This is a genomic window from Pseudomonas sp. RIT288, assembly GCF_000631985.1.
GTDB lineage: Bacteria > Pseudomonadota > Gammaproteobacteria > Pseudomonadales > Pseudomonadaceae > Aquipseudomonas.
This window is the reverse complement of sequence record NZ_JFYN01000034.1, coordinates 56,967-172,309: the sequence shown is the minus strand read 5'-3', so window position 1 is coordinate 172,309 and position 115,343 is coordinate 56,967. Positions and strand designations below refer to the sequence as shown.

At 61.5% G+C, this 115,343-nt stretch carries 98 protein-coding genes and 1 pseudogene (2 of these 99 cut by a window edge); 43 read left to right on the top strand and 56 right to left on the bottom strand.

What is annotated here, in order from left to right; translation table 11 throughout:
• From dnaB to BW33_RS19560, 5 genes are all read left to right on the top strand, one after another.
• Positions 1–666 carry the final stretch of a replicative DNA helicase gene (dnaB, locus tag BW33_RS19580; RefSeq protein ID WP_047600693.1) on the top strand. It extends 732 nt beyond the left edge of the window, so the window shows 666 of its 1,398 coding nt (coding positions 733–1,398); its start codon lies beyond the left edge, outside the window; its stop codon occupies positions 664–666.
• 203 nt (positions 667–869) lie between these two features.
• Positions 870–3,182 (top strand): YgiQ family radical SAM protein, encoded by a 2,313-nt coding sequence (locus BW33_RS19575; RefSeq protein WP_047600692.1) that lies wholly within the window; start codon positions 870–872, stop codon positions 3,180–3,182.
• 296 nt (positions 3,183–3,478) lie between these two features.
• Complete coding sequence (locus BW33_RS19570) at positions 3,479–6,754, top strand: transglutaminase family protein (RefSeq protein WP_047600691.1); 3,276 nt, start codon at positions 3,479–3,481, stop codon at positions 6,752–6,754.
• Positions 6,755–6,842: 88 nt separating this feature from the next.
• Entirely contained in the window at positions 6,843–9,329 is a 2,487-nt protein-coding gene (locus tag BW33_RS19565; protein WP_047600690.1) for a circularly permuted type 2 ATP-grasp protein, read from the top strand.
• Entirely contained in the window at positions 9,329–10,219 is an 891-nt protein-coding gene (locus BW33_RS19560) for a transglutaminase family protein (RefSeq protein ID WP_047600689.1), read from the top strand. Before BW33_RS19565 ends, BW33_RS19560 begins: the two co-directional genes overlap by 1 nt.
• A 180-nt stretch (positions 10,220–10,399) precedes the next feature.
• On the opposite strand, the gene BW33_RS19555 is transcribed toward BW33_RS19560, so the two are convergent.
• A complete protein-coding gene (locus tag BW33_RS19555) occupies positions 10,400–10,585 on the bottom strand; it encodes a hypothetical protein (protein WP_047600687.1) in 186 nt (61 codons plus the stop codon).
• 68 nt (positions 10,586–10,653) lie between these two features.
• Positions 10,654–11,241 (bottom strand): TIGR00730 family Rossman fold protein, encoded by a 588-nt coding sequence (locus tag BW33_RS19550; protein ID WP_003221147.1) that lies wholly within the window; start codon positions 11,239–11,241, stop codon positions 10,654–10,656.
• Positions 11,242–11,581: 340 nt separating this feature from the next.
• Here BW33_RS19550 and azu point away from each other — a divergent pair, with 340 nt between their 5' ends.
• Entirely contained in the window at positions 11,582–12,028 is a 447-nt protein-coding gene (gene azu / locus BW33_RS19545; RefSeq protein ID WP_047600685.1) for an azurin, read from the top strand.
• 163 nt (positions 12,029–12,191) lie between these two features.
• Here azu and nadE read toward each other — a convergent pair whose 3' ends face one another.
• The 3 genes from nadE to BW33_RS19530 all read right to left on the bottom strand — a co-directional run bounded on the left by nadE (position 12,192) and on the right by BW33_RS19530 (position 15,364).
• Positions 12,192–13,019, bottom strand: coding sequence for an ammonia-dependent NAD(+) synthetase (gene nadE / locus BW33_RS19540; protein WP_047600682.1), 828 nt, complete (start codon positions 13,017–13,019; stop codon positions 12,192–12,194).
• Between the two features lie 4 nt (positions 13,020–13,023).
• The gene (gene pncB / locus BW33_RS19535; protein ID WP_047600681.1) at positions 13,024–14,247 is read right to left on the bottom strand and encodes a nicotinate phosphoribosyltransferase; all 1,224 of its coding nucleotides are present in this window, start codon (positions 14,245–14,247) and stop codon (positions 13,024–13,026) included.
• Between the two features lie 214 nt (positions 14,248–14,461).
• Complete coding sequence (locus BW33_RS19530) at positions 14,462–15,364, bottom strand: LysR family transcriptional regulator (RefSeq protein WP_047600679.1); 903 nt, start codon at positions 15,362–15,364, stop codon at positions 14,462–14,464.
• 163 nt (positions 15,365–15,527) lie between these two features.
• On the opposite strand from BW33_RS19530, the gene amaB reads away from it, so the two are divergent.
• The 9 genes from amaB to BW33_RS19485 all read left to right on the top strand — a co-directional run bounded on the left by amaB (position 15,528) and on the right by BW33_RS19485 (position 26,747).
• Positions 15,528–17,018 (top strand): L-piperidine-6-carboxylate dehydrogenase, encoded by a 1,491-nt coding sequence (gene amaB / locus BW33_RS19525; RefSeq protein ID WP_047600676.1) that lies wholly within the window; start codon positions 15,528–15,530, stop codon positions 17,016–17,018.
• Between the two features lie 146 nt (positions 17,019–17,164).
• Positions 17,165–18,448, top strand: a complete 1,284-nt coding sequence (amaA, locus tag BW33_RS19520; protein WP_047600674.1) for an L-pipecolate oxidase — start codon at positions 17,165–17,167, stop codon at positions 18,446–18,448.
• 368 nt (positions 18,449–18,816) lie between these two features.
• Positions 18,817–19,950, top strand: a complete 1,134-nt coding sequence (locus tag BW33_RS19515) for an ABC transporter substrate-binding protein (protein ID WP_047600671.1) — start codon at positions 18,817–18,819, stop codon at positions 19,948–19,950.
• 238 nt (positions 19,951–20,188) lie between these two features.
• Positions 20,189–21,103 (top strand): ABC transporter permease subunit, encoded by a 915-nt coding sequence (locus tag BW33_RS19510; protein WP_003221160.1) that lies wholly within the window; start codon positions 20,189–20,191, stop codon positions 21,101–21,103.
• A 3-nt stretch (positions 21,104–21,106) separates the two neighbouring features.
• Positions 21,107–22,408: a high-affinity branched-chain amino acid ABC transporter permease LivM gene (gene livM / locus BW33_RS19505; RefSeq protein ID WP_047600669.1), complete on the top strand. Its 1,302-nt coding sequence runs from the start codon at positions 21,107–21,109 to the stop codon at positions 22,406–22,408.
• Positions 22,405–23,277, top strand: coding sequence for an ABC transporter ATP-binding protein (locus BW33_RS19500; protein WP_041065624.1), 873 nt, complete (start codon positions 22,405–22,407; stop codon positions 23,275–23,277). The genes livM and BW33_RS19500 overlap by 4 nt, the downstream gene beginning before the upstream one ends.
• A complete protein-coding gene (locus BW33_RS19495; RefSeq protein ID WP_047600666.1) occupies positions 23,274–23,990 on the top strand; it encodes an ABC transporter ATP-binding protein in 717 nt (238 codons plus the stop codon). The genes BW33_RS19500 and BW33_RS19495 overlap by 4 nt, the downstream gene beginning before the upstream one ends.
• Positions 23,991–24,877: 887 nt before the next feature.
• Complete coding sequence (locus BW33_RS19490; protein WP_027613536.1) at positions 24,878–25,642, top strand: SDR family oxidoreductase; 765 nt, start codon at positions 24,878–24,880, stop codon at positions 25,640–25,642.
• A 199-nt stretch (positions 25,643–25,841) separates the two neighbouring features.
• Positions 25,842–26,747: a cation diffusion facilitator family transporter gene (locus BW33_RS19485; RefSeq protein WP_047600665.1), complete on the top strand. Its 906-nt coding sequence runs from the start codon at positions 25,842–25,844 to the stop codon at positions 26,745–26,747.
• A 134-nt stretch (positions 26,748–26,881) separates the two neighbouring features.
• Here the strand turns inward: BW33_RS19485 and BW33_RS19480 are convergent, their stop codons facing one another.
• The 7 genes from BW33_RS19480 to BW33_RS19450 all read right to left on the bottom strand — a co-directional run bounded on the left by BW33_RS19480 (position 26,882) and on the right by BW33_RS19450 (position 32,307).
• On the bottom strand, positions 26,882–28,015 hold the full coding sequence (locus BW33_RS19480; protein WP_047600662.1) for an AGE family epimerase/isomerase: 1,134 nt from the start codon (positions 28,013–28,015) through the stop codon (positions 26,882–26,884).
• A 282-nt stretch (positions 28,016–28,297) separates the two neighbouring features.
• Positions 28,298–28,870, bottom strand: a complete 573-nt coding sequence (locus BW33_RS19475) for a HupE/UreJ family protein (RefSeq protein ID WP_047600661.1) — start codon at positions 28,868–28,870, stop codon at positions 28,298–28,300.
• Between the two features lie 27 nt (positions 28,871–28,897).
• Positions 28,898–29,512: an urease accessory protein UreG gene (gene ureG / locus BW33_RS19470; protein WP_047600658.1), complete on the bottom strand. Its 615-nt coding sequence runs from the start codon at positions 29,510–29,512 to the stop codon at positions 28,898–28,900.
• A gap of 23 nt (positions 29,513–29,535) precedes the next feature.
• Complete coding sequence (locus BW33_RS19465; protein ID WP_047600654.1) at positions 29,536–30,210, bottom strand: urease accessory protein UreF; 675 nt, start codon at positions 30,208–30,210, stop codon at positions 29,536–29,538.
• Positions 30,207–30,707, bottom strand: coding sequence for an urease accessory protein UreE (ureE, locus tag BW33_RS19460; RefSeq protein ID WP_047600652.1), 501 nt, complete (start codon positions 30,705–30,707; stop codon positions 30,207–30,209). Before ureE ends, BW33_RS19465 begins: the two co-directional genes overlap by 4 nt.
• 245 nt (positions 30,708–30,952) lie before the next feature.
• Positions 30,953–31,585 carry a TetR family transcriptional regulator gene (locus BW33_RS19455; protein ID WP_027613541.1) on the bottom strand — a complete coding sequence of 211 codons (633 nt, stop codon included), beginning with the start codon at positions 31,583–31,585 and terminating at the stop codon, positions 30,953–30,955.
• A gap of 173 nt (positions 31,586–31,758) precedes the next feature.
• A complete protein-coding gene (locus BW33_RS19450; RefSeq protein WP_047600649.1) occupies positions 31,759–32,307 on the bottom strand; it encodes a hypothetical protein in 549 nt (182 codons plus the stop codon).
• 385 nt (positions 32,308–32,692) lie between these two features.
• On the opposite strand from BW33_RS19450, the gene BW33_RS19445 reads away from it, so the two are divergent.
• Entirely contained in the window at positions 32,693–34,768 is a 2,076-nt protein-coding gene (locus BW33_RS19445; protein ID WP_047600647.1) for an AsmA family protein, read from the top strand.
• A gap of 185 nt (positions 34,769–34,953) precedes the next feature.
• Here BW33_RS19445 and BW33_RS19440 read toward each other — a convergent pair whose 3' ends face one another.
• Together BW33_RS19440 and BW33_RS19435 are read right to left on the bottom strand one after the other, a co-directional pair.
• The gene (locus BW33_RS19440) at positions 34,954–35,484 is read right to left on the bottom strand and encodes a ferritin-like domain-containing protein (protein ID WP_047600645.1); all 531 of its coding nucleotides are present in this window, start codon (positions 35,482–35,484) and stop codon (positions 34,954–34,956) included.
• Positions 35,485–35,578: 94 nt separating this feature from the next.
• The gene (locus tag BW33_RS19435; RefSeq protein WP_177327509.1) at positions 35,579–36,535 is read right to left on the bottom strand and encodes a LysR substrate-binding domain-containing protein; all 957 of its coding nucleotides are present in this window, start codon (positions 36,533–36,535) and stop codon (positions 35,579–35,581) included.
• A gap of 109 nt (positions 36,536–36,644) precedes the next feature.
• Here BW33_RS19435 and BW33_RS19430 point away from each other — a divergent pair, with 109 nt between their 5' ends.
• From BW33_RS19430 to BW33_RS19420, 3 genes are all read left to right on the top strand, one after another.
• Complete coding sequence (locus BW33_RS19430) at positions 36,645–37,283, top strand: FMN-dependent NADH-azoreductase (protein WP_047600641.1); 639 nt, start codon at positions 36,645–36,647, stop codon at positions 37,281–37,283.
• A complete protein-coding gene (locus tag BW33_RS19425; RefSeq protein ID WP_047600640.1) occupies positions 37,284–37,589 on the top strand; it encodes a DMT family transporter in 306 nt (101 codons plus the stop codon).
• 91 nt (positions 37,590–37,680) lie between these two features.
• A complete protein-coding gene (locus tag BW33_RS19420) occupies positions 37,681–38,571 on the top strand; it encodes an esterase/lipase family protein (RefSeq protein WP_047600637.1) in 891 nt (296 codons plus the stop codon).
• Between the two features lie 116 nt (positions 38,572–38,687).
• Here BW33_RS19420 and BW33_RS19415 read toward each other — a convergent pair whose 3' ends face one another.
• Positions 38,688–39,575 (bottom strand): DMT family transporter, encoded by an 888-nt coding sequence (locus BW33_RS19415; protein ID WP_047600636.1) that lies wholly within the window; start codon positions 39,573–39,575, stop codon positions 38,688–38,690.
• Positions 39,576–39,672: 97 nt separating this feature from the next.
• Between BW33_RS19415 and BW33_RS19410 the strand changes: the two genes are divergently transcribed.
• The 3 genes from BW33_RS19410 (at position 39,673) to BW33_RS19400 (ending at position 42,019) form a co-directional block, all read left to right on the top strand.
• A complete protein-coding gene (locus BW33_RS19410; protein WP_047600634.1) occupies positions 39,673–40,452 on the top strand; it encodes an AraC family transcriptional regulator in 780 nt (259 codons plus the stop codon).
• Positions 40,453–40,530: 78 nt separating this feature from the next.
• Positions 40,531–40,836 carry a PsiF family protein gene (locus BW33_RS19405; RefSeq protein WP_003221193.1) on the top strand — a complete coding sequence of 102 codons (306 nt, stop codon included), beginning with the start codon at positions 40,531–40,533 and terminating at the stop codon, positions 40,834–40,836.
• A 169-nt stretch (positions 40,837–41,005) separates the two neighbouring features.
• Positions 41,006–42,019: an AI-2E family transporter gene (locus BW33_RS19400; protein ID WP_047600630.1), complete on the top strand. Its 1,014-nt coding sequence runs from the start codon at positions 41,006–41,008 to the stop codon at positions 42,017–42,019.
• A gap of 135 nt (positions 42,020–42,154) precedes the next feature.
• Here BW33_RS19400 and BW33_RS19395 read toward each other — a convergent pair whose 3' ends face one another.
• A complete protein-coding gene (locus BW33_RS19395) occupies positions 42,155–43,429 on the bottom strand; it encodes an Hsp70 family protein (protein WP_047600627.1) in 1,275 nt (424 codons plus the stop codon).
• A 291-nt stretch (positions 43,430–43,720) separates the two neighbouring features.
• On the opposite strand from BW33_RS19395, the gene BW33_RS19390 reads away from it, so the two are divergent.
• Positions 43,721–44,671: a DnaJ C-terminal domain-containing protein gene (locus BW33_RS19390; protein ID WP_047601078.1), complete on the top strand. Its 951-nt coding sequence runs from the start codon at positions 43,721–43,723 to the stop codon at positions 44,669–44,671.
• A gap of 23 nt (positions 44,672–44,694) precedes the next feature.
• Positions 44,695–45,000 (top strand): chaperone modulator CbpM, encoded by a 306-nt coding sequence (locus BW33_RS19385; protein ID WP_047600625.1) that lies wholly within the window; start codon positions 44,695–44,697, stop codon positions 44,998–45,000.
• A gap of 112 nt (positions 45,001–45,112) precedes the next feature.
• Here BW33_RS19385 and BW33_RS19380 read toward each other — a convergent pair whose 3' ends face one another.
• From BW33_RS19380 to BW33_RS19260, 25 genes and pseudogenes are all read right to left on the bottom strand, one after another.
• Positions 45,113–46,240: a sensor histidine kinase gene (locus BW33_RS19380; protein WP_047600624.1), complete on the bottom strand. Its 1,128-nt coding sequence runs from the start codon at positions 46,238–46,240 to the stop codon at positions 45,113–45,115.
• A 147-nt stretch (positions 46,241–46,387) separates the two neighbouring features.
• Positions 46,388–48,088, bottom strand: a complete 1,701-nt coding sequence (gene ureC, locus BW33_RS19375; protein ID WP_047600621.1) for an urease subunit alpha — start codon at positions 48,086–48,088, stop codon at positions 46,388–46,390.
• 170 nt (positions 48,089–48,258) lie between these two features.
• A complete protein-coding gene (locus BW33_RS19370; RefSeq protein WP_047600618.1) occupies positions 48,259–48,567 on the bottom strand; it encodes an urease subunit beta in 309 nt (102 codons plus the stop codon).
• A complete protein-coding gene (locus BW33_RS19365; RefSeq protein ID WP_027613558.1) occupies positions 48,564–49,100 on the bottom strand; it encodes a GNAT family N-acetyltransferase in 537 nt (178 codons plus the stop codon). The genes BW33_RS19370 and BW33_RS19365 overlap by 4 nt, the downstream gene beginning before the upstream one ends.
• Positions 49,101–49,106: 6 nt before the next feature.
• Positions 49,107–49,640 (bottom strand): GNAT family N-acetyltransferase, encoded by a 534-nt coding sequence (locus tag BW33_RS19360; RefSeq protein WP_047600616.1) that lies wholly within the window; start codon positions 49,638–49,640, stop codon positions 49,107–49,109.
• Positions 49,641–49,649: 9 nt separating this feature from the next.
• Positions 49,650–49,952 (bottom strand): urease subunit gamma, encoded by a 303-nt coding sequence (gene ureA, locus BW33_RS19355; protein WP_007915951.1) that lies wholly within the window; start codon positions 49,950–49,952, stop codon positions 49,650–49,652.
• Between the two features lie 144 nt (positions 49,953–50,096).
• Positions 50,097–50,936: an urease accessory protein UreD gene (locus tag BW33_RS19350; protein ID WP_047600611.1), complete on the bottom strand. Its 840-nt coding sequence runs from the start codon at positions 50,934–50,936 to the stop codon at positions 50,097–50,099.
• A 30-nt stretch (positions 50,937–50,966) separates the two neighbouring features.
• A complete protein-coding gene (gene urtE / locus BW33_RS19345) occupies positions 50,967–51,665 on the bottom strand; it encodes an urea ABC transporter ATP-binding subunit UrtE (RefSeq protein ID WP_047600609.1) in 699 nt (232 codons plus the stop codon).
• Positions 51,666–51,786: 121 nt separating this feature from the next.
• Entirely contained in the window at positions 51,787–52,656 is an 870-nt protein-coding gene (gene urtD / locus BW33_RS19340) for an urea ABC transporter ATP-binding protein UrtD (RefSeq protein WP_047600607.1), read from the bottom strand.
• On the bottom strand, positions 52,653–53,732 hold the full coding sequence (gene urtC / locus BW33_RS19335; RefSeq protein WP_047600605.1) for an urea ABC transporter permease subunit UrtC: 1,080 nt from the start codon (positions 53,730–53,732) through the stop codon (positions 52,653–52,655). The genes urtD and urtC overlap by 4 nt, the downstream gene beginning before the upstream one ends.
• Complete coding sequence (urtB, locus tag BW33_RS19330) at positions 53,732–55,234, bottom strand: urea ABC transporter permease subunit UrtB (protein ID WP_047600603.1); 1,503 nt, start codon at positions 55,232–55,234, stop codon at positions 53,732–53,734. The genes urtC and urtB overlap by 1 nt, the downstream gene beginning before the upstream one ends.
• Positions 55,235–55,470: 236 nt before the next feature.
• The gene (gene urtA, locus BW33_RS19325) at positions 55,471–56,736 is read right to left on the bottom strand and encodes an urea ABC transporter substrate-binding protein (RefSeq protein ID WP_047600601.1); all 1,266 of its coding nucleotides are present in this window, start codon (positions 56,734–56,736) and stop codon (positions 55,471–55,473) included.
• 312 nt (positions 56,737–57,048) lie between these two features.
• Positions 57,049–58,059 (bottom strand): FecCD family ABC transporter permease, encoded by a 1,011-nt coding sequence (locus BW33_RS19320; protein ID WP_047600599.1) that lies wholly within the window; start codon positions 58,057–58,059, stop codon positions 57,049–57,051.
• Complete coding sequence (locus BW33_RS19315; RefSeq protein WP_047600596.1) at positions 58,056–59,003, bottom strand: ABC transporter substrate-binding protein; 948 nt, start codon at positions 59,001–59,003, stop codon at positions 58,056–58,058. Before BW33_RS19315 ends, BW33_RS19320 begins: the two co-directional genes overlap by 4 nt.
• Positions 59,000–59,788 carry an ABC transporter ATP-binding protein gene (locus BW33_RS19310; RefSeq protein WP_047600594.1) on the bottom strand — a complete coding sequence of 263 codons (789 nt, stop codon included), beginning with the start codon at positions 59,786–59,788 and terminating at the stop codon, positions 59,000–59,002. The genes BW33_RS19315 and BW33_RS19310 overlap by 4 nt, the downstream gene beginning before the upstream one ends.
• Positions 59,789–59,909: 121 nt before the next feature.
• Positions 59,910–62,033, bottom strand: a complete 2,124-nt coding sequence (locus tag BW33_RS19305) for a TonB-dependent receptor (protein WP_047600591.1) — start codon at positions 62,031–62,033, stop codon at positions 59,910–59,912.
• Positions 62,034–62,183: 150 nt separating this feature from the next.
• Complete coding sequence (locus tag BW33_RS19300) at positions 62,184–63,563, bottom strand: PepSY-associated TM helix domain-containing protein (RefSeq protein WP_047600589.1); 1,380 nt, start codon at positions 63,561–63,563, stop codon at positions 62,184–62,186.
• Positions 63,564–63,689: 126 nt separating this feature from the next.
• A complete protein-coding gene (locus tag BW33_RS19295; RefSeq protein ID WP_047600586.1) occupies positions 63,690–65,810 on the bottom strand; it encodes a TonB-dependent copper receptor in 2,121 nt (706 codons plus the stop codon).
• A gap of 85 nt (positions 65,811–65,895) precedes the next feature.
• Positions 65,896–66,342 carry a DUF2946 domain-containing protein gene (locus BW33_RS19290; protein WP_047600583.1) on the bottom strand — a complete coding sequence of 149 codons (447 nt, stop codon included), beginning with the start codon at positions 66,340–66,342 and terminating at the stop codon, positions 65,896–65,898.
• A gap of 21 nt (positions 66,343–66,363) precedes the next feature.
• Positions 66,364–66,843, bottom strand: coding sequence for a copper chaperone PCu(A)C (locus tag BW33_RS19285; protein ID WP_047600580.1), 480 nt, complete (start codon positions 66,841–66,843; stop codon positions 66,364–66,366).
• A gap of 47 nt (positions 66,844–66,890) precedes the next feature.
• Positions 66,891–67,289 (bottom strand): DUF2946 domain-containing protein, encoded by a 399-nt coding sequence (locus BW33_RS19280; RefSeq protein WP_047600578.1) that lies wholly within the window; start codon positions 67,287–67,289, stop codon positions 66,891–66,893.
• A gap of 98 nt (positions 67,290–67,387) precedes the next feature.
• A pseudogene (locus BW33_RS19275) lies at positions 67,388–67,672 on the bottom strand (addiction module antidote protein); the annotation flags it as partial.
• Between the two features lie 262 nt (positions 67,673–67,934).
• Positions 67,935–68,663 (bottom strand): cobalt-precorrin-6A reductase, encoded by a 729-nt coding sequence (locus tag BW33_RS19270; protein WP_047600575.1) that lies wholly within the window; start codon positions 68,661–68,663, stop codon positions 67,935–67,937.
• A complete protein-coding gene (locus BW33_RS19265) occupies positions 68,660–69,757 on the bottom strand; it encodes a cobalt-precorrin-5B (C(1))-methyltransferase (protein WP_047600572.1) in 1,098 nt (365 codons plus the stop codon). The genes BW33_RS19270 and BW33_RS19265 overlap by 4 nt, the downstream gene beginning before the upstream one ends.
• Positions 69,750–70,961: a bifunctional cobalt-precorrin-7 (C(5))-methyltransferase/cobalt-precorrin-6B (C(15))-methyltransferase gene (locus BW33_RS19260; protein WP_047600571.1), complete on the bottom strand. Its 1,212-nt coding sequence runs from the start codon at positions 70,959–70,961 to the stop codon at positions 69,750–69,752. Before BW33_RS19260 ends, BW33_RS19265 begins: the two co-directional genes overlap by 8 nt.
• Positions 70,962–71,192: 231 nt before the next feature.
• On the opposite strand from BW33_RS19260, the gene BW33_RS19255 reads away from it, so the two are divergent.
• From BW33_RS19255 to BW33_RS19230, 6 genes are all read left to right on the top strand, one after another.
• Entirely contained in the window at positions 71,193–71,849 is a 657-nt protein-coding gene (locus BW33_RS19255) for a hypothetical protein (protein WP_047600564.1), read from the top strand.
• Positions 71,850–71,968: 119 nt separating this feature from the next.
• The gene (gene cobG / locus BW33_RS19250) at positions 71,969–73,267 is read left to right on the top strand and encodes a precorrin-3B synthase (RefSeq protein WP_047600561.1); all 1,299 of its coding nucleotides are present in this window, start codon (positions 71,969–71,971) and stop codon (positions 73,265–73,267) included.
• The gene (locus tag BW33_RS19245; protein WP_047291046.1) at positions 73,260–73,886 is read left to right on the top strand and encodes a precorrin-8X methylmutase; all 627 of its coding nucleotides are present in this window, start codon (positions 73,260–73,262) and stop codon (positions 73,884–73,886) included. Before cobG ends, BW33_RS19245 begins: the two co-directional genes overlap by 8 nt.
• Positions 73,883–74,617, top strand: coding sequence for a precorrin-2 C(20)-methyltransferase (locus tag BW33_RS19240; protein ID WP_442965407.1), 735 nt, complete (start codon positions 73,883–73,885; stop codon positions 74,615–74,617). Before BW33_RS19245 ends, BW33_RS19240 begins: the two co-directional genes overlap by 4 nt.
• Positions 74,617–76,317 carry a precorrin-3B C(17)-methyltransferase gene (gene cobJ / locus BW33_RS19235; RefSeq protein ID WP_047600560.1) on the top strand — a complete coding sequence of 567 codons (1,701 nt, stop codon included), beginning with the start codon at positions 74,617–74,619 and terminating at the stop codon, positions 76,315–76,317. The genes BW33_RS19240 and cobJ overlap by 1 nt, the downstream gene beginning before the upstream one ends.
• Before the next feature lie 408 nt (positions 76,318–76,725).
• Positions 76,726–83,793 (top strand): TcdA/TcdB pore-forming domain-containing protein, encoded by a 7,068-nt coding sequence (locus BW33_RS19230; protein WP_047600558.1) that lies wholly within the window; start codon positions 76,726–76,728, stop codon positions 83,791–83,793.
• A gap of 99 nt (positions 83,794–83,892) precedes the next feature.
• Here BW33_RS19230 and BW33_RS19225 read toward each other — a convergent pair whose 3' ends face one another.
• A complete protein-coding gene (locus tag BW33_RS19225) occupies positions 83,893–84,489 on the bottom strand; it encodes a MarC family protein (protein WP_007961956.1) in 597 nt (198 codons plus the stop codon).
• A 257-nt stretch (positions 84,490–84,746) separates the two neighbouring features.
• Here BW33_RS19225 and BW33_RS19220 point away from each other — a divergent pair, with 257 nt between their 5' ends.
• Both BW33_RS19220 and BW33_RS19215 read left to right on the top strand, forming a co-directional pair.
• Positions 84,747–85,538: a hypothetical protein gene (locus BW33_RS19220; RefSeq protein ID WP_047600555.1), complete on the top strand. Its 792-nt coding sequence runs from the start codon at positions 84,747–84,749 to the stop codon at positions 85,536–85,538.
• A gap of 53 nt (positions 85,539–85,591) precedes the next feature.
• A complete protein-coding gene (locus tag BW33_RS19215; RefSeq protein ID WP_047600552.1) occupies positions 85,592–86,314 on the top strand; it encodes a hypothetical protein in 723 nt (240 codons plus the stop codon).
• Between the two features lie 30 nt (positions 86,315–86,344).
• On the opposite strand, the gene BW33_RS19210 is transcribed toward BW33_RS19215, so the two are convergent.
• From BW33_RS19210 to gcbA, 12 genes are all read right to left on the bottom strand, one after another.
• Positions 86,345–89,119 carry a hybrid sensor histidine kinase/response regulator gene (locus BW33_RS19210; protein ID WP_047600550.1) on the bottom strand — a complete coding sequence of 925 codons (2,775 nt, stop codon included), beginning with the start codon at positions 89,117–89,119 and terminating at the stop codon, positions 86,345–86,347.
• A 99-nt stretch (positions 89,120–89,218) separates the two neighbouring features.
• Positions 89,219–90,514, bottom strand: coding sequence for a phosphoribosylamine--glycine ligase (gene purD / locus BW33_RS19205; RefSeq protein ID WP_047600548.1), 1,296 nt, complete (start codon positions 90,512–90,514; stop codon positions 89,219–89,221).
• Positions 90,515–90,663: 149 nt separating this feature from the next.
• Positions 90,664–92,271, bottom strand: coding sequence for a bifunctional phosphoribosylaminoimidazolecarboxamide formyltransferase/IMP cyclohydrolase (gene purH / locus BW33_RS19200; protein ID WP_047600547.1), 1,608 nt, complete (start codon positions 92,269–92,271; stop codon positions 90,664–90,666).
• Between the two features lie 82 nt (positions 92,272–92,353).
• Positions 92,354–92,674 carry a DNA-binding transcriptional regulator Fis gene (gene fis, locus BW33_RS19195; RefSeq protein WP_003221275.1) on the bottom strand — a complete coding sequence of 107 codons (321 nt, stop codon included), beginning with the start codon at positions 92,672–92,674 and terminating at the stop codon, positions 92,354–92,356.
• On the bottom strand, positions 92,671–93,681 hold the full coding sequence (dusB, locus tag BW33_RS19190) for a tRNA dihydrouridine synthase DusB (RefSeq protein WP_007961945.1): 1,011 nt from the start codon (positions 93,679–93,681) through the stop codon (positions 92,671–92,673). Before dusB ends, fis begins: the two co-directional genes overlap by 4 nt.
• 185 nt (positions 93,682–93,866) lie before the next feature.
• Positions 93,867–95,159 carry a DUF3426 domain-containing protein gene (locus tag BW33_RS19185; protein ID WP_047600544.1) on the bottom strand — a complete coding sequence of 431 codons (1,293 nt, stop codon included), beginning with the start codon at positions 95,157–95,159 and terminating at the stop codon, positions 93,867–93,869.
• A 30-nt stretch (positions 95,160–95,189) separates the two neighbouring features.
• Positions 95,190–96,068 carry a 50S ribosomal protein L11 methyltransferase gene (gene prmA, locus BW33_RS19180; protein ID WP_027613592.1) on the bottom strand — a complete coding sequence of 293 codons (879 nt, stop codon included), beginning with the start codon at positions 96,066–96,068 and terminating at the stop codon, positions 95,190–95,192.
• Positions 96,069–96,335: 267 nt separating this feature from the next.
• Positions 96,336–97,694, bottom strand: a complete 1,359-nt coding sequence (gene accC, locus BW33_RS19175) for an acetyl-CoA carboxylase biotin carboxylase subunit (protein WP_007961940.1) — start codon at positions 97,692–97,694, stop codon at positions 96,336–96,338.
• Between the two features lie 17 nt (positions 97,695–97,711).
• Positions 97,712–98,176: an acetyl-CoA carboxylase biotin carboxyl carrier protein gene (gene accB / locus BW33_RS19170; RefSeq protein ID WP_024164417.1), complete on the bottom strand. Its 465-nt coding sequence runs from the start codon at positions 98,174–98,176 to the stop codon at positions 97,712–97,714.
• A 48-nt stretch (positions 98,177–98,224) separates the two neighbouring features.
• Complete coding sequence (gene aroQ, locus BW33_RS19165; protein ID WP_003221283.1) at positions 98,225–98,677, bottom strand: type II 3-dehydroquinate dehydratase; 453 nt, start codon at positions 98,675–98,677, stop codon at positions 98,225–98,227.
• Between the two features lie 562 nt (positions 98,678–99,239).
• The gene (locus tag BW33_RS30555) at positions 99,240–100,283 is read right to left on the bottom strand and encodes a methyl-accepting chemotaxis protein (protein WP_442965411.1); all 1,044 of its coding nucleotides are present in this window, start codon (positions 100,281–100,283) and stop codon (positions 99,240–99,242) included.
• A gap of 954 nt (positions 100,284–101,237) precedes the next feature.
• The gene (gene gcbA, locus BW33_RS19155) at positions 101,238–102,908 is read right to left on the bottom strand and encodes a diguanylate cyclase GcbA (protein ID WP_047600539.1); all 1,671 of its coding nucleotides are present in this window, start codon (positions 102,906–102,908) and stop codon (positions 101,238–101,240) included.
• 427 nt (positions 102,909–103,335) lie between these two features.
• Here gcbA and BW33_RS19150 point away from each other — a divergent pair, with 427 nt between their 5' ends.
• The 7 genes from BW33_RS19150 to BW33_RS19120 all read left to right on the top strand — a co-directional run bounded on the left by BW33_RS19150 (position 103,336) and on the right by BW33_RS19120 (position 111,030).
• Entirely contained in the window at positions 103,336–104,403 is a 1,068-nt protein-coding gene (locus BW33_RS19150) for a DUF2333 family protein (protein ID WP_007963034.1), read from the top strand.
• Positions 104,404–104,406: 3 nt separating this feature from the next.
• Positions 104,407–104,964, top strand: a complete 558-nt coding sequence (locus BW33_RS19145; RefSeq protein WP_047600535.1) for an NUDIX hydrolase — start codon at positions 104,407–104,409, stop codon at positions 104,962–104,964.
• A 316-nt stretch (positions 104,965–105,280) separates the two neighbouring features.
• Complete coding sequence (locus BW33_RS19140; RefSeq protein ID WP_007914613.1) at positions 105,281–105,652, top strand: translation initiation factor Sui1; 372 nt, start codon at positions 105,281–105,283, stop codon at positions 105,650–105,652.
• 217 nt (positions 105,653–105,869) lie between these two features.
• Complete coding sequence (gene speA / locus BW33_RS19135; protein ID WP_003221289.1) at positions 105,870–107,783, top strand: arginine decarboxylase; 1,914 nt, start codon at positions 105,870–105,872, stop codon at positions 107,781–107,783.
• Positions 107,784–108,013: 230 nt separating this feature from the next.
• Positions 108,014–109,351, top strand: a complete 1,338-nt coding sequence (locus BW33_RS19130) for a contractile injection system protein, VgrG/Pvc8 family (RefSeq protein WP_047600532.1) — start codon at positions 108,014–108,016, stop codon at positions 109,349–109,351.
• Positions 109,348–110,142 (top strand): DUF4123 domain-containing protein, encoded by a 795-nt coding sequence (locus BW33_RS19125; protein WP_047600530.1) that lies wholly within the window; start codon positions 109,348–109,350, stop codon positions 110,140–110,142. Before BW33_RS19130 ends, BW33_RS19125 begins: the two co-directional genes overlap by 4 nt.
• A gap of 12 nt (positions 110,143–110,154) precedes the next feature.
• The gene (locus tag BW33_RS19120) at positions 110,155–111,030 is read left to right on the top strand and encodes an alpha/beta hydrolase (protein ID WP_047600527.1); all 876 of its coding nucleotides are present in this window, start codon (positions 110,155–110,157) and stop codon (positions 111,028–111,030) included.
• On the opposite strand, the gene BW33_RS19115 is transcribed toward BW33_RS19120, so the two are convergent.
• Together BW33_RS19115 and BW33_RS19110 are read right to left on the bottom strand one after the other, a co-directional pair.
• Complete coding sequence (locus BW33_RS19115) at positions 111,024–112,373, bottom strand: MATE family efflux transporter (RefSeq protein ID WP_047600523.1); 1,350 nt, start codon at positions 112,371–112,373, stop codon at positions 111,024–111,026. The two genes, BW33_RS19120 and BW33_RS19115, sit on opposite strands and share 7 nt — an antisense overlap.
• A gap of 161 nt (positions 112,374–112,534) precedes the next feature.
• Positions 112,535–112,828 carry a hypothetical protein gene (locus BW33_RS19110; RefSeq protein ID WP_007963021.1) on the bottom strand — a complete coding sequence of 98 codons (294 nt, stop codon included), beginning with the start codon at positions 112,826–112,828 and terminating at the stop codon, positions 112,535–112,537.
• 246 nt (positions 112,829–113,074) lie between these two features.
• On the opposite strand from BW33_RS19110, the gene BW33_RS19105 reads away from it, so the two are divergent.
• The 4 genes in view from BW33_RS19105 to BW33_RS19090 are tightly spaced (at most 51 nt apart) and all read left to right on the top strand, a layout consistent with a single transcriptional unit that may run on beyond the window.
• On the top strand, positions 113,075–113,377 hold the full coding sequence (locus BW33_RS19105) for a MazG-like family protein (RefSeq protein WP_007951009.1): 303 nt from the start codon (positions 113,075–113,077) through the stop codon (positions 113,375–113,377).
• Positions 113,377–114,126, top strand: coding sequence for a methyltransferase (locus BW33_RS19100; protein ID WP_047600521.1), 750 nt, complete (start codon positions 113,377–113,379; stop codon positions 114,124–114,126). The genes BW33_RS19105 and BW33_RS19100 overlap by 1 nt, the downstream gene beginning before the upstream one ends.
• 12 nt (positions 114,127–114,138) lie before the next feature.
• On the top strand, positions 114,139–114,747 hold the full coding sequence (locus BW33_RS19095; protein ID WP_047600518.1) for a DUF4136 domain-containing protein: 609 nt from the start codon (positions 114,139–114,141) through the stop codon (positions 114,745–114,747).
• 51 nt (positions 114,748–114,798) lie between these two features.
• Positions 114,799–115,343: the 5' portion of a DUF4136 domain-containing protein gene (locus BW33_RS19090; RefSeq protein WP_047600516.1), read on the top strand. The gene runs 13 nt beyond the window's last position; only the first 545 of its 558 coding nucleotides appear in the window; it begins with the start codon at positions 114,799–114,801; the stop codon falls past the right edge of the window.

The window sequence follows — 115,343 nt, the reverse complement described above, 5'->3', positions numbered from 1 at the left end:
AAGGCGGTGCTGGTGTACTCCCTCGAGATGCCAGGCGAATCGCTGATCATGCGTATGCTCTCGTCCCTCGGTCGTATCGACCAGACCAAGGTGCGTTCCGGTCAGCTCGAAGACGACGACTGGCCGCGCCTGACCTCGGCGGTCAACCTGCTCAACGATCGCAAACTGTTCATCGACGATACCGCCGGCATCAGTCCGTCGGAAATGCGTGCGCGGACCCGGCGTCTGGTGCGCGAGCATGGTGACGTCGGTCTGATCATGATCGACTACCTGCAGTTGATGCAGATTCCCGGTTCCAGCGGTGACAACCGGACCAACGAGATTTCCGAAATCTCCCGATCCCTGAAAGCCCTGGCCAAGGAATTCAACTGCCCGGTGGTGGCGCTGTCGCAGCTCAACCGCTCCCTGGAACAGCGTCCCAACAAGCGCCCGGTGAACTCCGACTTGCGGGAATCCGGAGCGATCGAGCAGGACGCCGACGTCATCATGTTCGTATACCGGGACGAGGTGTATCACCCGGAAACCGAGCACAAGGGCATCGCCGAAATCATCATCGGCAAGCAGCGGAACGGCCCGATCGGCTTTATCCGCCTGGCCTTTATCGGTAAGTACACTCGCTTCGAAAACCTCGCGCCGGGCAGTTACAACTTCGACGACGACGAGTAACGTCGAGCACTTGTGGCGAGGGAGCTTGCTCCCGCCGGGTTGCGAAGCAGCCTCCAGAATTCGACTGCTGCGCAGCCGATCGGGAGCAAGCGCCCTCGCCACAGGTAAGGCACAATTTCCGACTACAGTCGTCGGAATTGGTCAAAATTTGTGCTATATTCCGCGCCCGCGAAATTCAATGAAAGCCAACACCGGTTATCGACATGCAAGCAGCCAAGCCGTTATTTGACTATCCCAAGTACTGGGCCGAATGTTTCGGGCCAGCGCCATTCCTGCCGATGAGCAGGGAGGAGATGGATCAGCTTGGCTGGGATTCCTGCGACATCATCATCGTCACCGGTGATGCCTACGTCGATCACCCGTCGTTCGGCATGGCGATCATCGGCCGGCTGCTGGAGTCCCAGGGCTTCCGCGTCGGGATCATTGCCCAGCCGAACTGGCAGTCCAAAGACGACTTCATGAAGCTCGGTGAGCCAAACCTGTTCTTTGGCGTCGCGGCCGGCAACATGGACTCGATGATCAACCGCTACACCGCGGACAAGAAAATCCGTTCCGACGACGCCTACACCCCGGGCGGCATGGCGGGCAAACGTCCGGATCGCGCGAGCCTGGTCTACAGCCAGCGCTGCAAGGAAGCCTACAAGCACGTGCCGATCGTCCTCGGCGGCATCGAAGCTTCGCTGCGCCGTATCGCCCACTACGACTACTGGCAGGATCGCGTGCGCAACTCGATCCTGATCGACGCCAGCGCCGACATTCTGCTGTACGGCAACGCCGAGCGCGCCATTGTCGAAGTAGCCCAGCGTCTGTCCTACGGTCACAAGATCGAAGACATCACCGACGTGCGCGGCACCGCGTTCATCCGTCGTGACACGCCGCAGGGCTGGTACGAAGTCGACTCCACGCGTATCGACCGTCCGGGCAAGATCGACAAGATCATCAACCCGTACGTCAACACCCAGGACACCCAGGCTTGCGCCATCGAGCAAGAGAAGGGCCCGGTGGATGATCCCGAGGAAGCCAAGGTCGTACAGATCCTGGCCAGCCCGCGCATGACCCGCGACAAGACCGTGATCCGCCTGCCGTCGATGGAAAAGGTGCGTAACGACCCGGTCCTGTACGCCCACGCCAACCGCGTGCTGCACCTGGAAACCAACCCGGGCAACGCCCGCGCGCTGGTGCAGAAACATGGCGAGATCGACGTCTGGTTCAACCCGCCGCCGATTCCGATGACCACTGAAGAAATGGACTACGTGTTCGGCATGCCTTACGCACGAGTTCCGCACCCGACGTACGGCAAGGAAAAGATCCCGGCCTACGACATGATCCGTTTCTCGGTGAACATCATGCGTGGCTGCTTCGGCGGCTGCACTTTCTGCTCGATTACCGAGCACGAAGGCCGGATCATCCAGAACCGTTCCGAAGAGTCGATCATTCGCGAAATCGAAGAGATCCGCGACAAGGTTCCGGGCTTCACCGGCGTCATCTCCGACCTCGGCGGTCCGACTGCGAACATGTACCGCATCGCCTGCAAGAGCCCGGAAATCGAGTCCGCGTGCCGCAAGCCATCCTGCGTGTTCCCCGGCATCTGCCCGAACCTGAACACCGACCATTCGTCGCTGATTCAGCTGTACCGCAGCGCCCGTGCCTTGCCGGGTGTGAAGAAGATCCTGATCGCCTCCGGCCTGCGCTACGACCTCGCGGTCGAGTCGCCGGAGTACGTCAAAGAGCTGGTGACCCACCACGTCGGCGGTTACCTGAAGATCGCCCCGGAACACACCGAGGAAGGTCCGCTCAACCAGATGATGAAACCGGGGATCGGTACCTACGACCGCTTCAAGCGCATGTTCGAGAAGTACACCAAGGAAGCAGGCAAAGAGCAGTACCTGATCCCGTACTTCATCGCCGCGCACCCGGGCACCACCGACGAAGACATGATGAACCTGGCGCTGTGGCTCAAGGGCAACGGTTTCCGTGCCGACCAGGTGCAGGCGTTCTACCCGTCGCCAATGGCCACCGCCACTGCGATGTACCACTCGGGCAAGAATCCGCTGCGCAAGGTCACCTACAAGAGCGACGGCGTGACCATCGTCAAGAGCGAAGAGCAGCGGCGTCTGCACAAGGCGTTCCTGCGATATCACGATCCGAAAGGCTGGCCGATGCTGCGCGAAGCGCTGATCCGCATGGGCCGCGCCGATCTGATCGGGCCAGGCAAGAATCAGTTGATTCCGACTCATCAGCCGGCCACCGACAGCTACCAGAGCGCGCGTCGCAAGAACTCGACGCCGGCCGGCAGCCACAAGGTCGCGAAAGAAGGCAAAGAGAAGACCACCAAGATTCTCACCCAGCACACCGGCCTGCCGCCGCGTGCCAGCGACGGTGGCAATCCTTGGGACAAGCGTGAACAAGCCAAGGCTGCGGCGTTTGCCCGCAACCAGCAGGCGGCCAAGGAGCGCAAGGAAGCAGCCAAGGGCAAGGGGCCGAAACCGGCTCGCAAGCCCGTCGTACCGCGCTAAGTCGCTTTTTGTTTCAACAGAACGCCAACCTTCCGGTTGGCGTTTTTTTTTCAAGATCAAAAGATCGCAGCCTGCGGCAGCTCCTACATCGGGTCATGCGTTTCCCTATAGGAGCTGCCGCAGGTTGCGATCTTTTGATCTTCGCCACATTTAGGCGCAACTTCCTCAATCCATTTCCCCGCATCGCCCGATTTTGGTGCTGTACTGCCCAGAGCATTCCGGGAAAGCGCCCAAGCCCCTGCATGGCATAAGTCTTGCGCGCTTTCGAATACGCTTAGGCTCGCAGGAGGCACGCCGTGTCGATTCATGTCGCATTGCATCACGTCACGCATTACCGCTACGACCGCGCTGTCGAACTCGGCCCGCAGATCGTACGCCTGCGCCCGGCCGCCCACAGCCGCACGCGGATTCTCTCGTATGCGCTGAAGGTCTCGCCCGAGCAGCATTTCATCAACTGGCAGCAAGACCCGCAGGGCAACTACCTTGCGCGTCTGGTATTCCCCGAGAAAACCGATGAGTTGCGCATTGAGGTCGATCTGCTGGCCGAGATGGCGGTGTTCAATCCGTTCGACTTCTTCCTCGAACCCTACGCCGAGAAAATCCCCTTCACCTACGCGGCCGATGAGCGCAAGGAGCTGGCGCCGTACCTCGAAACCCTGCCGCTGACCCCGGCATTCAAAGCCTATCTGGACGGGATCGACCGTACGCCGCTGCCCGCCGTGGATTTCCTGGTGATGCTCAACCAGCGCCTGAGCGAAGACATCCGCTACCTGATCCGCATGGAACCGGGCGTGCAAACCCCGGAACACACCCTCGAACACGCGTCCGGCTCCTGCCGCGACTCGGCGTGGCTGCTGGTGCAACTGCTGCGCAACCTCGGGCTGGCCGCGCGGTTCGTCTCCGGTTATCTGATTCAACTGACCGCCGACGTGAAGAGCCTCGACGGCCCGTCCGGCACCGAGGTGGATTTCACAGATCTGCACGCGTGGTGCGAGGTTTACTTGCCGGGGGCCGGCTGGATCGGTCTGGATGCCACTTCCGGGCTGTTCGCCGGTGAAGGGCATATCCCGCTGGCCTGCAGTCCCGATCCATCCTCGGCGGCGCCGATCAGTGGTCTGGTCGAACCGTGCGAATGCCAGTTCAGCCACGAAATGTCGGTGGAGCGGATCTGGGAAGCGCCACGGGTGACCAAGCCCTACACCGATGAGCAGTGGCTGGCGATTCAGGCGCTGGGCCGGCAGATTGATGCCGACCTGCTGGAAGGCGATGTGCGCCTGACCATGGGCGGCGAGCCGACCTTCGTGTCCATCGACGACCCGGACGGCGCCGAGTGGAACACCGCCGCGCTAGGCCCGGACAAGCGCCGCCTCTCCGCCGAGCTGTTCCAGCGCATGCGCCAGCACTATGCGCCGAAAGGTCTGGTGCATTTCGGTCAGGGCAAGTGGTACCCCGGCGAGCAATTGCCGCGCTGGTCGCTCAACTGCTATTGGCGCCGCGACGGCGTGCCGATCTGGCACAACAGCGCGCTGATCGCCGATGAGCAGCAGGACTACGGCGCCGATGGCGAACTGGCGGGACGTTTTCTCGCGAGTGTTGCCGAACGCTTGAAACTGCCTGCACGTTTCGTGTTTCCGGCCTACGAGGACAATTTCTATTACCTCTGGCGCGAAGGCGCATTGCCGAGCAACGTCAGCGCTGAAGACTCGCGTCTTGAAGAACCGCTGGAGCGTGCACGCCTGCGCAAGGTCTTCGCTCAGGGCCTGGATAAAGTGATCGGTCAGGTGCTGCCGCTGGCGCGTACCGCCAAGGGTGATCAATGGCAGAGCGGGCGCTGGTATCTGCGCGACGAGCATTGCCGACTGGTGCCGGGGGATTCGCCGCTGGGTTATCGCCTGCCGCTCGGCTCGCAGCCTTGGGTGAAGGCCGCCGAGTATCCGTTCATTCATCCCAACGATCCGAATCAGGACTTCCCCGAGCTGCCGGGCACCACCCAGCTCAACAGCCATGCCGAACCCGCCGCGGCCGACGAGCGTGCGCCGACAATCGACGAGTCCGCCGACTGGCTGACCCGCACCGCATTCTGTGCCGAGGCCCGCGAAGGGCGTCTGTACCTGTTCATGCCGCCGCTGGAGCGGGTCGAGGACTATCTGGAACTGGTGGCGGCCATCGAAGCCACCGCCGAGGAGCTGCATTGCCCGGTGCTGCTGGAAGGTTACGAGCCGCCGAGTGATCCGCGCCTGAGCAACTTCCGCATCACCCCGGATCCGGGCGTGATCGAGGTCAACGTACAGCCGTCCGCGACCTGGGACGAACTGGTCGAACGCACCGAGTTTCTCTATGAACAGGCGCGGCAAACCCGCCTGACCACCGAAAAATTCATGATCGACGGGCGCCACACCGGCACCGGCGGCGGCAACCATTTCGTCCTCGGTGGCGCGACCCCGGCGGACTCACCGTTCCTGCGTCGCCCGGATCTGCTGCGCAGCCTGATCAGCTACTGGCACAACCACCCGTCGCTGTCCTATCTGTTTTCCGGCTTGTTCATCGGCCCGACCTCGCAGGCGCCCCGCGTCGACGAGGCACGCAACGACGCCTTGTACGAACTGGAAATCGCCTTCGCGCAGATGCCTGAACCGGGCGAAGAGTGCGCGCCGTGGCTGGTGGATCGATTGCTGCGCAATCTGCTGATCGACGTCACCGGCAACACTCATCGCGCCGAATTCTGTATCGACAAACTGTATTCGCCGGACGGTGCCACCGGGCGCCTCGGCCTGCTGGAGCTGCGCGCCTTCGAGATGCCGCCGCATGCGCGCATGAGCCTGGCTCAGCAGTTGTTGCTGCGCGCGCTGGTTGCGCGATTCTGGCGCGAGCCCTATGCGCCGCCGAAACTGGCGCGCTGGGGCACCGAGCTGCACGACCGTTTCATGCTGCCGCACTTTATCGAGCAGGATTTCGCCGACGTCATCGTTGAACTGAACAACGCCGGTTATCCATTGCGCGCCGAATGGTTTGCCGCGCATCTGGAGTTCCGTTTTCCCAAGGTCGGCGATTACGCGGTCAGCGGTATCGAGATGGAGCTGCGTCAGGCGCTGGAGCCTTGGCATGTGCTGGGCGAGGAGGGTACGGCGGGCGGCACGGTGCGTTATGTCGATTCGTCGCTGGAGCGTTTGCAGATCAAGCTCAGCGGCCTGCCGCCGCAGCGTTATCTGCTGACTTGCAACGGCATTCCGCTGCCGCTGCAACCGACCGGGCGCATCGGTGAGTTCGTCGCGGGTGTGCGCTTTCGGGCCTGGCAACCAGCCAACTGCCTGCAACCGACCATCCCGGTGCACGCGCCGCTGGTGTTCGACCTGCTCGACACCTGGATGCAGCGTTCGCTGGGCGGTTGCCAGTACCACGTGGCGCACCCGGGCGGGCGCAATTACGAGACGTTACCGGTCAATGCCAACGAAGCTGAGAGCCGGCGCATGGCGCGGTTTTTCCGCATCGGGCACACGCCGGGGAAACTTCCGATACCCAACCTGACAATCTCCGACGAGCTGCCGATGACGCTCGATTTGCGACGTTTCTAAGTCCTGCACGACATGCGGATTTTTCGTATATCCGCACGTCATGTGCCTGCGTTAGTCTGACCGTTCCCTGCTGTCTGCCGAGCTTTCCATGCCTGACCTGCTAGACCGCTACCCGCTGACCGCGGGTACTTATCACGAACTGCTGAATGACAGCGGGGAAGTGCGCCCGCACTGGCGGCGGCTGTTCGATCAATTGCAGCGCAGCACCCCGACGCAATTGGTGCAGCGGCAGGCATTGCTGACCCGACAGATTCAGGAAAACGGCGTGACCTACAACGTCTATGCCGATCCCAAGGGCGCTGACCGCCCGTGGGAGCTGGACCTGCTGCCGCACGTGATCGCCGCTGACGAGTGGCAGCATCTGTCGGCGGGGATTGCCCAGCGTGCACGCCTGCTGAACGCGGTACTGGCCGATCTGTATGGGCCGCAGCGGCTGATCAGCGAAGGGTTGTTACCGGCGGAGCTGGTGTTCGGCCACAACAATTTTCTCTGGCCCTGTCAGGGCATTGCTCCGCCTGAAGGGGCCTTTCTGCATCTGTACGCCGTGGACCTGGCGCGCACGCCGGACGGGCGCTGGTGGGTCACGGCGGATCGTACCCAGGCACCCTCGGGCGCCGGTTATGCGCTGGAAAACCGTACCATCGTTTCGCGGGCGTTTCCCGAGTTGTACCGCGATCTGAAAGTGCAGCATCTGGCCGGTTTCTTCCGCACCCTGCAGGAAACCCTCGCGCGTCAGGCGCCGTGTGCTGACGACGCGCCGCTGGTGGTGCTGCTGACGCCGGGGCGCTTTAACGAAAGCTACTTCGAACACCTTTATCTGGCGCGCCAGCTCGGTTATCCGCTGGTCGAGGGCGGCGACCTCACCGTGCGCGATGCCACGGTGTACCTGAAAACCCTCAGCGGTCTGCGCCGGGTGCACGCGATCATGCGTCGGCTCGACGATGACTTCTGCGATCCGCTGGAGCTGCGCACCGATTCGGCACTTGGTGTGCCCGGCTTGCTGGAAGCGGTGCGTCAGGGCCGGGTGCTGGTGGCCAATGCCCTGGGCAGCGGCGTGTTGGAGTCACCGGGATTGCTCGGATTCCTGCCGAAGATCAATCAGTACCTGTTCGGCGAAGAACTGCTCCTGCCGTCCATCGCCACCTGGTGGTGCGGCGAGGCGCCGGTATTGGCGCAGGCGCTGGAAAAGCTTCCGGAGCTGCTGATCAAACCGGCATTCCCCTCACAAAGTTTCGTTCCGGTATTTGGCCGCGATCTGAGTGAACAACAGCGCCAGGCACTCGCCGAGCGCATGCAGGCGCGGCCATACGCCTATGTCGCGCAAGAACTGGCGCAGCTGTCCCAGGCGCCGATCTGGCAGGCCGAAGACGGCCAACTGCAACCGCGGGCGATCGGCATGCGCGTGTACGCGGTGGCCGGTGGTGAAGCCTATCGGGTGTTGCCCGGTGGCCTGACCCGGGTCGCCGCCGAGGCCGATGCCGAAGTGGTATCGATGCAGCGCGGTGGCGCGAGCAAGGACACCTGGGTGCTGGGCGATCGTGCGCCGAGTGGCGAACAATGGAAAACCCAGCGCAACGTCGGCGTACACGATCTGGTGCGCCGTGACCCGTACCTGCCCTCGCGGGTGGTGGAGAACCTGTTCTGGTTCGGCCGTTACTGCGAGCGTTGCGACGACAGCGCGCGACTGCTGCGGATCATGCTTGCGCGTTATGTCGATGGCGATGATCCGCAAGCCTTGCAGGCGGCCGTGGAGCTGGGCGAGCGTCTGATGTTGCTGCCGGAGGAGGGGGAGTTGCCGGAGCGGCTGCTGGCGGCGCTGCTCGGCGAGGACTGGTCGTTCAGCCTGCGCTCCAACCTGCAGCGCTTGCAGTGGGCGGCCTCGCAGGTGCGCGGCAAGCTTTCGCGGGAGAACTGGCAGGCGTTGGTCGAGTTGCAGCGCGAGGCGCTGGAACTGGACACCGAAGAGCCGGACTTCGGCGAGTTGCTGGATTTCCTCAACCGGCTGGTGATGTCGCTGGCGGCGCTCTCGGGTTTCGCGCTCGACGACATGACCCGCGACGAAGGCTGGCGCTTCCTGATGATCGGCCGGCGCATCGAACGGTTGCAGTTTCTCAGCAGCAGCCTGGCGGCGTTTCTGCGCGGCGCCGGGGCGTTCGATCAGGCCGGGCTGGAATGGCTGCTGGAGCTGGGCAATAGCAGCATCACTTACCGTTCGCGGTATCTGGCGGTGGCGCAGTTGATTCCGGTGCTCGACCTGTTGCTGCTGGATGAACAGAACCCGCACGCGGTGCTGTTCCAGTTGAAACTGGTGACCCGCACTTTGAAACGCTTGAACGATGATTTCGGTGTGCCTCGTGAGGCCGGGCTGTCGCCATTGGTCGAGCGTCTGGCGCGGTTCGATCTGGGTTGTCTGGAGAACCCGCTGTTCGGAGAGAACAGCGTGCGTGCCGCGCTCGATGGTCTGGCGGATCTGCTGCAGGAGATTGCCGAGGCCAGCGGTCAGGTGTCCGATCGTCTGGCGTTACGCCATTTTGCCCATGTCGATGATGTCAGCCAGCGTACGGTGTCCGTCTGATGAGCGCTCATTACCAGATCTTCCACGACACCTGTTACCACTACGACAGTCCGGTGTCGCTGGCACAGCAATTGGCGCACCTGTGGCCGCGTGAGTGCACATGGCAGCGCTGCACCGAGCAGCAATTGCTGATCAGCCCGCAGCCGACCTCGCGGCGGGATGAACTGGATGTGTTCGGCAATCCGCTGACCCGACTGGCCTTCGAGCGCCCGCATGATGAGTTGCAGGTCAACGCCCGACTCACGGTTGAGGTGCTGGCGCGGCCACTGGCGGATTTCAGTCTGTCCCCGGCGTGGGAGCAGACGCGTGATGCGCTGACCTACAGCAGCCAGCCGTTGTCCGTCGAAATGCTGGAGGCTTGTCGCTATCGGTTTCAATCACCTTACGTGCATTTGAAACGCAGCTTCGTCGAGTTTTCCGAAAGCTGTTTTCCTCCAGGCATGCCCTTGTTGCTGGGCGTGCAGGCCTTGATGCAGAAGATTTTCAGCGAATTCACCTTCGATGCCGAGGCCACGCAAGTGGCGACGCCGCTGGTCGAGGTGCTGGAGCGCCGGCGTGGCGTGTGTCAGGACTTCGCGCATCTGATGCTCGCGTGCGTGCGCTCGCGAGGGCTGGCAGCGCGCTACATCAGTGGTTATCTGCTGACCCAGCCGCCGCCGGGACAGCCACGGCTGATCGGCGCCGACGCGTCGCATGCCTGGGTCTCGGTGTTCTGTCCGGTGTTGGGCTGGGTGGATTTCGATCCGACCAACAACGTGCAGCCGGCGCTGGAGCACATCACTCTGGCGTGGGGCCGGGATTTTTCCGATGTGTCGCCATTGCGCGGGGTGATTCTGGGGGGCGGTAGCCACGACCCGGAGGTGCGGGTCACGGTGATGCCATTGGAGTAAGGAAACTTCACTGGGGGGAGCCGTTGTGGTGAGGGGATTTATCCCCGATCGGCTGCGAAGCAGTCGCCCAATCCAGACAACTCATTCGATTTGGCCGGACGCGGGGGCCGCTTCGCGACCCATCGGGGATAAATCCCCTCACCACAGATCGCCCCCTCAGGGAGCGAGTCAGCAATCAGCTCAGGCGTCAGGCGCCTGGTCTTTCGGTGCATCAACATCATCATCGACATCAGTCGCCACTTCCCCGTCAGGGTTCAGTGCCGCTTCTTCAGCCATTTGTTTCTTGCGCTGAAGCTTTTCCTCTTTCTTCTTTTCCTTTTCCAGGTCTCGTTGACGTTTGGCGAAGGAGTAATTGGGTTTGGCCATGGGCGATCCTCTGGGGTCGAAGGTGAGGTTGAGCGGCGCGTATTCTGCCCTGTATCGGTGCCTGGCGGTTAGCCGGGTTTTTGGTCGACCCACTTGGGTGTGACGGTCGGCTTCCAGTTATCCAGGGCATCGAGCAGCGTTTGCGCTGATTCGCTCACTTGCAGCATGTCACGGTGTGGGGCGCGAACGAAGCCTTCGCCGACGATATGGTCAAGAAAAGCCGTGAGTTTGCTGTAAAAACCGTTCACCTCAAGCAGCCCCAGCGGTTTGCCGTGGTAACCGAGCTGGCCCCAGGTCCAGACTTCGAACAGCTCTTCCAGCGTGCCGAGACCGCCGGGCAATGCGATGAACGCATCGCTCAGCTCGGCCATGCGTGCCTTGCGCGCGTGCATGCCATCGACGACTTCGAGGCGCGTCAGGCTTTTGTGGCCGATCTCTTTGTCCATCAGGCTTTGCGGGATGATCCCGATCACTTCGCCGCCGGCGGCCAGCGCGGCGTCCGCCACCAGGCCCATCAGGCCCACGGCACCACCACCGTAAACCAGCGTCAGCTGACGCTCGGCGAGCGCCCGGCCAAGGGCCTGGGCGGCTTCGGTGTAAGCCGGATCAGTGCCGGCGTTGGCACCGCAAAATACACAAACGGATTTGAGAGACATGCCTTCCTCCTGGGTCAATCCGTCACAGGGTAATGGCTGGCACGTCTTGATCCAAGGGCTAAGCTTCGCGTTCTGGCGATTCAAAGGTACCGCTGGCGCCACAGGCGTAGGCGGCGAGCAAACTGCACAACAGACCGTTAAAGAACATGACAGGCACTCCGTTTCAGTAGATGCGCCGATCATAGGCCGGGCCGGGGAATCTGGCCGGTAGATTGTTTCGATGAATGTCATAGCCTGAAAGTTGTATACAATTTTTGACTCAAGTCATAGGAACTTGCGAAGATTTCAGGCAGTCTTTCCACCATTAGTGTTTTTGTTAACCCTGCCTTGGAGATTCACCATGTTTTCCAAAGTTGTTGCGGTATCCCTGCTGGCGCTGGCCAGCAGCCAATTGATGGCTGCCGAGTGCAAAACCACCGTTGATTCCACCGACCAGATGTCCTTCAACACCAAGGAGATCGTGATCGACAAGAGCTGCAAGACCTTCACCGTCGAACTGACCCACTCCGGCAACCTGCCGAAGAATGTCATGGGCCATAACCTGGTGGTCAGCAAAACCGCTGACATGCAGCCGATCGCCACCGACGGCCTGGCCGCGGGCATCGACAAGAACTACCTGAAAGACGGCGACGAGCGCGTTATTGCTCACACCAAGATCATCGGCGCCGGCGAAAAAGACACGCTGACCATCGACGTATCGAAGCTGACCGCTGGCACTGACTACGGCTTCTTCTGCTCCTTCCCGGGCCACATCTCGATGATGAAAGGCACCATTGCTGTGAAGTAATTGATTCAGGCACAAAAAAAGCGTCCCTCGGGACGCTTTTTTGTTTTCTGCAGGAGCTGCCGAAGGCTCGGGCCGCGATCGGACGATCTTTTGATGTTGTTTTTGAAGATCAAAAGATCGCAGCCTCGTTTCACTCGACAGCTCCTACAGGTTCCAGCACAACTTATGGCGCGAACGGCATGACCCGTTTGTGATGGGTCTTGTTGTACGTGTTGACGATGATGTCGAACGCTTCCTGACGCACCGGCTCGCCGTGCAGGAAGGCGTCGATCTCGGCGTAGGTCACGCCGTGGGACGCTTCGTCCGGTTTGCCCGGCGACAAGTCTTCCAGATCCGCGGTCGGCACTTTTTCCACCAGCGATTCCGGCGCGCCGAAGCTGCGGGCGATCGCGCGAACCTGGTTTTTCACCAGACCGCTGAGCGGGGCCAGGTCGCAGGCGCCGTCACCGAACTTGGTGAAGAAGCCCATCACCGCTTCCGCCGCGTGGTCGGTGCCGATCACCAGGCCGTGCGCCGCGCCGGCGATGGTGTACTGGGCGACCATGCGCATCCGCGCCTTGGTGTTGCCGAGCACGAAATCCACCGACACCGCATGTTTGCCTTCGAACGCCGCCACTTCCTTGGCCAGTGATTTGACCGCCGGGCCGATGTTCACGGTGTGGCGTTCGTCCGGGGCGATGAAATCCACCGAGGCTTGCGCATCGTGCTCATCGAACTGGGTTTCGTACGGCAGGCGCACGGCAATGAATTTGTAGGCGTTGTCGCCGGTGCGCTCGCGCAGTTCACGCATGGCGCGCTGGGCCAAAAGGCCGGCGGTCAGCGAGTCGACACCGCCGCTGATGCCCAGCACCAGGGTCTTGAGGCCGGAATTGACCAGGCAGTCCTGGATAAAGGTGATGCGCCGGGCGACTTCCGCTTCGAGGGCCTGATGCCCGGCGAATGGCGGTTGTACCTTGAGCTGTTCAGCAATCTCACGCTGTACGGCTTGCATGAATTCACTCCTTGCTAGATAGGGTGGAAACGGCAGGAACCTGGAACACATGTCGCAAATAGGCGACGAAATTCGGGTCTTTACAGTGAGTCTTGCCTGGCTCGTCGGAGATCTTCGCCACCGGCTGGCCGTTGCAGGCGGTCATTTTAAGCACGATGCTCATCGGTTCGACACCCGGAATGTCACAGGTCAGGTTGGTGCCGATGCCAAAGCTGACGTTGATCCGCCCGTGCAGCGCGCGGAAGATCTCCAGCGACTTGGGCAGGGTCAGGCTGTCGGAGAACACCAGGGTCTTGCTCATCGGGTCGATGCCGAGCTTGTGGTAGTGGGCGATGCATTTTTCGCCCCACTGCACCGGATCCCCGGAATCGTGGCGCAGACCATCGAAGAGCTTGGCGAAGAACAGGTCGAAGTCGCCGAGGAACGCGTCGGTGGTGATGCAGTCGGTGAGTGCAATCCCGAGCAGACCACGGTACTCGCGCACCCAGCAATCGAGGGCGGCGATCTGGCTGTCGATCAGCCGTGGGCCGAGTTGCTGGTGGGCCATGATCCATTCATGGGCCATGGTGCCCAGCGGTTTCATGTCCAGCTCGCGGGACAGGTGCACGTTGCTGGTGCCGACGAAGCGCCCCGGGAAATCGTGCTTGAGCACGTTGACCACTTCTTCCTGCACACGGTACGAAAAGCGCCGGCGGGTGCCGAAGTCGGCGACCTGCAATTGCGCCAGTTCATCGGTCGAAGCGTTGGCGCTGAGCCAGTCGAACTTGCGATACAGCTGTTCACGCGCCTGCACCAGTTCGATTTCCCGGTAGCGATAGCGGTTGCGCACTTCGCTGACGATCGCCAGCAGCGGCACTTCGTAGAGGATCACATGCAGCCACGGGCCACGCAGACGGATGAACAGTTCGCCGTTCTCGATCCCGGTGTGCAGGTAGCGCAGGTTGAAGCGGAACAGTCCGAGAAAGCGCAGGAAATCCGGTTTCAGGAAGGTGATGCGCTCGAGAAAACTCAACTGGTCGGCACTCAGGCTCAGCTCGGCCAGACGCTCGATCTGGTAGCGAATCTCGGCCAGATACGGCCGCAGATCTTCGCTGTTACGGCAACGGAACTCCCATTCGACTTCGACGTTGGGGTAGTTGTGCAGCACCGCCTGCATCATCGTCAGTTTGTAGAAGTCGGTGTCGAGCAGGTTCTGCACGATGCGATCGGCAAACACACTCTCGCTCATAAACGGGGTCTCCAGGTGCACCGCGCGGTTGCGCGGGATCAATCAATGACGCTAGTGGCGCATATCAGGGACGAAGATTGCCAGCAATTTTTTAGATCTCCGCAGAACCCTTGTGGGAGCGAGCCTGCTCGCGAAGGCGTCATTTCACTCGAAATTGATATTGAATGTGCCGGCCTCTTCGCGAGCAGGCTCGCTCCCACAGTTTTCAATCGGGTCAGGCATTCGGGCCGTCGATCTGTTCGAGCATCCACTTCACAAAATCCCGCACCTTCGGCACTTCCGCCGCATGTTCCGGGTAGGCCAGGTAATAGGCGTCGGAACTGGGCATTGCATGCTGCCAGGGAATGACCAGTTTGCCGTCGGCCAATTCCTCTTCCACCAGAAACCGTGGCAGCAGCGCCACACCGCAGCCGACCTGAGCGGCACGGATGCACATATAAAAGGTTTCGAAACGCGGGCCGTGGTAGCTGTGTTCGGTGTGGTAACCCTGACTGTCGAACCAGTCATGCCACGCCTGCGGGCGCGAGGCATTTTGCAGCAGCACCAGATCGGTCAGTTGCGTCGGGTCGGTGAAGGGCGTGTCCGGCAGGCTGCCGGGTGCGCAGACCGGCACCAGCTCTTCGCCGAACAGCTTCAGGCATTCGGTGCCTGGACGCGAACCCTGGCCGAAATAGAACGCCAGATCGCTGCGACCTTGCAGCAAGTCATCCGCCTCCTGCTCGTTGCACAAGTCGAGATGGATCGACGGGTGGCGCAGGCGCCAGCCTTTCAGGCGTGGCACCAGCCAGCGGGCACCGAAGGTCGAAGGGGTAGAAACGCGCAGGACTTCGGTCTCGCCGCCGTAGGAACGCAGGTAATGCGTGGACATTTCCACCTGAGTGAGGATTTTTCGGACTTCCACCAGGTACAAATCCCCTGCCGGGGTCATCTGCAAGCGCCGACGCACCCGGCGGAACAACAAGTGCTGCAACAACTCCTCAAGCTGCGCCACTTGCTTGCTGACAGCGCTCTGGGTCAGGTTCAGCTCCTCGGCGGCCCGGGTGAAGCTCAGGTGCCGGGTCACGGCCTCGAAGCACTGCAACGCGGTGATCGATGGCAGGTGGCGTTTATTCAGCATGGGTGGTCCTTTTCTTGTCTTTCTGTGCGCAGCATGAATAAACGGAATGATATCTCGCGTAAAGGTCGTTTGTTGCCTTGCCCTCGGGAAGCTACAACTAAAGGCCTGCCCGGTCGTGAACATTCGGCCGCACACATTCAGTTTTTTGCTTGAGGAGTGACCCATGGTTGCCGCATTGCTTGATCGTCTTGGTGTGAACCCGGCCCTGTACCAGAACGGCAAAGTGCCGGTGCATTCGCCCATCGACGGCAGCCGCATCGCCGCCGTGAACTGGGAAGGCCCGGCCGAAGTCGAGCAGCACATCAGTCGCGCAGATCATGCTTTCGAGCAGTGGCGCAAGGTGCCGGCCCCGCGTCGCGGCGAGCTGGTGCGTCAGTTCGGCGAAGTGCTGCGCGAATACAAGGCTGACCTCGGTGAACTGGTCTCGTGGGAAGCGGGCAAGATCACTCAGGAAGGCCTTGGTGAAGTGCAGGAGATGATTGATATCTGCGACTTCGCCGTCGGCCTGTCGCGTCAGCTGTACGGTTTGACCATCGCCTCCGAGCGTCCGGGCCACCACATGCGGGAAACCTGGCATCCGCTGGGCGTGGTCGGCGTGATCAGTGCGTTCAACTTCCCGGTCGCGGTGTGGGCGTGGAACACCACGCTGGCGCTGGTCTGCGGCAACCCGGTGGTGTGGAAACCGTCGGAGAAAACCCCGCTGACCGCACTGGCCTGCCAGGCACTGTTCGACCGTGTGGTGAAGAATTTCACCGATGCGCCGGCGCACCTGTGCCAAGTGATCATCGGTGGCCGTGACGCTGGCGAAGCGCTGGTGGATGACCCGCGTGTCGCGCTGATCAGCGCCACCGGCAGCACCCGCATGGGCCGCGAAGTGGCGCCGAAAGTCGCCGCGCGTTTCGCCCGCAGCATTCTCGAACTGGGCGGCAACAACGCGATGATCCTCGGCCCGAGCGCCGACCTGGACATGGCCGTACGCGCCATTCTGTTCAGTGCGGTCGGTACCGCCGGGCAGCGTTGCACCACCCTGCGGCGGCTGATTGCCCATGAGTCGGTGAAGGAAGAAATCGTCAGCCGCCTCAAAGCTGCGTACGCGAAAGTGCGCATCGGCCATCCGCTGGAAGGCAATCTGGTCGGCCCGTTGATCGACAAACACAGCTTCGAAAACATGCAGGACGCGCTGGAGCAGGCGCTGAGTGAGGGCGGTCGGGTGTTCGGCGGCAAGCGTCAGCTCGAAGATCAGTTCCCCAACGCTTACTACGTCTCGCCGGCCATTGTCGAAATGCCGGAGCAGAGCGATGTGGTCTGCAGCGAAACCTTCGCGCCGATCCTCTACGTGGTCGGCTACAGCGACTTTCAGGAAGCGCTGCGCCTGAACAATGCGGTGCCCCAAGGCCTGTCGTCGTGCATCTTCACCACCGACGTGCGTGAGGCCGAGCAGTTCATGTCGGCGGTCGGCAGCGACTGCGGCATCGCCAACGTCAACATCGGCCCGAGCGGCGCGGAAATCGGCGGCGCGTTTGGTGGCGAGAAGGAGACCGGTGGCGGTCGTGAGTCGGGCTCCGACGCCTGGCGCGCGTACATGCGCCGCCAGACCAACACCGTGAACTACTCGCTGGAGTTGCCACTGGCGCAGGGCATTACCTTCGATTGACAGGTGGAGATCCCCTTGTGGGAGCGAGCCTGCTCGCGAATGCAGTGGGTCAGGCGACATAGATGTTGGCTGATATACCGCTTTCGCGAGCAGGCTCGCTCCCACAGGGTATGCAGTGTTTGTTAGGTTTCTGTTGGAGTCTGGCAATGCCGTTACGCGAAGAATGTCTGTGGGAAACGCTCACGCCGCAGCGCCCGGATAACACCGCGCTGCGAGGTGAGGTCAAAGTCGATGTCTGCGTGATCGGCGCCGGGTTTACCGGGTTGTCGGCGGCGCTGCATCTGTTGGAAAAAGGCAAAAGCGTCTGCGTGCTCGAAGCGCATCGTGCCGGGCACGGAGGTTCCGGGCGCAACGTCGGGCTGGTCAACGCCGGCATGTGGATCCCGCCGGACGAGATCGAGGCCGGATTCGGCGAAACGGTCGGCAGTCAGCTCAACCGCATGCTCGGGGCGGCGCCGGCGCTGGTGTTCAGCCTTGTGGATAAATACAACATTGATTGCCAGTTGCGTCGCGAAGGCACCCTGCACATGGCGCACAACGCCAAGGGCGAAGCGGATCTGCGCAGTCGCGAGCAACAATGGAAACGTCGCGGCGCGCCGGTCGAGCTGCTCACCGGCAAGGCCTGCGAGCAAGCCACCGGCACGCAGAAGATCGCCGCCGCACTGCTCGACCGCCGCGCCGGTACGCTCAACCCGATGGCCTATGTCACCGGACTGGCCAACGCGGTGAAAGGCCTGGGCGGGCAGATGTTTGATCATTCGCCAGTGACGCGTCTCGAGCGCGTAGGCCAGCAATGGTCAGTGCAGACCGAGCACGGTTCGGTGCTCGCCGAGCAAGTGGTGATTGCCTCCAACGCCTACACCGAGGGCGACTGGACCGAACTCAAGCGCAACTTCTTCCCCGGTTACTACTATCAGGTCGCTTCGGTGCCGCTGACCGAAGACGCCGCCCATGACATCCTCCCCGGCGGGCAGGGCTCGTGGGACACGCGACAGGTGCTGAGCAGTATTCGCCGCGACAAGGACGGCCGGTTGTTGCTCGGCAGTCTGGGCAATGGCAATCAGAAACCGACGTGGTTCCTCAAGGCCTGGGCCGACCGGGTGCAGCAGCATTACTTCCCCCATCTGAAACCGGTGGAATGGGAATGCACCTGGACCGGACGCATCGCCTTCACCCCCGATCACCTGATGCGCCTGTTCGAACCGGCGCCCGGACTGGTGGCAGTCACCGGTTACAACGGTCGCGGCGTGACCACCGGCACCGTGGTCGGCAAAGCCTTCGCCGACTACCTGTGTGACGCAAATCCTCAAGCTCTGCCGATCCCCTTCGCACCGATGCAGCCCTTGGCCGGTGTCGGTTTGCGCAGTTGCCTGTACGAGGCCGGGTTCTCGCTGTATCACGCGGGCCAGTGCCTGCGCATCGTGATTTGAGTGTTGAAATATGTTGCTTGACGCGGCGCTTTTCGGCGTAGCGACTAGCCTGTAATGGTGCGGGTTGTAGCAGTCCCGCACCAGCAGTGTGCAGTTCGGTGACGCGAGCTGTTACAGGCTGGTTGCACGTCGTTTGGTGCCGCGGTTGCAATGATGGCGCAAGCGGGTTGCGCCTCAGATTTAAAAGGGTTTCACCTTCCGCGGTTTAGACGGTTGCACGCCCAATGAAAATGGGAACGAAACAGTCGAAATAACAAGAAAGCAGCGACTTTTTGAAGAATAAAAAACCGATGGCACGGCGCTTGCTCAGAGCATTCAGTGAAGTGAAGTCGCAGTGCCAACTAAAAAAAACCTTGGAGCACCACCTCATGTCCCAGACGTTTTACAAGAAAGGCTTTCTGGCCCTCGCAGTGGCTACTGCGTTGGGTGTTTCTGCGTTTGCTCAAGCTGATGTGAAAATCGGTGTAGCGGGTCCAATGACTGGCGCCAACGCGGCATTTGGCGAGCAGTACATGAAGGGGGCACAGGCAGCGGCGGACGCGGTCAACGCGGCGGGCGGCGTCAACGGCGAGAAAATCGTACTGGTCAAGGGCGATGATGCCTGCGAACCGAAGCAGGCGGTGACGGTTGCCAAGGATCTGGTCAACCAGAAAGTCGCCGGCGTGGTCGGTCACTTCTGCTCCTCTTCCACCATTCCAGCCTCGGAAATCTACGACGAAGCCGGCGTTATCGCGATCACCCCGGGTTCTACCAACCCGCAGGTGACGGAGCGCGGTCTGAGCGCGATGTTCCGTATGTGCGGGCGTGACGACCAGCAGGGCATTGTGGCCGGCGACTACATCGTCGACGTGCTCAAGGGCAAGAAAGTCGCGGTGATCCACGACAAGGACACCTACGGTCAAGGCCTGGCCGATGCGACCAAGGCCCAGTTGATCAAGCGCGGCGTGACCCCGGTGATCTACGAAGGTCTGACCCGTGGCGAGAAAGACTTCAGCGCCCTGGTCACCAAAATCCGCGCGGCGGGCGCCGACGTCGTGTACTTCGGCGGTCTGCACCCGGAAGCCGGTCCACTGGTCAAGCAACTGCGCACCGAAGGCCTGAAAGACGTGAAGTTCATGTCTGACGACGGCATCGTTACCGACGAACTGGTGACCACCGCCGGCGGCCCGCAATACGTCGACGGCGTGCTGATGACCTTTGGCGCCGACCCACGCCTGCTGCCAGACAGCAAGACCGTAGTGGACGCGTTCCGCAAGGCCGGCACCGAGCCTGAAGGCTACACCCTGTACGCCTACGCTTCGGTTCAGACCCTGGCGGCTGCCTTCAATGGCGCCAAGTCCAACAGTGGCGAAAAAGCCGCCGAGTGGCTCAAGGCCAACCCGGTAAAAACCGTCATGGGCGAGAAAGCCTGGGACAAGAAAGGCGACCTGAAGGTGTCCGACTACGTGGTTTACCAGTGGGACGCGAGCGGCAAATACCATCAGCTGGAAAAACAGAAGTAAGGGCTGACGCGATCGGTTGATTCCCTCGGTTCCATTGTAGGAGTGAGCCTGCTCGCGATGACGGAGTTACACGCAACACATGTGTTGAATGTTAACCCGCTATCGCGAGCAGGCTCACTCCTACAAGGGGCGGTGGTGATGGGCTGAGCGTGTCTGCATTGCTCCGACGTAAATCTGTATTTTTCCTAGAAGAACCGCCCGCTCCGGTGGGCAGGTTCTCATTGCGTGAGATTGCGTTATGGATGGTATTTTCCTGCAGCAACTGGTCAACGGCCTGACCCTCGGGTCGGTCTATGGCCTGATCGCCATCGGCTACACAATGGTCTACGGCATCATCGGCATGATCAACTTCGCCCACGGCGAGGTTTACATGATTTCCGCGTACCTCGCGGCAATCAGTCTGGCTCTGCTGGCTTACTTCGGTATCGAATCCTTCCCGCTGTTGATGCTCGGCACGCTGGTCTTCACCATCGTTGTCACCGGCGTCTACGGCTGGGTAATCGAACGCGTCGCCTACAAACCTTTGCGCAACTCCACCCGACTGGCACCGCTGATCAGCGCCATCGGCATCTCCCTGATCCTGCAAAACTATGCCCAGATCAGCCAGGGCGCCCGCCAACAGGGTGTTCCGACGCTGCTCACCGGTGCCTGGCGCATCGACGTCGGCACAGGTTTCGTCCAGCTCACCTACACCAAGGTATTCATTCTGGTCGCCGCGTTCGTCGGCATGGGTCTGCTGACCTATGTCATCAAGTACACCAAGCTCGGCCGCATGTGCCGCGCCACCCAGCAAGACCGCAAGATGGCTTCGATCCTCGGGATCAACACCGACCGGGTGATTTCCTATGTGTTCATCATCGGTGCAGCGATGGCGGCTCTGGCCGGCGTGCTGATCACCATGAACTACGGCACGTTCGACTTCTACGCAGGCTTCGTCATCGGCATCAAGGCGTTCACCGCCGCAGTGCTTGGCGGGATCGGCTCACTGCCCGGCGCGATGCTCGGCGGAATCATTCTCGGCATCTCCGAGTCGCTGTTCTCGGGCCTGGTCAACTCCGACTACAAAGACGTGTTCAGCTTCTCGCTGCTCGTACTTGTTCTGGTCTTCCGGCCTCAGGGCCTGTTGGGCCGTCCTCTTGTGTCGAAGGTGTAAGCGATGTCTTCAACCACTCAAAAAAATATCGATATCAAAAAAAGCCTGGTTGAGGCGATTCTGGCCGGCCTGATTGCCCTGATCGTGTTCGGTCCGATTGTCGGCGTCGTGCTCGAAGGCTATAGCTTCAACCTTGAACCGACCCGCGTGGCGTGGCTTATCGGCATTGTGATGATCGGCCGCTTTGCCTTGAGCCTGTTTCTGCAGACGCCCAAGGGCCTGAAGATTCTCGACGGATTCGAGAGCACCGGTTCCGGTGTACATGTGCTGCCTGCCGATCACAAATCACGCCTGCGCTGGATCATTCCGCTGCTGATCGTGCTCGCGGCCATCGTGCCGTTTGTCTCCAACTCGTACCTGCTGGGCGTGGTCATCCTCGGGCTGATCTACGTGCTGCTGGGTCTGGGGCTGAACATTGTGGTCGGCCTCGCCGGTCTGCTCGATCTCGGTTACGTGGCGTTCTACGCCATCGGTGCCTACGGTCTCGCGCTCGGTTATCAATATCTGGGGCTGGGCTTCTGGACCGTATTGCCACTGGCGGCAATCACTGCCGGTTTGGCCGGCTGCATCCTCGGTTTCCCGGTGCTGCGTCTGCACGGCGACTATCTGGCAATCGTGACCCTGGGCTTCGGTGAAATCATTCGCCTGATCCTCAACAACTGGCTGTCGCTGACCGGCGGTCCCAACGGCATGCCGGCGCCGCTGCCGACCTTCTTCGGTCTGGAGTTAGGCAAGCGGGCCAAGGATGGCGGGGTGCCGTTCCATGAGTTCTTCGGCATCGCCTACAACCCGGACGTGAAGTATTACTTCATCTACACGGTGTTGTTCCTGGTGGTACTGGCCGTGCTGTACATCAAACATCGTCTGGTGAAAATGCCGGTGGGTCGCGCTTGGGAAGCCCTGCGCGAAGATGAAATCGCCTGCCGCTCGATGGGCCTCAACCACGTACTGGTCAAGCTTTCGGCGTTCACCATCGGTGCATCGACCGCGGGCCTGGCCGGGGTGTTTTTCGCCACCTACCAGGGCTTCGTCAACCCGACCTCGTTCACCTTCTTCGAATCGGCGCTGATCCTCGCCATCGTCGTGCTCGGCGGTATGGGCTCGACCATCGGCGTGGTGATTGCGGCATTCGTGTTGACGGTTGCTCCGGAACTGCTGCGCGGCTTCGCTGAATATCGCGTGCTGCTGTTCGGCATCCTGATGGTGTTGATGATGATCTGGCGACCACGAGGGCTGATTCGCATCAGCCGTACCGGGGTCACTCCACGCAAAGGTGCCATTCACTATGAGAGGACTGCGCCATGAGTGAAGTCGTACTCTCTGTGGAAAAACTGATGATGCACTTCGGTGGCATCAAGGCCCTGAGCGATGTCAGCCTCAAGGTCAAACGCAACTCGATCTTCGCCCTGATCGGCCCCAACGGCGCCGGCAAGACCACGGTGTTCAACTGCCTGACCGGGTTCTACAAGGCCTCTGGCGGCAAGATCGAACTCAACGTGCGCGGCAAGCAGACCAACGTCATCCAGCTGCTGGGCGAGTCGTTCAAGCCGACCGACTTTGTGTCGCCGAAAAGCTTCCTCAGTCGCCTGTACTACAAGATGTTCGGCGGCACCCACCTGGTGAACCGCGCCGGCCTGGCCCGGACGTTCCAGAACATTCGCCTGTTCAAGGAAATGTCGGTGCTGGAAAACCTGCTGGTGGCGCAGCACATGTGGGTCAACCGCAACATGCTCGCCGGCATCCTCAACACCAAGGGCTACCGCAAGGCCGAAAGCGATGCGCTGGACTGCGCGTTCTACTGGCTGGAAGTGGTCGATCTGGTGGACTGCGCCAACCGTCTGGCCGGTGAACTGTCCTACGGCCAGCAACGCCGTCTGGAGATCGCCCGGGCCATGTGCACACGGCCGCAGATCATCTGTCTCGACGAACCGGCCGCCGGCCTCAACCCTCAGGAAACCGAAGCGCTGAGCGCGATGATCCGGCTGCTGCGCGACGAGCATGATCTGACCGTGGTGCTGATCGAACACGACATGGGCATGGTCATGAGCATTTCCGACCACATCGTGGTGCTGGATCACGGCGTGGTCATCGCCGAAGGCGGGCCCGACGCGATCCGCAACGATCCGAAAGTGATTGCCGCCTACCTGGGCGCCGACGAAGAGGAGCTGGTATGAGCAAACCGATCCTCGAACTCAAAGACCTGGACGTGTTCTACGGCCCGATCCAGGCCCTCAAAGGCGTGTCGCTGCAGATCAATGAAGGCGAGACCGTCAGCCTGATCGGCTCCAACGGCGCGGGTAAATCGACGCTGCTGATGTCGATCTTCGGCCAGCCGCGTGCGGCGGGTGGGCAGATCCTCTACCAAGGCGTCGACATCACCCACAAGTCCTCGCACTACATTGCCTCCAACGGCATCGCGCAGTCGCCGGAAGGGCGGCGGGTGTTCCCCGACATGACCGTCGAGGAGAACCTGCTGATGGGCACCATCCCGATTGGCGACAAGTACGCCAAGGAGGACATGCAGCGCATGTTCGAGCTGTTCCCGCGGCTCGAAGAGCGCCGCACTCAGCGGGCGATGACCATGTCCGGCGGCGAGCAGCAGATGCTCGCTATTGCCCGCGCCCTGATGAGTCGGCCGAAGCTGTTGTTGCTCGATGAGCCGAGCCTGGGCCTGGCGCCGATCGTGGTGAAACAGATCTTCGCCACCCTGCGTGAACTGGCGAAAACCGGCATGACCATTTTCCTCGTCGAGCAGAACGCCAACCATGCGCTGAAGCTGTCGGATCGGGCGTATGTGATGGTCAACGGCGAAATACGCCTGACCGGTACCGGCAAGGAGTTGTTGGTGAATGAGGAGGTGCGTAACGCTTATCTGGGCGGGCACTGATTCAATCGTTGTCATGCACAGCCCCGGCGACGCGAGTCCCGGGGCTTTTTTACTTCTCAAGTCCACCATGAATTCCAATGTAGGAGCTGCCGAAGGTTCGGCAGCTCCTACATGCAATCAAGCCAGAACATCAAGCACATTCTGAAATTGTGGAAAACAAATTCCCATAGCTGCCAAAGCGCGACATATAGACGCTGCAAATGGCTGTTTTTCCACAGTTTTGACTTGTCCCCGTTTGCTGTGGAGCTGGCTGTGAATAACGTGGGAGTAGCTGGCTGCAGCCCTTGTTAACCGTGGCTTTCAGGCTGGCGGTTGATTTTTGATCAGGCGTTTTTGCGCGGGCTGAAGACGCTGTTGTCAATATTTTTCTAGGTTGCGCTGTAGTGACCATCCGATGTGAACAACCCTGTGGATAAGTCTGTGACTAAACTCTGGAAAGACCGCGCTGAGTGCCGTAATTACTGGCCTCGCGCAATCACTGCGCTGACCGGCCAGTCGTGCAAAATGCCATCTCCCGCACAACAGCTGCTTCAGGGTCAAGCAAAAAACTTTCTATTTTCCGCGCAAAGCCTTGTGTGGCGCGGCTTTGCGCGTTTGCACTTGCCCCCGGAAACTGTGGAAGGGACTGTGGATAACGTGCGTGCACATGGCTACAGGCCACGCTCCACATGGCGTAGCAGCCATTGATCAAATTTTGATCAGGAATGCGTTTGTGTAGGAGCTGCCAGAGGCTGCGATCTTTTGATCTTGCCCCTAAAAGTCAAAAGATCGCAGCCTGCGGCAGCTCCTGCTTGGGTTGATGTTGCTCGTCCGTGCCGGGCCGGGCATGCTGGCTGCTGATTTTCTATTCCAATGGCTGCGCTGGCGGCCGACGCAAGGAGAACACGATGTCCAACACCCTGTTTATTACCGGCGCAACCTCCGGTTTTGGTGAAGCCTGCGCCCGTCGTTTCGCCGAGGCTGGCTGGAAACTGGTGTTGACCGGCCGTCGTGCAGAACGTCTCGATGCACTGTGCGCCGAGTTGTCGAAGCAGACCGAAGTGCATGGCCTGGTGCTCGACGTGCGTGACCGCAAGGCGATGGAAGAGGCGATTGCCAATCTGCCGCCGTCGTTCGCCAAGCTGCGTGGCCTGATCAACAATGCCGGGCTGGCGCTCGGTGTCGATCCGGCCCCGAAATGCGACCTCGACGACTGGGACACCATGGTCGATACCAACGTCAAAGGTCTGATGTACAGCACCCGTCTGCTGCTGCCGCGTCTGATCGCACACGGTCGTGGCGCCGGCATCGTCAACCTTGGCTCCATCGCCGGTAACTATCCGTACCCCGGCAGCCACGTGTATGGCGCGACCAAGGCGTTCGTTAAGCAATTCTCGCTGAACCTGCGTTGCGACCTGCAGGGTACAGGTGTGCGCGTCAGCAACATCGAGCCAGGCCTGTGCGAAAGCGAATTTTCGCTGGTGCGTTTTGCCGGTGACCAGGAGCGTTACAACGCCACCTACGCCGGTGCCGAGCCGATCCAGCCGCAGGACATCGCCGAGACCATCTTCTGGGTACTGAATGCCCCGGCGCACATCAATATCAACAGCCTGGAGCTGATGCCGGTGAGCCAGACCTGGGCCGGGTTTGCCATCGAACGTAACAAGGCATAAGACCCTGTGGCGAGGGAGCTTGCTCCCGCTGGACTGCGCAGCAGGCCCGCTTTTTTGGAACTGAAGAGCGGGGGCGCTCCGCACCCCAGCGGGAGCAAGCTCCCTCGCCACAGAACCGGGCAAAATCGGCGATAAGGTAAACTCATCCCCCAATAACCCGACCGCACCCCGCGGTTCAAAGGTTTTTAGAGGAGGCTACGTGAGTAACCGAGGTGAGCAGTCGCTGCTCAAACAATCGACCATCCTGATGTTCGCGGTGTCGATTGCCGGGATCGTTACCGGTTTTGTTTCAGGTTCGCAATCCATCCTTTTTGATGGTTTTTTCTCGCTGATCGCAACGTTCATCAAAGTACTGATGCTGATCACTGCCAGGCTGATCGCCAAAGAAAGCAATCACCGCTTTCAGTTCGGTTTCTGGCATCTGGAGCCGATGGTGCTGCTGATCGAAGGCAGCTTCCTGCTGTTGATCGCCATCTATGCGTTTCTCAACGGTGTGTTCGGCATCATCAACGGTGGCCGCGACATCGAGCTGGGGCTGGTGATCATTTATGCAGCGGTGTTCACCGTCGTTGAATTCGCCTACTTCTTCTACGTGCGCCGGCGCAATCGCAAGCTCAAGTCCAGCCTGATCCAGTTCGACAACATCAGTTGGCTGGTGGACGCGATGCTCTCGGTGGGTCTGTTGATCAGTTTTCTCGCGGCGCTGCTGCTCAAGGCCCAGGGCTTCGACGAGTGGGCGAAATTTGTCGACCCGCTGATCCTGATCGTGCTGGCCCTGACCATGCTGCCGCCGGCGTTCAAGATCCTCGGCCCGGCGCTGCGTGATGTGCTGGGTATTGCCCCGGACAGCCTGGATGATCAGGTGCGCCAGGTAATGGAAGCCGCGAAGAGCGAGCATGGTTTCGACGACTACGTGACCTACGTGCAGAAGCACGGGCGGGCGCGGTTCATCGAGATTCATGTGGTGTTGCCGGCGGATTATGCGCTGAGCAATGTGGGTCAGCTGGACGCGTTGCGCGAGGAGATCTCGGCGCAGCTTGGCGAGCCGGATGCGGCACGCTGGTTGACCATCAGCTTTACGGGCGACAAGAAGTGGATTGCCTGATTCAGAGCGGGTGAATCTCCTGTGGCGAGCGAGCGAGCTTGCTCGTGCTGGGCTGCGAAGCGGCCCCAGATTTTTGTGAGTGCTGCGCACTCAAGCGGGAGCAAGCTCCCTCGCCACAGGATAAGTTCAGTCCGTCATTTCAGGTATTCAGCCAATCCGCTGTAGCACGTCGCCAAGTGATAGGGCGTCGTCGAAGGCATGTCCTTGCGGCTGACCTCTCCCAGCTCATCCCGGCACTCATGCCAACCGCCCGCATGCAGAAAACGCTGCTGCAGCGCCTGCAACTGGCGTAGCACAGTGGCTTCGCTGTCCGGGCGCAAGGTCAGGGCGCGCAGGTATTCCGCCTGAGCCCAGATCCGCTGAGTCGAATCTTTAGGGCGACCGTCCAGTTCCAGATCGAGCATCGCCCGCACTGCACCTGAAGGTTGTTCAACGCCGAATTGCTCGGTGAAAGTGAATGCCCGGTCCAGCGCTGCATGCAGTTTCGAGCCGCGCAGCAGGGCTGAAGACTCAAGCAGGAAATACCACTCGAACTGATGTCCCGGCTCGTACCAGTTATCCACAGCCCCCAGCGGTTTTTCCATCAACACCCCGTGTTGCGGGTCGACGAACTGCTTGTGCATGGCTGTGCATAACTCGATCAGAGCTTGCTGCGTAGACGCGTCTTCACGCACCGCCAACGTGGCGAGGAACGCTTCTGCCAAGTGCATCAGCGGGTTTTGCAGCGGACCGGTTTGCAGGGTGATCCAGTCGCGGTCCAGGCAGGCTTCGTACAAGCCATCGCCGGTGGCGAAGCGCCGGCCGATGACTTCCAGCGCGGCGTTCAGCGTGGATTCCACCAGCGGTTCGCGGGACTTGGCCCAGTAATGAGCGCAGGCGAACAGGATGAAGGCGTGGGTGTAGAGGTCTTTGCGCTGATCCAGCGGCTTGCCTTGCGCGTCGATGCTGTAGAACCAGCCGCCGTGCTCGGCATCATGGAAGTGCCGCTGCAGCGAGCGGAACAGTGCGGCGGCGCGCACCTCGGCGTTATCCACAACCCCGATCAGGCTGGAAAACAGGTACAGCTGCCGTGCGCAGGCCATCGCCCGATAGCGTTGCGGTGGCAAGGGTTGATGCGCCGCATCGAGTGCCTCGTAGGGCAGCGCCATGTCGGCGTTCCAGCCCGGGCCTTGCCAGAGCGGCACGATCACGTTCAGAAAGTGCTGTTGCACGTCGCTGAACAGGGCGGTCAATTCAGGCAGGGAGGTGGAGCGGCAAGCATGGGGCATTGGCGGACGTCGTCACGGCTGGGGCGATTGCGCGACATGGTAGCAGAGCGGCGGCCTGATGAGACGCGGTGTCTGTCAGTCCGCTATCGCCAGCAAGCCCGCTCCCATAATTGAATCGCTTACTTAACATGATTCTGTAGGAGCTGCCGCAAGCTGCGATCTTTTGACTTTGGCTGTTAAACGCCAGATCAAAAGATCGCAGCCTGCGGCAGCTCCTACAGGAGAACGCATCCCAGTGTGGGCGCGGGCTTGCTCGCGAAGGGGCCGCTCAGGTGATAGAGATCAGCCGGCCAGCAACCATGCGCCAGTCAGCGCCGAAGCAGCACCCGCCAGTCGCACCAGCGGCGCGGCAGCTTGAGGCAACAAACGCACCAGGCCATAACCCGCTGCATGCAGCGCCGCAGTCGCCGCGACGAAACCGGCGGCATACGCCCAGGGGCTGCTCATGTCCGGCAGCTCCAGGCCATGCGCCACGCCATGGAACAGCGCAAACAGTGCCGTTGCGGCCACCGCCATTACCAGCGGCGGACGCACCGCCAGCGCCACCGCCAGACCCAGCGCCAGTACCGAAGCAGCAATCCCGCTTTCCAGCGCCGGCAGCTCCAGCCCTTCAAACCCGAGCATGCCGCCGATCAGCATGGTGCCGACAAACGTGCATGGCAGCGCCCAGCGCGCCGCGCCTTGTTGCTGCGCCGCCCACAGGCCGACCGCGACCATCGCCAGCAAGTGGTCGAGGCCGCCGATCGGGTGGCTGATACCGGCGACCAGTCCACTGTCGCCGTGGCCCGGGTGGGCGAAGGCCAGGGCCGGGGTCAGCAGCAGCGCCACGGCGCCGAGAATGCGTTTGAGTGTCATGGAGAGGCTTCCTTGTTGGTCAATAAATCAGGCGGCGTTCAGCAGGCCTTGGCGCTCGATGAAGGCGATGATGTCTTCCAGGCCGTGGCCGGTTTTCTGGTTGCTGAAGACGAATGGCTTGCCGTTGCGCATGCGCTTGGTGTCGCTGTCCATCATCTCCAGCGAAGCACCGACCAGCGGCGCGAGGTCGATCTTGTTGATCACCAACAGATCTGACTTGCAGATCCCCGGGCCGCCCTTGCGCGGCAACTTGTCGCCGGCGGAGACGTCGATCACGTAGATAGTCAGATCCGACAGCTCCGGACTGAAGGTCGCCGACAGGTTGTCGCCGCCGGATTCCACCAGAATCAGGTCCAGCCCCGGAAAGCGCCGGTTCAGTTGATCGACCGCTTCGAGGTTGATTGAGGCGTCTTCACGGATTGCTGTGTGCGGACAGCCACCGGTTTCCACGCCGATGATCCGCTCCGGTGCCAGCGCTTCGTTGCGCACCAGAAAGTCGGCGTCTTCGCGGGTGTAGATGTCGTTGGTGACGACGGCCAGGTTGTAGCGGTCGCGCAGCGCCAGGCACAGGGCCAGAGTCAATGCAGTCTTGCCGGAACCGACCGGGCCGCCGATGCCGACGCGCAGGGGTTGTGTGTTCATGTGCTTCTCCAAGATGACAGGCCCTAAGAGCGAAACAGACGGCTGTACTGGCGCTCATGCGCCATGCACGCCAGGGACAGGCCGAATGCGGCGCTGCCGATGTGTTCGGGATTGATGCGGGTGGCGTCCTGCTGCGCCTGTTGCAGCAGCGGCAACAGTTCGCTGGTCAGGCGCTGGGCGGCTTGCTGGCCCAGCGGCAGGGTTTTCATCAGTACCGCGAGCTGGTTTTCCAGCCAGCTCCACAGCCACGCGGCGAGCGCGTCCTGCGGGTTGATGCCCCAGGCGCGGGCCGCCAGAGCCCAGCCGAGGGCCAAGTGCGGTTCTGCGCATCGCTCAAGAAAGCTGCGAGCCGCAGCGTCGAGTTCCGGCAAACCGTTGAGCAACTGCTGCAGCGAGTAACCCATCTGCCGGCTTTCCAGATGCAACTCGCGGGTCTCGCGGCTGGCGCGGTGGGTTTCGCAGAGGCGCAGCAACTCGGGCCAGTTTTCCTCGGCCGCGGCCTGACAATGAGCAAGCAGCAGCGGCGCCTCGAAACGCGCGAGGTTGAGCAGTAGTTGATCGCTGATCCAGCGGCGGGCGCTGTCCGGGTTGTTCACGCGGCCGTTATCCACCGCCATTTCCAGGCCTTGTGAATAGCTGTAGCCGCCAATCGGCAATTGCGGACTGGCCAGGCGCAACAGCGCCCAGGCCGGATTCACAGGCGTACGCCGAACTGATGGAGTTTGGGCGCGTAGTTGAAATCTTCGTCGCCATGCCGCGAATGGTGATGGCCGCCGCCGTAGGCACCGTGTTCCGGCTGGAACGGCGCTTCAATCGCCTCGACCTGGGCGCCGAGCTGTTCGAGCATCGCCTTGAGCACGTAATCGTCGAGCAGACGCAGCCAGCCATCGCCGACTTGCAAGGCGACGTGGCGGTTGCCCAGGTGATAAGCGGCGCGGGTCAGTTCGAAAGCATTGGCGCAGGTGACGTGCAGCAGTTGCTCGGGGCGGGCGCAGACGCGAACGATGCGGCCGTCTTCGGCCTGCAGGCATTCGCCGTCATATAACGGTGCCTGACCGCGCTCCAGAAACAACCCGACGTCTTCGCTATCGGCACTGAAACAGCGCAGGCGGCTCTTGCTCCGCGCTTCGAAGGTCAGGTGCAACTCGGCGGACCAGACAGGTTGAGGGTCGATTCTGCGATGAATCACCAGCATCGGAAAGCTTCCAGCAGTGGACTTGTAGGGAGGGCTAGAGCAAGGGGCTTGCCAACCGGACGAGATGTAGGAAATCCCTGTCGGAGCGTAGAGGATGTTTCAAGATGTTGCAGAATTATGGAAGGTTTTGGTGCATGAAGATTTTTACATGCACCAATTTGTGGCCCATGAAAAAGATCGCAGCCTTCGGCAGCTCCTACAGAGAATTGGTGTAGGAGCTGCCGAAGGCTGCGATCTTTTGATCTTTACTCGGTACTGCCCAGCCCTTGCCAGTGCTTGAGGCCGATAAAGATGAAGCGCAGTTGCTGAGTGATCTTTGCCTGCGGCGTCAGATGTTCCGGCAGGGCTTCGGCAGGCGGGTCGATGATGTCCGGCAGGGTGGCGAATACCGATTTGACGATCAGGTCAGCGATCACGCTCAGGCCGGCAGCATCCAGATGTTGCAGCTTGGGCATCAGCGTCAGGTCGGCCGCAAGGTCAGCGCTGATGTTTTCGCGCAGGCGGCCAATCGCCTGACGCACCGGTTGCGAACCGCCGTACTGCTCGCGGGCGAGAAACAGGAATTGCGAACGGTTGGCGCTGACCACGTCGAGGAAGATCCGCACCGACGCATCGATGATGCCGCCCATGACGAATTCATTGTGGCGGACCAGGCGGATGGTTTCGCGGAAGGTCTGGCCGACTTCACTGACCAGCACCAGACCGAGTTCGTCCATGTCGGCAAAATGCCGATAGAAACCGGTGGGCACGATGCCGGCGGTCTTGGTCACTTCGCGCAGGCTCAGGCTGCCGAATCCTCGGCCGCTTTCCATCAAATGGCGGGCAGCGTCCATCAGGGCGTTGCGGGTCTGTTGTTTCTGTTCGGCGCGGGGCAGCATCGCAAAGGTGTTTTCTTGAGCGGGACAAGCGCCGCACTCTAGCAAATCGGCTTCGCTGGCGTCGAACGGCAGGGGGAGAGTCAACGGGGAAATACGCTATTGCGATTGGCCGGGGCTGAAAAAGTCAAAAGCCCAATCGGCTGATTGGGCTTTTTTTCCGGGCCGCCATGGGCTTAGCTCAAAGCGCTGTTGCGTTCGATCACACGGTCACCACCGCCTTCTGCAACGGCTTGGCCCAGTGGGGTTTTATCGAAACCGTCTTCAGCAAGGGTCTGGCCCTGTGGAGTGCGGTCGCTGCCATCAGAAGCCAGAGTCTGACCTTGTGGAGTGCGGTCGCTGCCATCAGAAGCCAGAGTCTGGCCTTGTGGAGTGCGGTCGCTGCCATCGGAAGCCAGAGTCTGACCTTGTGGAGTCTTGTCATAGCCGTCCTGAACCAGACCTTTCTCTTCCAGGCGATCACGGCCGCCTTCTGCTACAGCTTGGCCTTGTGGCGTCTTGTCGTAGCCATCTTGTACCAGGCCTTTTTCTTCCAGACGATTACGGCCGTTTTCAGCCAGGGTCTGGCCTTGTGGAGTGCGGTCGCCGCCATCAGCAGCAACGGTCTGGCTGAACACCGAGTGGCTGGATTTCACTTGTGGGGTAGCCTGTTCGGCAGCGGGCAGGGCGAAAGCAGTGCTGGCTAGCATCGACAGGGTAAGGCTGAGCAGTAATTGGCGTTTCATGATGAGTTGCTCCTTGGGAGGGCGATAAAGTGGGTACGAAGCCAATGCTACTCTCGATAAGTCGATATAAAAGTTCATAAACGCAATGGTAATAATCAACAGAATTGATTGTTCTGCCGAGGCGCTCTAGCTCGGGCGTTTGCGGGCGGTGGTTTTGCACCGCAGTGGGTATTTTCGACTCACTCGCGCCTCGCAAATGTGCGGGCAGCGGTAACGCTGTTCGACCAATCGGTCAGCATTCGGGCGATTTTTTGCCGCGGAATCTATATTCCGATTAAACCTGCGCACTGTTTGCCAGTCGTAGATTTCATGAGGGCCGCTTTGGCCCGCCGTTTCAGCTGTGCGTCGCGAAATCGGCGTGCGGTCGTCATCAGGAGTTTTGTGCATGACGCGCACCGGAAAAATCTTCAGTTGGACCTTCGCCACCCTCTTACTGCTGCTGGCGGTACTGGTTCTGATCATCGTGTTCTTCGATTGGAACCGGATCAAACCGCCGCTCAACGCCAAAGTCTCGGAAGAACTGCATCGACCGTTCGCCATCAATGGCAACCTCGCGGTGATCTGGCAGCGCGAGCCGGAGGAGGGCGGCTGGCGGGCCTGGGTGCCGTGGCCGCACGTGGTGGCTGAAGACCTGACGCTGGGCAACCCGGACTGGTCGAAGCAGCCGCAGATGGTCACGCTCAAACGCGTGGAACTGCGCATCTCGCCGCTGGCACTGCTGGCGCAACGGGTGACCATCCCGCGCATCGACCTGACCGAACCCAATGCGCAACTGCAACGCCTGGCCGATGGTCGCGCCAACTGGACCTTCAAGTTCGACCCGAAAGACCCGAATGCCGAACCGTCGAACTGGGTGGTGGACATCGGTGCGATTGGCTTCGACAAGGGCCACGTCACGCTTGACGATCAGACGCTGAAGACCAATCTCGACGTGGTGATCGATCCGCTGGGCAAACCGATTCCGTTCAGCGATATCGTTGGCGCCAAAGCCGCGAAGACCGCGCAGGACAAAGGCGCTGCGCCGCAGGACTATGCGTTCGCGCTGAAGGTCAAAGGCCAATACCACGGCCAGAGCCTCACCGGCCAGGGCAAGATCGGCGGGCTGCTGGCGTTGCAGGATGCGAACAAACCGTTCCCGCTGCAGGCTCAGGCGAAGATCGGCGCCACCAGCATCGAACTCGCCGGCACCTTGACCGACCCGATGAACCTCGGCGCCCTCGATCTGCGTCTGAAACTGGCCGGTGCCAGCCTCGGTAACCTCTATCCACTGACGGGCGTGACCCTGCCGGATACGCCGCCGTATTCCACCGACGGTCACTTGATCGCCAAATTGCATGACGCCGCAGGCGCAAAATTCACCTATGAGCAGTTCAACGGCAAGATCGGCGGCAGTGACATTCACGGCGATCTGACCTATGTCGCCAGCCAGCCACGGCCCAAGCTCAGCGGCGCGTTGCTGTCCAATCAATTGCTGTTCGCCGACCTCGCGCCACTGATCGGCGCCGATTCCAATGACAAGCAGAAGGCCCGCGGCGGCGAGAGCAAGCAGCCGACTGACAAAGTGCTGCCGGTGGAAGAATTCAAGACCGACCGCTGGCGCGCGATGGATGCCGACGTCGAGTTCACCGGCAAGCGCATCGTCCACAGCGAAAAACTGCCGTTCACCGACCTTTATACCCACCTGAAACTCAACGACGGCGAACTCAGCCTCGAACCGCTGCGCTTCGGCGTGGCCGGCGGCAATCTGGATGCGCAGATCCGCCTCAACGGTCGCACCGAACCTATGGAAGGCCGCGCCAAGCTGACCGCGCGCGGGTTCAAGCTCAAGCAGTTGTTCCCGACCTTCGAACCGATGAAAACCAGTTTTGGTGAGCTCAATGGCGACGCTGATATCAGCGGTCGCGGCAACTCGGTGGCCAAGCTGCTCGGCGGCGCCAATGGCCAGTTGAAGATGCTGATCAACGACGGTGCGATCAGCCGTGAGCTGATGGAGCTGGCAGGGCTCAACGTCGGCAACTATGTGATCGGCAAGATCTTTGGCGACAAGGAAGTGAAGATCAACTGTGCAGCGGCGGACTTTGACATCAAGACTGGTCTGGCAACCACGCGGCTGTTTGTGTTCGATACCGAGAACGCGATCATCTATATCGACGGCACGGCGAACATGGCCACCGAGCAACTGGACCTGACGGTGACGCCGGAGTCCAAGGGCTGGCGTTTGATTTCGCTGCGTTCACCGCTGTACGTGCGCGGCAAGTTCATCAAGCCGGACGCCGGGGTCAAGGCCGTGCCGTTGATGCTGCGCGGAGCGGGGATGGTCGCGCTGGGCGTAATTGCTGCACCGGCGGCGGGGCTGCTGGCGCTGGTGGCGCCGAGTGGCGGGGAACCGAACCAGTGTGCGCCGCTGCTTGAGCAGATGAAGGCGGGCAAGGCGCCAGTGACCGTCAAGCCGACCAAGTAAAGGCAAAAGCAAAAGATCGCAGCCTGCGGCAGCGCCTACAGGAAAATGCAATCCTCTGCAGGCGCTGCCGCAGGCTGCGATCTTTTGGCATCTGTTGCGACCCCTTCGCGAGCAGCCTCGCTCTCACATTTGAAATGGATTCCTGTGTGGGAGCGAGCCTGCTCGCGAAGGCGGTTTTGAAGGGCTTACAGGTCTTTCAGAATGTCGGCCATGTCATCCGCATGCTCTTCTTCCTGCGCGAGGATGTCTTCGAAGATGCGGCGGGTGGTCGGGTCTTTCTCGCCGATGTACTGGATGATCTCGCGGTAGCTGTCGATGGCGATCCGTTCGGCCACCAAGTCTTCGTAGACCATTTCCTTCAAGGTGTTCCCGGCCACATATTGGGCGTGAGACATTTTCGACAGCAGGTCCGGGTTGAACTCCGGCTCGCCGCCCAGTTGCACAATGCGCTCGGCCAGACGGTCGGCGTGTTGCGCTTCCTGGGTCGCGTGTTCGAGGAATTCGTCGGCGGCCACGTTGGCTTTCAGACCGTTGGCCATGAAGTAGTGACGCTTGTAGCGCAGCACGCAGACCAGTTCAGTGGCCAGCGATTCGTTGAGCAAGCGCAGCACCTCTTCACGGTTGGCGCTGTAGCTCTCGGTTACCGCGCCGTTTTCGACGTGTTGCCGTGCGCGTTCGCGCAGGGTTTGAACATCAGACAAATGCAGGTCGCTCATTTCAGTCTCCTGGAGGCTAATCCGATTGGCGCCACGTTCTGCGGACGTGATCGCTTACCCAGGTTGTGAGTCCTGAGCGACGCAAAAAGTTTTATCAGATTTCCACCGTCCCCCCTGTAGGCGCTGCCGAAGGCTGCGATCTTGGCGTCAGTCCGGACAACACGGCCTCCTCCTGTAACCAGGCAAAAAATGCACGCACCGGCGGATGCCGTTCCCGTCCCGGCACACACAACGCGCTGTACCCGGCACCATTGACCTGCACCTGCCCCTTGTATGGCACCAGCAACCCACTGGCGATGCTCTGCGAGACCAGAACATTGCTCGCCAGCACCAGGCCTTGTCCGGCAATCGCTGCTTGCAGGGCGTAGTGCTCTTCGTCGTATTCGCGAATCGCCGGATGCTGGTTCAGCCACCGTTCACCGGAGCGGGCACACCACGCTTGCCAGCCGTGGGCATACAGCTTCGAGTTGTGCCAACGCACGCTGATCAGCGCCGGTGTGCGCCGGGCGGCCAGCGCCACCTGTTCCGGCGATCCGTACACGCCGAAGGACTCATCGAACAGGCACACGCCGTAAAGATTGGGGTAATCGTCGAGGCTGTAGCGCAGCACCAGATCGACGCTGGCGTCTTGATGCAGGTCGATGACTTCGCAGTGGGTGTCGAGGCGCACATTGATGTTCGGGTGTTGCGCATAAAACCTTCCGAGGCGCGGCACCAGCCACAGCGCGGCAAACGCGGCGGTGGTCGACAGTGTCAGGCTGCTGCCACTGCGCTGCGGACGCAGGGTGTCGACGCTTTGCGCGACTTCCAGCAGCGCGCCGTGCAGGCTGCGAAACAACCGCTCGCCACCTTCGGTCAGGCGTACCTGACGTGGCAAACGTTCGAACAGCGCCACGCCGAGCCAGTCTTCCAGCGCGCGAATCTGATGAGAAATCGCCGTCGGCGTGACCGACAACTCTTCGGCGGCAGCCTTGAAACTCAGTAGCCGCGAAGCGGATTCGAAGGCGCGCAGGGCGGTCAGCGGCAACGAGGCGAACATTGAATACTCCATGGATGAAATGGATTCATCCCGACTGATTTTTGCTCAGTTGAATGGACGCAGCGATGAGCTTCAAGCTGCAAGCCACAAGCCGTTTGATTCTAGTCCGGAGGAAATACAGATGAGCAAAATTCTTGCGATTCATGCCAGCCCACGGGGTGAGCGTTCGCATTCACGGCGCCTCGCGGAAATCTTTCTCAGCGCCTGGCAATTGCGCCATCCGCAGGCGCAGGTCACCCGTCGTGAAGTCGGGCGCGCACTGATCCCGCCAGTCAACGAAGCCTTTGTTGCCGCTGCGTTTCACCCTGAACCCGAAGCACGGCCGCTGTCGATGCAGGCCGATCTGGCGCTCAGCGATCAACTGGTCGGCGAGTTGTTCGAGCATGACCTGCTGCTGATTTCCACGCCGATGTACAACTTCAGCGTACCCAGCGGCCTCAAGGCCTGGGTCGATCAGATCGTACGTTTGGGCCTCACGTTCGACCACACCCTGGACAATGGTGTGGCCCAGTACACGCCGCTGTTGCAAGGCAAGAAAGCGCTGATCGTCACCAGTCGTGGCGGTTTCGGCTTCGGCCCGGGTGGTGAGCTGGAAGCCCTCAACCACGCCGATCCATGGCTGCGTACGGCGCTGGGTTTCGTCGGCATCAACGACGTCAGCGTGGTCGCGGCCGAGGGCGAAGAGTCGGCCGAGCGCACCTTCGCGGTGTCAGTGGCCGAGGCCGAGCAGCGTTTGCTCGATCTCGCCCGGAGGTTCTAGGTGGCCTGGCTGTTCCTGCTGATCGCCGCCGGCTTCGAGGTGACTTTCGCCATGGGCATGAAGTACGCCGAAGGCTTCACCCGCTTGTGGCCGTCGTTGATCACGGTGGCGGCGGCGATTGGCGGGATCTACTTCCTGACGTTGGCCATGCGCGAGTTGCCGGTGAGCATCGCCTATCCGATCTGGACGGCGATCGGCTCGCTGGGCACGGTGTTTCTCGGTTTTGCCCTGCTCGGCGAGAGCCTGACCCTGGTCAAACTGCTGTCGGTGGGGCTGATTGTGGCGGGGGTGGTGGGCCTGAAGTAGGCTGATGGTGCAGTTGTCATCATCAGGGAGGAGGCTTGGCGGGCGTTTTGCACGTCTGGCATCCACTCAGCGACCACAAGGATGTTTGCCCATGTCACAAAGTTCGGCGACACGTTATCCACTGGTACTGGTGCCGGGCATGCTCGGATTTATCCGGCTGCTGCTGTATCCGTACTGGTACGGGATCATCAAGGCGTTGCGCCGTGGCGGGTCGACGGTGATTGCGGTGCAGGTGTCGCCGCTCAATTCCACCGAGGTGCGTGGCGAGCAGTTGCTGGCGCGCATCGACGAGATTCTGCGCGAGACCGGCGCCGCCAGGGTCAATCTGTTCGGCCACAGCCAGGGTTCGTTGACCGCACGTTATGCCGCTGCAAAACGGCCGGATCTGGTCGCCTCGGTAACCTCCGTGGCCGGGCCCAATCACGGCTCGGAACTGGCCGACTATCTACAGAAACACTACCCGGCGAACAGCGCCAAGGGCCGCGTACTTGAGGTGCTGTTGCGTTTTGTCGGCTGGTTGATGGCGCTGCTGGAAACCGGTTACCACGGGCCGAAACTGCCGGTGGATATCCATGCTTCGCATCAATCGCTGACCCGTGAAGGGGTGGCGCTGTTTAATCAGCGTTATCCACAGGGCCTGCCCGAAACCTGGGGCGGAGAGGGGCCGGAAGAGGTCAATGGCGTGCGGTATTACTCGTGGTCAGGGACGTTGCAACCGGGCAAAACGGATCGCGGCGGCAACCTGTTCGACGGCACTAACCGCAGCTGCCGCTTGTTCGCGAAAACCTTCGTGCGTGAGCCGGGGCAGTGTGACGGGATGGTCGGACGCTACAGCTCGCACCTCGGCACGGTGATTGGCGACGACTATCCGCTGGATCACTTCGATATCGTCAACCAGTCGCTGGGGCTGGTGGGCAAAGGGGCGGATCCGGTGCGGTTGTTTGTCGAGCATGCGGCGCGGCTCAAGGCAGCTGGGGTTTAACCTGCTTTTGTGGCGAGGGAGCTTGCTCCCGCTGGACTGCGCAGCAGGCCCCGGCTTTTACAAAAGGGGCCGCTTCGCGCCCCAGCGGGAGCAAGCTCCCTCGCCACAGGAATTTGTCAGGCAACGCTGAGTTTGCGGCCTAGAACGGTGGTCCAGCGTTCGGAAAGAATCACCCCACCCAACGTCAACACCCCGCCCACCAGGTGATACATCGCCAACTGCTCCTTCAACACGACCGCCGCAATCAGCGCGGTAATCAACGGCAGCAGGTTAAAGAACAAGGTCGTGCGACTCGGCCCCAGGCGCTGCACCGCCTGCATCCACGCCAGCGGCGCGAGCATCGAGGCCAGCAGGCATGCATACAGCACCAGCGGAATGTTCTGCGCGGTGAAACCGGTTTTCGGCGAGGCGGCGTACAGCGGAAACAGCACCACAATCGCCACCAGCACCTGCAGATACAGCAACACCAGCGGCGGCAGGCGCAGCTGCCATTTTTTCAGCAGGGTGCTGTAGATCGCGTAGGCCAGTGTGGCGATCAGCATCATCGCATCGCCCAGGTTCACCCCGTGTTGCAGCAAGGCGCCGAGGCTGCCGGACGACACCACCACCAGCACACCGGCGAACGACAGTATCGCGCCGAACAAGGCGCCGGCGGTCAGGCGCTGGCCGAGGCTGATGATGGCCATGGCCAGCGACATCAGCGGCATCAGCGACAGAATGATGCCCATGTTGGTCGCCGTGGTCAGGGTCGCGGCGAAGTAGGCCAGGCTTTGATAGACCGCCATGCCCAGCACGCCGAGGATGAAGATCTTACCCAGGTTCGGGCGGATCTGCGGCCAGTGGGCGATCACCGCTTTGAGCATGAACGGCGTGAACAACAGGCCGGCGAGCAGCCAGCGATAGAAACCGATCTCGGCGGGGAAGATCGCCCCGACCGCCAGTTTGTTGATCACGGTATTGCCGGCCCAAATGAAAATCGCCAGCAGGGGAAACGCGTATTGCATGGGGTTAAAACCAGAACGTTGATGAACGCTGATTATCCCCTGTCTGGATGCAGCCCTATACTGCGAACCGGACAACCTGCCTCTGCAACCGGACAGCATGAACAGCAAACACATCGATCTGCTGGATTTCAGCGAACTGCCGTCAGCGGTGTACTTCCGCTACGCCGACTTCAGCGCCCATGAATACGCCGCGCCGCACCGGCATCCGTGGGGCACGCTGGAGTACGCGGCTCACGGCGTGCTGCACATGGACGTCGACGGCAGCCGCTTCATGTCGCCGCCGCAATATGCGGTGTGGGTGCCGCCGCAAGTCGAGCACAGTTTCTACAGCCATCAACCGGTCAACTATCGCGCGGTGTGCCTTGATCCGAAGGTCTGCGCCGATCTGCCGGCGCGGGCCTGCACCCTGGCGATCAGCGACATCCTCAAGGCGATTCTCAGGGACTTCGCCGCCCGCGACGTGAAGATCCCCGAGCTGGATGCCGATCAGCGTCTGGCCCAGGTGCTGGTCGATCAACTGCGACAGGCGCCGGTGCATGAGTGCTATCTGCCGTATGCGAGCAACCCCGGGTTGCTGGCGATCCTCGACGCGTTGCAGGCTGATCCGGGGAATAACCAGCCGCTCGCGCATTGGGCGGCGCAGGTGCACGTCAGCGAGCGGACGCTGGCCCGCCAGTTCGTGCGCGAACTGGGGATGAGTTTCGGCGAATGGCGTCAGCGCCTGCGTTATCTGGCCGCCATCGAGGCGCTGGAAAGCACGAAGAGCGTGCAGGAAATCGCTTTCGATCTGGGTTACAGCGGTGCCTCGGCCTTCATCGCCATGTTTGCCCGGCAGGCCGGGTGTACGCCCGAACAATACCGACGTAGCCACCTGTAAGGCAGGAAGGTGTAACAAGATTTGGCTACACTTCAGCGGAGGTCGCATCCATCGATGCGGCGACAAGGAGAAAACTCCATGAAGATGTTGCGTGTCCCGTTGTTGATGATCGGTCTGCTGCTGTGTTCCCAGGGTTTTGCCGCCACGGCGCAACAGAACAAAATGACCACCTGCAATGCTGATGCTACCGCCAAGAGCCTCAAGGGCGATGAGCGCAAGACTTTCATGAGCACCTGCCTCAAGGCTGCACCGGCCGCCAATGACGCCAAAGTGCTGACCCCGCAGCAGGAAAAAATGAAGACCTGCAACGCCGATGCGAAAACCAAGGCGCTGACCGGCGATGCGCGCAAGACCTTCATGAGTGATTGCCTGAAGAAAAAATAAGATCAAAAGATCGCAGCCTGCGGCAGCTCCTACATGAGACCGCGATCCTGTAGGAGCTGCCGCAGGCTGCGATCTTTTCGGCGCGACGAGGATGCTGGGCATCTACTCGCTTCGGCGCCGGATCGCTGGCAGACTGCCAATCCTTTTACGCCGTTCGTTTTGAGGCTGTATGCCAACGTTTTCTGAGCGTCATGTTGTGTTTTGGGTCAGTTGCATCATTATCTGTGGCGGTCTGTTGCTGGTGTTGCCGCTGCGTTTGTTGCCCAGCCTGCTGGCCGGTCTGCTGGTGTTCGAGCTGGTCAACATGCTCACGCCGCAACTGCAACGGCTGATCGAAGGCCGGCGTGCGCGCTGGCTGGCGGTGGCCCTGCTGGGCACATTGGTGGTCAGTGTGCTGGCGCTGATCTTCGCCGGCGCCATCAGTTTCCTGCTGCACGAAGCGGAAAACCCCGGCGCCTCGCTCGACAAATTCATGGGCGTGGTCGATCGCGCGCGGGGGCAACTGCCGCCGTTCCTTGATGCCTACCTGCCGGCCAGTGCCGCAGAGTTTCGCGTGGCTATCGGTCAGTGGGCCAGCAAGCACCTGTCCGAGCTGCAACTGGTGGGCAAGGACGCGGCGCACATGTTTGTCACGCTGCTGATCGGCATGGTGCTCGGCGCGATCATCGCCTTGCAGCGCATTCCCGACGTGACCAAGCGCAAACCGCTGGCCGCGGCACTGTTTGACCGCCTGCACCTGCTGGTGCAGGCCTTTCGCAACATCGTCTTCGCGCAGATCAAGATTTCCCTGCTCAACACAATCTTTACCGGGATCTTTCTTGCAGTGATCCTGCCGATGTTCGGCATCAAACTGCCGCTGACCAAGACCCTGATCGTCCTGACCTTTCTGCTCGGCCTGCTGCCGGTGATCGGCAACCTGATGTCGAACACGCTGATCACCATCGTCGGCCTGTCGCTGTCGATCTGGGTGGCAGTGGCGGCGCTGGGCTATCTGATCTTTATCCACAAGCTCGAATACTTCCTCAACGCGCGCATCGTCGGCGGGCAGATCAGTGCCAAGTCGTGGGAATTACTGCTGGCGATGCTGGTGTTCGAAGCCGCGTTCGGCCTGCCGGGCGTGGTGGCGGGGCCGATTTATTACGCGTATCTGAAGAGTGAGTTGAAGCTGGGCGGGATGGTTTGATTCAGAGTTTGTCGTGTTTGAGCTGGCCTCTTCACGAGCAGGCTCGCTCCCACATTTTGAGCGCATTCCTTCAGTTGAAATGCGATCCACTGTGGGAGCGAGTCTGCTCGCGAATGGCGCGCCGCTGATTCTGGATCAGACCATCGAACCGTAGCGCTTCATCGCCTCAATCGCCAGACCGCTGCCAATGCTGCCAAAGATATTGCCTTCCACATGTCGCGCATTCGGCAGCATCGCCGAAACACTGTTACGCAGCGCCGGAATGCCGCTCGAACCGCCGGTGAAGAACACCGTATCGACCTGCGCCACTGACACGTTGGCATCGTTCAACAGCTGCGTAACGCTGCCGCGCACCCGTTCAAGCAAGGCGTCGATCGACGATTCGAACAGGGCGCGGCTCAGTTCCACGCTAAGGCCCGGTTCGATGCGGTCCAGCGGCACGTGGCGGCTGTCGGCGTGGGTCAGCTGGATCTTGGTTTCTTCGACTTCCATCGCCAGCCAGTGCCCGGCGCGCTGTTCGATCAGCTTGAACAACCGGTCGATACCGCCGGTGTCCTCGATGTCGTAACGCATGCTGCCCAGCGCCAGGGTGGATTTCTGCGAGTACACCGAGTTGATGGTGTGCCAGGTCGCCAGGTTCATGTGGTGACTGGTCGGCATGTAGGCGCCGCTCTTCATCCGGCTGCCGTAGCCGAACAGCGGCATCAGGCCTTGCAGGCTCAGTTGTTTGTCGAAGTCGGTCCCGCCGATGTGCACGCCGCCGGTGGCGAGGATGTCATCGTGACGGTTGTCCATGCCGCGACGCTCGGGCGACAGGCGCACCAGCGAGAAGTCCGAAGTACCACCGCCGATGTCGACGATCAGCACCAGCTCTTCTTTCTCGATGGTGGACTCGTAGTCGAATGCTGCGGCGATCGGTTCGTACTGGAACGACACGTCCTTGAAGCCGAGCTTGCGCGCCACTTCGACCAGGGTGTCTTCGGCTTCCTGGTCAGCCAGCGGGTCGTCATCGACGAAAAACACCGGGCGCCCCAGTACCACTTGCTCGAATTCCCGACCGGCGGCCGTTTCGGCGCGGCTCTTGAGCTGACCGATGAACAGCCCCAACAGGTCCTTGAACGGCATCGCCGTGCCGAGAACGCTGGTGTCGTGCTTGATCAGCTTGGAACCGAGCAGGCTCTTGAGCGAGCGCATCAGCCGGCCTTCATAGCCTTCCAGGTACTCGTGCAGGGCCAGGCGACCGTAAACCGGACGGCGCTCTTCGATGTTGAAGAAGACCACCGACGGCAGGGTGATCTTGTCGTCTTCCAGCGCGATCATCGTTTCCATGCCGGGGCGCAGCCAGCCGACGGTGGAGTTGGAGGTGCCGAAGTCGATACCGCAGGCACGTGCTGGAGAGGCGTTGTTCATGTCTTTCGGGTTCCGGTCAAAAAACGGCCGCGCAGTGTATGTCAGTGCGCGCAAGATTCGAAGGCCGGTCATCTGCTATTTCACGACTAAGCTTCTTGAAAGTCGCAGCTTCGCCCCAAACTTGCTGGCATGGGCCGGCAGACATACCGGCGGTCGCAAGAACCGTCGTCCACTGCCGATAAACTTCTGCTGCGCCACCCGGTCACAAAGTTGAGATCGGTCAACCCGGCACGCGCGAATGAGCGCATGCTGGCCTCGGCGCGAAATCGATAACGGATGGTGATTCCTTCGATGGACTTCAAAGACTATTACAAGATACTCGGCGTGGAGCCGACAGCGGACGACAAGGCAATCAAGGCTGCCTATCGCAAGCTGGCGCGCAAATACCACCCCGATGTCAGCAAGGAAAAAGACGCCGAGGCCAAGTTCAAGGACGCCTCGGAAGCCTATGAAGCGCTGAAAAGCGCCGACAAACGCGCCGAATACGACGAGCTGCGCCGTTATGGCCAGCACGGTCAGCCGTTCCAGGGCCCGCCGGGCTGGCAGAGCCGTGGCGGTTTTGGTGGCGGCGGTGGCGACACCGGCGACTTCTCGGACTTCTTCAGTTCGATCTTCGGCAATCGCGGCGCCGGTTTCGGTGGCGGCGAGGGTCGGCAGCAACGCAGTGCAGGGCGCCGAGGGCAAGACGTGGAAATGGAACTGCCGGTCTTCCTTGAGGAGACCCTGTCGGACGAATCGAAGAATGTCAGCTTCCAGATCCCGCAATACAACGCCAACGGTCAACACGTCAGCAACACCAGCAAGAGCCTGAACGTGAAGATCCCGGCGGGCGTCACCGACGGCGAGCGCATCCGCCTCAAAGGACAGGGCGCACCGGGCATCGGTGGCGGCGCCAATGGCGACCTGTACCTGACCATTCGTTTTGCGCCGCACCCGAAATTCGATGTCGAAGGCGAAAACCTGATCATCACCTTGCCATTGGCACCGTGGGAGCTGGCGCTGGGCGCTGAAGTCGCCGTGCCGACGCTGACCGGCAAGATCAACCTCAAGGTTCCGGCCGGCAGCCAGAACGGCCAGCGTATGCGCGCCAAGGGTCATGGCTTGAAAAACAAGGCCGGTGAGCGCGGTTATCTGTTCGTGCAGCTCAAGGCCGTGATGCCGAAAACCTCCGACGACGAGGTCAAGGCGCTGTGGCAGGAACTGGCGAAGAAAGCCGCGTTCAACCCACGAGAGAACTTCTGAATCCGACGACGGAGTAGCCCATCATGAGCAGCCCCCTGATCGTTCAACTGGACATGGCAGAATTCTGTGAGGCGGCCGATCTGTCGGACGTCTACGTGATCGAAATCGTCGAACACGGCATCCTCGAACCTCAGGGCGCGCAGCCCCGGGAATGGCGGTTCACCGACTACGAGTTGAGCCTGGCCAAGCGCGCCGCGAAGTTGCGGCGCGAGCTGGAGCTGGAGTGGGACGGCGTCGCGCTGGCACTGAATCTGCTGGAGGAAGTGCATGAACTGCGGGCGGAGAACCGGATGCTCAGGCAGCGTTTGGGGCGCTTGGTGGTCGAATAGGTTTTCGGTGGTATTGGCCGGCCTCATCGCTGGCAAGCCAGCTCCCACTGGGGAATGCGATCAAATGTGGGAGCTGGCCTGCCGGCGATGACTTCACCGCAGATTTTCCTGCTTAAAGCGTTCTCGGCAACACCACACTGAACAGCGTCCCGTCAGCCGCGCTCGAGCTGACTTCGATCGTTCCGCCATGGGCGGTCACCACTTCCTTGACGATGAACAAGCCCAATCCGAGGCTGGTCGACGGCTGCCCGAGCTCTTCGTCGGCGCTGCGCACCAGCGGGTCGAAAATCGTACCGATCGCCTCTTCGGAAATCGGTGTGCCGTAGTTGTGCACCGACAGGCACACGTTGTCGCCCTCGCCACGCAGATCGAGGGTCACGTCGCGCTGGCTGGTGCCGTGCTGCAAGGCGTTGCCGATCAGGTTTTGCAATAACTGGTCGATTCGCGCGGCGTCCCACACCCCGCGGGTGTCGCCGTGCACCGTGAGCTTGGGATCGGATAGCGGATTACCGGCGCAGGCTTCGGCTATCGCCGCTCGCGCCGCAACGGCCAGATCCATCGCTGCCGGCTCGATCGGCAAGCTACGGCCCAGGCGACTGCGCACCAGTTCCAGCAGATCGCTGACCATCGCCGCCATGTGTCGCGCACCGCGCTTGATGTGCAGGGCGCAGGCCAGCGCATCGCCCTCAAGGCTGGCTTTGCGCAGCAACAGCTCGGTGGACATGCTCACCGCCTGCAGCGGCGCGCGCAGGTCATGGCCGAGGATGGCGAGGAAAATATCCCGCGAGCGATTGACCTGCTCAGCGTAGGCCGCAGTGGATTCGGCGAGGGCTTCGTCGATGGCTTCGTTGAAGCGGATCATGTCCTGGAAATAGGTGATGTCAGGCGATTCGAGGCTGTTGACCCACAGGCGGATCACGCAGGCGCGCAAATGGCGGAATTCGCTGGTCATCTGCACCAGGTCAAAACCGACCGTGTGGCGCAGTTCGCCATGGCTGGCGCCGGCCTCATCCAGGCTCGGAGTCTTTTCCGGGCCCTCGCCCTTGGCTTTGGCGGCCTGTTCGGCGGGGCTTTGCGGTTTGTTCATGTCGCGAGCGGCGGCCCGCAGAATTTCGCTGGCGTGATCGCGCAACGCAGTGGAATCCAGATGGTCGGCGGCCGGCGTGATGGTCGCGGCGAACTGTTCCCACTCATCGACGATAGGGTCGATATTGGCCACGATGAACTCGGAAAGACGCATGGGCAGTTCCTGAAAATAGGCGGAGCGAATCGAATATTAGCCCCTTTGGCGGGAAATACACGACCGTTTGCACAGTGCTTTTCCAGCACCACGAAAAAGGCCCCGGGATCGTGCGCAAGACACGATCCCGGGGCCTTTTGCCGTGCGTCAGAACAGGAAGTAGCGCTGCGCCATCGGCAGGGTTTCAGCCGGTTCACACCAGAGCAGCACGCCGTCGGCCTTGACCTGATAGGTCTGCGGGTCGACGTCGATGTTCGGCAGGTAATCGTTGTGGATCAGGTCGGTTTTCTGTACGTCGCGGCAACCTTTGACCACGCCGATTTTCTTCTTCAATCCCAACGCTTCAGGCAGCCCGGCCTCCTGCGCGGCCTGACTGATGAAGGTCAGGCTGGTGGCGTGCAGCGAGCCGCCGTAGCTGGCGAACATCGGGCGGTAGTGCACCGGTTGCGGGGTTGGAATCGACGCGTTGGCGTCGCCCATCAGGCTGGCGGCGATTGCACCGCCCTTGAGGATCAGCGTCGGTTTGACGCCGAAGAACGCCGGACGCCAGAGCACCAGGTCGGCCCATTTGCCGACTTCGATCGAACCCACTTCATGGCTGATGCCGTGAGTGATCGCCGGGTTGATCGTGTATTTGGCGATGTAGCGCTTGGCGCGGAAGTTGTCGTTGCCTTCGCCGTCCTGGGGCAGCGGGCCGCGCTGTTTTTTCATCTTGTCGGCGGTCTGCCAGGTGCGCGTGATGACTTCGCCGACGCGGCCCATGGCCTGGCTGTCGGAGCTGATCATCGAGAACGCGCCGAGGTCGTGGAGGATGTCTTCGGCGGCGATGGTTTCGCGGCGGATGCGGCTTTCGGCGAACGCCACGTCCTCGGCGATGCTCGGGTCGAGGTGGTGGCAGACCATCAACATGTCGAGGTGTTCGTCGATGGTGTTGCGGGTGAATGGCCGGGTCGGGTTGGTCGAGCTCGGCAGCACATTCGGGAAACCGCAGGCCTTGATGATGTCCGGCGCGTGGCCGCCGCCGGCACCTTCGGTGTGATAGGTGTGGATAGTGCGGCCCTTGAACGCACCGAGGGTGGTTTCGACGAAACCCGATTCGTTGAGGGTGTCGGTGTGGATTGCTACCTGCACGTCGTACTGGTCGGCGACGCTCAGGCAGTTGTCGATGCTCGCCGGGGTGGTGCCCCAATCTTCGTGCAGCTTGAGGCCGATGGCGCCGGCCTTGACCTGCTCGATCAGCGGCTCCGGCAGGCTGGCGTTGCCCTTGCCGGTGAGGCCGATGTTCATCGGGAACGCGTCGGCGGCCTGGAGCATGCGCGCCAGGTGCCACGGGCCGGAGGTGCAGGTGGTGGCGTTGGTGCCGGTGGCAGGCCCGGTGCCGCCGCCGATCATGGTGGTGACGCCGCTCATCAGCGCTTCTTCGATCTGCTGCGGGCAGATGAAGTGGATGTGCGTGTCGATGCCGCCGGCGGTGAGGATCATGCCTTCACCGGCGATCACTTCGGTGCTGGCGCCGATGGCGATGGTCACGTTGGGCTGTACGTCCGGGTTACCGGCCTTGCCAATCGCGGCGATACGCCCGTCCTTGAGGCCGACGTCGGCCTTGACGATGCCCCAGTGGTCGATGATCAACGCGTTGGTGATCAGCGTGTCGACCACTTCGGCGGCGAGCAACTGGCTCTGCCCCTGGCCGTCGCGGATCACTTTGCCGCCACCGAATTTCACCTCTTCGCCGAAGGTGGTGAAGTCTTTTTCGACCTCGATCCACAACTCGGTGTCCGCCAGGCGCACCTTGTCGCCGACGGTGGGGCCGAACATGTCGGCGTAGGCTTGCCGGGAAATCTTCATTTCAATTCCTTGCACAAATTTATTGTGGCGAGGGAGCTTGCTCCCGCTGGGCTGCGCAGCAGCCCCAAAACCTGCCAATGATTTCTTTCACTCATACCGCGTTCCCCGGGTTGGCGAGTGCTACGCACTCGAGCGGGAGCAAGCTCCCTCGCCACAGGATTGTGTGCATGTCAGTCGAGATCCCCCATGATCCGTCCGGCAAAACCGAACACCCGCCGATGCCCGGCGTACTCCACCAGCTCGACCTCGCGGCTCTGCCCCGGCTCGAAGCGCACGGCGGTGCCGGCCGGGATGTTCAGGCGCATGCCACGGCTGGCGGCGCGATCAAAGGTCAGCGCGTCGTTGGTTTCGAAAAAGTGATAGTGCGAACCGACCTGGATCGGCCGGTCGCCGCTGTTGGCGACTTTCAGGCTGAGGGTGCGGCGGCCGACATTCAGTTCGATGTCGCCGGGCTGGATCTGGTACTGGCCGGGAATCATGGCCGGGCTCCTTGCAGAATCTTGTAGTAGAGGGCGGTCGGACGATAGGTACCGTGCGGGTCGCAGGCGTAGTCGGGAATTTCGCCGGCACGGGTGTAACCCAGGGCCTTGTAGAAATCTTCGGCGGGCGAGCCGGCCTCGGTGTCGAGGTAGAGCATGCCGCGCTTGTGCTTGGCCGCTTCGAGCTCCAGCGCATTCATCAATTGCTGGCCGAGGCCACGACGCCGCGCCTGTTCGCGCACCAACAGTTTTTGCACCTCGGCACGATTGAGGCCGTTGGCCTTCTGGCACAGACCCAACTGCACGCTGGCCTGCACCTCTTCATCCTTGACCACCACCCAGAGCAACACGCTGCCCTTGTTCACTTGTTGCTGCACTTCATCGAAATAGGCGCGGGCCTGCGCGGCATCGAGGTCGGCCATGAAGCCGACGCTGGCGCCATAACCCACGGCGTCGAGCAGCAGATCAATCAGACCCTGACGATAGTGCGCAAAACTTTCCGCATTGACGCGTCGCAGTTGGGCGGGGTTCATCGCGTGTCACTCCTTGTTGGCGACCGGCGGCTGGGCGCCAGGATTGAGGGTCAGTTGCATGAAGGTCAGATCGAGCCAGCGACCGAACTTGGTGCCGACTTGCGGCATTTGTCCGGTGATGCTGAAACCGGCGCGTTCATGCAGACGAATGGAGGCGGCGTTGCCACTTTCGATGGCGGCGACCATCACATGCTTGTCGCAGGCCTTGGCCCGCTCGATCAACACGCTCATCAATTGCGGGCCAAGCCCATTGCCGCGCTGGTCGCTACGCACGTAGACCGAGTGCTCGACGGTATGGCGGAAACCGTCGAACGGCCGCCAGTCGCCAAAGGAAGCGTAGCCGAGCACAACGTTGTCGGCGTCGACGATCACCAGAATCGGGTAGGCCTGGGCCTGACGGGCGCTGAACCACGCCTGGCGGTTGCCGAGGTCGACCGCCGATTCGTTCCAGATCGCCGTGGTGTTGAGCACCGCGTCGTTGTAGATGTCGCGGATCGCCGGCAGATCGGCGTGCAGGGCATCGCGAATGGTGTAGGTCATGGCGCGGCCTCAGACAATCGGCTGGTGGACGGTGACCAGTTTGGTGCCGTCGGGGAACGTTGCCTCGACCTGGATCTCCGGGATCATTTCCGGGATGCCTTCCATCACCTGCTCGCGGCTCAGCAGCGTGGTGCCGAAGTGCATCAGCTCGGCCACGGTCTGGCCGTCACGGGCGCCTTCGAGCAGGGCGGCGGAGATGTAGGCCATGGCTTCCGGGTAGTTGAGCTTCACGCCTCGGGCCAGTCGGCGCTCGGCGACGAGGCCGGCGGTGAAGATCAGCAGCTTGTCTTTTTCGCGTGGGGTCAGGTCCATTTGTTTTTCTAATCTCGGCAGAAGAAAGTTAAGTCGTACACCCTGTAGGAGCTGCCGCAGGCTGCGATCTTTTGATGTTGCTCTTGAGGATCAAAAGATCGCAGCCTGCGGCAGCTCCTACAGGGGTTTAAAGGGGGTTGCATTTCAGGTGTTCCAGATTCTGGGGGGCTGGGCCTCGCGGCCGAGCAGGGCCGGGCGCAGCAGGCGCCACAGGTCGATCAGCCAGGCGCGCGCCAGCAGTGCCTCGCTCGCCAGGCAACGGGCGACCAAAAGCCCCGGCAGTTGGCTCAGATCGCCGCGCACGGCATGCCCCAGCGAGCGACACCGCTCCAGCAGCTCGGCATCGATTTCACCGGTCACCAGCAGCGTCGCAAACACCGGATTGCCATCCAGACCGATCGGCGAATCCAGCAACCCGTCACCGCCAGTAATCCTCTGACGCTCGTGCCAGAGCAATCGCCCGTCGCGGTGGATGTCCAGATGCGCTTGAAAGTGTCCGAGGTCGAAGCGCTCGCCACTGGCCGGGCGACCCAGCGCCACCACGTCCCAGTAGAACAGCCGCGCATCGCCCTCAAGCTCGATCGAGGTGGTGAGTTCGGCCTGGGCGGCGCTGTAGACGATGGTTTCCTGCGGCAGCCATTCCAGCGTCGCGCCGGCAGCGACTTTCAGATCGAGTTGCTGATACGCCGGCCCCGCCGCTCGATACCACTTGGCGGCGCCAGGGCTGGTGATCTGTGCCCAGGCGTCCTGTTCGACGCGGGCGCTGATGTTCAGTCGGTCACCGCCGGCGATCCCGCCCGGTGGGTGGACGATGATGTGCTGGCAGACCTCGGGGCCTTCGGCATACAGGTGCTTTTGCACGCGCAGCGGGCCGAGGTGCCGGCGCTGTACCGGGCGCGTGCAGTCGCCGAAGCGCGCGTAGGCCAGCTCCAGCTCGGCGTGCCAGCTCGGGGTAAACAGGGCAGTGGGAAGCGCTAGATTCATGGTGTGTAATTATCGTTAGGAAGCTACAGATTAAATTGTTACCAGACCTCGTACACCCTCGGCTTCCATATTTTCGCCGCGACCCTGCTGCACGATCTCGCCCCGGGACATCACCAGGTATTGATCGGCCAGCTCCGCAGCGAAATCGTAGAACTGCTCCACCAGCAAAATCGCCATGTCGCCCCGCGCCGCGAGCTTTTTGATCACCGCGCCGATCTCCTTGATCACCGAGGGCTGGATGCCTTCGGTGGGCTCGTCGAGGATCAGCAAGCGTGGACGACTGGCCAATGCGCGCCCGATAGCGAGCTGCTGTTGCTGACCGCCGGAGAGGTCGCCACCGCGACGCTGCTTCATTTGTAGCAGCACCGGGAACAATTCGTAGATGAAACCTGGTACTTCTTTCGCTTCGCTGCCGGGAAACCGTGACAGGCCCATCAGCAGATTTTCTTCCACGGTAAGTCTGCCGAAGATTTCCCGGCCCTGTGGCACGTAAGCGATCCCGGCATGAACCCGTTGGTGCGGCTTGAGCGTGGTGATCGCTTGGCCTTCCCAGTTCACCACGCCTTCCTTGGCCGGCAACAGGCCCATCAGGCATTTGAGCAGGGTGGTCTTGCCCACGCCGTTGCGCCCGAGCAGGCAGGTGACTTCGCCGACTTTCACGTCGAATGAGAGGCCACGGAGGATGTGGCTACCGCCGTAGTACTGGTGCAGTTTGTCGACTTGCAACATTCTCTAAATCTCCTCAAATCCCTGTGTAGGAGCTGCCGCAGGCTGCGATCTTTTGATGTTGTTTTTTAAGATCAAGATCAAAAGATCGCAGCCTGCGGCAGCTCCTACAGGGGATGGATCATCAGCGGCCGAGGTAGACCTCGATCACCCGCTCGTTTTCCTGCACCTGCTCCAGCGATCCTTCCGCCAGCACGCTGCCCTGATGCAGCACGGTCACGTGGTCGGCAATCGAGCCGACGAAGCCCATGTCGTGCTCCACCACCATCAGCGAATGCTTGCCGGCCAGCGACTTGAAAAGCTCGGCGGTGAACTCGGTTTCGGCATCGGTCATGCCCGCCACGGGTTCGTCGAGCAGCAGCAGTTGCGGGTCCTGCATCAGCAACATGCCGATCTCCAGAAACTGCTTTTGGCCATGGGACAACAAGCCTGCCGGGCGATTGACCGACGTCGTCAGGCGAATGGTCTCCAGCACTTCGCTGATGCGATCGCGCTGCTCGCCGCTCAGGCGTGCGCGCAAACTGGCCCACACCGACTTGTCGGTCTTCTGCGCCAGCTCCAGATTCTCGAACACGCTCAGCGCTTCGAACACCGTCGGTTTCTGAAACTTGCGGCCGATCCCGGCCTGGGCGATCTGCACTTCGCTCATCTGCGTCAGGTCGAGGGTTTCGCCGAACCACGCCTTGCCGTGACTGGGGCGGGTCTTGCCGGTGATCACGTCCATCAGCGTGGTCTTGCCCGCGCCGTTGGGGCCGATGATGCAACGCAATTCGCCAACACCGATGTACAGGTTGAGATTGTTCAGCGCGCGGAAGCCGTCGAAGCTGACGCTGATGTCTTCCAGGGTCAGGATCGTGCCGTGGCGGGTATCGAGACCCGGGCCGACGCGTTGGCCGAGGCCGAGCGAGTCACGGCTGGTGCCCTCGTCCTTGTTCGGTTCCACGGGGAAAAACGCCGGTTCGAGCATGAATTCAGCACTCGCAGTGACTCTCATTGTTCACCTCGTTTCTTCAGCAGGCCGATCACACCTTTGGGCAAATACAACGTCACGACGATGAACAGCGCGCCGAGGAAGAACAGCCAGTATTCGGGGAAGGCCACGGTGAACCAGCTCTTCATGCCGTTGACCACACCGGCACCGAGCAACGGCCCGATCAGCGTACCGCGACCGCCGAGGGCGACCCACACCGCCGCTTCGATCGAGTTGGTCGGCGACATTTCGCTGGGGTTGATGATCCCCACCTGCGGCACATACAAGGCCCCGGCCAGACCGCACAGCACCGCGCTCAGGACCCAGACGAACAGCTTGAAGCCGCGCGGATCGTAGCCGCAGAACATCAGGCGGTTTTCCGCATCGCGCAGCGCGGTCAGCACCCGGCCGAACTTGCTTTGTGCCAGACGCCAGCCGATGAACAGACTCGCCACCAGCAACAACACGGTGGCCAGAAACAGTACCGCGCGAGTGCCCGGTTCAGTGATGCCGAAACCGAGAATCGTGCGGAAATTGGTGAAGCCGTTGTTACCGCCGAAGCCGGTCTCGTTGCGGAAAAACAGGAGCATCCCGGCGAAGGTCAGGGCCTGGGTCATGATCGAGAAATACACGCCCTTGATCCGCGACCGGAAGGCAAAGAATCCGAACACCAGCGCCAGCAGCCCCGGCGCCAGCACCACCAGGCACATCGACCAGATAAAGCTGCTGGTGCCGCTCCAGTACCACGGCAGTTCGGTCCACGACAGAAAGGTCATGAACGCCGGCAAACCATCACCGGCGGCCTGACGCATCAGGTACATGCCCATCGCATAACCGCCGAGGGCGAAGAACAGGCCATGACCCAGCGACAGCAGCCCGGCGTAGCCCCAGACCAGATCCAGCGCCAGAGCGACGATGGCGTAGCAGAGGATTTTGCCGACCAGCGTCAGGGTGTAGGCCGAAACATGCAGCGCGCTGTCCGGTGCCAACAGCGAGAGCAGCGGCAGGACGATCAGCAGCGCGAGGATCACCGCGCCGATGGCGAGGGTGACTTTCGGCCCGGCCTTTTGTGTGGCTGTGACAAGTAGAGGCTGGTTCATCAGTCGATCACCCGTCCTTTCAGTGCGAAGAGGCCTTGCGGACGTTTCTGGATAAACAGAATGATCAGCGCGAGGATCAGGATCTTGCCCAGTACCGCACCGATCTGCGGTTCGAGAATCTTGTTGGCAATGCCGAGGCCGAAGGCCGCGAGCACGCTACCGGCCAACTGGCCGACGCCGCCGAGCACCACCACCAGGAACGAGTCGATGATGTAGCTCTGGCCGAGGTCCGGGCCGACGTTGCCGATCTGGCTCAGCGCCACACCGCCTAGGCCGGCAATGCCCGAGCCGAGGCCGAAGGCGAGCATGTCGACGCGACCGGTCGGCACGCCACAGCAAGCCGCCATATTGCGGTTTTGAGTGACGGCGCGAACGTTGAGGCCGAGGCGGGTTTTGTTCAGCAGCAGCCAGGTCAGCACCACCACGAACAAGGCGAAGGCGATGATCACGATGCGGTTGTACGGCAGCACGAGATTTGGCAGCACCTGAATGCCGCCGGACAGCCACTCCGGGTTCGCCACCTCGACGTTCTGCGCACCGAAGAGCAAACGCACCAACTGGATCAGCATCAGGCTGATGCCCCAGGTGGCGAGCAGGGTTTCCAGCGGTCGGCCGTAGAGATGACGAATCACCGTGCGTTCCAGCGCCATGCCGATCGCCGCCGTAACGAAGAACGCCACCGGCAGCGCGATCAGCGGGTAGAACTCGATGGCTTGCGGAGCGTAGCGCTGGAACATCAGCTGCACCACGTAGGTCGAGTAGGCGCCGAGCATCAGCATCTCGCCGTGGGCCATGTTGATCACCCCGAGCAGGCCGAAGGTGATCGCCAGACCGAGGGCCGCGAGCAACAGAATCGAGCCGAGCGACATACCGCTGAAGGCTTGACCGAGTACTTCGCCGATCAGCAGTTTGCGCTTGACCTGAGCCAGGCTGGTTTCAGCGGCAGTGCGCACCCCGGCATCGCTTTCGACGCCGGGTTCGAGCAGTCCTTCGAGGCGGGTGCGGGCCAGCGGATCGCCGGTTTCACCCAGCAGGCGCACCGCGGCCAGACGCACAGCCGGGTCGCTGTCCACCAGTTGCAGGTTGGCCAGGGCGAGGCTCAGGGCGGCGTGGACGTTCTCGTCTTTTTCGCCAGCCAGCTGCTGGTCGAGGAATTTCAGCTGCGCGGGTTTCGCGCTTTTCTGCAATTGCTGCGCGGCAGTCAGACGAGTTTTGGCGTCGGCGGCGAGCAATTGGTGGCTGGCCAGCGCGGTGTCGATCAGACCCCGCAGGCGATTGTTCAGGCGCAGGGTTTTTGGCTGGCCGTCGATGATCAATTCGCCTTGTTGCAGGGCGTTGATCAGCTCGACACGCGCCGGCTCGGGCTGCGCGGCCCAGGCTTCCAGCAGTTTGGCTTGCTGCACGGGATTGGCGGCGACGAAGTCTTCGGCGTCGCCGGCAAAGGCAGTCATCGGCAACAGCAGGGCGATGACCAGAAATAAGCGGTAAAGGGTAGTCGGCATAAAGAGTCGCCTTGCGCGGACTAATGATGGGCACAGTCTTTGTGGCGAGGGGATTCATCCCCGATCGGCTGCGAAGCAGTCGCGAATCAGTCGACGCGATCAATCTGGTACACCGCGACTCCTGTATTTGGGGTCGCTTCGCAACCCATCGGGGATGAATCCCCTCGCCACAAAGGCTCACTCCTACAGGGGGATTGTGTCGGGCCGATAATCCTGGCCAGCCCGACGTCCAATGCTCAGTTACTCTTCACCGCATAATCCGGCTTCTTGTCGTTGCCATCGATAAACGGACTCCAAGGCTGGGCGCGGATCGGGCCTTCGGTCTGCCAGACCACGTTGAACTGACCGTCGCTCTGGATCTCGCCGATCATCACCGGTTTGTGCAGGTGGTGATTGGTCTTGTCCATGGTCAGCGTATAACCGGACGGCGCGGCGAAAGTCTGGCCGGCCAGCGCTTCGCGAACTTTGTCGACGTCGGTGGACTTGGCTTTTTCCACTGCTTGCGCCCACATGTGGATGCCGACGTAAGTGGCTTCCATCGGGTCGTTGGTCACCGCTTTGTCGGCGCCCGGCAGGTTGTGTTTCTTCGCGTAGGCCTTCCAGTCAGCGACGAACTTCTTGTTCACCGGGTTCTCCACGGACTCGAAGTAGTTCCACGCCGCGAGGTTGCCCACCAGCGGTTTGGTGTCGATGCCGCGCAGCTCTTCTTCACCCACCGAGAACGCCACCACCGGCACGTCGGTAGCCTTCAGGCCCTGGTTGGCCAGCTCTTTGTAGAACGGCACGTTGGAGTCGCCGTTGACCGTGGAGATCACTGCAGTCTTGCCGCCGGCAGAGAATTTCTTGATGTTGGCGACGATGGTTTGATAGTCGCTGTGACCGAACGGCGTGTAGACCTCTTCGATGTCCTTGTCGGCCACGCCTTTGGAATGCAGGAACGAGCGCAGGATCTTGTTGGTGGTACGCGGGTAGACGTAGTCGGTGCCGAGCAGGAAGAAGCGCTTGGCGCTGCCGCCTTCTTCGCTCATCAGGTATTCAACGGCGGGGATCGCTTGCTGGTTCGGCGCGGCGCCGGTGTAGAACACGTTCGGCGACATCTCTTCACCTTCGTATTGCACCGGGTAGAACAGCAGGCCGTTGAGTTCTTCGAACACCGGCAGCACCGATTTACGTGACACCGAGGTCCAGCAACCGAACACCACGGCGACCTTGTCCTGAGTCAGCAACTGCCGGCCCTTTTCGGCAAACAGCGGCCAGTTCGACGCCGGGTCGACCACCACCGGTTCGAGCATCTTGCCGTTCACCCCACCCTTGGCGTTGATCTCGTCGATGGTCATCAGCGCCATGTCTTTGAGCGACGTTTCGGAGATCGCCATGGTCCCGGACAACGAGTGCAGAATCCCGACCTTGATGGTCTCGGCAGCCTGGACAGTCCAGGTCATGCCCATCGCGGCAATGCTTGCCGTGAGAGTGAAAGCCTTGATCAAACTGCGACGCTTCATTGTGCGATCTCCATGAACGTTAAAGTTTTTTATGGTTGGCAGATGCGGACGACTGAAGGTGTGTTTTGCAAGGGCTGTGCCCGGTCGGGATCGGGCAGGAAAATGTCGGTTTAGAGCGGTCGCGCGTCGGCGGGATGCACCATGAAGGGACGAGTCGCGTGTGACGGTGCATTCGTGTGCGCCAGATTAGGGCGCACTCTGATCCTGTAGGAGCTGCCGCAGGCCGCGATCTTTTGACTTTGTTTTTTAAAGTCAAAAGCAAGATCAGAAGATCGCAGCCTGCGGCAGCTCCTACAGGGGGATTGTGTTGGATTAGCGGCGGCGCATCAGGCCAATGAAGAACAGGCCGCCGATGGCCGCGGTGGCAACGCCGATGGGCAAGTCTTCCGGCGCGATCAGGGTTCGCGCGGCAACATCGACCCACACCAGAAACAGGCTGCCGAGCAGCACACAGGCGGGCAGTAATCGGCGGTGTTCGGCACCCACCAGACGCCGGGCAATGTGCGGCACCATCAGCCCGACAAAACCGATCGAGCCGCTGATCGACACCAGCACCCCGGTCATCAAAGACGCGATCACAAACACCCGCAGGCGAACCGCGCGGGCATTCAGACCGAGGGTGACGGCGGTCTGTTCGCCGGCCATCAGTGCGTTCAATGGCCGGGCCATGCCCAACAGCAGACCGAGGCCGAGCAACACGCTCAGCGCCGGCACCGTCAGCAACTCCCAACGCGCGAGGCCAAGGCCGCCGAGCATCCAGAACATCACCGCCGAACTGGCGCGATGGTCGCCCATGAACAGCAGCAGATTGGCGATCGCCATCATCACGAACGACACCGCCACGCCGCACAACAGCAGGCGATCGCTGTCGAGCCGACCCTGACGGTTGGCAATGCCCAGTACCAGAAACATGCTCAGCAATGCACCGATGAACGCGGCAATCGGCAGGGTCAGCAGGCCGACGATTTCACCGATGTGCAGCACCACGATCACTGCGCCGAGTGTCGCGCCGGAGGTGACGCCGAGCAGGTGTGGATCGGCCAGTGGGTTACGCGTCACCGCTTGCAGCACCGCGCCAATCAACGCCAACCCGGCACCGACCAACGCGCCGAGCAACATGCGCGGCACACGGATCAGCCAGACGATGTGTTCCTGCCCGGCGCTCCAGTTCACCTCGCCGAGACCGAAGGCTTTGTGCAACAGAATCCGCCACACCACGTCCACCGGCACCTGCGCCGGGCCAAAGCCGAGCGACACCACGCACGACACCAGCAACAGGGCACCGAGGGCGGTCAGCAACAGGGCGTAGCGACGGTCGATCATTCGCCGTGGAATCCTTTGGCCAGGGTTTCCACCGCCAGCACGTTATCGATCCCCGGCGTGGCCTGCACGTAGGGGATGACGATGAAACGCTGGTTCTTGATCGCGTCGACCGCTTGCAATGCCGGGTTCTTCAGCAGAAATTCGATCTTCTGCTCGGCAGTGATTTCGCTGTAGTCGACGATCACGATCACCTGCGGATTGCGCTCGACCACGGTCTCCCAGTTGACCCGGGTCCAGCTCGCGTCGACGTCGTCGAGAATGTTGCGTCCGCCCGCCGCATCGATCAGCGCTTGCGGCATGCCGAGTCGCCCGGAAGTCATGGCGCGGTCTTCACCGCTGTCGTAGAGAAACACTCGCGGCTTGTCGGCGGGCAGGTCTTTGCGGATCTCGGCGACCTGATTCTGCATGTCGGCGATCAGCGCGTTGGCGCGATCCTGTACATCGAAAATCTTCCCGAGGTTGCGCAGGTCGTTGTAGGTGTCGTCCAGCGTCGCCGCCGGGCGCTTCATCACGAAGGCGCAGGACTCGGTCAGCTCATACACGTTGATGCCCAGCGGTTGCAGGGTCTGCGGCGTGAGGTCGCCGCCGACGCGCATGCCGTAATCCCAGCCGGCGAAGAACAAATCGACGTTGGCGTTGAGCAGGGTTTCCACCGACGGATATTTCGCGGCCAGTTCCGGCAAACCGTCGAGCAGCGACTGCATCTCGGGCGTTACCGATTTCCAGCCGCTGACGCCGCTGTAACCGGCCATGCGTGGTTTGAGGCCGAGGGCGAGCATCATCTGGGTCATGTTGATGTCGTGGCTGACCGCGTGCTTCGGTGCCTCGTTGAAGGTCACTTCACGGTTGCAGCTGTGGATGGTCAGCGGGTATTTCGTGGCCTCGGCCAGGGCCTGGGCACTGCACAACAGAAGAGCGACGCAAAGCAGGGAACGCACAGTCATGATCGGGTTATCCAGGTGATTCGCGGGTAGCCGTGGAGGGGGTGGGAATCGATCAACGCCTCGACGCCGAACACGTCGTGCAGCAGCTCAGTGGTGAGCACTTCTTGCGGCGTGCCGCTGGCGACGATGCGTCCGTGATTGATCACGTACAGTCGGTCACAGAACGCGGCGGCCAGGTTCAGGTCGTGAATGCTGGCGAGGGTGCCGATCTGCAGACGTTTGACCAGTTGCAGCAGTTCGAGCTGATAACGCGGGTCGAGGTGGTTGGTCGGTTCGTCGAGGATCAACAGTTGCGGTTGCTGAGTCAGGGCGCGAGCAAGGATCACCCGTTGTTTTTCACCGCCGGACAGGGTGGCGAACGCATGGTCTTCGAAGCCTTCGAGGCCGACGGATTTGAGCGCTTGCGTCGCCAGGTTGCGATCTTCCAGCGTGTCGCCATCGAACAAGCCTTTGTGCGGCGTGCGGCCCATGGCGACCACTTCTTCGACGGTCAGGCCAAAGGCGTCGGGGAATTCCTGCAGGACCACGGCGATGCGTTTCGCGCACCAGCGCGAGGATTGCTTCCACACGTTGTGATGATCGAGTCTGACCTCACCGCTTTCCGGCTGACTGAAGCGATAGGCGCAACGCAGCAGGCTGGTCTTGCCGCTGCCGTTGGGACCGATCAGCCCGACAAACTCACCGGCGGCCACCTGCAACGAGGCGTCACGCAGCTGGAACTGGTGATGGCAGTGGCCGTGGCCCAGAGGTGTCCAGGCGAGGTTGGCGAGGTTTAGCGAGGTCATCAAATTCTCATGAAGCGGTGCTTGCCCTGTAGGAACTGCCGAAGGCTGCGATCTTTTGCTGTTGCTTTGAAAGATCAAGGTCAAAAGATCGCAGCCTGCGGCAGCTCCTGCAGGGATTGGGTTAGAAGGTGTAATCGGCCGTGACGAAGAACGATCTCGGCTCGCCGAGAATCCACTGCTGGCCCGCATTGTATTGGCTTTGTGCGTACTGGCGGTCAAACAGATTGTTCAGTTGCAGGCCGAGCGTGGTGTTGCGCAGGGCTTGCCACGACAGCGTCGCATCGACCACGGTGTAACTCGGCAGCTCGTTGCGGTTGGCCATGTCGGCGTAACGCGCATCGACATAACGCACGCCGGCACCGGCCTTCAGATCATCGCTGAGTTTTTTGTTCAGCCACAGATTGGCGGTTCGCCGCGGTACATCCACCGGGCGATTGCCGTTATACGACAGGGTTTGCCCGTTGACCACTTCGGAGAAATCATCGTACCTGGCCTTCACAATCGCCGCGTTGGCTTGCAGTTGCCAGGCGTGCGGCAGTTGCAGATCGAGGCTGGCTTCCAGGCCGTTGGACGATTGCTGGCCGACTTGCTGCTTGAGCGTCGGGTTGCCCGGATCGTCGGTCAACAGCTTCTTCTTGACGATGCGATAGGCTGCCAGGGTGAACTCGCCGCGCTGATCCCAGAACAACTGCTTCATGCCGACCTCGGTCTGGCGTGCAGTCGACAGGTCGTATTGCTGCTGGCTCGGACTCAGGGATATCAGGCCGCCGATGCCGTCGGTGCTGGTCGCGACCTGAGCGTAGAACGAAGTCTCGGGCGTCAGGGCAAACACCAGTCCGGCCTTCCAGTTGTTGCCGGTCAGAGTCTTGTCGCTCTGGCTGTCGTTGATCAGGTTGTTGCGGTCAATGTGCACGTAATCACGGCGCACACCGGTCACCAGCGACCAGCGCTCGCTCAGTTGCGTGCGGTTTTCGGCGAACACCGACATCTGTTTCGTGGTGCTGTCGAACTGGTCGCGGTACGGGTTGGCGCTTTCAAAATAGCCCGGCTGCGGGTGATACAGATCCAGCGCCTGACCGTCCGGCAGCACATCGTTGAATGGCGAGTTGCTGTTGAGCTGGAAGCGGATGCGGTTGTAATCGATGCCGGTCACGGTCTGGCTGTCGAGGCCGAACAGCGAGTGCTTGAAGGTGAAGGTCTGGCGGTCACCGATCTGCTCTTGCTGGTGGCCGATGCCGAAGTAGCCGCTGCGACTGAGTTGTTGCGTGGTGGTGTCGAAGTTGTAGTTCTCGGCGTTCTGCCAGCGGCGCTGGGCCTTGAGGTAGTACAGCTCGTTGCTGGCGCTGACCGCATCGTTGATCTGCCAGTCAGTGCTCAGGCGCGTCCATTGATCGTTGTAGTGCTGCTGGTCGTCGTGCACGTTGTAGTTCTTGTTGCGCAGGCTGTCGCGCAATCGGCCGTTGATCAGTGGCGTGCCGAAGTAGTTTTGCGGGCGCTGATCGCCGTAGTCATGGGCGAGGGTGAAGGCCAGGTCGTCGGTGGCCTGCCAGCGCAGCGCAGCGCTGATGAAATCGCTTGATGAATCACCGCGATCGATCCAGCCGTTGCTGCGCAGGCGATTGAGATTGAGGCGATAGCTCAGGGTGTCGCTCAGCGAACCGCCGCTGTCGAACGCCTGCTGCTGGCTGTCGTAGGAGCCGTAGCCAAGGCGCAGGTGGTTTTCGATTTCACCCTCGAACGGCTTCTTCGGAATCACATTGACCACCGCACCGGTCGCGCCTTCGCCGTACAGCACCGAAGCCGGACCGCGCAGTACGTCGACGCGCTGCACCGACCAGGTGTCGACCGGAAAGGTCACGGTGCCCATGCCGGTGTACATCCGATTGCCGTCATACAACTGCATCACCGAACTCTGCCCGGTAAAACCGCGTGCCTGCAACGAGGTGCCGCCATCGCCCGGGGTGCCAGTGCGGCTGATACCGGTGCTGCGCGACACGGCGTCCTGCACGCTGCGATCACCCCGGGCACGCACCTGCTCGCCGCTGAGGCTTTCGACGCTGGCCGGGGTTTCCATCGCCGTCAGGTTCAGGCGCGAACCAGCGGTGGTCGGTGTGGTCAGGCTGACACTTTCTTCGTCAACCGCAGGCGCGGAGATGGTGCCGGTGGGCAGCGTCAGCGGCTGGCCGTCAGCGTTGGCGTTGTTCAGGGCGAACAGGCAGAGGCTGGACAAGAGGTACTTGTTCATCGGGGCGGTGAATCACTTCTTCAAAAGAAAGCCCGCAACGTTTGGCTGCGGGCAGAGCGGCATATTTGCGTTATACAGTAACACTAAAAAATGCCGAAGTTTAAGCCCCGGCAGTTTAAAGATCTGTCTGAAACGCGCATCTCGCCTGCTTCACGATGAAGTTGAGGCAGATTCAGCTTGGCGGCCCAGACGCGACAACAGCAGGCGATCCAGCAGCCAGACCAGTACCAGCGAAGCGCCCACCAGCGGAAAGATCACGGCCAGCGCGAGCATGATCGCCACACCGGTTTTCCATTTCGGCAGGTCATGGCGCAGCGGCGGCACGCCGAACTTGCCCTGCGGACGCCGCTTCCACCAGATCACCACGCCGCTGACGGCGCTGAGCAGAATCATCAGGCAGATCAGCAGCACGACGATCTGGTTGAAGGTGCCGAACATCTTGCCTTCATGCAGCATCACGCCGATCTCCGTGGCCCGCGCCACTGCGCCGTACTGCTCGAAACGCACATCGGCGAGGACCTTGCCGGTGTACTGATCGACATGCAGGGTCGCATCGTTACGCGGGTCGTCGGCGAACACGGCGATGGTGAACACGCCGGTCGCGGTGGTCGGCAGAGTGATGCTGTAGCCGGGCTCGACCTTGCGCTCAATTGCGATGTTCTGCACGTCTTGCAGGCTGATCGCGGGAGCAGCGGGGCCGTGTTGCATGCCGCCGTGGGCCATGTGCTCGGCATGGTCACCGGACATCGGCATCGGCGTGTTTTCCATTGCCCACGGCACGGTCTGGCGCGCGGCGTTGTTGAGGCTGCCGGCCTCGACGTCGGAAGTCGGTACGTTGTTCCACATCGCAGCCGGGAACACGTTCCACACCTGGGCATATTGCTTGCCCCAGAAACCGGTCCAGGTCATGCCGCTGAGCAGCATCACCAGCAACAGCGCGGCGCCCCAGAACCCGGTAACCGCGTGCAGATCACGCCACAACACCCGACCGCGGCTGTTCAGCCGTGGCCACAGAATTCCGGCGGCCTGACCCCGCGGCCACCACAGGAAAACCCCCGACACCACCAGCACGACGCCCCAACCGGCGGCGAGTTCGATCAGGCGGTCACCGAGCGTGCCGATCATCAACTCGCCGTGAATGGCGCGCGCGACGGCTTGCAGATTTTTCTTCGCATCCTGCTCGCCAAGGATGTCGCCGTGGTACGGATCGATGAACACATTGAGTTCATGGCCCTCATTCTTGACGACAAACTGGGCGCTGCGTTCGGCGTTGGCCGGCGGCAGGTATTGGGTGATCTGACCCTGTGGATAAGCGTTCTTGACCCGTTGCAGCAGGTCATCGGCCGGCACCGTGTGATGCCCGGCGGGGACGTTGAGCAGGCTGCTGTACATCAGTGAATCGAGTTGCGGTTTGAACAGGTAGATGATGCCGGTCAGGGCCAGCATCACCATGAAGGGCGCGACGAATAGGCCGGCATAGAAATGCCAGCGCCAGGCCAGGTTGTAGAAATTCGGTTTGGGCTTTTGCATCACGTTTGCTCCGCTTGGCGAATCATTCTTTTAGATCAAAAGATCGCAGCCTTCGGCAGCTCCTACAGGGGGCGCGCGCTCCTCTGCAGGAGATGGCGCAGCCTGCGATCTTTTGATTTTTTCTTGTTAGAAACTCATATCGACCTTGGTCCAGAGCGTGCGCCCCGGTTCATTGATCGCTTGCGGGTCGTTGGCCGGGTAGCCGAAGCCGGCGTTACCGGCCAGGTTCAAGTGCTCGGCATAAGCCTTGCCGAACAGGTTGTCGACGCCGGTGCTGACCTTCCAGTTTTTGTTGATCCGGTAGGCGCCGTTGAGCGAGAACACGCCAAAGCCGCCGCTCTTGTCGTAGTCCTTGCCGACCACGTTGCCCTTGTTCTGGTCGATGCGGTTTTGCGCCGCGACCACGCGCCACAGTGCCCCGGCGCTCCAGTTGTCTTCGCTGTAGGTCAGGCCGAAACGCGCATCCAGCGGCGGCATTTGCGGCAGGGCCTTGCCGTCGCTGCTGTTCTTGCCCCAGGCGTAGGCCAGGGTCGCGTCGGCCTTCCAGTGGTCGGTGAGTTTGTAGGCGGCGCCGAGCTCGCCGCCCATGATCCGCGCGTCGATGTTTTCCGCGCGCGAAGTGCTCATGCCCATCATCGTTGGCGTGTAGTCGAACAGGATGTAGTCACGCACCACACCGATGTAGCCCGAGGCCCAGGCTTCGAGTTCGGCGGTCTTGTAGTTCACGCCGAAGTCGAACTGGGTGGTCTTTTCCGGTTTGATCGAGTCGAACGCATTCAGCGAACCGGCCGGGCCGGACTTCGGTGAAAACAGCTCCCAGTAATCCGGGAAGCGCTGCGCGTGGCCGAGGCCGGCGTACAGCGTGGTCGGGCTGTCAGCGAGGTCATGCTCGTAACGCACGAAGCCGCTCGGCAAGGTGTCGGCGCGGGTCTCGTCGGCGGTCGGATTTGGCCGGCTCATCATTCCGGAGCCCATGCTCTGCCGGTAATCCTTGGCCGAGGCGCGGTCGACCCGGATGCCGGTAATCAGCCGATCACGATCGGCGGCGTACCAGGTCATTTCGCTGAACACGCCGTAGTTATGGAAATCGGCATCCTTGGTGTACGGCTGATCCTTGTAGGTGTCGATGCCCATGCCGCTGCGCTGACGATGCTCGTTGGTCTGCGCATCGAGGCCGGTGATCAGCTGGATGTCGGCCCAGCGCCAGGTGGCCTTGATCCGCGCGCCGAGGGTGCGACGGTCGACGTTGGAGGCCATGGGCCCGGCTATCATCCCGGTGCCGGATGGCGTGCGCAGGCTGTAGTTGTCCATCACGTGGTCGGCGTAGTTGTAGTAGACCTGTGCTTCGAGTTTCTCCAGCACGTCGGTGATGTTGGATTTTTCGAAGCGCAGACCGAGGCTTTCGCGCAGGAACTGCGAACCGTCCATGCCGCGTCCGGCGTAGCGCGCTTCGCCATCGCCCTTGCCGGCAGTCAGTTCGATCAGGGTATCGGCGTCCGGGGTCCAGCCGAGCGCGATATCGCCGTTCCACTTGTCGTAGCGCGACGGCACGCTGTCGTTGTTGCCGTCGCGGTAGTCGTCGGAGTGCGCGGTGTTGCCGATCACTCGCACGTAGCCCAATGGCCCGCCGGCAGCGGCGTCGACAACTTTGTCGAAGCGTCCGTTGGAACCGGCCAGCACGCTGGCATTCACCCGCGTGCCGAGTTCGCCGAAGCTTTCCGGTTCACGGTCGAACAGCACCGTGCCGGCCGATGCCCCCGGCCCCCAGAGCACGGTTTGCGGGCCTTTGATCACCGTGAGTTTGTCGTACGTTTCCGGCGAGATGTACGAGGTCGGCGCATCCATCCGCCCCGGGCAGGCGCCGAGCAGCATGCTGCCGTTGGTGAGAATGTTCAGCCGCGAACCGAACATCCCGCGCAGCACCGGATCACCGTTGGTGCCGCCATTGCGCACCAGGGCGAAGCCGGGAATGGTCTTCAGATAATCGCCGCCGTCACTGGCCGGCACCGGCTGACGCGGATCCTTGGGGTTGGTGACGATAGTCAGCGGCGAGCTTGGAGCGATCGCGGTGATCACCGTCGGACTGAGTTCTTCGTTGTGCCCGGCGTGGTCATCGGCCAGCACCAGCGGGGACAGCAGGACGCCGCAAAGGACGGCGGTGGCGTGCGAGAAACGAATGCGCGATTCGTTCAAGTCGAAGGACGTCCGGGCGGAACCCGAGCGTGGAACAGCAGAAAACCTGGACATGACAATTTCCATCAAACAGTCGTAAACGACACGGCCGGCAGCCTGAAGCTGTCTTCTCAACCGTGTGCAATCAAAGGTGCGGTGTTTACGCTGTGATGGGCGGGGCGCGAGTGCGGGCGCCGGGGAAGAAGGTCTGTCGGGCATGGCCCAGACGTGGGGAGGATGGGGTGAAGGTGTTGACGTGGGCGATGCTGAACGTGGCAAAAGTGCCGCCACCGGTCAGCGCGGGGCAGTTGAACAGCAAGCTGCAATAACCGCATTTTTCCCACAGGGCGTGGTGCGAGGATTGCGGCGGGCAGTGTTCGGCAGCCGGTTGTGCGCCGTGCGCGGCGTGATCCATGCCCGGCATGTCCATCGCCATGTCCATGGGCATCGCCATGGACGCCGAGGCGTGCTGATCCATCGGCATCGACTGAGAAATCAGCGGGCCGATGAAGATCATCAACATGGCGAACAGGGCGATCCAGCTACCGCGGCTCAGAGTCTGGCTCTGGCGATGCTTGCTGGACGCCCCGGCGCGTTGCGGGCGCACGGGGGTGGTCAGCCGGATCGGTTACTGGGCGTGATCGTGCGCCTTGGTGTCTTGCGGTGGTTTCTTCTGCACCGCGACTTCGACGGTGACGTTGCCGGCCTTCTCGAAATGCAGGGTCAGCGGGAAGCGTTTGCCGTCGGTAAGCAGGCTGCGGTCTTTCGGGTTGAGCAGCATCACGTGATAGGCCATCGGCGCGAACGTCACCTTGCCGCCGGCAGGAATCACCACGTCGGGCACCTGCTGCATTTTCATCAGGTCGCCCTGCATCACGTGCTCGTGCAGTTGTGCTTGGGTGGTGATCGGCGAGTCGACGCCGAGCAGGCGGTCGTCGGTCTTGCCGGGATTGCTGATCACGAAATAAGCGGCGACGGTTGGCGCGTTGGGCGGCAGCTCCTGCGACCATGGATGAGCGATTTCCAGCTCGCCGGCCTTGTATTCGTGGGCATGGGCGAAGCACGCCGGCAGCAACAGCGCAGCGATGACGAAGAGTTTGTTCAACATGGCAGTTCTCCAGAACGATGTGAAACGCAGGTCAATTGCGAGACAGATCAGACCAGAGGCGAGGCGCGGGGATTGAGGCTCGGCCATTGCTGGCGCGGTGTCGGTGTTTGCAACGAGGGCGGCGCCACGCTGCGATTGCTTTCGTAGCGGGCGAAATACAGCTGCGGCGTATGGCCCGGCAACGCCACCAGCGGCGCTGAACCCGAGCAGCACCAGCAATGCTGCATGTTGGAATGGCTGTCGTTGGACGGGGCTTTCTGCTCCGTGGTGCCGATGTTGATCGCCACCATCTTCGTCCCGCTGCCGGTGCAGAAACTGCTCCACAGCAATTGTTCGGCCGGTGAACTGGCCGCCTGCGCCATCGCCCCGGTCATCGGCATGGCGAGCATGTTGAACAGCACTGCGAAGCAGGCGATCCAGGCAAATGCGAGCCGGTGTCGGTTCATGGGACAGATCCGTTGGGTGGGCGATCAGGCGCGGGCTATTTAGCCTGATCAGGGCCGATAAGTAAAAAGGCGTCGTGCGGTTTGGTGTCGCAGATCAATCAAACCGCGACGGCATGCAATCTCAAACCCAAAGCCTTCATGACCTTCATGATAGTTGCGAATTCGGGGTTACCAGTGCTGCTCAGCGCTTTATACAGACTTTCACGACCCAGGCCGGCATCACGTGCCACCTGCGTCATGCCCTGAGCTCGGGCTATGTCATTCAGAGCCGCACGGATGAGTACGCCATCGCCTTCATCATCATCAAAGCAAGCGTCCAGATACGCCGCCATATCTTCGGGAGTCTTGAGGTATTCGGCGGCGTCGAAACGGGTGAGTTTTTCGGGTCATCGCAATGTTCACTTTTGGGCTCAAAAGCGGTGAGCATAAAACCGGGCATTTAGTGCAGATAGTCAGTGGTTCTTTAAATGGTTGTACGTAGCGTCCGGTTTAGCTGTAGGGCGCTGGAGAAAGGATTACAGTACCGGCGCCTTCGCGAGCAAGCCCGCTCCCACAGGGTTTCTGGCATACACAGACTATGCAGTCGCCGCCGACCACTGTGGGAGCGGGCGTGCCCGCGAAGGCGTATTCGAGATCTGCGCCTGGCTAAAGCCGGGTGACGGCGGCAAGGGCAGCGAGGACTTCAGACGTCGTCAGAAACTCCCGATCAACCCTCGGCAACACCGGTCGCTTCAACACCATCACCGGCACGCGCAACTCCCGCGCCACTTCCAGTTTCGGCTCGGTCGCGGTGCTGCCGCTATTCTTGCTGATCAGCACATCGATCTGCCGGCGCTCGAACAGTGCGCGTTCTTCCTCAAGCAGAAACGGCCCACGGGCGCCGATGATTTCGCAGCGTTCGTTGCCGGGGTAGACGTCGAGGGCGCGCAGGGTCCAGAACTGGTTGGCAGGGATTTCTTCGAGGTGTTGCAGCGGTTCGCGGCCGAGGGTGAACAGCGGGCGATGGAACGGTTTGAGGGCTTCGATCAGTTCGGCCCAGTCGCTGACTTCACGCCAGTCATCGCCCGGCTGCGGCTGCCAAGCGGAACGGCGCAAGGCCCAGCAGGGGATGCCGGCGAGTTGTGCGGCGATGGCGGCGTTGCGGCTGATTTGCGCGGCGTAAGGGTGGGTCGCATCGAACAGCAGGTCGATGCCTTCAGCGCGAATGAATTGCGCCAGACCTTCGGCGCCGCCGTAGCCGCCGACGCGCACCTGGCAGGTCAGGTCGGTCGGCACCCGGCCCACGCCGGCCAGGCTGTAAATGTGTTCTGGCCCCAGCGTACGGGCGATGACCAACGCCTCGGTGACGCCGCCAAGCAACAGAATGCGTTTCATGCAAAACCTCCGGCATGGCCGACGATGCCGCCCTGGCGATCAATCGCAAACACCTCGACCTGCACCTGCGCCGGCACCACGCTGCGGGCGAAATTCAGCGCGTGGCGGCAGACCTCATCGCCGAGGGCAATGCCCGCCGCGCTGGCCATCGCCAGGGCCTGCTGACTGGTGTTGGCTTCACGAATACCCTGCTGCAACGTCTGATCGGCGCCAATCGCCGCCGCCCACTCGGCCAGTTGCGGCAGGTCGATACTCGAATGCCGCGAGTGCAGATCCATGTGCCCGGCCGCCAGTTTGCTGATCTTGCCGAAGCCGCCACACAGGCTGAGTTTATCCACAGGCACTTTGCGCAGGTGCTTGAGCACCGCACCGACAAAATCGCCCATTTCGATCAAGGCGATTTCCGGCAGGTCGTAGACCCGGCGCATGGTGTCTTCGCTGGCGTTGCCGGTGCACGCGGCGATGTGCAGATAGCCGTTGGTTTTCGCCACGTCGATGCCCTGATGGATCGAGGCGATGTACGCCGCGCAGGAAAACGGCCGGACGATGCCGCTGGTGCCGAGGATCGACAGCCCGCCAAGAATGCCCAGGCGCGGGTTCATGGTTTTCAGTGCCAGCGCTTCACCGTCCTCGACGTTGACCGTGACCTCGAAACCGCCGCCATAACCGCTTTCGGCGGCGAGCAGCGTCAGGTGATCGCTGATCATCTTGCGCGGCACCGGATTGATCGCCGGTTCACCGACGCCGAGCACCAGCCCTGGTCGGGTCACGGTGCCGACACCTGCGCCGGCGATAAAGCGAATCCCCGGCGCGGCCAGCAGCCGCACGTGCGAATAGAGCAGCGCACCGTGGGTCACGTCGGGGTCGTCGCCGGCGTCCTTGATCGTCCCGGCCTCGGCGCCGCCTTCAATCAGCCGGCAGAACTCCAGGCGCATCTGTACCTGTTTGCCCTTGGGCAGGACGATCTGCACCGCATCCGCCGACGTACCGTCAAGCAGCAGGCGGGCGGCGGCGAGGCTGGTGGCGGTGGCGCAGCTGCCGGTGGTCAGGCCGCTGCGCAGGGGCGCGGGTTGTTCGGCGGTTTCGTCACGCATCGAGGGGTTTGACCAGATCCAGCAGGGTAATCGGCAGCGCCTGACGCCAGGTGTCGAACTCGCCCAGCGGTTGCGCCTGGGCGACATGGATGCGCGTCAGTTCGCCGCCGTGGCGTTCGCGCCAGTGCATCAGGCTGACTTCGCTTTGCAGGGTCACGGCGTTGGCGACGAGTCGGCCACCGGGCTTGAGTTGTTCCCAACAGGTGTCGAACACACCTTCTCGGGTCACGCCGCCGCCGATGAAGATCGCGTCGGGTCGCTCGAGTCCGGCGAGGGCTTGCGGCGCACGGCCACGCACCAAGTGCAGACCGGGCACGCCCAACGCGTCGCGGTTGTGCTCGATCAGGGCCTGTCGGCCTTCGTCCGCCTCGATGGCGATCGCGCGGCAGCTGGGGTGCGCGCGCATCCATTCAATGCCGATCGAGCCGCAACCACCGCCGACGTCCCACAGCAATTCGCCGGGGACCGGCGCGAGGCGGGCGAGGGTGATGGCGCGGACATCGCGTTTGGTCAGTTGCCCGTCATGCTGGAATGCCGAGTCGGGCAGTCCGGCAAGGCGTGACAGGCGTGGTGACTGCGCATCGGCCAGGCATTCGATGGCGATCACATTCAGATCGGCAATCGCCGGGTCATTCCAGTCATTGGCAGTACTTTCGATGCGCCGTTCGGCATCGCCGCCCAAGTGCTCAAGTACCGTCAGGCGGCTGCCGCCAAAACCGCGCTCGCGCAGCAGCGCCGCGACTGCCGCCGGACTTTGCCGGTCATTGCTCAGCAGCAACAGGCGCACCCCGCTGAACAGCTGCGCATTGAGTGCCGCCAAAGGTCGCGCAACCAGCGACAGTGTCACTGCATCCTGCAACGGCCAGCCGAGGCGGGCGGCGGCCAGTGAACAGGAGGATGGCGCCGGCAGGATCAGCATCTCGGCACTCGGCACGTGCCGCGTAAGGCTGGCACCGACGCCGTAGAACATCGGATCACCACTGGCCAGCACGCACACCGCTTCGCCACGTTGCTGCAAAACCGGCGCGAGGGAAAACGGGCTCGGCCACAAAGTGCGTTCCCCGCGAATGCACACCGGCAGCAAGTCCAGTTGCCGCTGGCCGCCGATGATCCGCGAGGCGCCCATCAGGGCCCGCCGGGCATTTTTGCCCAGGCCCTTGAAGCCGTCTTCACCGATTCCCACAACCGTCAGCCAGGGTGTCATGCCGTTCCTTAATCCAGGTAGATCTTCAAGGGCGGCATGATAACGCGGCTGCCGGCATCTGACGCGGGTCTGTTGTCGCGGTGTGTCGAGATCAGCGCGGAAACTTGATGTTTAGCAATAGTGATTTTTTCAACTGTTGTTTTTGTTAGTTTGGTTCAGGTCAGCTCTTTTAAATAAGTCTGGCGCAATAAAACTATAAATTTAATCAGTGCCAAGTTGGCAGGAGATGATATGGATATCAAGTCCAGTGCAGGTTCAAGTCGGAATAATGCAGTTGCCGTCAATAATATGTTGTTCACCGGGTTGCAAGGTCGTACAGAGGCCGACAACAGATTTGTGAGGAACTGCATTTATCTCGCGCAGATCGCTGCCGACAGCCGTTGTGACAGCAGCCTTCAGCCTGCGGAATGGTTCGATTACTTTGCCGGGGGCCTCTGGTCATGTGGCTGGAACCCGGAAGAGAAACCGGTGGTGCTGGTCCAGAAAGAGTTTTCGGGAAGTGTGCGGGAGGCGTGGCGGCGGTTGACCGCACCGTTGCTCGCGCGCGTTCAGTTAGAGCAGGTTGAAGCAGGGCTGGCAGCGCTGGAAAAAGATGTAGCGCTGCTGCAAAGGTTTACCGCCCTGAGTGGCAAAACCTTCACCTCGCACATTGTTCCGGTCAGTCAGAACGCCAGCGGCGAGTTGGTTGTGGTGATTAGCCATATCCGCTTTTTCAAGTTGGTATTGAGTACCAATTACCTGTTCTGGCAGGTCCATCAACCGATGTCGCAACTGGACATCCGCGCCAGAAGACTGGTGATCAAACGCAGCGCCATCGACGAAAACCGGGAAGTTGTAGATCAGGCCATTCGCGAGAGTGTGGTCGACCTTGAGGAGGTCGAACTCTGAAACGCCGCAGTTTCCGACCGGCAGGCATTTTCATGCGCTCGGGCAAAGCAGGCATAATAGCGACCTTTCGCCCACCACAGCGCTGCCAGTCAGCCGGTCATCCCTTGAACGAACGCTCTATGTCCACCGCTCTGCGCCCCTCGGCTTGTCCGGGGTTGCTGCGTATTGTCCAGGCGCTGGACGGCGGCATCTGCCGGATCAAGCTCGATGGCGGTTCGATTACAGCCGATCAGGCCGACGCGGTGGCCGATGCCGCCGAGCGTTTTGCCAGTGGCGCCATCGAGGCGACCAACCGCGCCAATCTGCAGATTCGCGGCATCGGCGAGCAGTCAGCGGCATTGATCGACAGTTTGCTGGCCGCCGGTCTGGGGCCGCAAACCGCAGCGGGCGACGATGTGCGCAACCTGATGCTCAGCCCGAGTGCCGGGATCGATCGGCAGTTGCTGTTCGATACCCGGCCCTTGGCCGAACAGATTCTGGCGACATTGCAGACGCATCCGCGCTTTCACCAGTTGAGCGCCAAGTTCGCCGTGCAGCTGGATGGCGGTGAGGCGTTGGCGATGCTTGAACATCCGCATGATCTTTGGCTGTCGGCGTTCGAGCATGACGGTGAAATATTGTTGGCGTTCGGCCTGGCCGGCTGCCCGACCGATCATGCGGCCGGTGTTGTGACACTGGATAACGGCCATGCGCTGGTGGCCGCGGTGCTGGAGTTGTTCCTTGATCTGGCCAGGCCGGAGCAGACGCGCATGCGCCATTTGCTCGATGAGCTGCCGCTGCTGGCGTTTCTCGAGCAGTTGCGCGAACGGGTGGCGATCAACGCCGCCATTGCCCGACAGCGCACGGCGGTGGCGGATGCGCTGCACATCGGTGTTCACCGGCAACATGCTGACGATCGGGTGTATGTCGGTGCGGTGCCGGCGCTCGGCCGGCTCGATCCGGTCATGCTGCGGGGCGCAGCCCGACTGGCTCGCGAGTACGGTGACGGCAGTCTGCGTTTCACCCCTTGGCAAAGCCTGCTGTTGCCGAACGTGAAGCCCGCCGACGCGGCTCAAGTCCTGCAAAATCTGACGCACTTGCACTGGTTGACCGACGCCGGCGAGCCGCTGTCCCGGCTGATTGCCTGCACCGGCTCCAGTGGCTGCGGCAAAGGCCTGGCCGATACCAAACACGACGCCCGGCTGCTGGCGACGCTGCTGCCACAGGCGCAGAACGTGCACCTGTCCGGTTGCCCGCGCGCTTGCGCGGCGGCGCATCGCACACCGGCGACATTGCTGGCGGTCGGCCCCGGTCATTACGACCTTTATTTTCGCGATGCAGCGCTGCCGGGTTTCGGCACGCTGCACGCACGCCACCTTACTATTGAAGCGGCCGCGATCCTGCTCGACGTCCGCTCACGGAGCCCCCTTGATGCTTGATTACATCCGCGACGGTCAGGAGATCTATCGCAACTCCTTCGCGATCATTCGCAGCGAGGCCAATCTGGCGCGCATCCCGGCCGATCTGGAAAAACTCGCGGTGCGGGTGATCCACGCCTGCGGCATGGTCGAGGCCGTCGACGGTCTGCAATTCTCCGAGGGCGCCGGCAAGGCCGGGCGCGATGCGCTGGCGGCCGGTGCGCCGATTCTGTGCGATGCGCGGATGGTCTCCGAGGGCGTGACCCGTGCCCGTCTGCCGGCCAACAATCAGGTGATCTGCACCTTGCGCGACGACAGCGTGCCGGATCTGGCCCGCGAGTTGGGCAACACCCGCTCGGCGGCGGCGCTGGAACTGTGGCGTCCGCACCTGGAAGGCAGTGTGGTGGTGATCGGCAACGCGCCGACCGCACTGTTTTACCTGCTGGAAATGCTCGACGCCGGCGCACCGAAACCGGCGCTGATCCTCGGCTTCCCGGTGGGCTTCGTCGGCGCCGCCGAATCGAAAGCGGCGCTGGCGGCTGACAGTCGCGGTGTACCGTTCGTGATCATGCAAGGCCGGCTCGGCGGCAGCGCCATGGCCGCCGCCGCGGTCAATGCCCTCGCCACGGAGATCGAATGATGCAGGCAAAAGGACGTCTGATCGGCCTCGGTGTGGGCCCCGGTGATCCGGAACTGATTACCGTCAAAGCCCTGCGTCTGCTGCGCGAGTCGCCAGTGGTGGCGTACTTCGTCGCCAAGGGTAAAAAGGGCAATGCGTTCGGCATCATCGAAGCGCACCTGCAGGACGCGCAGAATCTGCTGCCGCTGGTGTACCCGGTGACCACCGAAGTGCTGCCGGCGCCACTGTCTTACGAGCAAGTGATCAGCGATTTCTACGACGCCGCTGCCGAAGAAGTCGCGGCGCATCTGGACGCCGGGCGCGACGTCGCGGTGATCTGTGAAGGCGATCCGTTCTTCTATGGCTCCTACATGTATCTGCACGATCGATTGTCCATGCGCTATGAAGCCGAAGTGGTGCCGGGCGTGTGCTCGATGCTCGGCGGCGCGTCGGTGCTCGGCGCGCCGCTGGTGTATCGCAACCAGAGCCTGTCGGTGCTCTCCGGCGTGTTGCCGCATGAGGACCTGAAGCGGCGCCTGGCCGACGCCGATGCGGCGGTGATCATGAAACTGGGCCGCAACTTTCCCAAGGTTCGTGCGGTACTTGAAGAACTCGGTCTGGCCGAGCGGGCGCTGTACGTCGAACGCGCGACCATGGCCAATCAGAAGATCGTGCCGCTGGATCAGGTCGAGCCGATGTCCTCGCCGTACTTCTCACTGATCATCGTCCCTGGCGAACGGTGGCAAGGTTGATGACGCAATCCACACCGGCCATTGTCATCCTCGGACAGGGCGCGCTCGCCACCGCACGGCGGATCCAGCAGTTGTATCCGACGGCGCAGATCCATGGCCTCGCCGGACGCGTCGAAGGCGCCGACTGCCGCTATCAGGAATTCGGCGCGACCCTGCGTGAGTTGTATCAGCAGGACACGCCGATCATCGCCCTGTGTGCGGCGGGCATTGTCATTCGCACCCTGGCGCCGTTGCTGCTGGAGAAGGGCGCTGAACCGGCGGTACTCGCTGTTGCCGAAGATGGCAGCGCCGTGGTGCCGCTGCTCGGCGGTCTCGGCGGGGTGAATGTCATGGCCCGGGAAATCGCCGCCGCATTGCAGGTCGCAGCGGCGATCACCACCAGTGGCGAATTGCGCTTTGGCACTTGCCTGCTCAATCCACCAAACGGTTATGCGCTGGCTGATCTGGAGCTGGGCAAGCGTTTCGTTTCCGATCTGCTGGCCGGGCACAGCGTGCGCATTGAAGGGGCGGCGCCGTGGCTGGATCAGGCGCAGTTGCCACAAGATCCGCAGGCGCAGCGCTCGATTCATGTCGGCAGTGCCGAGCGTGTCGCGAGCGCCAACGAGTTGCTGATCTATCCGCGCAGCATAGCGGTAGCGGTGAGCGCGCAGCTGGACGATCTGCCGAATGCCGTGCGCGCCGCGTTACAGCAGGCCGGGGTTGCGCAGCAGTCGCTGGCCTGTCTGCTGGCGGCGGACACTGAAATGGCATCGACCAGACTCCGCGAAGCAGCCCTCGAACTGGGAGTGCCGCTGCGCTTTATCACGGCGCGAAAAGACCTCGACGAGTTGGCTCGTCGCGCACTGCCGCAGGCCACGATCAGCAGTGCCAACGGCTTGGTGATTGCGCGTGCCGAACAACCGCTGGACGTCGCGCAGATCGGTCGTCAGCGTGGGCGCCTGGCGGTGATCGGCCTCGGCCCCGGCGCTGCCGAATTGATGGTGCCTGCGGTCAAGGCGGAACTGGCGCGGGCCACCGATGTGCTCGGCTACGAAACCTATGTGCGCATGGCCGGCCCGTTTCGTGATGATCAGGTGCAGCACTGCACCGACAATCGCGAAGAAATGCAGCGTGCCCGCCACGCCTTCCGGCTGGCGGCCGAGGGGCGTTCGGTGATTGTGGTCTCGTCCGGCGACCCCGGCGTGTTCGCCATGGCCGCTGCGGTGCTCGAAGCATTGCACGAGTCGACCGACCCGAACTGGCACAGCGTCGAGCTGGAAATCCTGCCGGGGGTGTCCGCCTCGCTCGCCACGGCTGCGCAAGCGGGGGCGCCACTGGGGCATGACTTCTGCGTGATGTCGCTGTCGGACAACCTCAAGCCGTGGTCGATCATCGAGAAACGCCTCGACCTGGCGGCCGAGGCCGATCTGGCGCTGGCCTTCTACAACCCGATCTCCCGGGCGCGTCCGTGGCAATTGGGGCGTGCGCTGGAAATCGTCGCGCAGCATCGCAGCGCGGCAACACCGGTGGTGTTGGGGCGCGACATCGGTCGTCCGGGGCAGACCCTGCGCGTGACGACACTGGGGCAACTGACCCCGGATCAGGTGGACATGCGCACCATGGTGCTGGTCGGCTCTTCAACGACGTGCACCTTCCCCAAGGCTGAAGGTGGCGAGTGGGTCTACACGCCGCGCTGGTACGGCGAAAAGCCGCAGTCATGACCGCAGGCGAGGGGGGCAGCTCCCTCGCCATGCCGGATATTGCAGGTAGAGTGTTTCCGGATTTGCCGGTGTCGTATTTTTCAGCGGGACGTGTGTGATCTGCACCAGCCCCGCGTGGGATCTTTCTTGTTACTTACATCTTGTCGGACTTATTCTGAATCTTGACAGATCACCGCAACAGTCCGCGCGCAGTTGCGCCGCATATTCTCCAGCTGTGCTGATTTATATATCAGGCCTGGCGCAATAACTTGTTGCTGTTACACGCGTTATCAGTTGTTTTTGAATTGTCTGTTTTGACATGTATTGAAAGTTCTGAAGTTTGAGCGATGGTTCGCCAGCCGTTAGCTTGTTCGTCATCCAAGTGCCCATCTGCACACATGATGTTGGCCAAGTAACGGAGGAACTTTCATGCACGATCAAAGACTTCAAGAAGCCAGCGGTTATGTCAGTTTTATCAGCCTGTTCAAGCAGGCTGATCTTGAGCGGGCTCTGTTGGTACACCGGGACAGTGACGTTTATCAGTCAGTCTGGCGCTATTACTTTGCATGTATCGGGTTGCTCGATTCCCCGCGATTGATTGAGCCCCTGACATTGCTCAAACATTCGCTGGAACAGTTGATTGGCGTACCGCGTGTGCGTCGTGACTCCCATAGCCAGGCTGAACCGCCGAAGGACGCTTTATCGCGAATCTACAGCAGTATTCAGGCTTTCGAGACCCGTCTGCGAAACAGCGAGACTTACGCGAAGACTGCCGCAACAGCGGTTGTAAAGAACCTGCACTTTGTCTGGCTGGGCGGTGGTCTGGGCGCGATCCAGCATGATTACCTCAATCTGTGGAAGCAAGTATTGAGCGGGCAGGGTTACAGCCTCCATCTCTGGTATGACAGTGACGCGCTACTGGCCTGGCAAACCAACAAATTGATCGTCGAGGCCGCCAAGGCTGACGCCATGCAGCACGGCGGCAGCGAGAATATTACCGACGCCAGGCTGGGTACGCTGTACGAAGAGCGGGTCATCGTCCTCAAGCAGCAGATGTTCCTGCACATCAATGCGGCGCTGGAGCGAGGGTTATCGGCGGATGAAGCGCGGGTCGACCTGTTGTCCCGTGCCTACGGCCAGGATGCGGCACAACTGGAAACCCTGATCGAGCAAAACCGACGCAGTCTGCTGGCTATGGCAGGTGGTGATTTGCAGTTGCGCGACTTGCGTGACCTCGACGCACCGCTGCGATTGCAGGACATCTATGATCGCGAGACCCGGATGCGTGGCAATCTGGCCGCCGCCTCCGATGTGGTGCGGGTCGAGGCGGTGTTCGACGAAGGTGGCCGCTATGTCGATGTCGATAATCTGCCACCACTGGTCAAAACCATGGGCGGGATCGACATCAGTACGTTCGCTGGTGATGCGCGCCTTGGCGTTCTGCAACTGCTGCTCGATCACAACCCGCACTGGATGCCGGGACGCCAGGCATTGCGTGACCGATACACCGATTATCTTGACCGGATTCCCGAGGAACACCGCGCCGCGCTTGAGGCTTTTGCCCGACAGCAGCCGGCGCTGAGCGAGGTGTTCCAGGCGCCGGCAGAGCTGCTTGTGCGTCCGCAGGACCTGCGCGCCGTTGCCGTGCAGAACACGTTGAGTAACTCGTTCCTGATGGCTCACGCGCAATCGCCGATGCTCAAAAGCGTGATCGAGCGGTTTCGGTTCAACTATGAGGCCATTGAACAGACGAGACGCCTCGCCGCCAAGCGTGGCGTTGCACTGAGCGACTTTGAAGGCATGACGGGGTTGGCGCGCGAAGTGCTCGAGCAAACATTTGGCCCTCTGGCCGAACTGTCGATGACCGAAGACCTGGCGGCCAATTTTCTGATGCTCGCCATCGCGGGCTACTTCAGTGACGGCATCCGCCCGCAGAGCGAGGGAACGATTTATCTGACCGGTCCAGCTGCGATGCGCGATGGCATGACCGATTACGAACGGCACAACTTCGTCCCGCGCGAAGCGGAAGCGCTACGTGAGGAGGCGGCTATCGAACCGCTGTGGATGGTCAACGACAAGACCGAGGAAGAGCTGGATCACTCCTGGAAAGACAACGCCAGTGATACCCGGCAGTGGGTGCTCGACGAGCAGCAACGCTGGCGTGAAGGGCAGTACAGCGCGCGCTACAGCGGCGATGTAACGGCATTGCTGACCCAGCAAAGCGTGGTGTTCGAGGAGGGCTGGCCGATCATCGAGGGCCGGCCGGTGCTGTTGACGGATGTACTGCAACGGATGATCGACAGACTCGGTGAACCGTTCGTGGTCGCGATGCGCGAAGGGCATGACGGCCCGCTGCGGTTCCCCGACGGGCCGGGGCTCAGCTTCGATGATCGCCAGGCCATCAAGGCTCAGCCGGCCATCCTCAAGGCACCGGCGTCGCTCAACGATGCAAGCGTTCACGGGCTGGCGCTGGATGATCTGCTCAGTGCTATTGCGCAAGAGCCGCTGCGCCTGTTTCAGGTCAGCGCCTTGCAAAGAGTACTGCTGGGCCAACTGCTGGACGTACGTTCGCTGGATAACCAAAGCTTCAAGCAGGTCGCAGCCGAACTCGACAACCTCGCCAACAGCGTTGCCGAGGTAGGGGCATCGGTGCGTTATGCGGCCATTGAACGCCATCTTTATCAGCATCGTGCGCCGCAATTCATGGCTGGTCTCGCCAGTCATGTCGACCAGCCGATGATGGCGTCGGACAGCGCGTTGACGTTGAAACGAGCGGCGCTGTCGCAGGCGCACACGTTGTTTCAATGGGGGCGTCATGTTGCCCATATCCAGACCATTGCCACCCGCGAGCATCGTGAACAGGTGATCCTGCGGCTGGGTCAGGTACTGGGGCAAATCGAGGCCAGTGACGTCAAGCTGGTGCCACAGGATCTGTTGCTCCAGGGGCCAGGGGATCCCGGTGGCCGCTGTTACCCGCTGGCATTGATCATGAGTGCTGCTCTGGAGCACGGCGTGGTGGCGTCGCGACGCTTGCGCGAGCGATTCTTCCTGGCCACAGCCGAGCCGCAGCAGCGCGATTCAATGGTGTTTCTGGCGGCGCTTGAGGAATTGCGCGGCGTGCAGTTGCACGACATCGGCAAGCCGCTGGGGCGGGTCGATCTGCAGCAGCTCGGCACCACGCTGGAGGCGTTCGCCAGGTCGCGCACGCTGATGCTCAACTCGGACAATCACGCCATGCTGGTGGCGAAGATCTTCAAGGATGGACGCGCCACTTATCACTTCTATGATCCCAATTTCGGCGTGTTCGAGTTCAGCCAGCCTGACCAGCTTCAGCTGGCACTGACCGATCTTTTCCAGAAACAGGGTTTGGCGAAATACTATGCGGCCTATGGCGAAGACGCGCGCCCGACGTTCGATCTGATCGAGCTGCAAGGGCAAAAGATCTCGGCGCTGGATCTGTCCGGCGGATTTCGCCTCGGGCAATTGCTGGAATCCGACAATGTGCTGCCGGAGCAGGCACAGTGGCCAATCCGTCGGCGCCTGAACAGTGCTCGCGGCCATTCGCTGGTCAGCAACCCGCACCTGGGGCGTAGCCTGCGCGATCTCGATAGTCACTGGTGGGGACAGCAGATTGCCCAGGCGACTGACGCTTTACAGAACTTGCATGCTTCGGCAAAACCGTTGGTGCCGTTGTTTGAAACTCTGGAAATAGCGCCCGCCGGCGAGTACCGGATCAACCTGATCGATCCTTTGCAGGCCGAGCATGTGGTCCAGGTGGTGAGCACCGATCATCGCCTGCTGCGCATCAGAAATTATCTGTCTGAGCAGTTTTCGGCACTTGGCACCCGAGCCTCGCCACAGCCGATTGAGGCCGGGGCTGTTCACACGCTCAATACCGGCTTCTCGATCCAGGCACTGATGAACGTCTTGCGTGGACGAGAGGGGGATGACCGCACCTTGACCACTGCCGTGCGGTTGCACGCTTACGTCAATTACGCGCAGCTGGTGCATGGCAATGTCACGGATGTCGCCGGTCTGATCAGTCTGATCAAAACTGCACTCAATGAAGAGAAGATCATCGCCCGTACCTGTGCGCCGGTGGTTGGCGCGGCGCTGGGGCATGTCGCCAACGAAGGCGTGGGCGCGGTGCTGGGGCTGGCCAATGTCGGCTTCGACATCTATCAATTGGCGACGGCAGACAACGAGATCGAGCGCGCGCAGTTCGGCACCCAGCTGGCCTTCGACTCCACCAGTCTGGCGTTGACCGCCGGTGGTCTGGGGGCCGCCACGGCGGGCGCGGCAACAGCGGCAGCCGTGCTCGGCGGAGCCGGGGTGATTCTGGGCGGATTGGCCGTGGGTGTGGCGGCCCTGGCCCAGGGGTTCGCCAGGATCGCTGAGCAGGCGCAGGAGGTCGGGCTGTTTTTCGATGATCTGGAGCGGGCCTGTCGGGGTGTCGGTTATCGGTATGACGACGGGCTCGGGGCGTGGGTCGCTCACCCCTCGCTGGTCGTCCAGAGCCTGGACTTCAATCGCTCGATGATAGTGCTCGACAGTCCGAAGGTGTATCGGCTGCGTGACCATTTCGGGGTGCCGGATTTCAATCCGGATGATCAACAAGCGCTCGATCTGCGGCGTGAACTGGGTCTTCCCGGCTACATCCACTTCGATCCGCCGAGCACGCAACTGGTCGTCCTGCCGTGCACGCCGACCACGTACTACGGTTACGAATACAAGGCGCTCCCTTTCTCGACGCTGCGTCACGACACCGGCTTCGATACAGCCCGCAAGCTGGAGAAGAAGGATGCGAATGGCCGGTTGCGCTTCCTGTTTTCGTTCTACTCCTTTCCCGTGCACTACATCATCAACCGTCTCGCACCGTCGTATCGGCCAACCGTGATCGAGGTGCGGCTGGACGCCCATGAACGTGCGCTGGCGGTGCCAATGATGCCGTCGGTCTGGCACGACAAGGTGTCGTACCGCATCGAAGGGGCGGGCGGCGCCTGCTCACTGATCCTCAATCGCGGGGTCAATCTCCAGTTGCAGTCCCCCAGCCTGCAGCAGTGCCGCTGGAATCTGGTAGCAGCCTGGGCCACCGAGAGCGATGTGCGGATCGACGTCGGCGGGGTTCTTTCGGTGGGTGGCGTGAAGGTGACGTTCAGCGGCAGAGGGCGGCATGAGGTCATGCTCCAGCTGACCGGGCGGCAATCGTTCAAGGTCAACCGCAGTGACGGACGACTGGACATTGTCGAGCAGAGCGCGCCAGCCGGGGAGAATGAGCAGTCGCTGCTCACGCATTACCAGACGCTGGCCCGGGAGCATCGGCTGGTGCTGCCTTACACACCGGTTCAGCACTTTCCGATTCCTTTCGAGCCCCTTGGACAACCGCGCCACACCACGGCCTGGTACGACGCTGTCGAGGATCGTTTTCTGTACATCCGCAGTGAAGAGGTACTGGCGGCTGATGAAATGCTGCTGGCGGCGGTGGTCGACGATTCCGCGTTTTTCTATGAGGTGCACAACTATGACATCTGGCAGATCGATGCCGTCAGCGGTCTGCTCAAATGCCGCTACCGTCTGCTGGTGATGGAGGGGCAGTGCAGCATTCGGCGTATTGAGGTCGATGCGCAGGGCGTGATTCACATCGAGCAACAATGGCAGGGGGCCGATCGGCAAGTTACGCAGTTCAATTACCTGATCCATGAAGGCCAACTGCAGCTGGTTGCGGTTACCCGAGAGATGGACCGTGAGCTGGGCCACCGGGTGTTCGCCAATCCGGTCTTGACGCATTGGTCGGTGGTGCTTGGTCACTCTTTCACGTTATCGCCGGTGCCCGAACGCGCAGGCATCACCACCGTCGACTGGCAACCGGCCGCTTACGTGTCGGTCTGCTGGGCCTTCGATCCGGACAAGCGCGACCTGGTCTGGATTCGCAGCCGTGACCTGTTGTGCATTCATCCGTTTGCCTTCGGGCATAACCGCGGCTGGGCCGATTCGATCAAGCATCTGGATGATCTGCTGCTTCTGCCGGTCAACGATGAGCACGGGCTGTTTTTCATCTACGACCGACTGGCGCAAAAACTGTGCAGGGTGCAACACAGCGCGTACGCAGACAGCGAGCGCTGGCCGGCGCAATGGACGCATCAATGGCTTCAGCCCGACGGGCTCAATGACGTGGTGCCGGTACAGGACGGGTATCTGGCGCTGACCGATGACGGCCTGTTCTTCAACCTGAGCGCAGAAGGTGAAGTGCAGCTGGGTGGTGTGAGTGAACGCTGGCTCAGGGGGCGGGGCCAGTGGTGGCAAGCACTCGAGGCGCTGGCGGCGAAGTACCCGGTCACCCGTTTCGCCATTCTGGGGCTGCGCAACGCCGCCGGTGATCGCAGCCTGTGTGGATGGTATGTGGATGACCGCGTGTTGTTGTGTGATCCGGGGCACGAACGGGAAATGCGCCTGCTCGGGGTCACACCGGACAACCAGGCTGTCTGGCTGTTCGATGTCGCCAGCGGTGAGCTCTGCAGTCAGCGGTTCTTCGACAGTCGGCAGCTCGAACCGGCGTTCGGCAGCGGCGCACAGTTACTCGCAAGCGAGCTGCTGCCGGCACCGCAGGCCGAGTGGGACGACTGGCGGTTCAGCGCCGTGCGCAATGACGGTTCCGGTCTGTGCGGGACATCGGTCAACGGCGTGTCACTCAAGCTGCGATATCAGGAAGCTGAAAGGATCATTGGCGTCGATCATCACTGGGCAAGCGAGCACGCGGAACATTGGCCGGAGTCTCTGCAGGCATTGCTGGAGACCGCCGAGCATGAGCCCTACATCGCCGTGGAGTCCGGCGCGGGCAACCTGCAATGGTACGACGTGGCAAATGCACAACTGATCCGGGTAGCGGGCCAGGACCTGCCGAACGATTGCGAATTACTCGGCACCCGCCATCGGCACGTGTTGTTACACGAGCGTCAGGCACACCGCGTGCACGTCTACCCCGGTCAGCAGAGCATCGGCCCTTTCGAATATGTGCGGCGCGACGCCGAGGTGTTGGTGGTCGAGGGCCAGAACAAGGTCGAAGACCTCTTGCCACTGATCGCTGATGACGTGAGCTGTCTGGTGTTGCGCCTGGGGCAGGGCGGTGTCACGTATCACCTGTCGAGGGCCTGCTGGTTGCGACTGGATTCGGTGATTGTCGATTGCCGTCACCCACTGGGCGAGGTCCCGGCGATTCCCGGCAAGCTGGTCTGGGCGCTGGACGCACCGCAAATACTGCAACTGTCGTTTGTCGACGAGCACTTGCTGATCGTCGACCCGGATCGCCAGCACAGCCTGATCCTGCGGGATGTCTGCTCGGCGGATCCGGCGATGCGCGGCGATGTCTTCCTCGGGTTCGAGGGCGGGCGTTCCTATGCGGTATCGAGTCTGGTGCAGAGGTTGCGTGAAATCGTCGAAGCCGATGATGCCGACGGCAGTGCAACGCTTGCGCAGTTGCTGAGCGCTGTGCCGGCGTAAAGCAGAAGGGCAACTGAAGAGGCCTGCGCAGACTACTGCGCAGGCCTTTTTCCTGATTCTGTCTCGTCCTGAATAAGGTTTACACCTTCTGAGTTCTCCTCATGACACCAGGTAGCCCTTGATCCCGGTAAAGATGATCTGCGCCGCCAAGGCGCAGACGAAAAGGCCCATAAGCCGGCTGACGATCTGCAGGCCCTGATCGCCGAGCACCCGTTCGATGTGATTGGACAGATACAGCACCACGCCAACGGTGAAACTGGCCAGAGTGATGCTCATGATCGCGGTCAGTTTGTCGTCCCAATGCGGTTGGCTGACGCCCATCACCAGCAGGGCGCCGATGGTGCCCGGGCCCACGGTCAGCGGGATGGTCAGCGGGACGATCGTCACGTCCTGTTGCACGTTGTCACTCTGCACGACCGGCTTGCCCTGAGCCATGCCCAATGCCGAGATGAACAGCACGCTGCCGGCACCGATGCGGAATGCATCCGCAGTGATCCCGAATACATCGAAAATCACCCTTCCGAACAGATACAAAAGGACGCTGGACACCAGTGTGGCAATCGCCACTTTCCAGGCCAGACGCCGCTGTTCCTTGCGCGAGTAGCCACGGGTCAGGCTGATGAAGCAGGACAACACGAAGAACGGGCTGTAGAGCACCAGCATCTTCAGGTAAACGCTGAATAACACGTGGAGCATGAGGGCGACTCGCATCCGGAGAGTGATGACGGCGAGTCTATCAGTCGGTTAGTTGCTTGTGTGTGCAGAAGATGCTGCGCGTGGCAGTTGGTTTTTTCGGTTTTTGTTTTGATAGTTGTTTTGTGTGATGTTGTGGGTGGCGTCTTGTTGGCGGGATAATAAGTTACAGATCTGAGTTTGTGGTGGAGGGCTTGATTGTTTATTGTTCTCCTGCAAGTTCAAGAGGAGCTTGCTTATTTGTTAATAAGGATTTTATTGTGCATAACCAGATCGTTAGTGAGTCTTATATTTCTTCCTGTATTAACGCGATTGAGGCGTGTGATGTTGGTGATGCGCCGGTTATTCGCCCGCGTGGCCTGTTGGCTATAGGGGAAGAAATCGAGGCGCCGTCGAAAGGCTCTATTGTCGGCGAAGCCACACTGGGTTTTTCTGGCAAACTTTCCGACCAGAACAAGTCGGATGCCCAAAACGCTCTTCTGTTTGCAACGCGTGCAGCGAACAAGCAATACCCTGAAGAGCATCAGGGCCGAGAGTGGTACCTGCGGTTCCGTGAGGTGATGACCCTCGCCGGCTGGACGCCTATCCATAATTTCTACAGTAACCTCGGTGTCGAAGGCACGAGTGTGCGTATGGACAAGCTGGTGCTGGAGATTCTCGGTTCCGTGCTTGCCAACGTTGCGCTGCCAGGGCTAACCAGCGTTCTGATGCTGAAGGTTGCGGGTGATGCAATTTCGGCCCTGCAAAAGCGCGACACTGCTGCGTTGACAGTTTATGAGCGCAATTTGCTGGACCACGGCGTGGGTGGCGTCTCGACCGGTGCGTGTGTCGAACTCGACGGTGAGGCAATCATGGCGCTGGGGACGGTGCGTTTTCTGCGCAAGAATACCTCTACCAAAGTGATGTTCGTGGATGTCGATGTTCGTAATGTAAGTTTGTATCGCGGTGAAACGTTATTTGCCAAAAATACCGACGTCGCCAACGCAGTGCGTGAGTCGATCAAGAAAAAGCTATTTGGCGTTATCGATCAGATTGAAGAGATTGATATCTGATAAATCGAAAAAAGCAGTCGAAGGTCGACTGCTTTTTTTTGAGGGGCGATTATATGAGTTGCGACTATTTGATCTTGATCGTTGCGGGGGCCGTTGTACTGGTTCCGGCGGCTGACAAACCAGAACGCTATCAGGATTTAATAAACTCTCTGTTGTTGGCGCAACTGGCGGCCAACAAGCAGCTTGAGAAAACTCCGGATATTGGCTGGTATGACGTCTACATGGAATTTCTGGACAAATATTGGCTGCGATATTTCAGAGCACGGGTGGATCTGTCTGTCACACAGGGTGACAGCGCGTCTGTCGTTGACTGGGTGGTCGCTCCTGAATTCGGGGAGGCTGTGGAGCAACGTGTTGTTGCGAACGCAGTCATGCGTCGACTGGCAGCGCTTCCCGATAGCGAGCCGGCACTAGGGCTGCTGCGTGGTTATATGCAGAAAAGCGCCAGCGATGCATCGAGGGATCACTCAGATGTTTCCAGGACTGTGCGGCTGTTGGCGGTCGTGGCGAATTCGCCGATGTCGATGAGCAGCGTCTACATCGAGTTTGAGACTGGACGGATTCTCGCGGATAACCCTTTGGCCGAGCTATTCCAGGCTGAGGATATTCGCGGCAGTGTTTGCAGACGTTCCGCCAGTGCCAATTTGTCCGAAGCGCTTTATGGGCCGGTACGCAAAGCCATTGCCTTGAAAGTCCAGGACAGGCGTGAAGCTAACGTGGCGCTGTTGAGGCTGGCTGAAGACGTTTCAGCCAAAGAGAACAGCGCAGGCACTTGAGTCACGCTCGGACTGGCGCGGTACACCTGCTTAAAAGGTCGAGGCCGTACGGTTCTGCTGATCGCGCTGGGCTACCCAGTGTTCGATCAGCTCGCGCAGTTGCGACAGCTCCACCGGTTTGGCCATGTGCCCGTCCATTCCGGCCTGGCGCGCGCGTTCCTTGTGTTCGGCGAGGATGTGCGCGGTCAGCGCGACGATCGGTGTGCGGATGCGCTGATTGCTGACTTCCCAGGCACGCAATTGCTGGGTCGCCGAGAAGCCGTCGAGGATTGGCATTTCGCAGTCCATCAGCACCAGATCGTAACGCTGGGCCTTCATCGCCTGCAGGGCTTCTTCGCCGTTGCTGGCGGTGTCCGGTTGCAGATTGAGTTTGCCGAGCATGCCGCGAATCACTTTGGTCGAAATCGTGTTGTCTTCGGCGACGAGGATGCGGAAGTCGCTCGGCACCTTGGCTGCGGTAGCCGGTGTGAGCACTTGCGGCTGGAACACCACCTGACCCTTGTTGCGCTGGTTCAACTCGTCGGCGAGCGTGGTCTTGAGCGTATAGCCGGCCACCGGTTTGGCGAGGATGCGCTTGACCCCGGAGTTGCGCGCGATGATCTTGCTCGGCGCGTTGCTGATGCCGGTGAGCATGATCAACAGGATGTCGTGATTGAGGCTCGGGTCTTCCTTGATCTTGGCCGCCAGTTGCATGCCGGTCATGCCAGGCATGTTCTGGTCCAGCAGCACCACATCGAAATAGTCGCGCAGGTGCGCCTTGGTGCGCAGCAGCGCCAGCGCTTCCTTGCCCGACGGCACGGCGCTGACGTTCAGGCCCCAGGCGCTGCATTGCTGCACCAGCACCTTGCGGCAGGTATCGTTGTCGTCCACCACCAGCACGCGCGCACCTTGCAACGGGCCGTCGAGGTCGGAAGTCGGGTGTTCCAGACGATCCGGGTCCAGTGGCAGGGTCAGCCACAAGGTGCTGCCCTGATTGGTGCCGCTCTTGATCCCGAATTCGCCGTGCATCAGGCGAATCAGTTGCCGCGCAATCACCAGCCCGAGGTTGCCACCCAGACGGTTGGCGGAGAGGAAGTGTTTGCTGTGCAGTTCGGCGTGCAGCAACGCATCGCGCTCTTCCGGCTCCATCGGCTGGCCGCTGTCCTGCACGGCGATGCGCAGGCGCGGTTTGACGCTGCGTTCGTCGAGGGCGACGACGATCAGCACTTCGCCTTCGTCGGTTTTCTTCAGCGCGTTTTCCAGCAGGCTCAGCAGGGTCTGGCGCAAGCGGGTCGGGTCGCCGCTGATGACGCGCGGCACTTGCGGCTGGATGAAACTGATCAGCTCGACGTTCTGCTGTTCGGCCTTGGCCCGGTAGATGCTCAGGCAGTCGTCGATCAGCGCGTTGAGGTCGAACTGCACATCGTCCAGTTCGATCTGCCCGGATTCGAGCTTGGAGATGTCGAGGATCTCGTTGATCAACGTCAGCAGTTCGTTGCCGGCACTGTGGATGGTTTGCACGTAATCGCGTTGCTTGACCGACAGTGGCGTACCCAACAGCAGTTCGGTCATGCCCAGCACGCCGTTCATCGGGGTGCGGATCTCGTGGCTGATCTTGGCGAGGAATTCGGCCTTGGCGTTGATCTCGGCATTGCTGGCGGCGAGGTCGCGGCTGATGCTGAAGCGACTTTCGGTGATGCTGCGCTGGCGTTCCCCCAAGGCGATGCTCATCAGCAGGCCACTGATGCAGATGAAGCCCATCAGGGTCATGATCAGGCCTTGCGGCGCCACCAGGGTCAGCCCCAGCAGGGCCGGCAAAATAATCAGCGTGCCGATGTTGAATACCACCATCCCGGCAACGAACAGTCGCGCCGGACGGTAGCCCTTCTGCCAGTGATAGAAGCCGACCAGCAACATGCTCAGACCGGCCAGCGCCACCAGCGCGTAGGTGATGATGTTCAGCGGCAGGGTGTTGACGAACAACAGCAGCAGGCTGCAGATGACGATGAACAGAATGTCGCCCAGCAACAGTTTGTTCAGCGGGTGCGGGCCGAGCGGGGCGAAGAAGCGCAGGGCGAACATCAGCCCGGCCGGGGCGGTCAGCAGCAACGCCAGATAGGCGCCCGGGGTCTGGATCGCGTGCCAGTTCGGCAACCACGGGCCGGCGAGGTTGAGCAACAGCAACAGACTCAGGCCCAGCAGGCCTTCGCAGACCGCCAGCCACAGGCTGCTGCGCGAGCGAGAATAGGCGTAGCGCACGATGTTGTGCAGCAGCAACATGCCGAGGCAGCCGAACAGCAGACCGAAGATCAGCGTCTGGTTCTGGTTGGCGGCACTCATCACCGCCGATTGCAGGGTGATGTGCGGGCGTAGCTGATGGTCAGAAACCATTCGCAGATAGACGTCGAGGGACTTGTCGCTCTGCGGCAGCGGCAACAGGAAGTCGTTGCTCGGCAGTGGCCGCTCGACCTGTGGCTGCTGGGTGCCGGAGGTGCGTTGCTCGATCAGCTTGTCGCCGTCCAGCACGTAGAGGCTGAGGTTGGAAAGGTCCGGGGCGAAGATTCGCAGCACTTGCTCGTGCTTGCCCGGCGCCAGTTTGAAACGCAGCCAGAGAGCGCCATCGGGCTCGGCCGCCGTGAGGCGATCAAGTTCGATAGGGCTGAATTGATTGGTGTAGCGAGCCGAGCGGATGTCGCTCAGTTGCAGATTACCCTGATCGTCAAGCAATACCGACCAGCCACTGCCTTGCGCGGCCAGAGCCGGAAGCATGCAGAGCAAGGTCAGCAGCGTGACGGTGAAGCTTATGGCAATCCTGAGCCAGCGCACGGCGAAATCCCTTCGTAGGTTGATGCCAGAATATAACGATGCGCGGTGGCGGAACAGCCCGGCGAAGGACGGTATCCCGCGCCGGACGTGAAGGACAGTTTATTCCTGGGTTTCGCCACGTTCACGGGCAATGGCGCGGTAGCCAATGTCCTTGCGGTAGAAGCAGCCTTCCCAGTCGATGGCGGCAGCCAGCTTGTAGGCTTGCTGCTGGGCTTCGCTGACGCTGGCGCCCATGGCGGTGGCGCAGAGTACGCGACCGCCGGCCGTCACCACGTTGCCATCTTTGAGCGCGGTACCGGCGTGGAAGACTTTGCCTTCCAGGCCTGCGGCTGCGTCCAGACCGTTGATCACCGCGCCCTTGGCGTAGTCGCCCGGGTAGCCGCCGGCGGCCAGCACGATGCCGACGCTCGGGCGTGGATCCCACTGTGCTTCAACCTTGTCCAGCGCTTGCGCCAGAGCGGCTTCGACCAGCAGCACCAGGCTCGACTGCAGACGCAGCATCACCGGTTGGGTCTCCGGGTCACCGAAGCGGCAGTTGAATTCGATGACTTTCGGGTTGCCGGCCTTGTCGATCATCAGACCGGCGTACAGGAAACCGGTGTAGACGTTGCCTTCTTCGGCCATGCCGCGCACGGTCGGCCAGATCACCTGGTCCATCACGCGCTGGTGCACATCGGCGGTGACCACCGGGGCAGGGGAGTAGGCACCCATGCCGCCGGTGTTCGGGCCGCTGTCGCCGTCGCCAACACGTTTGTGGTCCTGGCTGGTGGCCATCGGCAGGACGTTCTTGCCATCGACCATGACGATGAACGAGGCTTCTTCGCCGTCGAGGAATTCTTCGATCACCACGCGCGAACCGGCGTCGCCGAAGGCGTTGCCGGCGAGCATGTCGCGCACGGCGTCTTCGGCTTCGGCCAGGGTCATGGCAACGATCACGCCTTTACCGGCGGCCAGGCCATCGGCCTTGATCACAATCGGTGCGCCTTTTTCACGCAGATAAGCCAGGGCCGGCTCGATCTCGGTGAAGTTCTGATAGTCGGCGGTCGGGATCTTGTGGCGCGCGAGGAAATCCTTGGTGAAGGCTTTCGAGCCTTCCAGCTGCGCAGCACCGGCGGTCGGGCCGAAGCAGTCCAGACCACGGGAGCGGAACAGATCGACCACGCCAGCCACCAGCGGCACTTCCGGGCCGACGATGGTCAGGGAAACGTTTTTCTCGGCAAAATCGGCCAGTTGCTCAAGGGCCAGCACGTCGATGGCGACGTTTTCGCACTTGGCTTCAATCGCGGTACCGGCATTGCCCGGCGCGACGAAAACCTTCTGCACGCGCGGATCCTGAGCCACTTTCCAGGCCAGGGCGTGTTCACGGCCACCGCTGCCAATGATCAAAACATTCATTTCAAAAACCTCAAATTCTGTGGGGCGCTGCCAAACCGCTGTGAAACCTGTAGGAGCTGCCGAAGGCTGCGATCTTTTGCTCTTGATCCTTTAAAACAAGATCAAAAGATCGCAGCCTGCGGCAGCTCCTGCACAGAGGGAGCGGGGAATCAGTGACGGAAGTGGCGCATGCCGGTGAATACCATGGCGATGCCTGCTTCGTCAGCGGCCGCGATTACTTCAGCGTCACGCATCGAGCCGCCCGGCTGGATCACTGCAGTGATACCGACCTTGGCCGCGTTGTCCAGGCCGTCGCGGAACGGGAAGAACGCATCCGATGCCATTACCGAGCCCGCCACTTGCAGACCGGCGTGTTCAGCCTTGATCGCGGCGATACGCGCGGAGTTGACGCGGCTCATCTGGCCGGCGCCGACGCCGATGGTCTGACGGTTCTTGGCGTAGACGATGGCGTTGGACTTGACGTACTTGGCCACTTTCCAGGCGAAGATCAGGTCGTTGATTTCCTGTTCGGTCGGTGCACGCTTGGTCACCACTTTCAGGTCGTCGGCGCCGATCATGCCGATGTCGCGGCTCTGTACCAGCAGGCCACCGTTGACGCGCTTGTAGTCCCAGGCCGCAGCGCGGTCCGCCGACCACTCGCCACAGGCCAGCAGGCGCACGTTGGCTTTGGCGGCGACGATGGCGCGAGCCTCTTCGCTAACGCTTGGGGCAATGATCACTTCAACGAACTGACGCTCGACGATTGCCTTGGCCGTCTCGGCATCCAGTTCACGGTTGAAGGCGATGATGCCGCCGAAGGCCGATTCGGTGTCGGTGGCGTAGGCCAGTTCGTAGGCCTGACGGATGCCGCCCTCGGCGTCCGGGCTCACGGCCACGCCGCACGGGTTGGCGTGCTTGACGATCACGCAGGCCGGCTTGACGAAGCTTTTTACGCATTCCAGCGCGGCGTCGGTGTCGGCCACGTTGTTGTACGACAGCTCTTTGCCTTGCAGTTGGGTCGCGGTGGCGATGCCAACTTCGGCAGGTTTGGCTTCCACGTAGAACGCCGCGCTCTGGTGCGGGTTCTCGCCGTAGCGCATTTCCTGAGCCTTGATGAACTGGCTGTTGAAGGTGCGCGGGAATTCGCTGCGACCTTCGGTGCTCAGTACGTCGGCAGCCTGATTCACGGTGCCCATGTAGTTGGCGATCATGCCGTCGTAGGCGGCGGTGTGTTCGAACGCCTTGAGCATCAGGTCGAAACGCTGAGCGTAGGTCAGGCCGCCGGCCTTGAGGTTTTGCAGAACGTTGGCGTAATCGCTGGCATTCACCACGATCGCCACGTCTTTATGGTTTTTCGCTGCCGAACGAACCATGGTCGGGCCGCCGATGTCGATGTTCTCGATCGCGGTCGGCAGGTCGCAGCCGGGCTTGTTGATGGTGGCTTCGAACGGGTACAGGTTGACCGCAACCAGGTCGATCGGCTTGATGCCGTGCTCGTTCATGATCGCATCGTCGATACCGCGACGACCGAGGATCCCGCCGTGGATTTTCGGGTGCAGGGTTTTCACCCGACCGTCCATCATTTCTGCGAAACCGGTGTAATCCGCGACTTCCACTGCGGCAACACCGTTGTCGCGCAGCAGCTTGAACGTCCCGCCGGTGGAGAGGATCTCGACGCCGAGGGCTTCGAGCTCCTTGGCGAATTCGAGGATCCCGGTCTTGTCGGAAACGCTGATCAAGGCGCGGCGGATCGGCAGGCGGGTAGTCTGGTCGGTCATCTCAATTTCCATCAAAAGCAAAGGAAGTCAGCAAAAAAGGCGACCGGTTTTACGCGGGCGCCTTTCTGGTTTGATTGAATGCTTACAGCAGATCGTACTGCTTGAGTTTCTTGCGCAGTGTGCCGCGGTTGAGTCCCAGCAGCTCACTGGCCTTGGTCTGGTTGCCCTTGACGTAGTTCATCACGCTTTCGAGCAGGGGAGCCTCGACTTCGGAGAGCACCAGGTTGTACACATCCGTGACGGACGCGCCCTCAAGGTGGGCGAAATAATTGTGCAGCGCCTTCTCGACACTCCCGCGAAGGGTCTGACCTTCTTCGCTCGGGGTATTGAGGTGCTGTTTCAAATTCACGTTGTCGCTCACGGGTGCTGTTCCACTCACTAAAGTCTCGGTCATCATCGTCATGCGGCCACCCCTTCTTCGTCCCCTGTCAGGCTCTTGTAACGCTCGGCGAAGAACTCCCGAACGTTGGCGCATTGTGTTTCCGTACCATCCAAACGATTGAAGTGGGCGCGAAACTCCCTGGCGCCCGGCAAGGTTGCGAGATACCAGCCCACATGCTTGCGGGCAATGCGCACGCCCATCACATCCCCATAGAAGGCGTGAAGTGCGGCCAGATGCTCCAGCAGGATGCGTTCCACTTCGCTCAGCTCCGGCGCCGGCAATTTCTCGCCGGTACGCAGGAAGTGTTCGATCTCGCGAAAAATCCATGGCCGCCCCTGGGCAGCCCGGCCTATCAGCAGGCCATCGGCACCGGTCGCGTCAAGCACGTAACGGGCCTTTTCCGGCGAATCGATATCGCCATTGGCAAACACCGGGATCGACACCGCCTGCTTGATCGCGGCAATCGTGTCGTACTCGGCTTCACCGGTGTACAGATCGGCGCGAGTGCGGCCATGCACTGCCAGCGCGGTGATCCCGGCCTGCTCGGCGATCTTCGCCACGGTCAGGCCGTTCTTGTTGTCGCGATCCCATCCGGTGCGGATCTTCAGGGTCACCGGCACATCCACTGCAGCGACGACGGCCTGCAGGATCTCGGTAACCAGTGCTTCGTCTTTCAATAACGCGGAGCCGGCGGCCTTGTTGCAGACCTTCTTTGCCGGGCAACCCATGTTGATATCAATAATCTGTGCGCCCAGTTCGACGTTGGCCCGTGCCGCGTCCGCCAGCATCTGCGCATCGCCACCGGCAATCTGCACCGAGCGTGGCTCGGGATCGCCTTCGTGGATCATGCGCATGCGCGACTTGCGGGTGTTCCACAGGCTCATGTCACTGGTGACCATTTCCGAGACTACAAGCCCTGCGCCCAAACGCTTGCACAGCTGACGAAAGGGCTGGTCGGTGACGCCCGCCATCGGGGCGAGAATCAAACCGTTCTGCAATGTATATGGGCCGATGCGTACCGCCGACATAGGACTTCCCTGAAGTGGGGCCGGATCATGAGAGTTCGAAAAAGGGTTGGCATGATACCCGCTCTCGATGACTGGATAAAGGCTGAATTGAACAAAATCTGAACAGTTATTCTGTTATTACCAGCGGTTTGGTGGCCGTGGGGGAAGTCAGAAAACTGCCGTCAAACCTGAAGCGATGAAGCGATTCACTCGGGCGAGTGGAAACTCAGGCTGTAATTCACCGCTTTGGGGCCTGGATCGAGGATGTCCAGCGCGATGTGGATGGGCGTCTGTGGTGGCATTTCCGCCATGCCTTCAAGGTCGCCGTTGAGGTATTCGCCGGGTTTGAAGCGACGACTGGCGATCAGATGACCGTTGAGGTCGGCGAAGCGCAGTTCCAGTAGCGGAAATGGCTGGGAGAACGTCGCGCGGTTGTAGATGATCGCATCCACCACCAGCGCCCCGCTGAACTCCGGATGGCTGCGCACCACCAGATTGCTGCTTTTGATCTTGCCGATGTCAACCTTGGACGGCACCGTGCAGCCGATCTGCGGACAGAACTGCTGGAACCACGGACGGTACTGATCCTGCCGCGCCAGCTCATCGAAATGATAGGCAATGTACTGACCTGCCAGACCGGCGGCGGCCAACAGCACCAGCAAGCCCCAGAGCAGACGTCGGCCCCAGGGCGAGCGGCGTTTCTGCCAGTCCAGTTGCAGCGGGTCGTCAGTCAGGTCCTGCAGCACTTCGGCGCGCACGCCGGGTTCGGCACGTTCACGTTTTTTGCGCAGCGGTTCAACCGATGGCAACTCGTCATCGTCCGGCTCGACGTTGGCCGACAGGCGTTCGCGGCGGGCATTCGGATCGATCGGGTCGTGCAGGCGCAGTTGCGGGATCGGCGGCTCGTCATCCAGATCCACCGGCTCCAGCGACAACGAAGGCTCGGTGCGCGCGGTTTTCAGCGGTTCGGCTTCGACGATCTGGGGTTCGACTTGATCTTCGGGCTCGGGCAGGCGTTCATCGTCATGTGCGCTGAACAGGCTGTCGCGCCACACCGTTTCATCGGCTTCAGGGCTGTCGCGGCGGGCGCTCAGGGACTCCTCGCGCTGACGACCGAATTCGGTGGTCGGCTGGATTTCCCGTTGTTCGAGCCGGGCCAGTTCTTCGTCCAGGTCGAGGCTGTCCAGGTCCAGCTCGCTGGCGCTCCATTGCTTTTGGCTGATGGCGCGCGGCGCGGGCGGTTCGTCGTTGACGGGCGCTTCGATCACTGGCGGCGGCTCGCTGACCACCGGCTGAGACGGTGCTGGCGGGACAATGGCCGGCGCCACCGGAGTGACCGCTTCCTTGCCGGCGTGTTGTTCCAGCAGCTGTTTGGCGGCATTGAACACTTGCAGGCAGGAGCCACAGCGAACCACCCCACGGGCCACGCTCAATTGAGCATGGCTGACGCGGAAGCTGGTTTGGCAATGCGGGCACTGGGTGACGAAGCTGTCGGTCATGCGGCGATCCGGTTTATGCAGGCGGTCATTCTAGCGCCGACGGCCAGTGATACGCACCCAGCCATCGCGATTGGCGATCGGGTCGAGATCGAAGTCCTGCGCATAGGCGGCGGCGACTTCTTCACCTTGTTCGGCGAGGATGCCTGACAGCGCCAGACGACCGCCGGTTTTCACCAGGCCGGACAGCTGCGGCGCCAGGGAAACCAGCGGGCCGGCCAGAATGTTGGCGACCAGTACGTCGGCTTTGACCTGCGGCAGATCTTCCGGCAGGTACAGCGGGAACAGCTCGTCGGCGATGTTGTTGCGCCCGGCGTTGTCGCGCGAGGCTTCCAGCGCCTGCACGTCGATGTCGGTGCCGACCGCTTCTTTCGCGCCGAGCAGCAGGGCGGCGATTGCCAGAATCCCCGAGCCGCAGCCAAAGTCCAGCACGTTGCAGTCTTTCAGGTCCTGACCGTCGAGCCATTCCAGGCACAGGGCGGTGGTCGGGTGGGTGCCGGTGCCGAACGCCAGGCCCGGATCCAGCAGCAAATTGACTGCATCGGGCTCGGGGGCGGCGTGCCAGCTCGGCACGATCCACAGGCGCTGACCGAAACGCATTGGCTGGAAACCGTCCATCCAGCTGCGTTCCCAGTCCTGGTCTTCGATGACTTCGCTGTGATGCTCGGGCAGCGGACTGCCGGTCAGCAGTTCCAGATGCGCCAGCACCGGCGCAGGCTCGGTGCCGCCCTCGAACAGGGCCAGCAGGTGCGTGTGCGCCCACAGTGGGGTGGTGTTGAGTTCCGGCTCGAAGATCGGCTGATCTTCGGCGTCCATGAAGGTCACCGAAACGGCGCCGACTTCAAGGAAAGCGTCTTCGTAGGTTTCGGCTTGTTCCGGGCTGATGGCGAGACGTACTTGCAGCCAAGGCATGGCGGGCACCTTTGAAAAAATATGATTGCAGCCTAGCGGCCAGCGAGAAGCGCGCAAGTTTACGCGAGCGCAGGCGGTTTGTGGGAGAGACTTGAAACGCCATTCCCTTGTAGGAGTGAGCCTGCTCGCGATGGCGATGGTGCTGTCGACACATATGCTGGATGTGCTGGCCTCATCGCGAGCAGGCTCACTCCTACAGGGGGTTTATGTAATCTGCAGAAACAACAAAGCCGCCCGAAGGCGGCCTTGTCTGGTGCGGGCTGAAGCTTAGTGCTTCTCGCCAGCCAGCTTGTGCTCGAGGTAGTGAATGTTCACGCCCCCTTTGCAGAAGCCTTCGTCGCGGGTCAGATCACGGTGCAGCGGGATGTTGGTCTTGATCCCGTCAACCACGATCTCGTCCAGGGCATTGCGCATGCGGGCCATGGCTTCGTCGCGGGTGGCGCCGTAAGTGATCAGCTTGCCGATCAGCGAGTCGTAGTTCGGCGGAACCGCATAACCGCTGTACAGGTGCGAATCGACGCGAACGCCGTTGCCGCCCGGGGCGTGGAAATGCTTGACCGTGCCCGGGCTCGGCATGAAGGTTTTCGGGTCTTCAGCGTTGATCCGGCACTCCAGCGAGTGACCGCGGATAACCACGTCATCCTGAGTGAACGACAGCTTGTTGCCAGCGGCGATGCTGAGCATCTCCTTGACGATGTCGATACCGGTGACCATTTCCGAAACCGGGTGCTCCACCTGAACACGGGTGTTCATTTCGATGAAGTAGAAACGACCGTTCTCGTACAGGAACTCGAACGTGCCGGCACCACGGTAGCCGATGTCGATGCACGCCTTGACGCAGCGAGCCAGAACTTCCTGGCGCGCCTGCTCGTCGATGCCCGGTGCCGGTGCTTCTTCAAGCACCTTCTGGTGACGACGTTGCAGCGAGCAATCGCGGTCGCCCAAATGGATCGCGTGACCCTGGCCGTCGGACAGCACCTGCACTTCGACGTGACGCGGGTTGGTCAGGAATTTTTCCAGGTAGACCATCGGGTTGCCGAACGCCGCGCCAGCTTCGGAGCGGGTCAGTTTCGCCGAGGCGATCAGGTCTTCTTCCTTGTGCACCACGCGCATGCCGCGACCACCGCCGCCGCCGGCGGCCTTGATGATCACCGGGTAGCCGACTTCACGACCGATGCGCAGCGCCGTTTCTTCGTCTTCCGGCAGTGGGCCGTCAGAACCTGGAACGGTTGGCACACCCGCTTCGATCATCGCGTGCTTGGCCGATACCTTGTCGCCCATCAGGCGAATGGTCTCGGCTTTCGGGCCGATGAAGGCGAAGCCGGAGTTCTCGACCTGCTCGGCGAAATCAGCGTTTTCCGCGAGGAAACCGTAGCCTGGGTGAATGGCGGTAGCGCCAGTCACTTCAGCGGCAGCGATGATGGCCGGGATGTGCAGGTAGGACTGAGCGGCAGAAGCCGGGCCGATGCAGACGGATTCGTCTGCCAGACCCAGGTGCATCAGCTCTTTGTCGGCCTTGGAGTAAACGGCGACGGTCTTGATGCCCATCTCTTTGCAGGCACGCAGAATCCGCAGGGCGATCTCACCGCGGTTAGCGATCAGAACTTTTTCCAACTTCGCAGTCATCAAAGGCTCTCCGCAGTTCAAACGATGGTGAACAGCGGTTGGTCGTACTCAACCGGCTGGCCGTCTTCGACGAGGATGGATTCGATCACACCGCTGGTTTCAGCTTCGATGTGGTTCATCATCTTCATGGCTTCGACGATGCACAGGGTGTCGCCTTTCTTCACGGTCTGGCCGACTTCAACGAAGGCAGGCGAGGTTGGCGAAGATTTACGGTAGAAGGTGCCTACCATTGGCGAGCGGGCCACGGTGCCGTTCAGCGCAGGAGCAGCAGCGGCAGCCGGAGCGGCAGCAGCCACTGGAGCGGCAGCGGCGGCAGGGGCAGCGGCCGGAGCCTGCATCGGCGCCGGAGCATAGTACTGCTGAGCCGGGGTCTTGCTGTGACGGCTGATACGTACGGACTCTTCGCCTTCCTTGATCTCGAGCTCGTCGATGCCGGACTCTTCCAGCAATTCGATCAGTTTCTTAACTTTACGGATATCCATGAATCATCAACTCCCAAGGGTCGGTCAGGGGCGTTTAACGCTTGTGGTTCAAGCTGTTGCCTGTGTTTCAAGCTGCTCTAGTGCGGCCTCCAGGGCCAGTCGGTAACCGCTGGCGCCAAGGCCGCAGATCACTCCCACCGCTACATCGGAGAAGTAAGAGTGATGGCGGAAAGGTTCGCGCTTGTGCACGTTGGACAAATGCACTTCGATGAATGGGATGCTCACTCCCAGCAGCGCGTCACGTAATGCGACGCTTGTGTGCGTAAAAGCTGCTGGATTGATCAGAATGAAATCGACGCCTTCACCGCGAGCGGCGTGGATGCGGTCGATCAATTCGTACTCGGCGTTGCTTTGCAGGTGCAGCAGATGATGGCCGGCTTCACGGGCGCGACGCTCCAGATCCTGATTGATCTGCGCCAGGGTCGTTGAACCGTAAGTGCCGGGTTCGCGGGTGCCGAGCAGGTTCAGGTTGGGGCCGTGCAGCACCAGTAGCGTTGCCATCTGCATGTTCCTTGTTATGAATGAGCAGTCGTCAGAACCCGGCGACTATGCCGCAAAGGCTTTGTGACTGTCCAGTTCTCTGCAATAGCCAGCACGATGACCGATGTTTACGCGAAATTTGTGACTGAGAGATTTGATCCGGTCATTCATGTCGCTCTGTAGGAGCTGCCGAAGGCTGCGATCTTTTGATCTTGGTTTTTAAAAGCAAGATCAAAAGATCGCAGCCTCGTTTCACTCGACAGCTCCTACAGTGAGCGTGATCAGACGCGGAAGGCCTGTACGGCGGTATGCAGTTGCCCGCCCAATCGTGTAGGAGCTGCCGAAGGCTGCGATCTTTTGATCTTGGTTTTTGAAAGCAAGATCAAAAGATCGCAGCCTCGTTTCACTCGACAGCTCCTACAGGGAGCGTGATCAGACGCGGAAGGCCTGTACGGCGGTATGCAGTTGCCCGCCCAATCGTGTAGGAGCTGCCGAAGGCTGCGATCTTTTGATCTTGGTTTTTGAAAGCAGGATCAAAAGATTGCAGCCTCGTTTCACTCGACAGCTCCTACAGGGAGCGCGATCAGACGCGGAAGGCCTGTACGGCGGTATGCAGTTGCCCGCCCAATACCAGCAGGTTCTCGCCCTGTTCGCGGCCTTCGCCGATGCGCAACAGGTTATCCCCGCCCAATTGATGAATCCGTTCGCTGTGGTCACGGATCTCGCTGACCGCGCCGCTCTGCTGGGCGGTGATATCGGCGATGCGGATCGCCGTGTCGGAAATGGTCTGGATCGCGCCGACGATTTTATCCAGCGCGCCGTCCGCCGCTTGTGCCTGATTGGCCGTGGCTTCGGCGTGTTCGACTTGCGCGCGCATGCCTTCGACCGATTGTCGGGCCGCAGTTTGCAGGCCGGCGATCAGTGTCTGGATTTCCGCCGTGGCGCCCGCCGTGCGTTGCGCCAGTGAGCGCACTTCCTCGGCCACCACCGCAAAACCACGGCCCATTTCCCCGGCCCGCGCCGCTTCGATCGCCGCGTTCAGGGCCAGCAGATTGGTCTGGTCGGCAATCGAACGGATCACCGTCAGCACGCCACCAATGGTCGCCGACTCTTCGGCCAGGTGCTCGATCATCTGCGCGTTGCCTTGCACCTCGCCGACCAGCGCATGCAGGCCGGTGAGGCTCTGGCCGATCACGGTTTGTCCGTGCTCGACGGCAAGACCCGCATGGCGACTGGCATCGGCTGCCTGCCGTGCATCGCCAGCGACCTGCTGAATGGTGGCTTCCAGTTCGCCCAGTGAATCGCGGATCAGCGCGGTGTCGCCGGCCTGATGTTCGGCACCGGTGTGCAGATCGTTGCTCAGTTCGGCCAGCGTACGGCTGCTGCCGGCGACCTGTTCGGCATTGCCGCGAATCGTCCCGACCAGATCCACCAAATACGCGCGCAGGCGGTTCAGCGAAGCCTCAATGTCATGCAGTTCGCGGTTGGTCTTGCCCAGTTGGATGTCGCGACTGAAATCGCCTTCAGCCCAGGTCGACAGCGCCGGAGCAAGGTTGGTCAGGGTGCGCGCCAAGCGCCGCTGCAAGGTGTCGATCAACAGCGCGATCAGCAGAATCAGGCCGATCATCACGCCTTGCATCAGGCGCACTTCGCCCTGGATCTGCCCGTGCTGGGCACGTACCACCGGCTCGAGTCCGGCGATGGCGTGTTGCACGGCTGCGATTTTCAGGTGGGTCGCGGTGCTCAGGTCGGTGCGTTTCTGGATCTGTTCACGGGTGCGTGCGAGCTCCGCCGGGTAGCGACCGAGCAGGCTGTTGAGTTCGCGCTTGAGGCCGACACCGGCGTCTTCGGCGGCGGCTTTTTCGGTGCTTTCGATGCCCATCATCGCGGCGAAATCATCACTGCCGGATTCATTCTGGGCGACTACGCCGAGCAGGGGCAGGGCGTCGATGGCCTGAGCCTGGGTGCGGATGTTGTCGACTTCGCGCTCGACGTCGGCCGCCAGTTCACTGCGGCCGCTGCTGACCAGTTTGTCGCGGGCCAGCGACAGCTTGCCCAAGTGCTGCGAGGCGACGAGCAGCGGCGTCAGGTACGACGCGTTGCCATTGGCGTAGGTGCTGAGTTGATCGAGGCTGGCGCTCAGTTCGCGTTCGGCCTGCAACAGCAACGCCTGCGGATCACCGGCCAGTTTGCCGGCCGCGAGCAGGTCGGTTTTGCTGAATTCTTCGAGGCTCGACAGACTCGGGAGCAGGGTCTCGGTCAGTGCCGGCGGCAGTTCGCCGAGTTCCTTGTGTAAGCCGTCGATGGCCTGGCTGGCGCTGCTCAGGCGCAGCGCGTCGCCGCTGGCGAGGTAGTCCTCGACATTGCGTGCCACGTCATTTTGAAACTGCTGCGACAGACCGAGGTAGCGCTCCATCAACAGATACGGACGCTCCAGGGCTTTTTGCGACCACCACAGCGTCGCGCCGAGGGCCACGCAAACGGCGACCAGCAGCAGAGTGTTGAGATTGGTGAGCAACTTCAGGCGCATGACGGCTACCAACGGCAGGAATGGTAAGCGCCTGAATTTATTGCTGTTCTGTTACAGGGTTATGACCGAATCGGTGGATTCCGATGAAAAGGTGGCACTTTGCTTTGAGTCGCGCGCGGTTTGCACTCGATTGCGTCCGGCACCTTTGGCGCGGTACAGCGCTTCGTCGGCCTGGCTGGCCATCATCAGGCTGTCGGAGTCTTCGTGCATTTCCACCACGCCGGCGCTGAAGGTGCACCACAAATCGTGCGGTTGCGCCGGGTAGTGGATTTCGGCGAAGCGCTGGCGGATCTCGTCGAGCACTTTGTGCGCGGCGTCTATATCAGTGTCGGGCATGACGATGGCGAATTCTTCGCCGCCGTATCGGCCGATGAAGTCGGTCTTGCGCAGGCGTTGCTTGAGGAACAGCGCCAGGCTCTTGATCACTCGGTCGCCCATCGGATGGCCGTGACTGTCATTGACCCGTTTGAAGTGGTCGATGTCGAGCATGGCAAAGCTCAGCGGCTTGTTCTCGCGACGGGCGCGGAACGAGCAGTCTTCGAGCAATTGCAGAATGTGCGTGTGGTTGTACAGGCCGGTGAGACTGTCGCGAACCATCCGCGCCTTGAGGTTGCGCGCGCGGGCGGCGCGGTTGCGCACAGTCGTAATCAGATGCCGAGGCTTGATCGGCTTGGTCAGGAAGTCGTCGCCGCCCTCGCTCATCGCGTCGAGCTGTTTATCCAGATCGTCTTCGGCCGAAAGATAAATGATCGGCACGCTGACGTAGCGGTCGTTGTGGCGGATGACCTTGGCCAGTTCGGTGCCGGTGCAGGCCGGCATGTACATGTCGAGGATGATCAGATCCGGCTGAAAGTCCGCCAGTTCGGCCATCGCCTGAATCGGTTCGATCAGGGTGCGGGTGACGATGCCGGCACTGTTGAGCAGGCGTTCGGTGTGCAAAGCCTGGGCGCGGGAGTCGTCGATGATCAGCACTTTATAAGGTTCGTACTGGGCGACGCAGGTCAGGACTTCGATCTTCTCCAGCAGGCTCGACGCTTCGAGGGTGCCGGTGAGGAATTCCTGGCCGCCGGCGCGCACGGCGGCGAGGCGGGTCGGGGTGTCGGTTTCGTGCAGGCTGAAAAACAGCAGCGGCAGCGGTTCTTCCCGGCCGACCTGGGCTTCGGCAGCCAGTTGCAGGCCGACGCCAGCGCCGCTGAAGTCCACGTCCATGACGATCGCGGCCGGCAAGCGCTCGACCATCGAGGAGCGAAACGCCGCGACACTGTCCAGCGCCTGCGCGGTCAGGCCGAAAAACTCCAGCTGCTTGGCCAGCCGCTCGGCGCGGTCGTGATCCTGCAACATGACGTAGATCGGTTTGCGCAGCGGCGGCAGGAAGGTCTGGTCGAGTTGATCGCCTTGCCGCAAGCCGGTGCGCGACAGACGCTGCATCAAACGATTGAGGTCGGTGATCAAGCCACTGCTCAGGCGTCCACGATTGGCATCCACGGCTTCTAGCGACTGGCCGATATGACGCGCGAGTTGCGTGTGCTCGGGCTGCTCGAAGCGCTCGGCAAAACGCAGCAGGCGCAGATTGGCCTCGCTCAGTTCGGCGAGGTCGGCGGTGGACCATTCACTGCGTTGCAGGCGCTGCCATATCTCAAGAATCTGACGTGCCTGATGAATTACCCGCTGGGCAAAGTGGTGCTTGAGGCGCTCACGGCTGGGGTCTTCTGGCTCGGTCATATCCTGACTACTAGTTAGGGCGCATGCTGAGATCGACTGGTGGCTCTATGCTAGCACCTCTTTTCCCTTATATGAGTGTCGTGAGTCAATAATCTGCGGTGCTGCACAATTCAGTTTCTGACCGAGTGGTGTCGGATTGAACCTGTTCGTCGATGAACCTCCCGGAAACCGGGCATTTGGTGCTGGTCTACGGGTAAAGAAAGCTTTTGTGCACAACGCTGTGCTGCACACAGGCGCTGATCTGCAAATGCCTCGTGTGCAGCTTTGTTGATGGCCGTGTATCAGGGAAACCCCTAGAAAATTCGCAGGTCGAGGCCGGTCCTTCCGTGGATTTTCTGCTTCTCTTCAATGGCGGGTGCCGGCCTTGGCACGTTGTTGTATGGTTGTGGTCGAACCGTTGAACCCAAGTGATTGAAAGGATATCGCCATGCTGGACTGGAAGAACCGCGCGGGCAGCGCGCCTGAACGTGCCGCTGAGCCGAAGTCGGCCACCCGCAGCTATGTGGGCGGACTGTTGTTCAGCCGCGCGCTGGCCACGCTGATCGGCATTTATCTGCTGGTGACCATCGGCCTGGGCTGGTACTGGAGCCAGGAGCCGGCGCTGTTTCCGGTGGCGCAAAATGCCCAGGCGGCTGCCGAGAAAGAAGGCAAGCAAATGGTCGTCGGCTACACCACGGTCGAAACCCTCAAGACCGTTGCCGGTACGTTGTTGAACAAACCGGGCGGCTACATTTCCAACGACCGTTTCCCGCCTGGCCTGTGGATGGACAACACGCCGAGCTGGGAATACGGCGTGCTGGTGCAGGTGCGTGACCTGACTCGTGCCCTGCGTAAGGACTTCGCCCGTTCGCAGTCACAGTCGGCCGAGGATGCTGATCTGGCCAAGGCCGAACCGCGTTTCAACTTCGACAACAAGAGCTGGATCCTGCCGTCGAGCGAATCGGAATATCAGGAAGGCATCAACTCCCTGAGCCGTTACCAGGCACGTCTGTCTGATCCAACGCAGAAAAACGCCTTGTTCTACGCCCGTGCCGACAACCTCAACAACTGGCTGGGCGATGTCGGCACCCGTCTCGGTTCGCTGTCGCAACGCCTGTCCGCCAGTGTCGGCCGGGTCAAGCTCAACACCGCGCTGAAAACCGAAGTGCCGGCGGTTGGCGAAGTACCGCAGGTTGACGAGGAAGTCGTCGAAACCCCGTGGATGCAGATTGACAACGTGTTCTACGAAGCGCGCGGCCAGGCCTGGGCGTTGTCGCACCTGTTGCGCGCCATCGAAGTGGACTTTGCCGATGTGCTGGCGAAGAAGAACGCCACGGTCAGCGTGCGCCAGATCATCCGTGAGCTGGAAGCATCGCAGGAGCCGGTCTGGAGCCCGATGATTCTCAATGGCAGCGGCTTCGGCGTGCTGGCCAACCACTCGCTGGTCATGGCCAATTACATTTCCCGGGCCAACGCCGCAGTGATCGATCTGCGTCAATTGCTCAATCAGGGCTGAGTCATGGTCGATAGCGCCAGAGAGGCGGCGCACCGCGCCGCCTCCGATGCTGAACAGATCGCCTGGGTCGACGAGCAGGACAACCTGCTCGGCGCCCTGGTGCGGGCAGAATTGCGTGAGCGTGGCCTGATCGGGCGCGGCACTTACATCATGCTGTTCAATTCCGCCGGCGAACTCTGTGTACATCGGCGCACCTTGAGCAAGGCGATCTATCCCGGTTACTGGGATGTGGCAGCCGGCGGCATGGTGCAGGCCGATGAGACCTACGCCGAATCGGCGGCCCGCGAGCTGGAAGAGGAATTGGGGGTGAGCGGGGTGGAACTGACCGCCCACGATCATTTCTTCTTCGAGGACACCGGCAATCGACTGTGGTGCTCGGCGTTTTCCGCGGTGTGGGATGGCCCGCTGAAGCTGCAGCCGGAAGAAGTGCTGGAAGCACGCTTTATTCCGGTCGAACAGGTACTGCTGGAAATCCAGCAAAAGCCTTACTGCCCGGACTCTCTGGCCGCGTTGAAACGCTATCTGAAGGCGCAGCAAAGCGACGTCGCAAAGAACTCATAAATTGGCGCCGATTGGCTCTTAGCAATTGCGCTTTTTGCCGTTACACTGCGCGACCTTTTCAAGCTGCACCGAATGGTTTGACGTGGGCCTGAACGACTACAGGCATGTAGGAGCTGCTGAAGGCTGCGATCTTTTGATCCTTGAAGATCAGGATCAAAAGATCGCAGCCTCGTTGCACTCGACAGCTCCTACAGGTCGAAGTCGAGCGGTTCAAAAATTTCGGTGCAGTAGCGCTGCCCCTGCCTGAGTGGGGCTTCGCGGTCGATGACCTTGCCCAAGGTCGCGATCAGTCTTTGTCCTCCCAAGAGGATTGCCGGTGGCCAAAAAAGCCGCATCCTTCGCCGCCCTTGGTGGCCTGGTATTTTCCACCGACGCAGGTCGTCATTGCCCGGAATGCAGTAAACCGGTGGACGCCTGTATCTGCAAACAAACCGTGATCCCGGCCGGGGACGGCATAGCCCGCGTGCGTCGCGAGAGCAAGGGCCGTGGCGGCAAGACGGTGACTACCATCACCGGCGTGCCACTGGCCGAAGACGCCCTCAAGGAGCTGGCGACAACGTTGAAGAAACGTTGCGGCACCGGTGGGGCGCTGAAGGACGGGATCATCGAAATCCAGGGCGATCATGTCGAGCTACTCTTGGCTGAGCTGATCAAACACGGTTTCAAAGCGAAGAAGTCCGGCGGCTAGCAGCCTCTGTGAAAACCACCCGCGGCTTGATCCGGTTCTGAAATGCTCAGCGCCGGCGTCGTCTCCATGGTTTTCACAGAGCCTGTTCATACCGGTTTCTAAACTACACGCGGTCAGCGCGGTCTACCGCCGCGCTGACGAACCGTCATTTTCATTCTTTAGACTGCGCCGGCCTGAGATCAGGCGACGCACTATGACTTCTTTATAGGGGACTTCGATGTCCGTACGACGCACACGTAAAGACGATGGCAGCCAATGGACAGTTGCGGACAGCCGCAGTGTTTACGGGATTCGCCATTGGGGGGCCGGGTATTTCGCGATCAATGACGCCGGTCGCGTCGAAGTTCGTCCGAACGGCCCGAGCAGTTCGCCTATCGACCTGTTCGAACAAGTCGACCAACTGCGCAAGAGCGGCTTGTCCCTGCCGTTGCTGGTACGTTTCCCCGACATCCTGCAAGACCGTGTCCGTCAGCTGACCGGTGCTTTCGACTCGAACATCGAGCGCCTGGAATACCAGAGCAAGTACACCGCGCTGTACCCGATCAAGGTCAACCAGCAAGAAGCGGTGATCGAGAACATCATCGCCACCCAGAACGTTTCCATCGGGCTGGAAGCCGGCTCCAAACCTGAACTGCTGGCCGTGCTGGCGCTGGCGCCGAAGGGCGGCACCATCGTCTGCAACGGTTACAAGGACCGCGAGTTCATTCGTCTGGCGCTGATGGGCCAGAAACTCGGCCACAACGTGTTCATCGTGATCGAGAAAGAATCCGAAGTCGGCCTGGTGATCGAAGAAGCTGCCTCGCTCAAGGTCAAGCCGCAGGTCGGCCTGCGCGTGCGCCTGTCGTCGCTGGCGTCCTCGAAGTGGGCGGACACCGGTGGCGAGAAATCCAAGTTCGGTCTGTCGGCGGCGCAACTGCTGTCGGTGGTCGAGCGCTTCCGCGCTGCCGGCCTCGATCAGGGCATTCGTTTACTGCACTTCCACATGGGTTCGCAGATTGCCAACCTGGCTGACTACCAGCACGGTTTCAAGGAAGCGATCCGTTACTACGGCGAACTGCGCAACCTTGGCCTGCCGGTCGATCACATCGACGTCGGCGGCGGTCTGGGTGTCGACTACGACGGTACCCACTCGCGCAATGCCAGTTCGATCAACTACGACATGGACGACTATGCCGGTGTCGTGGTCGGCATGCTCAAGGAGTTCTGCGACGCGCAGAGCCTGCCGCATCCGCACATCTTCTCCGAAAGCGGCCGCTCGCTGACCGCCCACCACGCGATGCTGGTGGTGCAGGTGACCGACGTCGAGAAACACAACGACGAAATCCCGCTGATCGAAAACAAGGAAAACCTGCCGGAAACCGTGCAGTGGCTGGTGGACTTGCTCGGCCCGACCGATATCGAAATGGTCACCGAGACTTACTGGCGCGCCACGCATTACATGAGCGACGTGGCTTCGCAGTACGCCGACGGCAAACTGACTCTGGCTGAAAAGGCCTTGGCCGAGCAGTGCTACTTCGCCGTGTGCCGTCGCCTGCACAACTCGTTGAAAGCACGTCAGCGTTCGCACCGTCAGGTGCTCGACGAACTCAACGACAAACTGGCCGACAAGTACATCTGCAACTTCTCGGTATTCCAGAGCCTGCCGGACACCTGGGCGATCGATCAGGTGCTGCCGATCATCCCGCTGCATCGTCTGGACGAAGAGCCGCTGCGTCGCGCCGTGCTGCAAGACCTGACCTGCGACTCCGACGGCAAGATCAACCAGTACGTCGACGAGCAGAGCATCGAGACCAGCCTGCCGGTACACGGTCTGAACGAAGGTGAAGACTATCTGCTGGGCGTGTTCCTGGTCGGCGCCTATCAGGAAATCCTCGGCGACATGCACAACCTGTTCGGTGACACCGACTCGGTGAACATCTACCAGAACGCCGATGGCAGCGTGTACCACGCCGGTATCGAGACCCACGACACCATCGAAGACATGCTGCGTTACGTGCACTTGTCGCCGGAAGAACTGATGACCCACTACCGCGACAAGTGCGCCAGTGCCCGCATCAGTGCCAGCGAACGCACGCAGTTCCTCGATGCCTTGCGTCTGGGTCTGACCCGCTCCTCCTACCTGTCTTCCTGAGTCAGGCCTGTTGCACCGGGTTGTCTGAAATTTTTCCGCGAACGGCGGAAATTTCGGATGACCCGGTGGGACATCTCCCAAATTCCTCGCGAAATAACTGCCTACCACAGTCCGTAGAGTCATCCGGTCTGCTTTTCGCGTAGGTCATTTCCTAAGTTGTACTTCAGCTCTCTACTCGGCCTTGGCTCTCGGCGAGAATCCCCGGCCGCCCCTCCTGTAGAGATCCGCCCATGTTCGAATCAGTCAACGAGCCGTCGTTTCGTCTCGATGTAGCGGGGCTGCCCGACCCCTTCGAGGTGCTGGCCTTTACCGGAAGTGAGGGCATCAGCGAACCCTTTGTCTTCACAATCGATCTGTTGATCGATGATCCGCAGTTGAATCTGGCCGGTCTGCTGCATCGCCCGGCGTTCCTGCAGTTCGGCCCCTTGCAAAATGGCTTGAGCGGACAGTTGCAGAGTGTGGTCCAGCATGAGCACGGTGAGGGTTGCCGATTGTGTCGGGTGACCCTGGAGCCGAAGCTGAGTTATCTGGCACTGCGTTTCAGTCAGCGGATTTTCAGCAGTCAGTGTGTGCCGCAGATCCTTGCGCAGGTGCTCAAGGAGCACGGGATCACTGGCACGCAACGCCGCTTTGATTTGCACAGCGACTACCCGGTGCGCACCTTTTGCACGCAATACCGCGAATCGGATCTGCAATTTGTGCAGCGGCTGTGCGCCCAGGCACGGATTCATTATTACTTCGAACATCGGCCCAACGGACACTGTCTGGTCTTCGCCGATGATCCGGCGCGGTTGCCTGTTTCTGGTGTGGCCTCTGTAGACGCCGGCGCGAGCGCACCTTCGGTTAGACGCTGGCAGATAGAGGTGCAGGCCGCGGATGCGCAGGTGCAAACAGTCGATACCCGCCAAGCTTATGGCCACAGCGATCTGCCGACTTTACGCAGCGCACAGTGGCTGACGCTGACCGCGCATCCCCTTGCCGAGTGCAACCGCCGCTGGTTGCTGAGCCGGATCGAACATCGTGCCGACCCCGCCAGCGAGCCGTCTTACAGCAACCGCATCGTTGCCAGCGCCCAGGCGCCACTGCCCACGCGGGCCAGCACCTGTGCCAGACCGCGCATGCACAGCCTGCAACGTGCCTGGGTGGTGACGGTTGATGAACCGCAGCCCGATGATCAGCGGCCGGTGGCCGTGCAATTCGACTGGGTCTATCAGGGCGAAGGCGCTGCCGCCAGCCACTGTTGGCTACCGCTCGCGGCGGCGTTGAGTGACCAGACGCTGGCATCGTTGCGTGAAGGTGTCGAAGTGGTGGTGAGTTTTCATGAGGGCGACCCGGATCAGCCAGTGATCAGCGGCGTGCTGCAGGAGCCGGTGGCGATCGAGGACTGCGCAGAGGCATTGGCGCTGCCGGACGTGCTGCCGAGCGCAGGTCTGGCGCAATGGCTCAAGTCCGCCGAACCGCTGTTGCTGTTGTGCCTGATGCCCGGCGGCGGCAGTTACAACCACTGCGCAGCGTCGATCTGCAGTTGCCGTCTGGTCGCCTCGCTGGATCAGGGCGGCGCCACTTGAGCGGCGTCGGGTTTGCCCAGCAGGCACAGTGGCTGTTGCTCGATGGCGCCGATGCACAGCAGGCGCTGGCGACACTGCGTCAGGGGTTCCCCGGGGTACGTTGCACGCGGTTGTTCGAGGGCACCGAGTTTCAAGCGGTGAGCGAACAGGGGCCGCTGCTGGTTGAGTTGCACGGGTGCCCGGCACTGGCTGCGCTGTGCTACCGCGACCCGCAGACCTGGCGAGGTCTGCTGCTCGCCAGCGATGCCTCGCCACCGCTACTTCTGCGTCACCTGCGGCGGATGCTCAGCGTCTCGTTCGGACTCAACCACCGTGCCTTGCTCGGTTACTACAATCGACAGACAGCGAGTTATTTCTTCGATGCCTGTGATGCCGCCGACTTGAGTCGCTGGCTCGGACCGATCCGCCTGCTGCGCTGGTTCGGTGGCACCTGGGCCGACCTCGCCATCGGCATTCAGGGCTGGCAGCAACTGCGCAACCCGCAGTGGGCGGTCGAGCCGCTGGGGATCGACGAAAGCCTCACCCATCGTCAGCGCGAACGTTTGCAAAGCTGCCTGCTGGAACAACACATCTGGCGCTGGTGCCAATCCCTGGGAACCGACTACGCGCGCATGGCCTCCCATGTGCAGGAGGGGCTGAGTCTGGGTTTCAGCGACCGCACGGTGCTGGATGACTGGTTATGGCTACGCTTGCAGCATCCCCGGGCGCAACTGCCCGGCGTGCCGGATGGGCTGACCCAGCAGGAACGCCTCGACCATGTGCGACGACAGTGGCAGATCGATCAATCCTGAGGGGCGGCATCCATGGCAAATCCTCTGTGGCAACGGTTCGGCGCAATGTTTGGCGGGCTCCTGCTGCTGGTGCTGACCGGGTGCTCCCCGGTCAAGGTGCTCAATGCGCTGACCCCCGACGACACGTTCCACAGAGCCGCCGGGATTGCCTACGGCGCTGATCCGCGACAGAAACTCGACGTCTACGTGCCACGCCAGCCGCTGGAGGACGCGCCGGTGGTGGTGTTCTTCTACGGCGGCAGCTGGAACAGCGGTGATCGCGGCGATTACGCGTTTGTCGGCGAGGCGCTGGCGTCGCGGGGGATTGTCGCGGTGCTGGCGGATTATCGGCTGTACCCGCAAGTGCGCTATCCGCTGTTTCTTGAAGACTCGGCGCGGGCGGTGGCCTGGACCCGGGCGCATATCCGCGAGTTCTCCGGCAACCCGCAACGCCTGTACCTGATGGGTCACAGTTCCGGCGCTTACAACGCGGCGATGCTGGCGCTGGATCCTGGTCTGCTCGGCGCGGTGGGCATGTCGCCCGAAGACCTCAGCGGCTGGATCGGCCTGGCCGGGCCGTATGATTTTCTGCCGATCAAGAATGCCGACGTGCGCCCGGTGTTTTTCTGGCCGCACTCACCGCCGCAATCGCAGCCGATCAATCACGTCAGGCACGGCGAGCCTCCGGCGTTGCTGATCGCCGCGACCAACGACAATCTGGTCAACCCGACGCGCAACACCGCAGGCCTGGCGCGCAAACTGCGCGAGGCGGGTGTGCCGGTGCAGGATCTGTACTACTCGCGGCCCAATCATGTGACGCTGGTGGCGAGCCTGTCGCGGCCGCTGCGGCGGCTGGCGCCGGTGCTCGATCAGGTCGTCGCGTTCGTCAGACACACACCGGCTCAGTGAGCGCTACCGCCGAACCAGCCGTCGTTACGCCGCAGCCACAGGGCCAGTGTGCCGAGGGTCAGGCTGCGCAAGACCATGAACAGCAGGAACGTTATCCACAGACCGTGATTGCCCAGCCCTTGCAGCGCCCAGGCGAACGGCAGCAGCAGGGCGACAGTCAGCAGCATGCCATTGCGCATCTCCCGGGCGCGGGTGGCACCAATGAACAGGCCGTCGAGCAAGTAGCTCCAGACCGCAATCAGCGGCAACACCGCCAGATACGGCAGGTAGATGAACGCGGTGTCGCGCACGCTCTGGATGTCGGTCTGCATTTCGATGAACAAGTGTCCGCCCAACAGAAACAGCGCGGCAAAACCGAGGCTGGCCAACAGCGACCAGCCGCCGGCCACCACCAGCGAGCGGCGCAGGGCGAGCCGGTCGCGGGCACCGATGGCGTGTCCGCACAACGCCTCGACCGCATGCGCCAGACCGTCCAGTGCATGCGCGGTCAGCAGCAAACCGTTAAGCAGCAGGGCGTTGGCTGCCACCGTGGCATCGCCCAGTCGCGCGCCTTGCACGGTGATCAGGAAAAACACCGATTGCAGCGCCAGGCTGCGGATGAAAATGTCGCGGTTGACCGCCAGCAGCGGACGCCAGTTCTGCCACACCTTCAACGCCGCCCAGGCGATGTGCCCCGGATAGGCGCGCAAGGCGCCACGGGTCAGCCACAGGCCGAGCAGGGCGCCGCTCCATTCGGCGATCACCGAGGCCCGTGCCGAGCCGACCACCCCCCATTCCAGACCGATCACGAACCACAGGTTGAGGGCGATGTTGATCAGGTTGGTGCTCAGCAGAATCGCCAGCGGCGCCCGGGCGTTCTGGGTGCCGAGAAACCAGCCGACCAGGGCGTAACTGGCCAGCGCTGCCGGCAGCCCGAATAACCGAGTGTGGAAGAACTCGCGGGTCAGTTGATCGAGTTCGGCTGAGGGCTGCATGAAATGCAGGGCCACGCCGCTCAACGGCACGCCGAGAGTGCCGAGCACGATTGCCAGTCCCAGCGCCAGCAGCAAACCCTGCAGCAGGATCTGCCGCAACGCCGCGCCATCGCTGCGCCCGGCGGCCTGCGCGGCAAATCCGGTGGTGCCCATGCGCAGAAAACCCATGGCCCAGGCGAGAAAGGTATAGAGGCTGGCGCCGACCGCCACCGCGCCCAACTGATGGGCATGGGGCAGGTGGCCGATGACGGTGCTGTCGACCAGCGCCACCAGCGGCACGGAAATATTGGAAAGAATCATCGGCGCGGCGAGCGCCCAGACCTTGCGGTGGGTCGGGCGGTTGCGCCAGTTGGCAATCAGGTTGGACATGCGGGCTCCTTGGGGGAGCGGGGATTGTAACGATTCATGCGGCTGGAAATGCTATCCCTTGTAGGAGTGAGCCTGCTCGCGATGGCGGGGTGTCATTCAAAGCAGTTCTGACTGATCCGCCGTCATCGCGAGCAGGTTCGCTCCTACAAGGTTTTGGGGTGTCAGTGGATAATCCAGCTCAACAACCACAACCCCAGCAGCAGCCAGATGATCCCGGCAATGATCGACGCATTCATGAACGCGCGAATCGCCGACCACAGCAGCATCAAGCCAACAATCAACGCGAGGATGCTGATGATCGAGGTATCCATGCCCAGCGTCTTCGCCAGGCCATCGACAAAGTTGCCGCCGGCATTGCTCAGAATGTTGAACAGGCCGCTGAGCCCATCGACGATGAAACGGATGATCGAACCGAGTGCCTGGCCGAGCCATTCGAAAAAGCTTTCTACCTGCATGTGTGCATCCTGATGAAAGAGCTGAGCCTTGGGCCACAACGCGGGTGGCCGAGTTCCCTGCAACTATAGAGGGTTTGTCTCAGTCCTGTGTGGGAGCGAGCCTGCTCGCGAATGCGGTGGTGCAGAGAATTGATGGTTTGAATGAAACACCGCTTTCGCGAGCAGGCTCGCTCCCACAAATGCACGCCATGGCCGCTTGCGTTCAGCCGACATCCCCCCGAAGCTATACGCCTTCAGGAGAGCCCGATGAACCTTGTTGAACTGACCGAACGCCTGCACGCCATTCGCGACCGCAATGACTGGCGGCAATTTCACAGCCCGAAAAACCTCGCCATGGCCGCCAGCGTGGAAATGTCCGAGCTGGTGGAGATCTTCCAGTGGCTGACCGAAGACCAGTCGCGCCAGTTACCGGCGGACAAGCTGGCGCATGCCGGGCAGGAAGTCGGCGACATCGTCCTGTATCTGTTGCTGCTGTGCAGCGAGTTGGGGCTGGACATGAATGAAGTGGTGCGCAGCAAGCTCGCCGACAGCGAACGGCGGTTCAGCTGATGAGCGACCGGCATTTCGATCAGTTGGCGACCCGTTTCGCCGAAAAAATCTACGGCGGCGCCAAAGGCGCGATTCGCCTCGCGGTGTTGCAGGCCGACCTGGCCGAGGCGTTGCCGGACCGACCGCTGCGCGTGCTGGACATCGGTGGCGGTCTGGGCCACATGTCGCTGTGGTTGGCCGAGCGCGGCCATGAGGTGACCTTCACCGAACCGGCCGAACCGATGCTCGAAGGTGCCCGCCAGCGCTTCGCCGAAGCCGGGCAGAGCGCGACGTTCATTCAGGCGCCGTGGCAGGAACTGCTCGGTCAGCTCACCGAGCCGTACGATCTGGTGATCTGCCACGCCGTGCTCGAATGGCTGGCCGAACCCCACGCGATCCTGCCCGTGCTGCATCAACTGACCCAACCCGGTGGCTGGCTATCGCTGGCGTTCTACAACCGTGATGCACTGATTTATCGCAACCTGCTCAAAGGCCATTTCAAGAAAATGCGCAAGAACACCATGGCCGGTGAAAAGCAGAGCCTGACCCCGCAGCAACCGCTCGATCCGCGGGAGCTGGCAACGCAACTCGAAGGCTTGTGGCAGGTCGAAACCCAGAGCGGGATCCGGGTTTTCCACGACTACATGCCGGTGGAATTTCAGGCCCGCGCCGAACTGGTGGACTTGCTGGAGATGGAACTCGCGCACCGTCGTCACCCAAGCTTCGCCGGGCTTGGGCGTTACTTGCACTGGATCTGCCGGCCGATCTGATCGGAGCACGCTATGAAAGCTCAACTCGGGTTATTGCTGATCTGTGTGGGGTTGGCCGCCTGCCAGGGCAGCAACCCGTACGTCGCGCAGTCGCGCCCATTGCCGCCAGCGCCGCCGCAAGCGGCCAACACCTTCGATCGCAGCGCCTATCCGGCGCCACCGCGTGATTACGGGCGCTATCGCAGTTGGGCCTGGCTCAACGGGCAATTGCCGCCGGGCACGGCCTGGGCCGACTCGGCGCAAGTGGCCGAAGCGGTGAGCAACGCGCTGGATCAGCGCGGTTTGCGGCCGTTGCACGACAATCGTCCGGCCGACCTGCTGGTCAGCGCCCATTTGCGTCTGGAAACCCGCTTGCGTCAGGTGCAGGACGATTACGGTTACGGCGGATACAGTGGCTATGATCGCTACGGGCGTGGTTACGGCATGTACAACAGCGTGCCGATTGTTCGTACTTATCAGGAGCAGGTCGTGGTGGTGCAGGTCAATCTGTTCGACGCCGGCACCGGTCAACCGGTGTGGAGCGCCAGCGCCGAAACCGCCAATCAGGGTAGCCAGCTGGTGCGCACCGACGCCATTCGCGAGGCTCTGGAAAAAGCCCTGTCGGCGTATCCGCCGAGCTAGACTTCATGTGAGAACGCTTCGCAGGTTCAGGCCTTCAACCGGAGAACAACCATGTTCCGTCGTCTCGCTTTACTGGCCATGGCCGCGCTGCTCAGTGCCTGCGCCGCTCACCAGGTCAACCATGACTTCGACGCCAGCCGCGACTTCGCCGCCTATCGCAGCTGGAGCTGGAAAGAACCGGCGCTGCAATATCGCCCGGATGATCCTCGTATCAAAAGCGACCTGACCGAGCAACGCATCCGCCAGGCCGTCGGCGATCAACTCGATCAACGCGGTTTGCGTCCTGCCGCTGCGGGGGCCAAGGGCGACCTGAGCGTGCAGACCTATCTGATTGTCGAGGATCGCCAGCAGCAGGTGACTACCAACTACGGCGGTGGTTGGGGTGGCCCGTGGAACGGGTATTGGGGCGCGCCGATGTACAACGAAACCCGCAACATCACCTACAAGGTGGCAACGATCCAGGTCGACCTGCTCGATGGCAAGGACGGCAAACTGGTGTGGCGTGGCAGCGATGAGCAAATGCTCAGCAGCACGCCCAATCCACAGGATCGCAGCAACGCGGTGCGCGAAACGGTGGGCCGGATATTGGCCAACTA

Coding starts and splice junctions, on each gene's coding strand:
- BW33_RS19510 (WP_003221160.1), top strand. CDS start 20,189: ATGGATGGTATTTTCCTGCAGCAACTGGTCAACGGCCTGACCCTCGGG.
- BW33_RS19490 (WP_027613536.1), top strand. CDS start 24,878: ATGTCCAACACCCTGTTTATTACCGGCGCAACCTCCGGTTTTGGTGAA.
- BW33_RS19110 (WP_007963021.1), bottom strand. CDS start 112,828: ATGCAGGTAGAAAGCTTTTTCGAATGGCTCGGCCAGGCACTCGGTTCG.
- urtC (WP_047600605.1), bottom strand. CDS start 53,732: ATGAACCAGCCTCTACTTGTCACAGCCACACAAAAGGCCGGGCCGAAA.
- BW33_RS19515 (WP_047600671.1), top strand. CDS start 18,817: ATGTCCCAGACGTTTTACAAGAAAGGCTTTCTGGCCCTCGCAGTGGCT.
- BW33_RS19320 (WP_047600599.1), bottom strand. CDS start 58,059: ATGATCGACCGTCGCTACGCCCTGTTGCTGACCGCCCTCGGTGCCCTG.
- BW33_RS19480 (WP_047600662.1), bottom strand. CDS start 28,015: ATGCCCCATGCTTGCCGCTCCACCTCCCTGCCTGAATTGACCGCCCTG.
- BW33_RS19410 (WP_047600634.1), top strand. CDS start 39,673: ATGAACAGCAAACACATCGATCTGCTGGATTTCAGCGAACTGCCGTCA.
- ureA (WP_007915951.1), bottom strand. CDS start 49,952: ATGGACCTGACCCCACGCGAAAAAGACAAGCTGCTGATCTTCACCGCC.
- BW33_RS19445 (WP_047600647.1), top strand. CDS start 32,693: ATGACGCGCACCGGAAAAATCTTCAGTTGGACCTTCGCCACCCTCTTA.
- BW33_RS19370 (WP_047600618.1), bottom strand. CDS start 48,567: ATGATTCCCGGCCAGTACCAGATCCAGCCCGGCGACATCGAACTGAAT.
- purH (WP_047600547.1), bottom strand. CDS start 92,271: ATGACCGACCAGACTACCCGCCTGCCGATCCGCCGCGCCTTGATCAGC.
- ureC (WP_047600621.1), bottom strand. CDS start 48,088: ATGAAGATTTCCCGGCAAGCCTACGCCGACATGTTCGGCCCCACCGTC.
- BW33_RS19390 (WP_047601078.1), top strand. CDS start 43,721: ATGGACTTCAAAGACTATTACAAGATACTCGGCGTGGAGCCGACAGCG.
- BW33_RS19280 (WP_047600578.1), bottom strand. CDS start 67,289: ATGAACCGACACCGGCTCGCATTTGCCTGGATCGCCTGCTTCGCAGTG.
- livM (WP_047600669.1), top strand. CDS start 21,107: ATGTCTTCAACCACTCAAAAAAATATCGATATCAAAAAAAGCCTGGTT.
- BW33_RS19455 (WP_027613541.1), bottom strand. CDS start 31,585: ATGCTGCCCCGCGCCGAACAGAAACAACAGACCCGCAACGCCCTGATG.
- dusB (WP_007961945.1), bottom strand. CDS start 93,681: ATGTCGGCGGTACGCATCGGCCCATATACATTGCAGAACGGTTTGATT.
- BW33_RS19120 (WP_047600527.1), top strand. CDS start 110,155: ATGGCAAATCCTCTGTGGCAACGGTTCGGCGCAATGTTTGGCGGGCTC.
- BW33_RS19575 (WP_047600692.1), top strand. CDS start 870: ATGCAAGCAGCCAAGCCGTTATTTGACTATCCCAAGTACTGGGCCGAA.
- BW33_RS19560 (WP_047600689.1), top strand. CDS start 9,329: ATGAGCGCTCATTACCAGATCTTCCACGACACCTGTTACCACTACGAC.
- BW33_RS19260 (WP_047600571.1), bottom strand. CDS start 70,961: ATGACACCCTGGCTGACGGTTGTGGGAATCGGTGAAGACGGCTTCAAG.
- BW33_RS19115 (WP_047600523.1), bottom strand. CDS start 112,373: ATGTCCAACCTGATTGCCAACTGGCGCAACCGCCCGACCCACCGCAAG.
- BW33_RS19245 (WP_047291046.1), top strand. CDS start 73,260: ATGCTTGATTACATCCGCGACGGTCAGGAGATCTATCGCAACTCCTTC.
- nadE (WP_047600682.1), bottom strand. CDS start 13,019: ATGCAAGCCGTACAGCGTGAGATTGCTGAACAGCTCAAGGTACAACCG.
- BW33_RS19285 (WP_047600580.1), bottom strand. CDS start 66,843: ATGTTGAACAAACTCTTCGTCATCGCTGCGCTGTTGCTGCCGGCGTGC.
- BW33_RS19215 (WP_047600552.1), top strand. CDS start 85,592: ATGAGTTGCGACTATTTGATCTTGATCGTTGCGGGGGCCGTTGTACTG.
- BW33_RS19305 (WP_047600591.1), bottom strand. CDS start 62,033: ATGAACAAGTACCTCTTGTCCAGCCTCTGCCTGTTCGCCCTGAACAAC.
- BW33_RS19130 (WP_047600532.1), top strand. CDS start 108,014: ATGTTCGAATCAGTCAACGAGCCGTCGTTTCGTCTCGATGTAGCGGGG.
- amaB (WP_047600676.1), top strand. CDS start 15,528: ATGGTTGCCGCATTGCTTGATCGTCTTGGTGTGAACCCGGCCCTGTAC.
- BW33_RS19435 (WP_177327509.1), bottom strand. CDS start 36,535: ATGGAGTATTCAATGTTCGCCTCGTTGCCGCTGACCGCCCTGCGCGCC.
- BW33_RS19230 (WP_047600558.1), top strand. CDS start 76,726: ATGCACGATCAAAGACTTCAAGAAGCCAGCGGTTATGTCAGTTTTATC.
- BW33_RS19550 (WP_003221147.1), bottom strand. CDS start 11,241: ATGTCTCTCAAATCCGTTTGTGTATTTTGCGGTGCCAACGCCGGCACT.
- speA (WP_003221289.1), top strand. CDS start 105,870: ATGTCCGTACGACGCACACGTAAAGACGATGGCAGCCAATGGACAGTT.
- BW33_RS19475 (WP_047600661.1), bottom strand. CDS start 28,870: ATGACACTCAAACGCATTCTCGGCGCCGTGGCGCTGCTGCTGACCCCG.
- BW33_RS19270 (WP_047600575.1), bottom strand. CDS start 68,663: ATGAAACGCATTCTGTTGCTTGGCGGCGTCACCGAGGCGTTGGTCATC.
- BW33_RS19395 (WP_047600627.1), bottom strand. CDS start 43,429: ATGAACAACGCCTCTCCAGCACGTGCCTGCGGTATCGACTTCGGCACC.
- cobJ (WP_047600560.1), top strand. CDS start 74,617: ATGACGCAATCCACACCGGCCATTGTCATCCTCGGACAGGGCGCGCTC.
- BW33_RS19555 (WP_047600687.1), bottom strand. CDS start 10,585: ATGGCCAAACCCAATTACTCCTTCGCCAAACGTCAACGAGACCTGGAA.
- gcbA (WP_047600539.1), bottom strand. CDS start 102,908: ATGACCGAGCCAGAAGACCCCAGCCGTGAGCGCCTCAAGCACCACTTT.
- ureG (WP_047600658.1), bottom strand. CDS start 29,512: ATGAACACACAACCCCTGCGCGTCGGCATCGGCGGCCCGGTCGGTTCC.
- BW33_RS19440 (WP_047600645.1), bottom strand. CDS start 35,484: ATGAGCGACCTGCATTTGTCTGATGTTCAAACCCTGCGCGAACGCGCA.
- BW33_RS19255 (WP_047600564.1), top strand. CDS start 71,193: ATGGATATCAAGTCCAGTGCAGGTTCAAGTCGGAATAATGCAGTTGCC.
- BW33_RS19095 (WP_047600518.1), top strand. CDS start 114,139: ATGAAAGCTCAACTCGGGTTATTGCTGATCTGTGTGGGGTTGGCCGCC.
- BW33_RS19185 (WP_047600544.1), bottom strand. CDS start 95,159: ATGACCGACAGCTTCGTCACCCAGTGCCCGCATTGCCAAACCAGCTTC.
- BW33_RS19225 (WP_007961956.1), bottom strand. CDS start 84,489: ATGCTCCACGTGTTATTCAGCGTTTACCTGAAGATGCTGGTGCTCTAC.
- amaA (WP_047600674.1), top strand. CDS start 17,165: ATGCCGTTACGCGAAGAATGTCTGTGGGAAACGCTCACGCCGCAGCGC.
- BW33_RS19415 (WP_047600636.1), bottom strand. CDS start 39,575: ATGCAATACGCGTTTCCCCTGCTGGCGATTTTCATTTGGGCCGGCAAT.
- purD (WP_047600548.1), bottom strand. CDS start 90,514: ATGAATGTTTTGATCATTGGCAGCGGTGGCCGTGAACACGCCCTGGCC.
- urtA (WP_047600601.1), bottom strand. CDS start 56,736: ATGAAGCGTCGCAGTTTGATCAAGGCTTTCACTCTCACGGCAAGCATT.
- BW33_RS19495 (WP_047600666.1), top strand. CDS start 23,274: ATGAGCAAACCGATCCTCGAACTCAAAGACCTGGACGTGTTCTACGGC.
- BW33_RS19105 (WP_007951009.1), top strand. CDS start 113,075: ATGAACCTTGTTGAACTGACCGAACGCCTGCACGCCATTCGCGACCGC.
- BW33_RS19150 (WP_007963034.1), top strand. CDS start 103,336: ATGCTGGACTGGAAGAACCGCGCGGGCAGCGCGCCTGAACGTGCCGCT.
- urtE (WP_047600609.1), bottom strand. CDS start 51,665: ATGTTGCAAGTCGACAAACTGCACCAGTACTACGGCGGTAGCCACATC.
- BW33_RS19405 (WP_003221193.1), top strand. CDS start 40,531: ATGAAGATGTTGCGTGTCCCGTTGTTGATGATCGGTCTGCTGCTGTGT.
- BW33_RS19350 (WP_047600611.1), bottom strand. CDS start 50,936: ATGAATCTAGCGCTTCCCACTGCCCTGTTTACCCCGAGCTGGCACGCC.
- fis (WP_003221275.1), bottom strand. CDS start 92,674: ATGACGATGATGACCGAGACTTTAGTGAGTGGAACAGCACCCGTGAGC.
- BW33_RS19500 (WP_041065624.1), top strand. CDS start 22,405: ATGAGTGAAGTCGTACTCTCTGTGGAAAAACTGATGATGCACTTCGGT.
- BW33_RS19365 (WP_027613558.1), bottom strand. CDS start 49,100: ATGAACCCCGCCCAACTGCGACGCGTCAATGCGGAAAGTTTTGCGCAC.
- BW33_RS30555 (WP_442965411.1), bottom strand. CDS start 100,283: ATGATCGGCCTGATTCTGCTGATCGCGCTGTTGATCGACACCTTGCAG.
- pncB (WP_047600681.1), bottom strand. CDS start 14,247: ATGAGCGAGAGTGTGTTTGCCGATCGCATCGTGCAGAACCTGCTCGAC.
- BW33_RS19420 (WP_047600637.1), top strand. CDS start 37,681: ATGTCACAAAGTTCGGCGACACGTTATCCACTGGTACTGGTGCCGGGC.
- BW33_RS19100 (WP_047600521.1), top strand. CDS start 113,377: ATGAGCGACCGGCATTTCGATCAGTTGGCGACCCGTTTCGCCGAAAAA.
- BW33_RS19315 (WP_047600596.1), bottom strand. CDS start 59,003: ATGACTGTGCGTTCCCTGCTTTGCGTCGCTCTTCTGTTGTGCAGTGCC.
- BW33_RS19265 (WP_047600572.1), bottom strand. CDS start 69,757: ATGCGTGACGAAACCGCCGAACAACCCGCGCCCCTGCGCAGCGGCCTG.
- accB (WP_024164417.1), bottom strand. CDS start 98,176: ATGGATATCCGTAAAGTTAAGAAACTGATCGAATTGCTGGAAGAGTCC.
- BW33_RS19385 (WP_047600625.1), top strand. CDS start 44,695: ATGAGCAGCCCCCTGATCGTTCAACTGGACATGGCAGAATTCTGTGAG.
- prmA (WP_027613592.1), bottom strand. CDS start 96,068: ATGCCTTGGCTGCAAGTACGTCTCGCCATCAGCCCGGAACAAGCCGAA.
- BW33_RS19450 (WP_047600649.1), bottom strand. CDS start 32,307: ATGAAACGCCAATTACTGCTCAGCCTTACCCTGTCGATGCTAGCCAGC.
- ureE (WP_047600652.1), bottom strand. CDS start 30,707: ATGCTGGTGATTCATCGCAGAATCGACCCTCAACCTGTCTGGTCCGCC.
- accC (WP_007961940.1), bottom strand. CDS start 97,694: ATGACTGCGAAGTTGGAAAAAGTTCTGATCGCTAACCGCGGTGAGATC.
- BW33_RS19380 (WP_047600624.1), bottom strand. CDS start 46,240: ATGCGTCTTTCCGAGTTCATCGTGGCCAATATCGACCCTATCGTCGAT.
- cobG (WP_047600561.1), top strand. CDS start 71,969: ATGTCCACCGCTCTGCGCCCCTCGGCTTGTCCGGGGTTGCTGCGTATT.
- BW33_RS19145 (WP_047600535.1), top strand. CDS start 104,407: ATGGTCGATAGCGCCAGAGAGGCGGCGCACCGCGCCGCCTCCGATGCT.
- BW33_RS19530 (WP_047600679.1), bottom strand. CDS start 15,364: ATGCTGAATAAACGCCACCTGCCATCGATCACCGCGTTGCAGTGCTTC.
- BW33_RS19565 (WP_047600690.1), top strand. CDS start 6,843: ATGCCTGACCTGCTAGACCGCTACCCGCTGACCGCGGGTACTTATCAC.
- BW33_RS19295 (WP_047600586.1), bottom strand. CDS start 65,810: ATGTCCAGGTTTTCTGCTGTTCCACGCTCGGGTTCCGCCCGGACGTCC.
- azu (WP_047600685.1), top strand. CDS start 11,582: ATGTTTTCCAAAGTTGTTGCGGTATCCCTGCTGGCGCTGGCCAGCAGC.
- BW33_RS19430 (WP_047600641.1), top strand. CDS start 36,645: ATGAGCAAAATTCTTGCGATTCATGCCAGCCCACGGGGTGAGCGTTCG.
- BW33_RS19240 (WP_442965407.1), top strand. CDS start 73,883: ATGATGCAGGCAAAAGGACGTCTGATCGGCCTCGGTGTGGGCCCCGGT.
- BW33_RS19360 (WP_047600616.1), bottom strand. CDS start 49,640: ATGACCTACACCATTCGCGATGCCCTGCACGCCGATCTGCCGGCGATC.
- urtB (WP_047600603.1), bottom strand. CDS start 55,234: ATGCCGACTACCCTTTACCGCTTATTTCTGGTCATCGCCCTGCTGTTG.
- urtD (WP_047600607.1), bottom strand. CDS start 52,656: ATGAGAGTCACTGCGAGTGCTGAATTCATGCTCGAACCGGCGTTTTTC.
- BW33_RS19310 (WP_047600594.1), bottom strand. CDS start 59,788: ATGACCTCGCTAAACCTCGCCAACCTCGCCTGGACACCTCTGGGCCAC.
- BW33_RS19300 (WP_047600589.1), bottom strand. CDS start 63,563: ATGCAAAAGCCCAAACCGAATTTCTACAACCTGGCCTGGCGCTGGCAT.
- BW33_RS19400 (WP_047600630.1), top strand. CDS start 41,006: ATGCCAACGTTTTCTGAGCGTCATGTTGTGTTTTGGGTCAGTTGCATC.
- aroQ (WP_003221283.1), bottom strand. CDS start 98,677: ATGGCAACGCTACTGGTGCTGCACGGCCCCAACCTGAACCTGCTCGGC.